Consider the following 113,120-nt stretch of genomic DNA (forward strand, 5'->3'; position numbering starts at 1 on the left):
GGACCCGGCGCAGCGTGCCGAGGTCCGGTTTCATCACGAAGTCGCCGTACCCGCGATCCCAGGACGACATGGCGTAGCCGGGGACGGTGTTCATGTCCACGTCCACCGCCAGCAGGTAGTTGCAGCCCTCGGAGCCGTGATGCAGCACCTCTTCGAGAAAGTAGCGCGCCGACAGCCTCTTGCCCTGCAACCGGCCCTGCATGTCGGCGATCGCGAGCAACACGGTGTCGATCCGGCCTGAGGCCACCTCGTCGCGCAGCTCGGCGACGGTCAGGAACCCGGTGCTCGCTCGGTCGCTCACGCTCATGCGGCTCCGATCTGGCCTGAGGCGCTTTCCCGTTGATTGGGCTAGTCTCAGACCATTGATCAGTATGGCGGGATCGCTTGTCAAGACCTGAGGACACGTTGGACGAGTCGGCGCGTTTGATGACGGTGCTGCGCCCTGTCAGGGCGGGCAACGCCTTCGAGGAGACCGTGGAACGGCTGCTCCAGGCGATCAAGCTGGGCGTCGTCCCGCCCGGACACAAACTGCCGCCCGAGCGCGAGCTGGCCGTCCAGCTCGGCATCAGCCGGGTCACGCTGCGCGAGGCCATCCGGGCGCTGTCGGACGCCGGCTACCTCGACGTGCGGCGCGGCCGGTACGGCGGAGCGTTCGTCACCTACGTGCCGCCCGCCCCGGATGCCGGCGACCTGCGCCAGGCCGTCAACAAGATGGGCATGGCCGAGCTGTCCGACGCGCTCACCTTCCGGCTCGCCGTGGAGTGCGGCGCCGCCCAGGTGCTGGCCGCCGCCGAACTCGCCGACGACAAGCGCGCCACGCTCACCCGCAGACTCGCCGAGCTGAACGAGGCGGGCCTGGAGGACTACCGCCGCCTCGACACGGCCTTCCACCTGTCCATCGCCGAGCTCACCGGCTCCACCCTGCTCGCCACCACCTGCGCCGACGCCCGCTCCCGCGTCAGCGACCTGCTCAACGCCATCCCGATGCTCCAGGTCAACCTCGACCACGCCGCCGTGCAGCACCAGGCCATCGTGGACGCCATCCTCGCCGGGAACCCCGACGCGGCCCGCCAGGCGGTGGTGGAACACCTGGAGGGCACAGCCGCACTGTTAAGGGCCTTCCTGTCCTAGTACGGCCGGGAACATCCGCGCGGCTCGTACCATCGAAACCAGGGTCATATGGGCAACTGGTTTCAGCAAAGCATCGTCTCCACGGGACGGCTCCCGCTGTTCTGCTACTTCGTCATGCTCATCGCCGCCTTCATCGCCACCCGCATCAACGTCCGCCTCATCAGGGCGAAGGTCGGCTGGTTCCGCAACGTCAACGTGGGCGAGATGCACATCCACCACGTGGTGTTCGGCGTGGTGCTGATGCTGGTCGGCGGCGTCACGCTCATCGTCTCGCCCGGCTCCCAGGCCGGCACCGCCGTCGCCGCCTCCGTCTTCGGCGTCGGCTCCGCCCTGGTGCTCGACGAGTTCGCCCTCATCCTGCACCTGCACGACGTGTACTGGGAGGAGGAAGGCCGCACCTCGGTGGACGCGGTCTTCATCGCGGTCGCCGTGACCGGCCTGCTCCTCATCGGATTACGGCCACTCACCTGGGACTACGGCACCCCCGTCAACCCCGCCGCGCTGATCGTCGCCAACCTGGCGCTGGCCGTCGTCACCCTGCTCAAGGGGAAGATCTGGACGGGGATGGCCGGGCTGTTCGTGCCGCCGATGCTGCTGGTGGGGGCGATCCGGCTGGCCCGGCCTGGGTCGCCGTGGGCGCACTGGTTCTTCGCCAGGCGGTCGCCCAGGAAGATGGCCAGGGCGATTCATCGGGAGGAGCGGTGGCGGAGGCCGGTGATCAAGGGGAAGATCGCGTTTCAGGAGTTTCTGTCCGGGCGGCATGATCTGCCTTCCACTCGGCGCGGTCGTCGGCATACTTGAGGCATGGCACTTCCTGACCTGTACGCGGGGCTGGACGAGAAGATCCCAGACTCGCTGGCCGACCTCCACGGGCCGGCCGAGGGGGTCGTCCCCCTGCCGCCGCATCTGGTGTGGTCGGGGCTGACCGAGTTCGACCTGGCCAAGCCGATGATCCGCATGTCCATGTACCGCATCGTGATCACCACGGGGCGCAAGGCCGACTACGAGGCCTACCTGAACGCGGATCTCCTGGTGCACGACTGGCCGCAACTGCGCAGAGGGCTCGGGCCCGGCTACCGGCGCGCCCTGGAGAAGAAGCTCCCGCTGCGGCGGGAGACCGTGGGCTGATGTACTTCCCGCCCTTCCAGGAGCGGCTGCTGCGAGCCGTGTCCCCTGTCTGCGAGCGTTACGGCCTGGTGCTCGCCGGCGGGTACGCCATCAAGGCGCACGGCTTCACCGACCGGCCCAGCAAGGATCTCGACTTCGCCACCGCCGAGGAATTACCGCTGGCCCAGGTGGCGGCCGGCGTCATTGGAGCGTTCCAGGAAGCCGGGCTCAGCGTCACGATCATCGACGTGACCCCCCGGTCGGGCCGGTTGATGGTCGAGGACCCGCAGACCGGCGAGCAGTGCGAGTTCGACCTCCTGCGCGAGGCGTTCCAGCAGCGCCCCGCCACCTGCGGCACGTTGCGGGTGCTCAGCGTGGAGGACGCGGTCGGGCTCAAGATGCGCGCCCTGCACGAGCGCAGCTACGCGCGCGACATCATCGACGTCGCCGCAGTCGGGCACCTCTACACCTTCCGGGCGCTCGAAGGCCTGGCCAAGCCGCACAACGACTACTTCTCGATCTACGAGCTGGCGACCAGGCTGAGTTTCGTCGACTCCATCAGCGACGAGGAGTTCGAGTCCTACGGGCTCGACGAGGCGCAGATCAAGGCGGTGCGGCGGTTCGCGCAGGCCTGGCTGCAGGACATCCAGCTGCGGCGGGCCGACGACGGTGATGCCGACTACGACCACGACGACGTACCGGAGATCGACTAGAGAGCCGCCACCGACCGCAACGCCAGCCCCGCCCCCAGCACGACCACCATGGCGGCCGTCCCCAGCGGCGCCAGCCCCGACAGCCGGGCAGCCAGCCGCCGCCCGGCCGAGGCGCGCCGCTCCAGCCGGTCCACCAGCTTGACCAGGAGCAGCCCCGTGACGGTGAGCGTGGCGGCCATGCCGACGCCGTAGGCGGTCACCAGCGCCACCCCGAACCAGGTCCGGCCGAGCGCGATGGCCCCCAGCAGCACGATGAGCGCCGAGGGGCTGGGCACGAGACCGCCCGCCACCCCGAGGCCGATGAGTCCCGCCCGCTTCGGAGGGTCCCCATGCCCATGACCGTGGCCGTGCCCATGCCCGTGTCCATGGCCGTGCCCGTGACCGTGTCCGTGTGAGGACGAGCGGCGGGTGCTGAGCAGGAGGCGCAGGCCGATGACGGCGATCAGCACGCCGCTGGCCACCCCCAGCCAGGCCAGCACCGACTCCCCGGCCAGCGCCGTGAACGCCGTCAGCAGCAGCCCCACCACCAGCACCCCGGCCGTGTGCGTGGCCGTGACCGTCGCCCCCACCACCAGCGCGTCACGCGGCCGGCCGCGCCGCCCGGCCAGGTACGCCGCCATGATGGTCTTGCCGTGCCCGGGGATCAGCGCGTGCCCGGCCCCCAGCACCACGGCCAGCCCCACCGCGAGCAGCCCGAGGGGGAGCGTCAGCGAGTCGGAGCCGATCAGCCCGGTGAAGGTGCGGTCGAGCGCCGCCAGGGCCTCGCCGATCGGGCCGCCGATCTCGATGCCGAGGCCGCTTCCGCCGGAGGGCGCGCCGCCTGAAGGAGATCCGGCGGGCACGCCGAGGGCGGGGCCCGCGGCCGTGAAGGTGGCTTCGCGCTGGTCGAGCGGGTTCGACAGCAGGTCCTCCGGGTAGGCCCGCAGCTCCTGGCTGACGCTGGTCTCGGGCACGGAGGAGCCGGTGAGGAGCACGCCGTCCCCGACGGCGGTGATCTCGCGCCAGCCGATCCTGTCCTGCTCGAAGTCGTCGGTGAACTTCACGGCCCCCGAGGCGTGGACTTCGGCCACGAGCCGGCAGGACAGGCGGCTGGTCTCCAGGCCCCCTTCTCCGGGGGCGTAGGCGAAGGCGGAGCCGGTCACCTGGAACGGCACCACCTGGCCGGCCACCTCCAGCCGCTGGGCGCCGGCCAGGGCGGTGCAGCGGCGGGCCGCGTAGGTGGCGTCGACGTCGGGCCTGGCCTGGAGGGTCGGCAGCTCGGCCAGGTCCACGACGGCGTCGTTGCTGATCTGGGCGGGGGAGACCCGCAGGCCGTTGTAGTGGTTGACGGTGAAGCGGCCGAGGGGATGCGAAGCCGTCCGGGCTTCGGCGGTGCCTGTGAGCAGGACGGCCGTGGACAGCGTGAGGAGCAGGGCCGCCAGGGCGAGCCGGAGGGCTCTCATGAGAACCTCGCCAGTGCGGACAGCGTCGGGTCGAAGCCGGGGTCCACCCGCGCGGAGCGGCCGAGTGCCTGCTCGATTTTGGCGCGGTGGTAGGTGATCAGCGGGTTCTGCCAGCCGGTCGCGGTGGCCTCCTCGGCGTAGCGGAGCGCCTCGGCGGGCTTGCCCGACTTGAACAGCGCCCAGGCCAGGGCGTCGGCGGCGACGAGGTTCGGGTTGCGGGCGTACTCGGCCCTGGCGTGCTTCACGGCCTGCCCGGCGTCGCCGTGGTCGGCGAGGAACTCGGCCCACGTCAGGTCGTCGCGCACGCCCGCGGCCTGGAAGAGCTTGCGCTGGGCGTCGAGCAGCGTCCAGTCGGCCCGCTGCCCCGCCTTGATCCTGGTCTCGCCCTGCTCGATGAGGTACTGGGGCAGGGGGAGCCGGTTGATCACGGTGTCGTAGAGGTCGAGCGCCTCGGTGAGGCGGCCGTCGAGGGCGGCGGCCCTGGCCTGGCCGGCGAGGGCGGGCGTGTAGGCGGGGTAGGCCTGCAGGGCCTTGGCGTACCAGCCGGTGGCCGTCTTCAGGTCGCCGGCGTGCAGGGCCAGCTCGCCCAGGTAGTAGCGGCTGTAGGCGAGGTCGGCGGGCGAGAAGGCGTCGGCGTGGGCGTACTCCAGGTACTCGCGTGCCGCGTCGCGGTCGCCGCGCAGCTCCGCCGCGTACGAGGCGCGGGCGAAGGCGGCCACCCCGGGGCGCAGGCCGAGCATCTTGTCCACGGCCTGCTGGGCGCCCTTGAGGTCCCCGAGCTGGGTTCTGGCGTCGGCCAGCACGCCGTAGGCGGGGGCGCCGTAGGGGTTGGCGTCGATGGCGCTCTCGGCCAGCCGTACGGCGTCCTTGAACTCGTGGCGTCCGGCGGCCAGCGCGGCCTGCCCGGTCAGGACCGTGTCGTCGCGGCCGTTCAGCTTGGCGGCCGTGGCGAGCGCGCCTTCCGCCTTGGTGTAGAAGGCCGGGTCGCCGGTGACCCTGGCCTGGTCGACGTACTGGAGCCCGAGCTCGGCCCAGCCGCGGTAGTCGCCGGGCAGGCGCTTGAGCCGCTCCTGCAGCGTCTCCCTGCGCGGCTGGTCGGCCGCTTGCTGGGTGGCGGGGGAGGAGGAGAAGGAGATGACCGTGAAGATCATCGCCCCGATGAGGGCGATGCCGGCGAAGATCGCGAACGCGCGCATGGGCCTTGAGCTCCAGAGCTGGATGTGGGACCGGCCGGCCGTGAGAGGGACCACAGCCGGCTGATGCGGGCCGGCCGGCCGTGACGGGGAACACGGCCGGCCGGCCCTTTCTGTGGCGGCAGACGATGGGAGACGGGTTGCCTGCCGCCGGGGAAGGACCGGCCGGGTTGGAGAGGGAACCGGCCGGTCAAGTGGTCATCGCTGGTTCACTGCCACGTTGCTGGGCAGCGGGATGTACGGGAACGTCTTGTCGAAGGGCTTGTCGTTCGCGTCCACCTTGTCCGTCAGGCCGGGGATGAGCTTGCCGCTCTGCGCGGCGCCGGCGACGGCCTGCAGCTCGATGTCCACGACGTCGTCGGCGAGCCGGCGGCCGTTCGGGAAGCCCTGCAGGTCACCGCCGAGGACGCCGAGCCTGTTCGGGTCCTTGGTGACGGGGATCGACATGTTGAGCCTGAGCTGCTCGGAGCCGCGCTGCTTGCCGGCGTCCTTGTTGAGCGACTGGGCGTTGAGGTCGGCCTTGATGGGGCCGTTGTTCTTGGCGATGCCGCTCAGGAAGATCTGCACCAGGTCGTTGCGCGGGGTCGCGGGCGCCTTGATGCCGTAGATGGACTCCAGGAGCCTGGCGACCTCGGGGTTGGTGACCCGGTCGACGAGCGCCTTGACGTCGGCGTCCTTGGACGGGTCGAGCGCGTTGAAGGCGTCCTTCATGCCGGCGGCGGCCACCAGCTCGTTCACCAGCGGGTTGCACAGGCGGGAGACCTGCACGAACGAGCTGCCGTTGAACTTGTCGGTGGTGGAGCAGACGCCGATCACCGGGTTGCGCTTCGGGTCGCCCTTGAGCGCCAGGTCGGCCTGGGGGACCTGGAGTGCCACGGTGTTGACGTTGTAGCCCTTGAGGGTGTCCTGGCCGACGAGGGACAGGTCGCCGCCGTAGAGCAGGTCGAACACGCGCAGGTCCAGGAAGAAGGCCTCGTCCGACTGTCCGGAGTAGGTCTTGCCTCCGCCGGGCAGGCTCTTGATCGCCTGGTTGCGCAGGGTCGCGTAGTTGGGCATCGAGGCGGCGCCGACGTTGCTGGGGGCGACGATGCCGTCGCTGACCAGGGTCTTGGAGCCGCCGGGAGTGATCCGCTTGAGCGTGTAGCGCTGGCGGAACAGCAGGTTCTTGTCGTCCAGCGAGGTGACGGGACCGTTGTTGTAGAGGAACGTGTCGTTGCCGCGCTTGTCCTCGTTGCGGAACGTCCACTCGTACGTGATGTCGGTCTTGCTGTCGCCGTCGTTGTCGATCTTTATGTTGTGCCGCGACTTGGTGGCGAACGGGTAGAAGTTCGGGCCGCCGTTGGGCTCCTCGAACGGGATCCAGTTCGAGATCAGGGTCACGGAGTCGGGCTTGTCAGGGCTGACGAACGCGTACACGTCGGTGTTGTCGTGCTGCGGGTCGTTCGAGATCGCTGGGGCCTCGCGGTGGGAGGAAGCGGTGCCGGAGTCAGTGCGGAACGCAGCCATCGACGAGGCGGCGACCGCTACGGCGAGACCTATCCCGACTAGAGCGCGCCGGTGGATCCGGAGCTCCATGTTCGGTCCTTTCAGAAGGGCTGATCGTGACGTTCGAGGTTCCGGCCGGGTTCCTCGACGCCCTATTCGTCCGTGGGCCGCCGCCGGATGTCGGTCTCCTCCTTGAGAATGAGGGTCAACCAAAGTTGACATACTTAGGTCGTCAATTTAGGTTGACGTGGTATCGGGGGTGCCGATCGCGGCGCTTCATTCGTTGTCGGGAAAGTTGAGAAATATCGTGAGAGGAGATGCGGTGGTCAAGGGGTTGCTCGCCTACGTCCGCCCGCACCGCAGAGTGCTCGTCCTGGGCGGGTTACTGAGCCTGATCGGCTCAGCCGCGGGCCTGTCGATGCCGTTGCTGGCCAAGTACGTGGTGGACGCCTTCGGCCAGGGCCTGTCGATGGCCGGTCCGCTGGTCTGGCTGACCGTGGCGGTGCTGGTCGGCGCGGTCGTCTCGGCCGGGGGAAGCTACCTGATGGAGCGGACGGGCGAGGGCATCGTGCTCGGCGCCCGGCGCAGGCTCGTGGACCGGATGCTGCGGCTCAAGGTCGCCGACGTGGACCGGCTCAAGCCCGGCGACCTGTTGTCGCGGGTCACCGGTGACACCACGTTGCTGCGCGCGGTGCTGACCAACGGCATCGTGGAGTCCGTCAGCGCGGCCTTCATGCTGGTCGGCGCGATCGTCATGATGGCGGCCATGGACGGCGTGCTGCTGCTGGTCACGCTGCTGATCGTGGTGGTCGTCGGCGGGATGGTGGCGCTCATCATGCCGAAGATCCAGCGGGCGCAGTCGCACGCCCAGGAGGCCGTGGGCGAGATGGGCGCCGTGCTGGACCGGGCGCTGCAGGCGTACAGGACCGTGAAGGCCAGCGGCGCGGAGGAGCGGGAGATCGGCGTGGTCGGCGAGGCCGCGACGCGGGCCCGCGACCGGGGGCTGCAGGTCGCCGGCTGGACGTCGCTCGCGGGGGTGGCGACGTGGATGGCGGTGCAGATCTCGTTCCTGGCGGTGCTGGCGGTGGGCGGCGCGCGGGTCGCCTCGGGCACGCTGGACGTGTCGTCGCTGATCGCGTTCCTGCTCTACCTGTTCTACCTGGTGCCGCCGATCGGGCAGCTCGTGCAGGGCGGCGTGCAGTTGCAGCAGGGACTGGCGGCGATGGCGCGGATCAAGCAGATCGAGGAGCTGCCGGCCGAGCCGGTGAGCGTCGCCGCGCCGGCGGCCGGGCGACCGGTCGGGGTGCGCTTCGAGGACGTCGTCTTCCGCTACGGCGACGACCGCCCTGTCGTGCACGACGGCGTCAGCTTCGAGGTGCCGCCTGGCGGCATGACCGCGCTGGTCGGGCCGTCGGGGGCGGGCAAGTCCACGGTGTTCGCGCTGCTCGAACGCTTCTACGAGCACCAGGGCGGCACGATCCTCGTGGACGGCAGGGACATCCGCGAGTGGCCGCTGGGCGAGCTGCGCGCCGCGTTCGGCTACGTCGAGCAGGACGCGCCCGTGCTGGCCGGGACGCTGCGCGAGAACCTGCTGTTCGCCGCCCGCGACGCCACGGAGGAGGAGCTCCGCGCGGCGATCACGCGCACCCGGCTCGACGACCTGGTGGAAAGGCTGCCCGAGGGGCTGGAGACGCCGGTCGGGCACCGCGGCGTGCTGCTGTCGGGCGGCGAGCGGCAGCGCGTGGCGATCGCCAGGGCGCTGCTGCGCAAGCCCAGGCTGCTGCTGCTCGACGAGGCCACCTCGCAGCTCGACGCGGTCAACGAGCTGCGGCTGCGCGAGGTCGTCGCCGAGGTCGCGCGGGAGACGACGGTGCTGGTCATCGCGCACCGGCTGTCCACGGTGACGGGCGCGGACCGGATCGTGGTCATGGAAGGCGGCGGCGTGCGGGCCGTGGGCACGCACGAGGAACTGGTGGGCGAGGACGAGCTGTACAGGGAACTGGCGGCCACCCAGTTCCTGGTCAGTTGAGGACTTCCCGCAACAGCCCGGTCTTCCACTGCGGCTGACGCCCGATTCCGGGCTAGTCTCTTCGTGAATGGGTTCATTCACGAAGGGACCGCCCATGAGCAGGACCGTCCGCGCCCCGCGAGGCACCGCCATCACCGCGAAGGGCTGGCCGCAGGAGGCCGCGCTGCGCATGCTCCAGAACAACCTGGACCCCGAGGTGGCCGAGCATCCCGAGCAGCTCGTCGTCTACGGCGGCTCGGGACGGGCGGCGCGCGACTGGGCGTCGTTCGACGCGCTGGTCAGGACGCTGACCACGCTGGAGGGCGACGAGACGCTGCTGGTGCAGTCGGGGCGCCCGGTCGGCGTCTTCCGCACCCACGAGTGGGCGCCCCGGGTGCTCATCGCCAACTCCAACCTGGTGCCCGACTGGGCGAACTGGGAGGAGTTCCGGCGGCTGGAGGCGGCCGGGCTGACCATGTACGGGCAGATGACCGCGGGCTCGTGGATCTACATCGGCACCCAGGGCATCCTCCAGGGCACCTACGAGACGTTCGCCGCCGTCGCCGACAAACGCGGTTTCAATAAGCACAGTGGCGGCACGCTGGCCGGCACGATCACGCTCACCGCGGGCCTCGGCGGCATGGGCGGCGCCCAGCCGCTGGCCATCACCATGAACGGCGGCGTGGCCATCTGCGTCGACTGCGACCCGCGCTCGGTGGCCCGCCGCATCGAGCACCGCTACCTCGACGTCGAGGCGGCCTCCTTGGACGAGGCGCTGCGGCTGGCCTACGAGGCCCGCGACGCCCGCAGGCCGCTGTCCATCGGCGTCGTCGGCAACGCCGCCGAGGCGCTGCCCGACCTGCTGGCCCGCGGTGCCGAGATCGACATCGTCACCGACCAGACCTCGGCCCACGACCCGCTGATGTACCTGCCGCTCGGCGTGGCCTTCGAGGACATGGCCACCGAGCGCGACAAGGACCCGGCCGGCTTCACCGACAGGGCCCGCACCTCGATGGCCAGGCACGTCGAGGCCATGGTCGGCTTCAAGGACGCCGGGGCCGAGGTCTTCGACTACGGCAACTCCATCAGGGGCGAGGCCAAGCTGGCCGGCTACGCGCGGGCCTTCGACTTCCCCGGCTTCGTGCCCGCCTACATCAGGCCGCTGTTCTGCGCGGGCAAGGGCCCGTTCCGCTGGGCCGCGCTGAGCGGCGACCCGGCCGACATCGCCGCCACCGACCGGGCCATCCTGGAGCTGTTCCCCGAGAACGAGGCGCTCGCCAGGTGGATCAGGACGGCCGGTGAGAAGGTGCACTTCCAGGGCCTGCCCGCGCGCATCTGCTGGCTCGGCTACGGTGAGCGCGACGTCGCGGGCGAGCGGTTCAACGACATGGTGGCCTCCGGCGAGCTGAAGGCGCCGGTCGTCATCGGCCGCGACCACCTCGACAGCGGCTCCGTCGCCTCCCCCTACCGCGAGACCGAGTCGATGGCCGACGGCTCCGACGCGATCGCCGACTGGCCGCTGCTCAACGCCATGCTCAACACCGCCTCAGGCGCCGCCTGGGTGTCCATCCACCACGGCGGCGGCGTCGGCATCGGCCGCTCCATCCACGCGGGCCAGGTGACGGTCGCCGACGGCACCGCGCTGGCCCGCGAGAAGCTCAACAGGGTGCTCACCAACGACCCTGGCACGGGCGTGATGCGGCACGTGGACGCGGGGTACGAGGAGGCCACTCAGGTGGCCGGGAACAAGGGCGTACGTATTCCGATGCGGGAGTCGTGACTCTGCAACGGGATGAGAATGCCGGCCCTGCGGCGTTGGAGGTGGCGTGGCGGACGGATATCACGGCGGGCTCGACGTGCTCCTGGACGGACGGAGGCTGTCGCCCGTACAACGGAGGATCGCGCACTATCTCAGCGAGCACCTGGACGAGGCGATCTTCCTGTCCAGCGTGGAGCTGGCGGAGCGGGCCGGGGTCAGCCAGCCGTCCGTGACCAGGTTCGCCATGGTCCTGGGCTTCGCGGGCTACCCCGAGCTGCGCCAGGCGCTGCGGCCGCTGGTGCTCGGCGGCGGCGTGGAGGCGCCGCAGGAGAGCCTGCTGCGCGGCGCCATCGACTGCGAGATCCGCAATCTCGCCCTGGTCAGGGAGCGGCTGGCGGCGTTCCCGCTGAAGGAGCTGGGCGAGCAGCTCGCCGCCACCGAGCCGCTGCCCGTGCTCGGGCTGCGCGTCTCGTGCGGGCTGGCCACCACGTTCGCCTACTACGCCCGCCGCATCCACCCCGACGTGCGGCTGCTCACCCACGGCGGCTCCGAGCTGATCGACGGGCTGCACGCGGCCCGCAGGGCCGGGGCCGAGTGGGTGGTGGCCGTGGTCCTGCCGCGCTATCCGGCGGAGGTGCTGCAGGGGCTGGAGTACGCGGAGAAGCTCGGGCTCAGGGTGGCCGCCATCACCGACAAGCCCGGCTTCCCCGCCGAGATCGTGCTGGACGCGCCGGTGGGCGACCGGCTCGTGTTCGACTCGCACGCGGCGCCGCTGGCGCTGGCCATGGCCCTGGTGGAGGCGATGGCCGACGCCGCGCCGCTGCGCACCCAGGCCAGGCTCGACGAGTACGAGCGGATGACCGAGGAGACCGGCACGTTCCTGCCCGGCGATCTTCCCTAGCATCTCCTGCTTCTCCGGCGGTGCGGCGGGATCAATAAGCTCCTCCCATGACTGAACGACCGAAGGCGCTGGTCACAGGCGCCTCCAGGGGTGTCGGCGCGGCCGTCGCGAGAGCCCTGGCACCGACCCATGACGTCCTACTCGGCGGCCGGGACGAGGCGGCGCTGACGGCGCTGGCCGCCCACCTGCCCGGCTCCCGGCCGTGGCCGGTGGAGCTGACGCGGGTCACGGCGGCCGACGTCGAGGACGTCGAGCGGCTCGACGTCCTCGTGCACAGCGCCGGGGTCAGCGTGCTGGGCCGCATCGCCGACCAGCCCGCCGACGTGTGGCGGCGGACGATGGAGGTCAACGTCGTCGCGGTCGCCGAGCTGACCCGGCTGCTGCTGCCCGCGCTGCGCGCGGCCGGCGGCCACGTCGTGTGCGTCAACTCGGGCTCGGGGCAGCGGGCCAACCCCGACTGGGCGTCGTACGCGGCCAGCAAGTTCGCCCTCAAGGCGTTCGCCGACGCGCTGCGGCTGGAGGAGCCCGCGCTCCGGGTCACCACCGTCTACCCGGGCCGCACCGCCACCGACATGCAGCGCGGCATTCGCGCCTTCGAAGGCGGCGAGTTCGAGCCGGAGAAGTACCTCAGGCCGGAGTCCGTGGCCCGCGCGGTGCTGGCCGCCGTCACGGCCGGGCCCGACGCGCACCTCACCGAGCTGACCCTGCGCCCACGGGGAGGCCCGGTCAACTGAAAGTGAATGGATCCATTCACTAGAGTGGCTGCATGCTTGAGCCACTCGCACACCTGGGACGAGATCCGGAGACCGGCGGTTACCTTCGCGACGCGTGGTCGGAAGCCGACCTGGAGCTGCGCGAGTGGTTCGCGGGCGAGGCCGCGCGGCGCGGCCTCGCCCTGCACGACGACCGCAACGGCAACCTGTGGGCCTGGTGGGGCAGCCCGTCGCCGCGGCGCCCCGGCGTCGTCACCGGCAGCCACCTCGACTCCGTGCGGCAGGGCGGCGCCTACGACGGGCCGCTCGGCGTGGTGTCGGCCTTCGCCGCGCTCGACCTGCTCCGCGAGCGGGGCGTGACACCGTCCGTCCCGCTGGGGGTGGCCTGCTTCACCGACGAGGAGGGCGCCAGGTTCGGCGTGCCGTGCGTCGGCTCGCGGCTGCTCACCGGGGTGCTCGCGCCCGAGCGGGCGCTCGCGCTCACCGACGACGACGGCGACACGCTGGCCGACGTGCTGAAACGCGCCGGGCGCAGGCCCCACGAGCTGGGCAGCGACGACGAGACGCTGGCCTGCGTCGGCACGTTCGTCGAGCTGCACGTCGAGCAGGGCCGCGGGCTCGTCGCCGAGGGCCGTCCTGTCGGCGTGGCCGAGGCGATCTGGCCGCACGGGCGGTGGCGGTTCGACTTCCGGGGGCGGGCCGACCACGCGGGCACCACCCGGCTGGCCGACCGCGACGACCCGATGCTGCCGCTGGCCCGCATGGTGCTGGCCGCGCGCGAGTCGGCCGGGCGGCGCGGGGTGGTGGCCACCGTCGGAAAGGTCCGCGTCTCGCCGGGGAACGCGAACGCCATCCCCGGCCTCGTCTCGGCCTGGCTCGACGCGCGCGGCGCCGACGAGCACGCCGTGCGCGCGCTGGTGGCCGAGCTGTCCGAGGGCGCGGAGGTGCGCGAGGAGTCGTGGACGCCGGTCGTCACCTTCGACACGGCGCTCAGGGACCGGATCGCCAGGGCCGCGGGGGGCGACACGCCCGCGCCGATCCTGCCCACGGGCGCGGGCCACGACGCCGGGATCCTCGCCGCGGCAGGCGTCCCGAGCGCGATGCTGTTCGTCAGGAACCCCACGGGCGTGTCCCATTCCCCCGGTGAGCATGCCGAGCGGGCAGACTGCGAGGCGGGAGTCGTGGCACTCGCGGACGTGCTGGAGGAGCTGTGTCGGTGACCTACTGGTGCGAGCGGGCCTGGTTGCCCGACGGGGTCGCCGCCGATGTGCTCGTTCAGATCGACGGCGCCAGGATCTCGCGGATCACCCAGGGCGCGCCGGGCCCGGCGGACGTGCGGCTGCCGGGGCTGACCATCCCCGGCCTGGCCAACGCCCACTCCCACGCCTTCCACCGCGCGCTGCGCGGCACCACCCAGCGCGGCACCGGCGACTTCTGGACCTGGCGCGAGCGCATGTACGAGGTGGCCGGCCGCCTCGACCCGCACTCCTACCAGCGGCTGGCCACGGCGGTGTACGCCGAGATGGCGCTGGCGGGCGTCACCTGCGTGGGCGAGTTCCACTACCTGCACCACGACCAGGGCGGCCACCCGTACCAGGAGGACCCCAACGCGATGGGCCACGCCCTCATCAGGGCGGCCCGCGCGGCGGGCCTGCGCATCACGCTGCTCGACACCTGCTACCTGTCGGGCGGCATCGGCGTCCCCCTGTCCGGCGTGCAGCTCCGCTTCAGCGACGGCGACTCCGAACGCTGGGCGGTCAGGGCGGGCCTGCTGGCGGCGGCCTACGAGGGGCAGCCCGACGTGGAGATCGGCGCGGCCATCCACTCGGTGCGGGCGGTGCCGCCCGACCAGATGCCGGTCGTGGCGGAGTTCTCCCACCGGCACGCGGCCCCGCTGCACATGCACGTCTCCGAGCAGCGGGCGGAGAACACGGCGTGCGTGGAGATGTACGCGGCCACGCCCGTCCAGGTGCTGCACGAGCGCGGCGCGCTCGGCCCGCGCTCGACCGCCGTGCACGCCACCCACCTGACTGACGTGGACGTGGAGCTGCTCGGCCAGTCGGGCACCTACATCTGCATGTGCCCCACCACCGAACGCGACCTCGCCGACGGCATCGGCCCCGCCAGGGCCGCCGCCGACCGGGGCGCGCAGATCACGCTGGGCTCCGACAGCCACGCCGTGATCGACCTGTTCGAGGAGGCCAGGGGCCTGGAGCTGAACGAGCGGCTGGCCAGCAGGAAGCGCGGTCACTGGCCCGCGGCCGACCTGCTCGCCGCCGCCACCGGCGCCGGCCACGCCTCGCTCGGCTTCCCCGACGCCGGTCTGCTCGTGCCCGGCGCCTGGGCCGACCTGGTGTCGGTGCGCCTCGACTCCGTACGGACGGCGGGCACGTCAGGGCTGGAGGCGGTGGTGTTCGCGGCGACGGCGGCCGACGTGCACTCCGTGGTGTCCGGCGGCCGGCGGGTCGTCGAGAACGGCGAGCACGTGCTGGGCGACGTCGTCGCCCTGCTGACCGGGGCGATCGAGGAGCTGCGATGACCACCACTGCCACGACCACGCTGATCGACGGGATCGGCCTGCTCTACACCGGCGACCCGGAACGCGAGGAGATCTCCGACGCCGCGCTCGTCATCGAGGACGGCCTCATCGCCTGGTCGGGCCCGGCCGCCGAGGCGCCCGCCGCCGACGAGCGGATGGACGCCGCGGGCCGGGCGGTGATCCCCGGCTTCGTCGACAGCCACAGCCATCTGATCTTCGCCGGTGACCGCACGGCCGAGTTCCAGGCCCGCATGTCGGGCGAGCCGTATACCGGGGGCGGCATCAGGACGACGGTCGCCGCCACCCGCGCGGCCGGCGAGGCCGAGCTGGCCACGCACGCCTTCTCCCTGGTACGCGAGATGCGCGCGCAGGGCACCACCACCGTGGAGATCAAGAGCGGCTACGGCCTGTCCGTCGAGCACGAGCGGCGCTCGCTGGAGATCGCCACCACGCTCACCGACGAGACCACCTTCCTGGGCGCGCACGTCGTGCCCGCAGGCATGGACGCCGACGCCTACGTGCGGCTCGTGTCCGGGGAGATGCTGGAGGCGTGCGCCCCGTACGCGAGGTGGGTGGACGTGTTCTGCGAGGAGGGCGCGTTCGACGGCGACCAGACGCGGGAGATCCTGACGGCCGGGCAGAAGGCGGGGCTGGGCCTGCGCGTGCACGCCAACCAGCTCACCGAGGGGCCGGGGGTGCGCATCGCGTGCGAGCTGGGCGCCGCCTCGGCCGACCACTGCACGCATCTGAGCGCGGCCGATGTGGACGCGCTGGCCTCGTCGGGGACGGTGGCGACGCTGCTGCCGGGGGCGGAGTTCTCCACCCGGTCGCCGTACCCGGACGCGCGGCGGCTGCTGGACGCCGGGGTGAGCGTGGCGCTGGCCACCGACTGCAACCCGGGCTCGTCGTTCACCTCGTCGATGGCGTTCTGCGTGGCGCTGGCCGTGCGGGAGATGCGGATGACGCCGCTGGAGGCGATCAGGGCGGCCACGTACGGTGGGGCGCGCGCGCTGCGCCGTACGGACGTAGGCTGGTTGAGGCGCGGAGCCCGCGCGGACCTCGTCATCCTCGACGCCCCCTCCTATGTCCACCTGGCTTACCGGCCCGGCGTTCCCCTCGTTCACCAGGTGTTTCTCGGTGGTCTCCTCCTTTAGGAGGACATCCAGAACCATCCCGCAGGCGTAGTTGTTGAGGGAATCTTTGCTTCTGGCCGGACGTTGGCCGGGTATAGAACGCAGCTGCGGAACGAGGTGCCTGGGGATGGCAAGGCCTACGGGGAGTCGCACGCAGGAGCAGCATGTCGCTGACCGCGATCTGCTGGGGACGTATCTGGCCGAGATCGGCCGCGTCCCGCTGCTCACGGCGGAGGAGGAAGTCGAGCTCGCCAAGCGGATCGAGGCGGGTCTCTTCGCGGAGCAGCTGCTCGACAGCGGGGGCTCGGAGCCGCGGATCGGGGACGCGGCGGACGAGGAGCTGGAGCGCCTGGCCATCTCGGGCCAGCGGGCCAAGGAGGAGTTCATTCAGGCCAACCTGCGCCTCGTGGTGGCGGTGGCCAGGAAGTATTCGGGGCGCGGCATGCCGCTGATCGACCTGGTCCAGGAGGGGAACCTGGGCCTGGTCCGCGCGGTGGAGAAGTTCGACTACCGCCGGGGGTACAAGTTCTCCACCTACGCCACCTGGTGGATCAGGCAGTCGGTGGGGCGGGCCATCCACGAGCAGGCCAGGCCGGTGCGCCTGCCGACGCACGCCGGTGAGCAGATGACCCGGCTGATGCGGGTGCGGCGTGACATGCTGGCGGAGTTCGACGCCGAGCCGACCGACGACGATCTCGCCGGGATCCTCGACCTGCCGATCGAGCGGGTCCGCGAGCTGCGGCGCTGGGCGTCCGACCCGGTCTCGCTGCAGCTCGGGGTGGGCGATGAGGACGAGACCGAGCTGGGCGACATGATCGCCGACGAGACGTGGGCCGACCCCGAGCAGCAGGCGATCGACATCCTGGAGCGGGAGCGGCTCGACCAGTGGCTGACCGGGCTCGAGGGCGTCACCAGCGAGATGCTGCGGTGGCGGTACGGGCTGGTGGACGGCCGCGAGCACACGCTGACGGAGGTGGGCGAGCGGTACGGCATCGGCCGCGACCGGGCCCGCCGCATCGAGCGTGACGCGCTGGCGCGGCTGCGCAAGATGGCCACCGCGGCCGCCTGACGTTTCGCTTCGACGGGCTGTCGCCGACGCACCTGGGGAGGTGGCGCGTCGGCGGCGGCCCGTCTCGCGTTCAGCCCGTACGGGCTGATTCAGCTTGTACGCAGCAGGCGCCGCAGGAACTCCTCGACGGCGGCCTCCGCCGTGGCCTGGTCGCCGCCCCGCGCCACCAGCAGCGCGCTCTCGTTGACGGCCGCCAGCAACATGTGCGCGTGCAGGTCCAGGAACTCGGCCGGCACCGCTCCCGTGGCGCCGAGCGCCGCCTTCAGCATGCCGAACGAGTAGCGCTCCTCCATGGCGCGCCACCGCTCCCACCCCAGCACCGCCGGGGCGTCGATGAGCACGATGCGCCTGATGACCGGGTCGGCGGCCAGCCGGATCCAGGTGCGCAGGCCGATGCGCAGGGCCGTCTCCGCGCTGTCCGCGCCCCGCACCGCTTCGGTGATCTTCTCGCCCACGGCGGCCTCCGTGGCTTCCAGCACCGCCTCGAACAGCGCGTCCTTGCCCGCGTAGTGGTGGTAGAGCGCGCCCCTGCTCAGCCCTGACTCCTGCAGCACGGTCTCGATCGAGGTGTCGTCGTAGCCCCTGTCGGCGAACAGCCGCGTGGCGATGGTCAGGACCTTCTCGCGGGTGGCCGCACCACGCTCTGCCTTGAGGTTCATGAACCCACTGTAGACAAACCGACTATCGGTCGGTAATTTCATAGACCGACAGTCGGTTTGTGAAACGGAGGAGCCTCTCATGGAGGGCATCAGCTACGTGGACGTGGGCCAGGGGCCGGTCAGCCTGTTCGTGCACGGCGTCGGCACCAGCTCCCACCTGTGGCGCAACGTCATCGCCGAGCTGCGCGACGAGCGCCGCTGCATCGCCGTCGACCTGCCGCTGCACGGCGGCAGCGCCCCGCGCGACGACCTGTCCATCCCCGCGCTCGCCGAGGCCGTCGAGGAGCTCTGCGAGCACCTCGGCCTCACCGACGTGGATCTCGTCGCCAACGACACCGGCGGCGCGGTGGCCCAGATCTTCGCCGTACGGCACCGCGAACGCCTGCGCACGCTCACCCTCACCAACTGCGACGTGCACACCAACACCCCGCCCGACGAGTTCAGGCCCACCGTCGAGCTGGCCGCCAGCGGGCAGCTCGCCCCGCTGGTCGGGGTGCTGCTCGACCAGCCGGAGGCGCTGGCGGCGACCGCCTTCGGCGACGGCTACGAGCGCCTCGACGACCCGGCCGCGCTCGTGGACGCCTACCTCAGGCCGATCCTGAGCAAGCCCGACGGCGCGCGTGCCTTCGAGCGCCTGCTGGCCGGCATCGACGCCAAGTGCATGATCGCCATCGAGCCGCAGCTCACCGTGCTGACCGTGCCGACGCTCGTCGTGTGGGGCACCGGCGACAAGTTCTTCGACGTGAGCTGGGCGTACTGGCTGCGGGACACCATTCCCGGGGTGCGGGAGGTCGTGGAGCTCGACGGCGCCCGGCTGTTCTTCCCTGACGAGCGGGCGGGCGAGCTGGTCCCGCACCTGAGGAGGTTCTGGGCTCAGGCATAAGATCGACGGCATGCGGGTCGAGACGTTGCACCGTTATCCGGTCAAATCCATGCTCGGGGAAGAGATCGCCGAGAGCCGGGTGAGCGAGCGCGGGCTCGACGGCGACCGGGCGCGGGCCGTGCTCGACGTCGCCACCGGGAAGATCGCCAGCGCCAAGAACCCCCGGCTCTGGCGCGGGCTGCTCACCGTCGAGGGCTCGCGGCCGCCGGGCGACGCGGAGCTGTCGGAGCTGCTCGGGCGCGAGGTCCGGCTGATCGACGTGCCGCCGGAGGGAGCCGAGCTGGAACGGTCGGTGCCCGAGCGGGTGCTGGCCGAGGGCATCGAGGCCGAGGTGCCCCACACCATGACCACGATCGGCACGGGCTCGCCGGAGGGCACGTTCTTCGACTTCGCGCCGATTCACCTGATCACCACCTCCACCGTCGAGCGGATCGGCGCGCTCGGCCCGCGCGGGCACGTCGAGGCCCTGCGTTACCGGCCGAACCTGGTGATCGTGACGGAGCCCGGGGGGTTCGTGGAGAACGACTGGGTGGGGCGCGAGCTGCACGTCGGCGACGAGGTGGTGCTGCACGTCATCGTGGCCAGCCCGCGCTGCGCGGTGCCGACGCTGGCGCACGGGGCGCTGGAGCGCGACACCGACGCGTTGCGGACGGTGGCCAGGCACAACCGGGTTCCGGTCTTCGACCTGGAGCCGCAGGCCTGCGCGGGGGTGTACGCGCGGGTCCTGCGGCCCGGGGTGGTCAAGAAGGGCGACCCGGTACGGGTGGCTTGGCGGACGCCCGTCAGGTGAGGGGCGTCAGGTACTTGTCCAGGTCGTCGAGGATCTTGCCGGCGGCGGTGACGCCGATTCCGGTCATCCAGATCTCGTCGTCCACGTTGAAGGCGTGCTCCGCCTTGACCGCCTTCAGGTTCTTCCACAGCGGCCCCGCCGTGACCTCGGCCTGCGACTTGGCCGCCGCGTCGCCGTACGCCGTGTAGAAGATCGCGTCGGCGTCGCCCTTCGCGATGTTCTCCTGGCTGATCTTGCCGAAGCGCTTGTCCTCCTGGTCGGCGAGCTGCTGCGCCTCCGGCCGCGGGATGCCGGCGTCGCCGAGGACGATGCCGCTGAACGACTCGGGGCCGTACAGGCGGATCTCGGTCGGCATGAAGCGCACGATGCCGACCTGCAGTTCGGCGAACTTGGCGCCCACCTCCTCGGCCCGCGTCTCGTACCCGGTCAGGAGCTGCTGCGCCTGGTCCTTCTTGCCCAGCGCCTCGGCGTCGAGCAGGAAGTTGTCCTTCCAGGTGATGCCGACCTTCTCGGTGAACACGGTCGGGGCGATCTTGGAGAGCTTGTCGTAGAAGGCCGCCTGCCGGAACTTGGAGCCGAGGATGAGGTCCGGCTTGAGCGCCATGATGGCCTCGAGGTTGAGCTGCTGGAGCGTGCCGACCGGCTTGGTGTCCTTCAGTGCGGTGCCGAGGTATTCCGGCCAGGTCTGGTTCTCCTGCGCCTGTGCCGCGCCGACGGGGGAGAGGCCGAGGGAGACCATGGTGTCGAGCTTGTCCGTGTCGAGCACGACGACGCGTTTCGGCGTCATGGGCACCTTGGTCTCGCCCATGGCGTGCTTGACGGTCCTGGTGGGACCGGCTTCCTGGGAGGTCGTGGAGGTCCCGCACGCGGTAAGCGCTAACACGGGGAGCATGGCGGCGATGGCCAGGCGGAGACGCATATGCATTCCTTGATCGCTTAGGTAAGGCAAGCCTAAGTGTCTCATGTCCGGTTTGGCGAAGCCGAAAATGGTCCTGTGAGAAGCCCGAAACGAACGTGAAACACCATCACGGCGAGATTCACGAATGTGAAACACACCTGGTCGAGCCACGAAACCCCGGGAGAACACGCTGTGGCCACACGTCACATGTAAGAAGGAGGGTCGCTTCGATGATCGACAGCGGCACTACCGCCTGGATGCTGGTATGCACCGCCCTGGTGCTGCTGATGACTCCGGGCCTCGCGTTCTTCTACGGGGGTATGACCCGGGCCAAGAGCGTCCTGAACATGATGATGATGTCGTTCGTCGCCATCATCGTCGTGACGGTCGCCTGGGTCCTCTACGGCTACTCCCTCGCGTTCGATACCGCCGGCGAAGGCGGTGGTATCAACCAGATCATCGGAGGACTCGACTACGTCGGTCTGAGCGGGGTCTTCAACGCCGTCTATGAGGGCTTGATCGTCGAGGGCGGAAACGTGACGGCCGAGGCCGCCGCCGCCGACAACTTCCCGCTGATGGTGTTCTCCGCCTTCCAGCTCACCTTCGCCATCATCACCGTCGCGCTGATCAGCGGCGCCATCGCCGACCGGGCCAAGTTCGGCGCGTGGGTGCTGTTCTCGCTCCTCTGGGCCACGGTGGTCTACTTCCCCGTCGCCCACTGGGTCTGGGGCGGCGGCTGGCTGACCCAGCTCGGCATCGAGGACTTCGCCGGCGGTACGGTCGTGCACATCAACGCCGGCGCCGCGGCGCTCGCGCTCGCGCTCGTCCTGGGCAAGCGCACGGGCTGGCGCAAGGAGCCCATGCGGCCGCACAACCTGACCCTGGTGCTGCTCGGCACCGGTCTGCTGTGGTTCGGCTGGTTCGGCTTCAACGCCGGCTCCGAGCTGGCCCCCGACCAGACGGCCGGTCTGGCGTTCATGAACACGCAGGTCGCCACGGCCGTCGCCGCCGGCGCCTGGCTCGTGGTGGAGAAGCTGCGCGACGGTCACGCGACCACGCTCGGCGTCGCCTCCGGCGCGGTCGCTGGTCTGGTCGCCATCACCCCGGCCTGTGGTTTCGTCGACCCGTGGGCGGCCGTCGTCATCGGCCTGCTCGCCGGTGTGGGCTGCGCCTACGCCGTGGGCCTGAAGTACAAGATGGGCTTCGACGACTCCCTCGACGTGGTCGGCGTGCACCTCGTCGGCGGTGTCATCGGCGCGGTCGCGCTGGGCTTCGTCGCCGCCTACCCGTTCCTGCCCGGCCAGAACAAGGGCATCCTGATCGAGGGCGGGCAGCTCAGCCAGCTCGGCCTCCAGGTCCTCGGCCCCGTCGCCGTCGGCGGCTACTCCTTCGTGATGTCCTGGATCATCGGTAAGATCATCGACAAGACCATGGGCTTCCGTATCCCGCAGGAGGCCGAGGTCACCGGCGTCGACGTCTCGACGCACGCCGAGACCGGCTACGACCTCGGCACCGTTTACGCCTCGGGCGTGAGCTCCCCCAACGGTCCTGCCGCTCCGGCAACGAAGAAGGTGGACGCATGAGGCTCATCACGGCGATCATCAAGCCCTTCAAGCTCGATGACGTGAAGGCCGCCCTCGAACAGTTCGGCATCAAGGGCATGACGGTCAGCGAGGCGAGCGGCTACGGCCGGCAGCGCGGCCACACCGAGGTCTACCGCGGCGCCGAGTACCAGGTGGACCTGGTGCCGAAGGTCCGGCTGGAGGTCCTCGCCGACGAGGATGACGCCGAGGACGTGATCGACGTCATCGTCAAGGCCGCGCACACCGGCAAGATCGGTGACGGCAAGGTCTGGTCGGTTCCGGTCGACACCGTCATCCGGGTGCGCACTGGAGAGAGGGGTCCGGAGGCCCTGTGATGAGCTCGGCCAAGGACGTCCGAGTAGGCAGGTTCTTCATGGACCCGTGGCGAAGCCAGGACAACGGCGTCCTGGCGGAGCTCGGCAAGGGGGCACGACAGTGAGGGGAGAGGCCCGTTCGTACGCCGCGGCCCGCAAGGAGCGGACCGCGGACACCGATCGCTGGCTCAAGGATCTCTTCCGCACGGCGAGCGACGGCGACCACGTCTCACTGGTCGCCGTCGGGAGCCTGGGAAGGGGCGAGCTGGCGCCCGGCAGCGACCTCGACCTGGTGCTGCTGCACAACGGCCGGGCCGACGTGGCGCGGGTCGCCGACCGCATCTGGTACCCGATCTGGGATTCGGCGGTCAACCTCGACCACTCCGTACGCACCGTGGAAGACGCGGTGTCCGTCGCCCGGCAGGACCTCAAGGCCGTGCTCGGCCTCATCCAGGCCAGGCACGTGGCCGGCGACCCCGACCTGACCAGGAAGGCCAGGGAGGCGGTGCTGGCCGAATGGCGCGCCGACTCCCGGCGCAGGCTCGGCGAGCTGCGCGAGGCGGCCGACAAGCGGGCCCAGGTCAGCGGTGAGCTGGCCTTCCTGCTGGAGCCCGATCTCAAGGACGGCCGCGGCGGGCTCCGCGACGTGCAGGCCATGCAGGCGGTGGCCGCCGCGTGGGTCGCCTCGGCGCCGGGCCCCCGGGCGCGGGAGGCGTACGAGTTCATCCTCGACGTGCGGCACGCGCTGCACGTCGTCACCGCCCGCGGCACCGACCGGCTGGTCCTCCAGGAGCAGGACGCGGTCGCCGGGCTGCTCGGCCTCCTCGACGCCGAGGCGCTGATGCGCAGGCTGGCCGAGGCCGGCCGGACCATCTCCCACGCCTTCGACGCGACCTGGCGCACCGTTGACAGGCTGGTGTCAGGGCCCGCCCCGCGTGGCCGCCGCCCGCTGGCCGACGGCGTGGTCGAGCACGGCGGCGAGGTGGTGCTCGCCAGGGGCGTGAATCCGCGCAAGGACCCGGTCCTGGTGCTGCGCGCCGCCGCCGCGGCGGCCGACTCGGGGCTGCCGCTCGCGCCCGCCACCGTCTCCGTCCTGGCAGCTCAGTCGCCGCCGATGCCGGTGCCGTGGCCTGAGGAGGCGCGTGACGCGCTGGTGTCGATCCTCGGCGCGGGCCGCGCCGCCGTGCCCGTGTGGGAGGAGCTCGACCAGGCGGGCATCCTTGTCAAGCTGCTTCCTGACTGGGAGCGCGTACGGCACCGCCCGCAGCGCAACCCGATCCACCGGTTCACGGTCGACCGTCACCTGATCGAGGCCGCGGCGAACGCCGCCAGCCACACGCGTGAGGTCTCCCGCCCCGACCTCCTGCTCATCGGAGCTTTGCTGCACGACGTGGGCAAGGGATGGCCCGGCGACCACTCGGCGACCGGTGAGGTCGTCGTGCGTGACATCGCCACCCGCATCGGTCTGCCGCCGCAGGACGTCGAGACGCTGGCCACCGTCGTACGCCACCATCTGCTGCTCCCCGAGACCGCCACGCGCAGGGATCTCGACGACCCCGTCACGATCGAGAAGGTCGCCGCGACCGTCGGCTCGCGCGAGGTGCTCGACCTGCTGGCCGCGCTGGCGGTCGCCGACGGCAACGCGACCGGCCCCGCGGCCTGGAACAGCTGGAAGGCCGGCCTGGTCGCAGACCTGGTGCGCCGGGTCAGGTCCGTGCTGGCGGGCTCGCCGCCGCCCAAGCCGCCCACGCTCTCGGCCGAGCAGGCCGGGCTCGCGCGCCACGGCGGCGGCGCCGTGCGCGTCAACGGGGGAGCGGTCACGGTCGTCGCCCCCGACCGGGTGGGGCTGTTGTGGAGCGCGGCAGGCGTGCTGTCCGCGCACCGGCTCGTCGTGCGCTCCGCGTCGTCCGCCTCCGCGGGCTCCACGGCGGTGATCGAGTTCTCCGTCATCCCCGAGTACGGCTCCCCGCCGGACCCCGCGACGCTGGAGTCAGACCTGCGTCTCGTCCTTGCTGGACGTCTTGACATCGAACAGCGTCTGGCCCGCCGGACCCGCTCCATCAGGCCGCCCCGCGTGCCCGTGGCCCCACCTCGGGTGACACTGGTCGACGACGCCTCCGCCACCGCCACCGTGGTGGAAGTCAGGGCCCATGACAGGCCGGGGCTGCTGTGGCGTATCGGACGGGCGTTCGGTGAGTGTGGTCTTGACGTACGAGCCGCTCGCGTGGAGACTCTCGGCGCGGAGGCGGTGGACGTCTTCTATGTTGTGGACCGCGCGGGTCGCCCCCTCAGCGACGCCGCGCAGAGGGCGCAAGTGCGCGATCACGTCCTTGCCGCACTGCGATAACCAACAGCACACGAGTACCGGTCACGTTTGTAACAATTGTGTCCGATATGCCTGATAAGTCAGATGCTGCGGATACCTTGTGGACGGCTTATGACCCGTTGCGGGCGGGACGATTGAGGGGTAGCGGGAGCGGTGACTACGGGGAATTCTGGCAGCGGCCCAGCAGGTGGCCCAGCCTTGCGGCAGGACCGCGACAAGCGGTCGTTGTCGCGGCTCGGCCTGAGAAACTGGCGCGTGAGGTGGCGGCTCACAGCGCTCATCCTGGTGCCCACCATCGCCGCCGTCGTGCTCGGGGGAACACGAGTGGTGGAGTCGGTGCAGAGCATCGACGTCTACGACCGCACCGCCACCGCGGCGGTGCAGGCCGGTCACATCCGCGACCTGGTGCAGGCCATCGGCCTGGAGCGTGACACCGGCGGCTGGATCGGCGCCAACCGCGCGATGCGCAAGGAACTCGCCGACGACTACACGCAGCGCAAGGCCGCCGTCGACTCGCTGGTCAAGACCGTGCGCTCCGACCTCGCCGCGATGGACGACTCCTACGGCCCGCGCGTGGTCAAGGCCGCCGGGCAGGCGAGGTACGACCTGAGCCGCCTGACGAAGATCAGGACTGAGGGCCAGACCGAGACCATCCGCTACAACTTCCTCACCGACACCCTGCTCGACCTGCACGACGAGCTGGCCCTGATGTCGGACGACTCCCAGATCGTCGGCCAGTTCCGCGCCCTCAGCGCGCTGGCGTCGGCCAAGGAGGAGATGTCCCGCCAGCGCGTCCAGCTCATCCAGAACAGCTACAACCCGAACAGGACGGACGCCAAGGACGTCGAGCAGTTCATCGCGTCCAACGCGCTCCAGCAGAGCGAGATCGGCTCCGTGGGCGCCGAGGCCGGCGTCGAGGTGGGACTCAAGCTGTCCAAGGCGCTGACGTCCAAGCAGGAGTACGTCAACGTCCAGCTCACCAAGGCCCGCGCGATCGCGCTGGTCAGCAGCCGCGAGCCGGGCGCCCGCATCACCGAGAACCTCATCTCCGCCAGGGCGGAGCGCCTGGACTGGTTCAACCAGAACACGGCCGCCATCGACGTGCTGCACAACATCGAGAAGGACCTGGCCGCCCGCGTCGGCCTGCGCAGCCAGGAGCTGCGCTCCGCCGAGACCCGCAGCGCGATCATCGCCGGCTCCCTCATCGTGGCGCTGCTGATCGTCGTCCTGCTCCTCACCGTCGCCATCGCCCGCTCCATGGTCGGGCCGCTGCGCCGGCTGCGCACCGAGGCGCTGGAGGTCGCCGGGTTCCGGCTGCCCGACGTGGTGCGCCAGCTCCGCGTCAGCGGCGACACGGCCGTGCGGGACGTGGCGCCCATCGAGGTCGAGGGCAACGACGAGATCGGCGACGTGGCCAGGGCCTTCGACCAGGTGCACCGGCAGGCCGTCCGCCTGGCGGGCGAGGAGGCCGAGCTGCGCAGCAACATCAGCTCGATGTTCGTCAACCTCTCGCGCCGCACGCAGACGCTGGTCGAGCGGCAGATCTCGCTGATCGACGGCCTGGAGAAGGGCGAGCAGGACGGCGGCCGGCTGGCCGACCTGTTCAAGCTCGACCACCTGGCCACCCGCATGCGCCGCAACTCCGAGAACCTCCTGGTCCTGGCCGGCCACGAGGCCACCCGCCGGCGCAGCCAGCCGGCCAAGCTGGTCGACGTCGTGCGCGCCGCCCTGTCGGAGGTCGAGGGGTACGAGCGCGTCCAGGTCAAGGTGCACCGTGCCACCTCCGTGCTGGGAAGCTGCGCCAACGACCTGGTCCACCTCGTCGCCGAGCTGGTCGAGAACGCCATCCAGTTCTCCCCGAACAACTCCCAGGTCACCGTCACCAGCAGCCTCATCGAGGGCGGCGGCGCACTGCTGTCGGTGAGCGACACCGGCATCAGCATGACCGAGGACGAGCTGGCCGAGGCCAACCGCCGCCTCGCCGAGCCGCCCGTGGTCGACGTGTCGGTCTCCCGGCGCATGGGCCTGTTCGTGGTCGGCCGCCTGGCGCTGCGCCACGGCATCCGGGTGCAGCTCCGCAGGGGCGAGGGCGCCGGTCTGATCGCCATGGTGCTGCTGCCGCCCACGCTGATCGCCGACGGGACGCAGCAGCCGCTGCCGCAGCGCCCCGCGTTCGGCGGCGGCACCGTGCCCAGCCAGCCTGCCGCGCCGCTCGCGCCGAACGGCTCGTTCCGGTCGTTCGCCAGCTTCGACTCCTTCGAAGCCGGGCCCGCCAGGCAGGGGCCGCCGTTCGAGAACGGCAGGCCGCGGCACGCGGGACCGCCGTCAGGGCCCTTCGACAGCGGCACGCCCTCGCAGGGCACGGGCGTCTTCGAGAGCGGCGCCTTCAACAGCGGGCCGCCCGGCACCGCCCCAGGCAGGCACGCGCCGCGAACGAACGACAGCACGCCGGGCATGCCCAGGCCGGGCTCGGGAGCGTTCAACTCCGACCCGGGCAGGGCGGGCGTCAGCGGCTTCACCGCCGACACCGACGGCGGCTCCTACCGCAGGCCACCGGCCTCGCACGACACCGGGTCGTTCCCTTCGTTCCCCAGCGGTCCTTCCTTCCCGTCTGGTAATGGCGCGTTCCAGACGCCGCCGCCGTCCGCGTTCCAGACGCCGCCGCCGGCGTCCGCGTTTCAGACGCCGCCGCCGGCGTCCGCGTTTCAGACGCCGCCGCCGGCGTTCCCGACGAACGACGTGCGGCTGCCTGACCCGACGCCGTCGGTGGAAGTCTCGCCGCTGGAGCAGGAGCAGGAGGAGTTCCTGCCGATCTTCGCCTCGGTGGAGTCGGCCTGGTTCCGCAGGCCACAGGACGAGGCCCCGGCGCAGCGGGCCGCCGCCGACCAGCCCGGTGGTGAGCCCGGCTCCGCGCAAGCCGTACCCTCTGGGGAGGAAGCGTGGCGAACGGCCGCGGACGCCGGATGGCAGGCGGCGGCCAGAGCCAGCGATCCCAGCCTCGGCGGCATCACCGCCGCCGGGCTCCCCAAGCGGACCCCGAAGGCCAACCTGGTGCCGGGCACGGCGAGCAGGCCCGCGCAGGCGCAACAGCCGCAGCGGCAGGCGCCGACGCCCCCGGTCTCTCCTGACCGGATGCGCAGCAGGATGGCCAGCTATCAGCAGGGTGTCCGACGGGGCCGCCAGGAAGTACGTGGACAGGAGGAACGAAGTGAGTAAGCGTCCCGCCGGGGAGGATGCGTGACAACCCTTAGCCACGAGGCGCACAGGTTCGACTGGCTGATCACCGACTTCGTACGCAACACGCCCGGAGTCGCGCATGCCGTCGTCGTCTCGGCGGACGGGCTCTGCCTGGCCGCCTCGGAGGGCTTCCCTCCGGACCGGGCCGACCAGCTCGCCGCGGTCTCCGCGGGTCTGCTGAGCCTGACCGTGGGTGCGTCCAGGGTGTTCGAGGGCGGTGCGGTGACGCAGACCGTCGTCGAGATGCAGCGCGGTCTGCTGCTGGTCATGGCGATCAGCGACGGCTCCGTGCTGACGGTCTTGGCGGGTCCGGATTGTGACATGGGGCTGGTGGCGTATCAGATGACGTTGCTGGTAGACAGGGCGGGGCAAGCGCTCACGCCGGCCCTGCGCGCGGAGCTGCAGGCCGCCAGGACCCGGTGATGTGATGGAACTGATGGGAGAGGGCCGTGTACGGCGCTGACGGGACCGGGGACGAAGAGCCCCTGTTCCGTCCTTACGCGGTGACAGGCGGCCGATCGGAGCCGCGTTATCACCTCGCGATGGAGACGTTGATCTCGTCGATGTCGATCCCGGACGACGAGATGGCCATGCTCACCCCCGAGCAGGAGGCCATCATGCAGTTGTGCAGGTCGTTCCGGTCGGTCGCCGAGATCTCGGCCCTGCTCCGCGTCCCGCTGGGCGTGGCCAGAGTGCTCGTGGCGGACATGTCCGACGAAGGGCTTGTCCGCCTGCACCAGCCACGCCTCAGCCAGGGACAGCCAGACCTCAACATGCTCGAAAGGGTGCTCAGTGGACTACGCAGGCTCTAGCGCCGGCCTCACGTCGACGAAGATCGTCGTCGCCGGTGGCTTCGGCGTCGGTAAGACGACGTTCGTGGGGGCGGTGTCCGAGATCCTCCCGCTCACCACGGAGGCGGTCATGACCGACGCGTCCGCGGGCATCGACGACCTCGGTCTGACTCCGCACAAGCAGACCACGACCGTGGCGATGGACTTCGGCCGACTGTCGCTCGACCGTGACCTGATCCTCTACCTGTTCGGCACGCCCGGTCAGCACCGCTTCTGGTTCATGTGGGACGACCTGGTGCGCGGCGCGATCGGCGCGGTGGTGCTGCTCGACACGCGCCGCCTGGCCGACAGCTTCCCTGCCATCGACTACTTCGAGGAGGCCAAGCTGCCGTTCGTCATCGGGGTCAACGGCTGGGACGGGCAGTTCCCGCACTCCGACGACGAGGTCAGGGAGGCGCTCGCGCTGTCACCGGGGGTGCCGATCGTGCGGACCGACGCCCGTAACCGCGAGTCGGTCAAGTCGACGCTGATCTCGCTGGTCGAGCACGTCGTACGGCTGCGCGCCACCGCCGTCCACTAGCTCGCCCATGGCGCCCGCTCCAAGGAGTTGAGCACCGGTACGAGCTGCTCCTCCTCGTAGGCGAAGTGGGCCTCCAGCTCCGCGGCGATCCTGTCGAGCGTCGCCGCGCCGGGGCCGCCGCGCAGCTCCCCGGCCAGCCTGGCGATCACGACGTGCTCGTCGCGCAGCCGGTCGAGGGGCTCCTTCAGCTCGGGGAACAGCCGCTCCAGGTGCGGGAACGCCACGCGGTCCTCGCCGGTGTGGTGGAAGGTCAGCGCCTCGCAGAAGGCCAGGCAGTGCGTACGCAGGTCCTCGCCCGCGCCCGCCTCACCGGCTCGCAGTTTCGTCAGCTCGCCCCTCAGGTAGGCGTGGATCCTGACCAGCTCGTCCCCGACGGCCCGCAGCCGCTCACTCTCGGGGTAGAGGGCGACGACGGGGATCACCCGGGAGGTTCCGGCCTGGTACGCCGCGAAGGCCGGGTCGAGCTCGGCCTGGCGGGCGTACATGCGGTCGCGTTCGTCCCCTTCCAGCGGCACCGCCCTGGCCGCGAGCGTCTCCCGCCCCAGCTCCACGGTCACCCTCGGCTGGGCGACGACGTTGTGGTACCAGGCCGGATGCGCGGCGGCCCCCGCGTTGGACGCGAAGACCAGGATGCGGTCACCGTCACGCAGGTAGACGGCCGGGTTGGTGCGCCTGCGGCCCGTCCTCGCGCCCACGGTGGTCAGCAGCACCAGCGGGGCGCCCTCGAACATGCCGCCCACCTGGCCGCCGTTCGCCCTGAACTCCTCGATCACCTGCTGATTGAAGTCCGTCAACTCACTATCCTTCTGGGGAGATGCGGATGTATTTGCTTTGCAACCAAAGCTAATTTAGACAGCAAGGTATTGGTGATGTCAACCGACGGTTTGAGCGTGGACGACGGGATCAGGACGTTGCTGCTGCTGATGCCGCGCATGGTGGGGCGGGCCAAGCGGCTCAAGGTGCCCGAGGAGCTGCAGCAACTGTCGCTGGCGCCCCGGCACCTGTCGCTGCTGGCGTACCTGCTGTTCGACGGCTCGATGACGGTCAACGAACTGGCCGCCCGGCTGGAGGTGGCGCCCGCGACGGTCAGCCTCATGGTGGGGGAGCTGAGCAGGAAGGGCGTGCTGGAGCGGCGCGAGGACGACGCCGACCGGCGCCGCACCATCGTCAGCATCGCCGACCGGCACCAGGACGCGATCAACGAGTGGCTCGGCTACGGGGCCAAGGCGTGGCGGCGGGCGCTGGAGCCGCTCACGCCCGAGCAGCGGCGGCTGTTCGTGGACACGCTGCGCGCCTACGAGAGCGCGCTGTCGGGCTAGCGGTCCAGGCGCTGGTAGAGCCGTACGGACAGGACGAAGAACACCGCGGTGATCACCATCGGCCACACCACCGCCATCGGGATCGCGTGCTGGGCCACCCACGAGTCGCCGCCCCAGCCCGGGTTCCCGAACAGATCCCTGGCCGCCGCCACCGTGGACGACAGCGGGTTCCACTCCGACAGCGTCCCCAGCCATCCCGGCATCGTGCCGGGCGCGACGAAGGCGTTGGACAGGAAGCCGATCGGGAACTCCAGCGTCTGCACCGCCACCACCGCGCCCGGGTCGCGGGCGCGCAGGCCCAGGTAGATGCCCGCCCACAGCAGGGAGAAGCGCAGGAACAGCAGCAGCGCCACCGCGCCGAGCGCGCCGGGGAGCGTGGCCGGGCGCCAGCCGACCGCCAGGCCGCAGGCCAGCAGCCCGGCCAGGACGAGCACCGAGTTGAGCAGGTCGGCGATGGCGCGGCCGATCAGGACGGCCGACGGGGCCATGGGCATGGAGCGGAAGCGGTCGGTGACGCCCTTGGAGGCGTCGGTGGTGACGGCGATCATGGTGGCGCTGAGGCCGAAGAGCATCGTCATGCCGTACATGCCGGGCATCAGGAAGGCGAAGTAGTCGGCCCCCTCGGGCACCCGCACCGCGCCGCCGAACAGGTAGCCGAAGGCGAGGGTGATGACGATGGGGAAGATGATGCCGAACACCACCGTCATGGGCTGGTTGGCCCAGTGGATCAGGTCGCGGCGGGCCACGGTCCAGCCGTCGGCCAGCGCCCAGCGCAGCCTCTCCTGAACGATCATCTGGAGCCACCTCCGGTGAGGTCGAGGAAGACTTCGTCGAGGGTGGGGCGGCGCAGCGCCACGTCCTCGGCCTCGATCCCGGCCGCCGCCAGGGCGGTCAGGACCTCGGTGAGCGCCTGGACGCGCTCGCTGACCGGCGCGCTCACGCGCCGGGTGTCGCGATCGACCTCGGCGGGCCCCGACGCGACCCGGCCGATGATCCCGGCGGCCTGAGCCAGCAGCTCAGGGTCGTGGACGACCACGTCGAGCCGGTCGCCGCCGAGCTTGGACTTCAGCTCGTCGGGGGTGCCCTCGGCCACCACCCGGCCCGCGTCGATCACCGAGACACGGTCCGCGAGCTGGTCGGCCTCCTCCAGGTACTGCGTGGTCAGCAGCACCGTGGTGCCGCCGGAGACCAGGTCGCGCACCGCGCGCCAGATCTCCGCGCGGCTGCGCGGGTCGAGGCCGGTCGTCGGCTCGTCGAGGAAGAGCACGGGCGGCGCCAGGATCAGGCCGGCCGCCAGGTCAAGGCGGCGGCGCATGCCTCCGGAGTACTCCTTGGCCGGCCCCTGGTGCTCCAGGCCGAACCGCTCCAGCAGCTCGCTCGCCCGCGAGCGGGCCTCGGCCGCGCTCAGGTGGTAGAGGCGGCCGAACAGCTCCAGGTTCTGCCGGCCGGTCAGCAGCTCGTCCACCGCCGCGTGCTGGCCGACCAGGCCGATGGTGCGGCGCACCTGGCGGGGCTGGGTGGTCACGTCGAAGCCGGCCACCTCGGCGCGCCCGCCCGACGGCCGCAGCAGCGTGGTCAGGATGCGCACGGCCGTCGTCTTGCCCGCGCCGTTGGGGCCGAGCAGACCGCAGACGGTGCCGCGCGGCACGTCCAGATCGATGCCGTCCAGCGCCGCCTTCTCGCCGTACGTCTTGCGCAGGGCCTGCGCGAGTACCGCTGTCATGGTGTCGTCCTTCCGAATCGTACGCCGTACCGTACAGCATACGACCCACAGCGGCAACCGTACGTTGTACCGTACGAAGGTGACAGTTGAGTACTCGGGAAAGGGTGACCCCGCCCGCAGCCTGGCGCTGCTCTGGCGCACCAGCGAGCGCGCCAGCCGCAAGGGCAAGCCGGAGCTGAGCGTGGACCGCATCGTGCGCGCCGCCATCGAGGTGGCCGACGCGGAAGGGCTGCAGGCGCTGTCCATGCGCCGCGTGGCCGAACGGCTCGGCGTGGGGACGATGTCGCTCTACACGTACGTGCCCGGCAAGCCGGAGCTGTTCGACGTCATGCTCGACACCGTCTACGGCGAGACCGCCAGGCCGGACGACGTGCCGGGCGGCTGGCGGGGCAGGCTGGAGCAGATCGCCAGGGAGAACTGGGCGCTCTACCTGCGCCATCCCTGGCTGCTGCAGGTGGCGGCCAACCGGCCGGTGCTCGGGCCCAACGTCACCGCCAAGTACGACTACGAGCTGCGCGCGGTCGACGGCATCGGCCTGTCGGACCTGGAGATGGACTCCGTGATCACGCTGATCACCGGCTTCGTGCACGGCACGGCCAGGGGCGCGGTGGAGGCCGCGCAGGCCGAGAGCGAGACGGGCCTCACCGACGAGCAGTGGTGGGCCGCGCACGCGCCCTTCCTCAGCCGGATCGCCGATCCCGCCCGCTACCCGACGGCCTCCCGGGTGGGGCAGGCCGCGGGCGAGGCGCTCAACGCGGCCTACAGCCCGGAGCACGCCTTCGAGTTCGGGCTGCGGCGGGTGCTCGACGGCGTCGAGGTGCTGGTCAACCAGCGAGGCTGAGCTCTCAGGTGTGCCGGTGGAACTCCACCGGCTCGGGCGGCAGCGGGGTGTTGCCGAGGATGAGGTCGGCTGACTTCTCGGCGAGCATCATGACCGGCGCGTAGATGTTGCCGTTCGTCACGTACGGCATCGCGGAGGCGTCCACCACCCGCAGCCCGTCGAGCCCGTGCACCCGCAGCGTGTCGGGGTCGAGCACCGACATCTCGTCGGTGCCCATCCGGCAGGTGCACGACGGGTGGAGCGCGGTCTCGCCGTCCTTGGCGACCCAGGCGAGGATCTCCTCGTCCGTCCGCACCGACGGGCCGGGCGAGATCTCGCCCCCGTCCAGGTCCGCCCACGCGGGCTGCGACAGGATCGCCCTGGCGTGCCTGATCGCCTCCACCCACTCGCGCCGGTCCTGCTCGGTGGACAGGTAGTTGAAGCGCAGCGCGGGCTTGCGGCGCGGGTCGGCGGAGACGACGCGCACCGAGCCGCGGGCGTCGGAGTACATCGGCCCGATGTGCACCTGGTAGCCGTGGCCGCCCGCCGGGGCGGAGCCGTCGTAGCGGACGGCGATCGGCAGGAAGTGGAACATCAGGTTCGGGTACGCCACGTCGTCGTTGGACCTGATGAAGCCCCCGGCCTCGAAGTGGTTGGTCGCTCCCGGGCCGCGGCGCAGGAAGAGCCAGTCGGCGCCGATGAAGGGGCGCCGCCACAGGGCCAGGGAGGGCTGCTGGGAGACGGGCCGCGTGCACGCGTGCTGCACGTACACCTCCAGGTGGTCCTGGAGGTTCTCGCCGACGCCCGGCAGGTCGTGCACGACGTCGATGCCGAGGGGCTCCAGCAGCGCGCGCGGGCCGACGCCGGAGAGCTGGAGGAGCTGCGGGGTGTTGATCGCGCCGCCGCAGAGGATGACCTCGGCGGCGTCGATGCGCCGGCCGTCGCAGATGACGCCGACCGCGCGGGTGCCGTCGAAGAGCACCTTCTCCACGAAGGCGCGCGTCCTGACCTTGAGGTTCCGGCGGTGGCGCACCGGGTGGAGGTAGGCGCGGGCGGCGCTGAGGCGGCGGCCTCGGTGGACGTTGCGGTCGAAGGCGGCGAAGCCCTCCTGGCGGTAGCCGTTGACGTCGTCGGTCAGCGGGTGCCCGGCCTGCTGGACCGCCTCGAAGAACGCCTCGAACAGCGGCCCGCGCGCGGGGCCGCGCTCCAGCTTGAGCGGCCCGTCCTTGCCGCGGAAGGCGGTGCCGGGGTCGGCCAGGCAGTTCTCCATGCGCTTGAAGTACGGCAGGCAGTGCGCGTAGTCCCAGTGCTTCATGCCGGGGTCGGCGGCCCAGCGCTCGTAGTCGAGGGGGTTGCCGCGCTGGAAGATCATGCCGTTGATGCTGCTGGAGCCGCCGAGCACCTTGCCGCGGGCGTGGTAGATCCGCCGGCCGTTCATGTGCGGCTCGGGCTCCGACTCGTACTTCCAGTCGTAGAACCGGCTGCCGATGGGGAACATCAGCGCCGCCGGCATGTGGATGAAGACGTCCCACAGGTAGTCGGGCCGCCCCGCCTCCAGCACCAGCACCGACGTCGCGGGGTCGGCGCTCAGCCGGTTGGCCAGGGCACAGCCGGCCGAGCCGCCGCCCACGATGACGTAGTCGAACCTCAACGGGGGATCCAGTCCTTCCACACGATCTTGTTCTCTTCCACCCACCGGCGCGCGGCGTCCTCGGCGCTCATCTTCTCGTTGATCATGTCGCTGGCCACGGCGTTCTGGTCGTCGTTGGTCCAGTTGAAGTTGCGCACCAGCTCGTACGCCTGCCCGCCCCGCTCGGCGAACCGCCGGCTGACGATCTTGTCCAGCAGGTACGGCGGATAGTCGCAGGCCACCGCGGCCGGGTCGTCGTCGCAGCCCACGGCGTAGGCGGGCAGCGCGACCTTGACGAGCTTGACCTTGGTGAACAGCCATTGCGGCTCGTAGAAATACATGAGCAGCGGTGTCCGATTCTTCGTCGCCGCCTGGGCCGCCTTGATCAGCGCGGCCTCGCTGCCCGAGTAGACGACCTGGTAATTGAGCTTGAGGTTCTTGACGATCGCCTCGTCATTTGTAACGAATGTCGGATCTCCGTCGAGCACCTGTCCGGCATTTCCGGTTTTTTCGGTCCGGAAGAGTGGGGCGTACTTATTGAGGTTTCGGTAGTCCGTAATGTCGGGGTACTTTTTGGCCATCCACTCGGGGACGTACCAACCGATCACCCCCTTGTTACCGGTGAGCCCAGCCGACAGCGCCACCTTCTTCTCTTCGATGTACTCCTTCTTCCAGTCGTTGTGACCCCAGCTTTCGACGATCACATCGACCTTGCCGGTCTCGAAATCGCGCCACGACTGATCCTCTTTCACGGCACGCTTGTTGACCTTGTAACCCAGCTCGTGCTCCAGCAGGTACGCCAGCACGGCGGCCTGGGCCTCGTACCCCACCCAGGCGTGGATGTCGATGTTGACCGTCCCCTTGGCCTGCGCCGAGGACTCCGGCTCGCCGCTGGAGCAGGCCGCCAGGAGCAGGGTCAGCACGAGCATCCCCGAGAGCGTGCGCGGCCCCGCCGGGCGGGGCCGCGTCGGCGACGGGATCACTTGGGTATCCACGCCTGCCACTTGGCCGTGTTGGCCTCCACCCACTTCTTGGCGGCCTCCTCGCCGGTCATGCCGTTGTTGGTCATGTCGTCGGCGACGGCGTTCTGGTCCTCGTTCGTCCACGAGAAGTTCTTGACCAGCTCGTACGCCTTCCCGCCGGTCTGCGCGAACTTCGTGCTCACGATCTTGTCGAGGTCCATCTCCGGGTAGTCGCAGGCCACCTTCTTGGGGTCGGCGTCGCAGCCCTCGGTCCAGGCGGGCAGGTTGACCCGGACCAGGTCGGTCTTGCTGAACAGCCAGTGCGGGTCCCAGAAGTAGAACAGCAGCGCCTTCTTCTGCGTCTGCGCCTGCTGGGCGCCCTTGATCAGGGCCGCCTCGCTGCCGCCGACGACCACCTTGTAGTTCAGCTTGAGGTTCTTGATCAGGGCTTCCTCGTTGCTGACGTACGACGGGTCACCGAACAGGAGCTGCCCCTTGTCGCCCGACTCGGAGGTCTTGAACAGGCTCGCGTACTTGTTGAGGTTCTTGTAGTCGGTGATGTCGGGGTGCTCGTCGGCCATCCACTTGGGGATGTACCAGCCGATGACGCCCTTGTTGCCGGTGGAGCCCGCCACCTGGGCGACCTTCTTCTCGTCGATGAACTGCTTCTTCAGGTCGGGGTGACCCCAGTTCTCGATGATGACGTCCACGTCGCCGGTCTCGAAGCCCTCCCAGGCGAGCTGCTCCTTGATCTCGGGCAGCTCGACGGTGTAGCCGAGCTCGTTCTTCAGCAGGTACGCCACGACGTTCGCGCTGGCCTCGTACCCCACCCAGGGGTTGATCGCGATCTTCACGGTGCCGCCGGCCCCCGACACGGAGGCGCTGGACCCGGGCGCGGGGGCGGAGGTGCCTGAGGTGCTGGTGTCGACGGTGGCCCCGCCGCAGCCCGTGGCGGCGAGTCCCAGCACGACGAGGCCTGCGAGCAGGCGAATCTTCATGTGAACTTCCTCTTTCGGGGGGAAGGACGCCTGTCGGCGCCCTGCGTGATGCGGTCGAGCATGACTCCGAGCAGGACGGTCGCGACGCCCGCGACGAAGCCCATGCCGAAGTCGGTGCGCTGGGAGAACCCCGTGACCACGTCGTAGCCGAGGGCCCCCGCCCCGACCAGGCCGCCGACGACCACCATGGCCAGCGTCATCACGATGCCCTGGTTGGCCGCCAGCAGGATGGCCCGCCTGGCCATCGGGAGCTGCACCTTCCACAGGAGCTGGCCGGAGGTGGAGCCGGCCGAGAGCGCCGCCTCGACGACCGTGGCGGGCACGGCCTTGATGCCGTCCTCGACCAGGCGCACCACCGGCGGCACCGCGTAGATGACGGAGGCGAAGATGGCGGTGAACCTGGTCGTCTCGAACAGCGCCAGCGCGGGCAGCAGGTACACGAACGCGGGCATGGTCTGCGCGGCGTCGAGCACCGGCCGCTGGAACGCCGAGTACCGCGGCGAGCGGGCCGCGGCCACGCCGAGCAGCAGCCCGATGACGAGCGTGACCAGCACCGCGACGGCGACCGTGGTCATCGTCTGCATGGTGTGCTCCCACACGCCGAGCAGCGCGATCGCCAGCAGGCAGCCCAGCGCGGTGAGCGCGGCGCGCGCGCCGCTGACCCGCCAGGCCACCACCAGCACGGCCAGCGCGACCAGCCACCAGGGCGCCGAGGTGAGCAGCGACTCCAGCGGGTTGAGCAGCAGGTGGGAGGTGGTGTCCTTGATCCACGTCGTGACCGTGAACCAGTTGTCCTCGGCCCACCGCACGACCTCGTTGACCTCGGCGACCAGGTTGATCGTCAGGCTCTCCGGCCACAGCTTCGGCAGGACGGGGATGAGCGCCAGCCCGGCGACGGCCAGCAGGCACGCTGCGGCGAGGTCGAGGCGGCGGACCCTGGCGTGCGGGTCGCGGCGCGCGAGCGCCATCATCATCCGGTCGAGCACCACTGCCATGATGACGACGGCGATGCCGGCCGGCAGCATGATGCCGACCTGCGCCCTCGACAGGCCGCGGATGATGTCGCCGCCCAGGCCCGGCGCCGAGATGAGGGCGGCGATGACCACCATGGACAGCGCCATCATGATCGTCTGGTTGATCGCCAGCGCCATCGTGGGCCTGGCCAGCGGCAGGTAGACCTTGAACAGCGTCTGCCGCCGCGTGGCGCCCAGCGAGGCGGACGCCTCGACCGCCGTGGGGGAGACCCCGGAGACGGCCAGGGCCGTGATGCGGATCGCGGGCGGGATCGAGTAGATCATCGTCGCGATGGCCCCGGCGGGCGCCCCGATGTGGAAGAACAGCGCGAGCGGCGCCAGGTAGGCGAACGTCGGCATGATCTGCATGACGTCCAGCACCGGCGTGACCGCCCGGCGCACCCTGGAGTCGAGCCCGGCCCAGACGCCGATCGGGATCCCGATCGCCAGCGACAGCAGCACCGCCACCGCGACCAGGGCCAGCGTGTCCACGCTGGACTCCCACAGCCCCAGCACGCCGAACGCGCTCACCCCGGCGACCGTCAGCAGCGCGATCCGCCAGCCGCCCGCGAGCCAGGCCAGCGCGCCCATGACGCCGGTGATGCCGGGCCAGCCGAGCCCGTACAGGACGGTCTCGAACAGGGCGTAGAGGGAGCCCACGAACAGGCGGATGTAGTTGAGGAAGTACAGGAAGAGCGGGTTGTCGTTGCGGTGGTCGTCGATCCACTCGCGCAACTGCGTGACGGCCAGGAACTGCGGCGCCTCCTTGTCGTGCGGCAGCGTCCCCGTGCCGCGGAAGACCAGGTACGCCACCACGAACAGCAGCGCCACCCCGGCAGGCGCGGTCCATCTCGGCAACCCCGCCGGCCGGGAGGGCGTCGGGACGGCCGTGCTGCTCATGCCGCTTCCTGGCCCGACAGGAAGGCGAGCAGGTCCACCCGGTCCACCACGCCCACCAGCTCCTCGCCGTCCACCACCCTGATCGGGCGGGACGAGGAGGAGGCGACGCCGATGGCGTCCTTGATGAGGGTGGCGGCGGGTAACGCGGGCCCGTCGAGCGGCTCGCCCTCCTCGGGCGCGCGGCTGATCCAGCGCAGGGTCAGCACGTGGCTCCTCGGCACGTCGCGGACGAAGTCGGCCACGTAGTCGTCGGCCGGCGCGCCCACCAGCTCCTCGGCCGTGCCGAGCTGCACGATCGAGCCGGCCCGCATGATCGCGATGCGTTCGCCCAGCTTGAGCGCCTCGGACAGGTCGTGCGTGATGAACACCATGGTCTTGCCGACTTCCCGGTGCAGCCTGATGACCTCGGTCTGCATGTCGCGTCTGATCAGCGGGTCGAGCGCGCTGAACGGCTCGTCGAACAGCATCACCTCGGGCTCCACGGCCAGCGCCCTGGCCAGGCCCACCCGCTGCTGCATGCCGCCGGAGAGCTGGTCGGGGTAGGAGTCGGCGTAGCCGTCGAGGCCGACGAGGGCGAGGATCTCCGCCGCGCGCGCGTGCCTGGCCTGCTTGGCGGTGCCCTGGATCTCCAGCCCGTACGCCACGTTGTCGATCACCTTGCGGTGCGGCAGCAGGCCGAAGTGCTGGAAGACCATGCTGACCCGGTGGCGGCGGATCTCGCGGAGCCGGGCGGGGGAGGCGGCGCGCACGTCCTCGCCGGCGATCATGATCTCGCCGGCGCTGGGCTCGATGAGCCTGGTCAGGCAGCGGACGAGGGTGGACTTGCCGCTGCCGGACAGGCCCATGACGACGAAGACCTCGCCGGGGCGCACCTCGAAGCTCACGTCACGGACGGCGGCGGTGCAGCCGGTCTTCTCCCTCAGCGCGGCGGGTTCGAGGTGTCTGTCCTCGCTGTCCAGCACTTTGTCTGCCTTCGAGCCGAAGATCTTCCACAGGCCCGCAACGGTGATCGCCGCGTTGTCGGGAGAAACTCCCACACTCGCCTCCTCGTTTGACGTGGCTCAACATATGTCGGCAATGGCGAGATTCTCAACGCCGTGACTGTCAAGAGATGCCGCAGCGTCAACCGCGTTACTCGATTGGAACGCGCTAATCGCCCATAAGGGGACATTTATTCTGTTAAAGGTTTATTTCGTGCCTGTGGTGCTTCCGGCATGGAGCGCCAGGTTCTATCCTCATGAGTCACGCGAACCATCTTTTGTCGCGTTATGTTCGCTTGGCCACGAGCCATGTGATGTGTTGAAATAACCGGCACTTGCTGATTTCCCCCAGGACACAGACTCCTCAAATACGCCGATTCGGGCGAGGTGCGTGCGGTGAGTACAGAGCTGGGCGTCAAGCAGGCCGGCGAGAGTCGCTGGCGGCTGCGCAATTGGCGTGTCCGGGCACGACTCGTCGCCCTCATCATGGTCCCGACCGCCGCGGCCGTGCTCCTGGGCGGCATCCAGGTGCTCGCCTCGACGTCCGCGGCCTCCGACTACGCGCGGACCAACCAGTTCGCGCGGCTCTCCGCCGAGCTGGGCGGGCTCACCCACCTCGTCTCCGGCGAGCGCGCCAGGACCGCCTGGTACATCGCCCGCAACCGGCCCGCCGACGGGCTGTCCGAGGTGCAGGCCCAGATGAACCAGGTGGACCTGACGGCCAGGACGGTACGCGGCATCGCCGGTCAGCTCATGACCGAGTCCACCGGCCGCACCGCCGACCAGCTCGAGAACCTGCTCAACCGCCTCGACGACCTTACCTCGCTGCGCAAGCAGGCGCTGGACGCCAACCTGCTGCCCGGACCGGCCGTCGAGCTCTACACCACGGTCGTCAACGACCTGCTCTCCGTCCACACCGAGCTGGTCAAGGGCAGCGTGGACGACGAGCTGTTCCGCCAGACGAGCATGCTCGACAGGCTCGCCCGCGCCAAGGAGAGCCTGTCCTACCAGCAGGCGCTGGTCACCGTCGTCCTGGTCGAAGGCGCCTTCGACCAGGACCAGCTCAAGCGCTTCCTCGGCGAGCAGTCCGTGGAGTCCACCGAGCGCAGGGGCTTCGCCACCGAGGCCACCGCCGAGGAGCGGCGCTTCTTCGACGAGACCGTCAACGGCCGCACCGCCGACCGCATGCTGTTCCTGCGCGAGCTGGTGCTGATCAGAGCCACCAAGGGGCTGCCGCTGCGCGGCCTCGACCAGGCCAAGAAGGACGACGCCACGGAGTGGTACGACGCGGCGAACGTCGTCGTCGACGCCATGCGCAAGGTCGAGGAGCGCCAGGCCCAGGGCATCGTCATCCGCAGCGAGGCGCTCAGCGCCGACGAGCGCACGCGGGCCTTCCTCACCGCGGGCGCCGTGCTCGCGCTGCTCGTCGCCATCCTGCTGATCACCACCGGCGTCGCCAGGTCGCTGGTCCGGCCGCTGCGCCGCCTGCGCGGCGAGGCCCTGGAGATCGCCGGACGGCGGCTGCCCGAGTTCGTCCAGCACCTGCGGGAGACGCGCGACGGCGAGGTCACCGCCGAGGTGCCGCCCATCGGGATCTTCTCCAAGGACGAGGTCGGCGAGGTCGCCCGCGCCTTCGACGAGGTGCACCGCGAGGCCGTGCGGCTGGCGGGCGACGAGGCCAAGCTGCGCTCCAACGTCAACGCCATGTTCGTCAACCTCTCCAGGCGCAGCCAGACGCTGGTCGAGCGGCAGCTCACGCTGATCGAGAAGCTGGAGAAGGGCGAGCGTGACGACGCCCGGCTCGGCGACCTGTTCAAGCTCGACCACCTGGCCACCCGCATGCGCCGCAACAGCGAGAACCTCCTCGTCCTGGCCGGGCAGGAGGCGGCCCGCAAGTGGAGCGAGCCGGTCGAGCTGATGGACATCGTGCGCGCCGCGCTCGGCGAGGTCGAGAGCTACGACCGGGTCAGCATCCAGGTGCAGTCGGACGTGGCCATCGCCGGGCAGGCCGTCACCGACGTGGTGCACCTGCTGGCCGAGCTGGTCGAGAACGCCGTCTCCTTCTCCTCCCGCGACACCAAGGTGATCATCTCCAGCAGCCGGATCGACGGCGGCAGCCTGATGCTGTCGGTCACCGACGCCGGCATCGGCATGGCGCAGGACGAGCTGGCCGAGGCCAACTGGCGGCTGGCCAACCCGCCCGTCGTGGACGTGTCGGTGTCGCGGCGGATGGGACTGTTCGTGGTCGGGCGGCTGGCGCTGCGGCACAACATCCGCGTGCAGCTCAGGCGGCAGGACGTCGGCGGGCTGACCGCCATGGTGCTGATCCCGCCGATGCTGCTGACCGCGGTGCCGGGGACGAACCAGCGGGTGCAGGTGCCGCGGCAGGGCGGCGGGGCAGCGCCGCTGGACAGGCCGATGGACAGACCACTGGACAGGCCGATGGAGACGCCGCTGGACGTGCCGCGTCCCGGCTCGGTGCTCCGGCCGCTGCCCTCCTACCCCTCGGCGCCGCCGGCCGAGCCCAGCGGGTACCCGTCGTTCGCCACCGGAGGGCATCCGTCGTTCGACACCGTGCCGCCCGCGCCCGAGCCGTCGTCCTGGTTCAGCTCGGCCCACCCGCACTCCACCAACGGCCAGTCACCCGCGGACATGCCCCCCGTCGCGGGCCCGCCCACCGGCGAGGAGTACCTGCCGATCTTCGCCTCCGTGGAGGAGAGCAGCTGGTTCAGCAAGCCCGCCCCCACCGCCGACCACCGCGACACCGCTTGGACCACGCCCGCCGACCAGGCGTGGCAGGCCGCCGACGCGACGGCGGAGCCCGCGCAGAACGGAACCACCAGCTCGGGCTTGCCCAAGCGCACGCCGCGAGCGAACCTGGTACCGGGCACCGCGAGCCCGCAGCCGCCGCCACCCGTTCCCGGGCCACCGGTGTCCCCCGACCGTCTCCGCAGCAGGCTGGCCAGCTACCAGCAGGGCATGCGCAAGGGACGCGCCGAGCTCGACGAGGAGGACTCATGAAGGAGCTCAGCCAGGCCGCCAGGGATGTCAACTGGCTGGTCAGCGGCTTCGTCGAGGAGGTCCCCGGCGTCGCGCACGCGGTCGTCGTCTCCGCCGACGGCCTGCCCATGGCCTACTCCCGTGGCTTTCCCAAGGACCGCGCCGACCAGCTCGCCGCCATCGCGGCCGGCCTGGTCAGCCTGACCGGGGGAGCGTCACGCGTCTTCGAGGGCGGCGGGGTCACCCAGACCCTCATCGAGATGCAGCGCGGCCTGGTGCTGGTGATGTCCATCAGCGACGGTTCCTGCCTCGCGGTGCTGGCCGCACCCGACTGCGACATGGGCCTGGTCGCGTACCAGATGACGATCCTGGTGGAGCGCGCGGGGCAGGTGCTCACACCTGCCGTACGGGCGGAGCTCTCCGCCACGCGCCCGTGGTGAATGGGGAGTGGACCATGGCATCGTGGCACAACGGTGAGCAGGAACCCGAACGAAGTTCGCTCGTCCGGATGTACGCCGTCACCGGCGGCCGCACCACCCCGCGCACGGACCTGGCCATGGAGGCGCTGGTGTCGTCGGCGACCTCGGCGCAGCTCGGCACCACGTACGCGCGCGAGTACCGGGCGATCAGCGAGCTGTGCAGGCAGGTGCGCTCGGTGGCGGAGATCTCCGCGCTGCTCAGCGTGCCGCTCGGCGTGGCGCGGGTGCTGGTCGCCGACATGGAGGCCGATGGGCTGGTCAAGGTGTACCAGCCGCAGCTTGAGGCGGGCCTGCCCGACAGGGGCCTGCTCGAAAGGGTGCTGAGTGGACTTCGCAGGCTCTAGCCGGCTCACCTCCACGAAGATCGTCGTGGCGGGCGGCTTCGGCGTGGGGAAGACCACGTTCGTGGGCGCGGTCTCCGAGATCATGCCGCTGACCACCGAGGCGGTGATGACCGACGCCTCACACGGCATCGACGACCTCGGGCACACCCCCGGCAAGACGACCACCACCGTGGCCATGGACTTCGGCCGGCTCTCGCTCGACCAGGACCTGATCCTCTACCTGTTCGGCACGCCGGGGCAGCAGCGGTTCTGGTTCATGTGGGACGACATCGTGCGCGGCGCCATCGGGGCCGTGGTGCTGGTGGACTCGCGGCGGCTGGCCGACAGCTTCCCCGCCGTCGACTACTTCGAGGACTCCAAGATCCCGTTCGTCATCGGGCTGAACGGCTGGGACGGCGAGTTCCCGCACGTCGAGAGCGAGGTGCGGGAGGCGCTGACGCTCTCGGCGCACGTGCCGATCATCCGCACGGACGCGCGTGCGCGGCAGGCCGTCAAGAACACCCTGATCACGCTGGTCGAGCACGCGCTGACGGTGCGGTCCTACTGATCGGCCGTCACGCCGACCACCAGTAGGCGGCCACCAGCTCCGCCACCAGCGTCTCGGTGAGCAGGGCGACGTCCGGGTCCTCGTCGTCGGCGTACCTGATCGAGGCCGTCGCGTCCGGCACCTCGGGGCCCACGGTGATCACCGTGGAGCCGCGCTCGCGTACCCAGTCCATGGCCTGGCCGTCGTAGCGGGAGCCGGGGAACAGCAGCGCGCGGTAGTCGAGCGTCTTGGTCAGGTACACGTCCACGTGCGACCAGTCGCCGCTCTCGCACGCGTCGGCCGCGCGGCGCGGGCCCTCGCGGAACATCAGCGCCGACTGCTCAGCCGACGACAACCGCTCGGCGGGGGCGATCGTGTAGACGCCGTTCGGGCCGTCGAGCAGCTCCATCGCCAGGGGCAGCCACTCGTCCCGGCGGTCCAGCAGATCGGCCGAGGCCTTGGCGGCCCGGTCGAGCAGGGCGGGCAGGTCGCTCGTGCGGCCCGTCAGCCTGGACTCCAGCGCCATCAGGAGGGCCAGCGTGTGCTGGAACGTCCGGCAGGCGACGCCGCCGCGCTCCTCGCCCGCCCGCATGTCCACCACCAGGTCGGCGGCCTCGGCGAGCGGGGAGCCCGGCCGGTTGGTGAGCGCCGCGACGAAGGCGGGGCCGCCGGCGTACCTGGCCGTGGCGTCCAGGGTCTCCCTGCTGGCGCCGGTGGCCGAGATCGGGATGACCAGGGTGCCCTCCGCGTTCGGCAGGCTCGCGGCGGCGGAGGCGTACTCGGCGTGCGCGTTCACCCCGGCGGTGCGCAGGCGCAGGGCGGCGACGCCGGCGGCGTAGCGGGAGCTGCCCATGCCGAGGAACAGCACGCGGTCGATGCGTTCCGGCAGGTCGCGGAAGGGGTCCTCGGCGCGCAGGGCGTCGGCCAGGGCCGACAGGGCGGCCGGCTTGGACTCCAGGTCGGAGAGGTAGAGCTCGGGATTCACGCGTTGTTCTCCTTGCGAGGGTCTGCTCCGTACCAGGTGCGCAGGACGCCCATGGGGGCGTAGCGCCAGCGGGGGAGGTGGCGGGCGGCGTAGATCAGCTCGCGGCACTCCTGCTCCACCTCGAACGGGCGGATCAGCGTCTCGTCCAGCAGATCCGGCCTGTTCCTGGCCGCCAGCCGGTGCTTGTACGCCGTGAGAAGGATCTCACGGGCCTGCCCGGCCCACTCGGCCGCCCGGCCGGGCGGGACGGACCGTCTCTTGATCGCCACCTGGGCGACGTGTTCGAGGCTGGTGGTGAGCTGGGCCACGTCCCTGGCCGCAGGCTGGCAGGAGGCGGCGTCGGCGATCGTAGGGTTGCCGTCGAAGTCGATGACCGCGTAGCCGTCGCGCCACTGGAGGATCTGGCCGACGTGCAGGTCGCCGTGGATCCTGATCAGGGGAGTGGTGATCGGCGTTTCCAGCACCGCCAGCTCCCGGCGCATGGTCCCGGCCTGGCCGGTCAGCCAGTCGTCGCCGGTCAGCTCCAGCGCCTCCGCCAGCGCCCGGTACGCCCTGTCCGCCGCGGGAGCTTCGCCTGTAGTAGGCAGGGTGGACAGGGCGAGGTGCAGGTCGGCGGCGAGGCGGCCGAGCTCCGCGGCGAACGAGGTCGTGCCCGCGACCGCCTCGTCCACGCACCACTCCCACCCGTCCCTGGCCTCGGGCAGGTAGCCGGTGATCAGGGCCAGGAGGTGCTCCCGCCCGTCCAACACGCCTGTCAGAGCGGCGTAAGGGGGCGCTGTGTCGTTGAATCCTGAATCAACGAGGTGCGCGAAGATGTCGGGCGTGGGATGCGGGAGCGGCACGGGCGGGGTGAGCCACTTGACCACCACGCTCTCGCCGACCACCACCGAGTAGTTCGTCTGGTCGACGTGCGATCCGAAATCCCGTTCACCTGGGGCCCCAGTGTGGAGATCTCCAGGACCGTGCGAGAAGGTGGGCAACGGGAGGAAGCGTCGCACGGCGAAGGGCGGCGGCACCTCGTCCGCCAACCGCGCCAGGAGCGCGGCCGTGAGCCCCCGATCTCGCGCGGTGAGGGGCTTCTCACCCAGAGAGATCAAGCGGCGACTTATTGAATCCCAATTCAACACGTGGACCAAACTTCCAGGTAGCAATGTCATCAAAAGTCTTGCTCATGTTGATTTCTGCTGCAACACTCCTGGTCTGGTCCGCTGTGTCCGGTAAGGTCGCGCGACCCCTCAAACAGCCAAATTTCAGAAGGAGTAGCGGCCGTGTCCCGTACCCGGTTCACCCGTCGTCTCCCGGCCGCCGCCGCGGCGGCCGGACTCGCGCTTGCCGTCGCGGCGTGCGGGGGTGGGTCGTCCTCAAGCTCAAGTGAGGCGGCGCCGGCGGCGGCCGAACAGCTCAAGCCCAACGCGGACCTGTCGCAGCAGTCTGTGCAGATCACGGTGTGGGACGGTTACACGCCCAAGGAGCTGCCCCAGAAGGCGATGGAGCAGCTCAAGATCAAGAACGTGCAGATCCAGTTGCACGAGACCAACGAGGTCGCGATGACCAAGCTCACCGCCCCCGGTGACAGCGGCATCGACGTGGCCTTCGTCTCGGGTCAGTACGCCCAGGCGCTCAACGAGCAGGGACTGCTGGAGCCGATCCACCATGAGCTGATCCCCAACCTGGCCAACCTCTACCCCGAGGCCACCCAGCTCTCCTACGACAAGGGCAACAAGTACTCCGTGCCCTACACCTGGGGCACGACCGGCATCTGCTACCGCAGCGACCTGGTGAAGTCCGAGCCGACGAGTTGGAACGATCTCCTGAAGCCCCCGGCGTGGGCCGACAAGAAGGTCACCATGCTCGCCACCGAGCGCTGGCTGGCCCTGCCCGCGCTCAAGTCCCTCGGCTACTCGATCAACACCGACAAGGACGAGGAGCTGGAGAAGGCCAAGGAGCTGCTCGTCGCGCAGAAGCCGCACCTGCTGCGCTACGACGACACCACCTTCGGCGACCGGCTGGTGTCCGGCGAGGCCATCATGGCCGAGGCGTGGGACGGCTGGTGCCCGACCACCGACCCCAAGGGCAACATCAAGTTCGCGGTGCCGAAGGAGGGCAGCGACCTCTGGGTGGACACCATGGTGATCATGAAGTCCTCCAAGAACAAGGAGGCCGCGCACGCCCTGGTCAACTACATCCTCAGCCCCGAGATCCACTCCTGGGCCGCCGAGAACATCAACTACAAGGTGCCCAACAAGGCCGCCATGGAGAAGGTGAAGGTCGCCAAGGGCTCGCTGCTCGGCACCACGCCGGCGGAGCTGCTCGCCGGTGAGGCCGCCATCGACCTCGGTCAGGCGTCGACCAAGTACACCAGGCTCCAGCAGGACGTCACGGCCAGTTAAGCCTTTGTCACTGTGAAGTCCGAGGTCAAGACCCAGCCAGTGTCCCGCTCCCGCGGGCGCTGGCTGGGCGCGTTCGTTTTCCTGTCACCAGGGCTGGCGTACCTGGTCGTGCTCATGCTGGTGCCGCTGGCACTGGTGTTCAGCTACACCGTCTTCCAGCGCGGCCGATTCGGCGGGGTCGTCTACGAGTTCACCACCGAGAACTTCGAGCGATTGTTCGACCCGCTCTACCTCAGTGTGCTGGCCGACTCGCTGAAGATCGCGGCGATCACCACGCTGGCCGCGCTGCTCATCGGCTACCCGACGGCGTACCTCATCGCGCAGCTCCCACGCAGGTGGAAGACGCTGGCGCTGGTCGCCATCGTGCTGCCGTTCTGGACGAACTTCATCATCCGGGTCTACGCCTGGACGATCCTGCTCAGCGGGCCGGGGCTGGTGAACTCGGCGCTGGCCAAGCTGGGGCTGGGGCCGTACGAGCTGCTCTACAACCAGGGCACGATCGTGGCGGGGCTGCTGTACTCGTACCTGCCGCTGATGGTGCTGCCGCTGTACGCCGCCATCGAGAAGCTCGACCCGCAGCTCAGGGAGGCCTCGGCCAACCTGGGCGCGTCGGGCTTCACCACGTTCCGCAAGGTCACGCTGCCGCTGACCGTGCCGGGCGTGCTGACCGGCAGCCTGTTCGTGTTCGTGCCGAGCTTCGGCAACTTCGTCATCCCCGAGATGCTGGGCGGCAACAAGTCGATCATGGTGGGCAACCTGATCAGGAACCAGTTCCTGTCGGCGCGCGACTGGCCCTTCGGCGCCACGCTGTCGCTCGCGCTCATCGCGGTGCTGGTCGTGCTGCTCATCGTGCAAGCCTGGGCGGCCCGCCGTGCGTAGACCGAAGCTGCTGTACGTGCCGTTCTGGCTCACCTACGTCTTCCTGTACCTGCCGATCGCCGTGCTCGTCATCATGTCGTTCAACTCGGGCGAGTCGGCGTACAGCCTCGACGGCTTCAGCCTCAAGTGGTACGGCGTGCTGGCCGAGGACGAGCGGATCCTGGACGGCCTGGTCAACACGCTGATCGTGGCCACCGGCTCCACCGTCATCGCCACCGTGCTCGGCACGATGCTGGCCGTCGGCCTGTCCAGGTACACCAAGTCCAAGGTCATGGACGCGCTCGCGCTGATGCCGGCCGTGCTGCCCGACCTGGTGCTGGCCATCGGCCTGCTGGTCTTCTACGGCACGATCCAGCTCACGCTCGGCCTGTACTCCGTGGTGCTGGCCCACGGCCTGTTCGCCACGGCGTTCGTCGCGGCGGTGGTGCGCACCCGGCTGAGCGGCGCCGACACCTCGCTGGAGGAGGCGTCGCGCGACCTCGGCGCGGGGCCGGTGGCGACCTTCATGAAGGTCACGCTGCCCCAGCTCACGCCGGGCATCGTGGCCGGGGCGCTGCTGGCGTTCACGCTGTCGCTGGACGAGTTCGTGATCGCCTACTTCACGATCGGCAACAACGAGCAGACGCTGCCGATCGTCATCTACTCAATGATCCGTTTCGGGGTCACCCCGAAGATCAACGCGCTGGCGGCGATCCTGCTCCTCGTGAGTTTCACGGCGGTGATCGCCGGGCAGCGCCTGACCAAGATCGGGGAGTCGCGTGCTCAAGATTGACGGGATCTCCCGCAGGTTCGGGGACGTCACCGCGCTGGACAAGGTGTCGCTGGAGATCGGCCAGGGCGAGTTCTTCGCCCTGCTCGGCCCCTCCGGCTGCGGCAAGACCACGCTGCTGCGCATCATCGCCGGCTTCGAGACGCCCGACGCGGGCAAGGTCACGCTCGACGGCGAGGACCTGCTGTCCAGGCCGCCGAACCGGCGGCCGATCAGCCTCATGTTCCAGTCGTACGCGTTGTTCCCGCACCTGACGGTGGCCAAGAACGTGGCCTACGGCCTGGAGCGCGAGAAGCTGCCCCGGCAGGAGATCAAGCAGCGCGTCGGCGAGGTGCTGGAGACGGTCGGGCTGTCCGCGCACGCCTCCCGCAGGCCCGCCCAGCTCTCGGGCGGCCAGCGGCAGCGGGTGGCGCTGGCGCGTTCCATCGTCAAGCGGCCCCGGCTGCTGCTGCTCGACGAGCCGCTGTCGGCCCTGGACAAGAAGGTCCGCGCCGACATGCAGCTCGAACTGAAGCGGCTGCAGAACGAGGTGGGCATCACGTTCGTGGTCGTCACGCACGACCAGGAGGAGGCCATGTCGCTGGCCGACCGCATCGCGGTCTTCGACAGCGGCTCCGTGCGCCAGGTGGACGAGCCCATCTCGCTGTACGAGCGGCCCCGCTCGCCTTTCGTGGCCGACTTCGTCGGCGCCAACAACCTCTTCCGCGGCGAGGCCAGCGGCCTCGACGGGATCAAGAGCGAGCAGTTCGGCATGCTGGCCGGCGCCCCGCTCACCGAGCTGGAGGCCGGCGCGGCGGCGCTGCTCGCGGTGCGGCCCGAGAAGATCGAGCTGGCGGACGGCACCGCGGCCAGGGGCCTGCCCGGCGACGTGCTCGACGTGAGCTTCTACGGCGGCGTCTCGCACATCTCCGTCGAGGTGCCCGGCCATCCCAAGCCGGTGCTCGTGGCCGTGCAGGGTGCCGCCTCCGTGCGTCCCGGCGCCAAGGTCAAGGTGCGCTGGAACGCCGAGGACGCCGTCATCATGGCGGTCGATCAGTGATTCAGGTCGTTGCCCGTGGCCGCGCGGGCGTAGGACAGGATGAGCTCGGCCGCCTCGTCCGGGCCGATCAGGGGGTGCCTGGCCGTGATGCGGTAGCCGTACGCGTCCTCCAGGGCCACCAGGTTGCGCGCGATCGTCAGCGAGCCGGCGCTCAGCCTGAACACGCCCAGCGCGGCCCCGGTGTCCAGGATCGCCTGGTACATCGACACCTGCCGGTCGTAGAGCGAGGTGAGCAGCACCCCGTAGACGCGGATGCGGCCCGCGGCGCCGCCCAGCTCGTTGAGCAGGCGCACGTCCGGGTCGAGCGGCCCGGTGGGCAGGCCCGACCTGATCGTGACCACCAGCTTCTCGACGGGGTCGACGATCGTGGCGAGCTGGCGCAGCCGCTGCTCGTAGAAACGCTCCATGCCCGCGTGCTGCGCCTCGACGAGCAGCTCGCTCAGATCGGGGTAGTGGTAGAGCACGGCGCCCGAGGTCAGGCCCGCCTCCTCGGCGACGTGCGAGAGCTGTACACCGTCGATGCCATGGCGGATGATGGCCCTGCGTGCGGCCTCGATCAGGTCGAGCCGCCGGTCGCTGCGGCTTTTGCGCTGAGCCACCCTCACCACCTTCACTCGTTTGGCTGCTGTTCAGTTAGCCGTGACCATAGTGCCCTTAAGTTGACCTTCACGCTAGATCCGTTTTTGAATTCCTCTTCAAATTGACGAGTTCCCCCGGAGTCGCGATGTCTCTCACGTTCCTGTTCATGCCGGAAAGCGCCTACGGCCCCACCAACAACTCGATCGGCATCGGCGACATTCTGCGCCGCCGCGGCCACCGCGTCGTCTTCGCCGCCGAGGCGTCGTGGAAGGGCAAGCTCGAAGCCCTCGGTTTCGAGGAGGACCTCGTCGACCTGGCCCCGCCGGCCGAGGAGGAGCAGGAGCAGGACCCCGGCCAGTTCTGGAAGGACTTCATCCGCGAGACCGCGCCGGAGTACCGCAAGTCCACGCTGGAGCAGCAGGAGACCGTCACCAAGCCGATCTGGGAGAGCCTGATCGACGGGGTGAAGTACTGCGAGCCGCAGCTCCAGGCCATCATCGAGCGGGTGAACCCCGACGTCATCGTCGAGGACAACGTCATCACGTTCCCCGCGCTGATCACCACGGGCAAGAAGTTCGTCCGCATCGTCTCCTGCCAGCCGCTCGAGATGCGCGGCGAGAACGTCCCGCCGGTCTTCTCCGGCCTGCCCGCCGGCGACCGCTCCGAGTGGGACGCCTTCCGCGCCGAGTACGAGCGCACCCACCGCGAGCTGTGGACCGCCTTCAACGAGTGGTGCGTCGAGCAGGGCACCGCGCCGCTGCCCGACCTCGACTTCATCCACGCGGGCGACCTGAACCTCTACGTCTACCCCGAGATCCTCGACTACACCGCCGAGCGCCCGCTGGGCCCCACCTGGCACCGCCTCGACTCCTCGGTGCGTGAGACCGAGGAGGACTTCACGCTGCCGTTCGAGCGGGGTGAGGGGTCGCTGGTCTACTTCTCGCTCGGCTCGCTCGGCTCCTCCGACGTGGAGCTGATGCAGCGGGTGATCGACGTGCTGGCCACCACCCCGCACCAGTACATCGTCTCCAAGGGCCCGCTGCACGAGGAGATCAAGCTGGCCGACAACATGTGGGGCGCGGAGTTCGTTCCGCAGACTAAGATCATCCCACTGTGTGACTTGGTCATCACCCATGGCGGCAACAACACGACCACCGAGGCGCTGCACTTCGGCAAGCCGATGATCCTGCTGCCGCTGTTCTGGGACCAGTACGACAACGCCCAGAGGGTCGATGAGCTCGGTTACGGTGTCAGGCTCTCGACCTACACCTTCACCGACGAGGAACTCACGGGGGCGGTCGCGAAGCTGCTCGGCGACACCGGGCTGCGGGCGCGTCTCGCCGCCGCGGGCGAGGAGATCCGGCGCCGCGACGGCCTGCGCAAGGCCGCCGACCTGATCGAGCAGCTCGGCCAGTAACACTCGCCACTGATCGAGCAGCTCGGCCAGTAGCACTCAGCACAACCTGAGAGATGAAGTCTTCCTGATGCGTGAACTGATCAACCCCGCCACTGGCCTCGCATGTGCCGAAATTCCGGATACGCCGGTCGAGAAGGTGGCAGCCGTCGTACGGGCCGCGCGGGCCGCGTACGAGGAGTGGTCGCAGACCACCCCCGCCGACCGTCAGCGGCTGCTGCTGCGCGTGGCCGACCTGGTGGAGGCCGACGCCGAGGAGCTGACCAGGCTCGAGGTGGAGGAGACCGGCAAGCCGGCCGCGGTGTTCAGGGACGGCGAGCTGCCGTTCGCCGTCGACAACCTGCGCTTCTTCGCCGGAGCCGCCCGCTCGCTGGACGGCACGGGAGCCGGGGTGTTCAGCCCCGGTTACACCTCGGTCCTGCAGCGCCGCCCCGTCGGGGTGGTGGGGTCGATCGCGCCGTGGAACTTCCCGTTCGTCATGGCCGTCTGGAAGGTCGGCCCGGCCGTGGCCGCGGGCAACGCCGTGGTGATCAAGCCCGCCCCGCAGACGCCGCGCACGACGCTGCGGCTGGCCGAGCTGTTCGCCAAGGCGGGCGCGCCAGAAAACCTCGTGCAGGCGATCACCGGCGGCGCCGAGGCAGGCCAGGCGCTGGTCACCGACCCCGGCGTGGACATGGTGAGCGTCACCGGCTCCACCGAGACCGGCCGCGCCGTGATGAGCGGCGCGGCGGCCACGCTCAAGCGGGTCCACCTCGAACTCGGCGGCAAGGCGCCGGCGCTGGTGTTCGAGGACGCGGACCTGGCGGAGATGGCCCGTGGCGTGGCGATGGGGGCGACGTACAACAGCGGGCAGGACTGCACGGCGGCCACCCGCGTCTACGTCGCCCGCCAGGTCTACGACGAGGCCGTGGAGGCGATGCGGGCAACTCTTGCCGAAATCTCCGTCGGCGACCCCTGGGATCCGGCCACGGACATCGGCCCGCTGATCTCCGCCGCGCACCGCGACCGGGTGCACGGGTTCGTCGAGCGGGCCGGCGGCCGGGTTCTGCACGGCGGCTCCCCAATCGGGGGCTCCGGGTTTTTCTACCCGCCCACGCTTGTGACCGATGTCGCACAGACCAGCGAGATCGTGCAGGGAGAGCTGTTCGGACCGGTCCTGGTAGCGCTCCCATTCGATGGCGAGGACGAAGCGGTGCGCCTGGCCAACGACACTAGATATGGCCTGGCCTCGTCGGTGTGGTCGCGTGACGTGGGGCGCGCCATGCGCATGTCGCATCGGCTCGATGTGGGGGTGACCTGGGTCAACGACCACCTGCCCATCGCCAGCGAAGCGCCGCACGGCGGGGTGAAGGGCAGCGGGTTCGGCAAGGACATGAGCCAGGAAGCGGTGCAGGAGTATTCAGTGACGCGGCACCTGATGATCAAGCATGCGGCGCCGGCCGAGCGGGATTCCTTCCGCCCGGCCTGAAACACGTAAGGCGATATACACCCAAAGTGCCCCTTTGGGTGTGTGTGATGGGATATGTTCGGTTGGCCGATCTGGTACGGGTTGTGTTCCAATTACCCAGCCGGACAGAATCCCATGCGCCCCACGCGTGTCTGATTTTCTTCGAGCACGTACCGGCGAGAGGTTGCGAGACTCAGTGAGGACGAAAGACCCCAGGCACACGAGGTCAGGGGAGTACACAGGCGGACGGTTCCGGCTGGCGAACTGGCGTGTGCGCTCCCGGCTGGTCGCGCTGATCCTCATCCCCACGGTCGTGGGTGTGCTGCTCGCCGGCGTCCAGCTGGCCGACGCCATCGGCACCAGCGCCGAGTACCGCCGGCTCACCCAGGTCGCCGACCTGGTGCAGAACATCGGCGCGCTCAACCACGAGCTCGCCAAGGAGCGCACGCTCACCGCGTGGTACGTCGCCGACCGCCGCAGGGGCGGCCGCTTCGTCCAGCTCAAGACGCAGCGGCAGGCCACCGACGAGGCCAAGAAGGACGTGCTCACCGCGGCCGGCGCCATCGACGCCGCGCACTCCGCCCGCGTCCGCGAGGGCGTCGACAACACCCGCCGCTGGCTGGAGGGCCTCGACAGCCTCCGCGACTCCATGGTCGACGACGTGCCCGCGCGAGCCTCGATCAGCACGTACAGCACGATGATCGAGATCTTCTCCGGCATCCAGGCCGACCTGGGCGACGGCGTCAGCGACGACGCCCTCCAGGGCGACGTCGCGGCGCTCGGCTCGCTCCAGCGCATGAAGGAGGAGGTCTCGCGGCAGCAGATCATCCTCATCGTGTCGCTCCTGCAGCCCAACAGGAAGGTCGACAGCGCCGACTGGTCCGACTTCCTCGGCTCCTGGGACAAGCAGCAGGCCGAGCTGGCCTCCTTCGAGGCCGAGGCCAACCCGACCGATCTGGCCGCCTACCGCAAGGGCGTCAGGGGCCTCCAGGTCGACCTCGCCGACGCCATGCGCCAGCGCGCGCTCGCGCAGGTACGCCAGAGCAACCGGATCAGCGACCTCGACGTCACCTCCAACCGCGACCTCAACGACTGGTTCGAGAGCACGACGGTCACCGTCAACGCCATGCGCAAGGTCGAGGACAACCTGGCCGCGAAGATCGTGACCACCACCACCGACCTGAGCAACAACGAGCAGCGCAGCGCCATCATCTCCGGTGCCCTGATCCTCGTCCTGCTGCTCCTGGTCCTGATCATCACCACCCGCGTGGCCGGTTCGCTGGTCCGGCCGCTGCGCCGGCTGCGCGCCGAGGCGCTCCAGGTCGCCACGACCCGGCTGCCCGACACCGTCCGCGTGCTGCGCGAGTCCGGCGAGGGCGCCCAGGTGCCCGAAGTGCCGTCGATCGGCATCAACACCCGTGACGAGATCGGGGAAGTGGCCCGGGCCTTCGACGAGGTCCACCGCGAGGCGATCCGGCTGGCCGGCGACGAGGCCAAGCTGCGCGCCAACGTCAACTCGATGTTCGTCAACCTCTCCCGCCGCAGCCAGACGCTGGTCGAACGGCAGCTCCAGCTCATCGAAGGCCTGGAGCAAGGTGAAGAGGACGAGCAGCGGCTCGCCAACCTGTTCCGCCTCGACCACCTGGCCACCCGCATGCGCCGCAACAGCGAGAACCTCCTGGTCCTCGCCGGCCAGGAGGCCGCGCGCAAGTGGAGCGAGCCGGTGCCGCTGGTCGACATCGCCCGCGCCTCGCTGTCGGAGGTCGAGAACTACGAGCGGGTCCAGATCCAGATCCCGTCCGGCACCCTCATCGTCGGCCCCGCCGTCACCGACGCCGTCCACCTGCTCGCCGAGCTGATCGAGAACGCCATCTCCTTCTCCCCGCGCGAGAGCAAGGTCACCGTCACCAGCACCCCCGCCGAGGGCGGCGTCATGGTGACGATCAACGACCTGGGCATCGGCATGAGCCAGGAGGAACTGGCCGAGGCCAACTGGCGGCTGGCCAACCCGCCCGTCGTCGACGTGTCCGTCTCGCGGCGCATGGGCCTGTTCGTGGTCGGCCGTCTGGCCCTGCGCCACGGCGTCCGCGTCCAGCTCAGCATGCGTGAGGCCGGCGGCCTCAGCGCCCTGGTGTTCATGCCTGACATGCTCATCAGCAACGGTCAGGGCCTGCCGCAGCAGGGCGGCCAGTACGAGGCGTTCACCTCGTTCGACCCGAGCATGTTCCAGGAGCAGCCGCCGTCCCGCAACGGCTCGCACCCCTCCTTCGACGACATGCCCGGCCAGGTCGTCGACACCCAGTGGCCCGGCTCGCTGCCGGCGCCCGGCACCGGCAACTGGCCGTCGTTCGGCGAGCAGCCCGCCGCCGACCCGCAGCCGTCCGCCTTCGGCGACCAGCCGTCGGTGTTCGGCGACCAGCCGCCCGGCATGTACGGTGACCAGCCGTCGCCCATGTTCGGTGACCAGCAGGCCCCCAAGTTCGGCGACCCGCAATCGCCTGGCTTCGGCGACCCGCAGTCGCCTGGCTTCGGTGGTCCGCAGTCGCCGCCCGGCTTCGGCGACCCCTTCGGGGAGCCGCGGCAGCCGCAGGCCGACGAGCCCCGCTGGCCGTCGTTCGCCGAGGAGCAGCCGCCCGCCGTCCCGCAGCAGCCCGCCGCCTTCGGCGAGCCGCGCTGGCCGTCCTTCACGGAAGACCCGGCCGCGCCTTCTGCGCCGTCCTCGCCCGCTGAGTCGTCGCCGTTCGCCGACAACAGGTGGCCGTCGTTCGCCGAGCAGCCGCCGCCCATGCAGCCCGGCGACGAGCCGCGCTGGCCGTCCTTCGCGACCGAGCCGCCGCCGCAGCAGCCGCAGCAGGACGAGTCGCGCTGGTCGTCGTTCGCCGACCCGCTGCCCCGACGGTCCCTGTTCGAGTCGGAGGATCGGCCCCGGCCGCAGTTCGGCGACAGCTACCGCTCCCCGTTCGCCGAGGAGCCCAAGCCCGTCGACCAGTTCGAGCAGAACGGACACTCCGGCTACAACCCGTTCGGTCCCGGCGAGTACTCCTCCCAGGACATGACCGGGCCGCTCCCCGTGGTGCGCAACTCGCCGCTGGAGGAGCAGAGCGAGGAGTTCCTGCCGATCTTCTCGTCCGTCGGGTCCGACTGGTTCCGCCGTCCGGACCCCGAGATCCTGCAGCAGCACCCCGAGCCCGAGGCCGAGCACGAGACCACCGCCGTGCACCCGGCCGTGCCCGCCGAGCCGCCGCCCGCCGCCCCGACCCTCAGCCCCTCCGGCAAGCCCGCGCTCCCGCAGCGCAAGCCGGGGCAGTCGGGCGTCAGCGCCCCCTCCTGGTCCTCGCCCGCGGACTCCGGCTTCCAGGCCGCGCAGGCGGCCGCGCAGCCGCAGCAGTCCGGCACGACGGCATCGGGCCTGCCCCGCCGCGTGCCCAAGGCGAACCTGGTGCCGGGCACGGCCAGCCTCGCGGAGCCGCTGCCCACGTCGCCGGCGCCGCAGATCTCACCCGAGCGGTTGCGCAGCCGGCTCTCCAGCTTCCAGCAGGGTGTCCGGCAAGGCCGGGCGTTCACGCGCGGAGAAGAGAATCAGCAGGAGGACAAATGAGAGAAATGAGCCAGGGAGCGCGCGGCATCAGCTGGTTGATCACGGACTTCGTGAACAACGTGCCGGGCGTCGCCCATACGGTCGTGGTGTCGTCCGACGGGTTGCCGCTTGCCTACTCTGAGGGCTTCCCCAAAGACCGGGCCGACCAGCTCGCCGCGGTCGCCTCCGGCGTGATCAGCTTGACCCAGGGCGCCGCGCGGGTCTTCGAGGGCGGTATGGTGACGCAAACCGTCATCGAGATGCAGCGTGGGCTCTTGATGATCATGTCGATCAGTGATGGATCCTGCTTGGCGGTCCTGGCTGCTCCCGACTGTGACATGGGTCTGGTCGCGTACCAGATGACCTTGCTGGTCGAGCGGGCGGGTCAGGTACTGACTCCGGCCGTACGCGCTGAGCTGCAAGCGGCCCGCCCCCGATAGCGGGGCGGTGACAGGAGAAGAATGGTGTCAGGTCAGCAGGGTTGGGCTGGTGATAGCACTCCGCCGCATCCGGCGGCTCCCCGTCCGCAGAAGCCGAGCTCCCTGGTACGGCCCTATGCCGTGACCGGGGGGCGCACCGCGCCGCGGATGAAGTTCGCCATGGAGGCACTCGTGTCCTCCGTGACGTCGGAATACCAAGACATTTCCCTACTAAGTCCGGAGTATCAGGCGATCATCAACCTGACCCGGAACGTCCGGTCGGTCGCCGAGATTTCCGCCCTTTTACGCCAGCCTCTGGGTGTGGTCCGGGTGCTCATCGCCGACATGGCGTCGGAGGGCCTGATCCGCGTGCACCAGCCTGCGCTGGACGCGGGAAAGCCGGACCTCAACTTGCTCGAAAGGGTTCTCAGTGGACTTCGCAGGCTCTAGCCCCGGCCTAACCTCGACGAAGATCGTCGTGGCAGGGGGCTTCGGCGTGGGCAAGACGACGTTCGTGGGAGCGGTCTCGGAGATCCTGCCGCTCACCACGGAAGCGGTCATGACGGACGCCTCGGCGCACGTCGACGACGTCTCCCTCACCCCGAACAAGACGACCACGACCGTCGCCATGGACTTCGGCCGGGTCTCGCTCGACCGCGACCTGATCCTGTACCTGTTCGGCACCCCCGGACAGCACCGCTTCTGGTTCATGTGGGACGACCTGGTACGCGGCGCCATCGGCGCGGTCGTCCTCGTCGACACCCGCCGCCTGGCCGACAGCTTCCCCGCCATCGACTACTTCGAAGAGGCGAAACTGCCGTTCGTCATCGGCATCAACGGCTGGGACGGGCACTTCGCACACGCGGAGGACGAACTCAGGGAAGCCCTGTCGATCGGCGACCACATCCCGATCGTCCGCCTCGACGCCCGGCAACGCGAGTCAGTCAAATCCACCCTCATCACCTTGGTGGAACACGCCCTGACCCGCCACATGCACACCCCGGTCTAAGCGCCCATCTGGGTACGGGTGCCGCCTGCGTATTCCCCACCAGGCGGCACCCACCCGCCGCCCGTGCAGGCGGCCGGCCGTTGGGACCCCGCCCCGATCGGGCCTCGCTCCGCTCGGGCGTTCTTCTTTCGGCGCCTATCGGCGCACCCCTGCGCCTTTCGGCGCCCTCGCAGAGCCCACCCGTTGCCCGTGTAGGTGGTTGGCCCTTGGGAGCCCGCCCCGATCGGGCCTCGCTCCGCTCGGGCGTCCTTCTTTCGGCGCCTATCGGCGCACCCCCGCGCCTATCGGCGCTCTCGGAAACCCATCCCTTACCCGTCATCGGGCCTCTCGTTCATGTACCCGACCCCTACACGGGCAAGTCCGTGTGCCGTGTCCGGGCGCCACATCACCCCGTCAGCAGGTCGTCGCTGGACGGGGCCGGCTTGTGTGCCGAGAACGTCAGACCATCCCCCACACCGAGCATGATGTCGACGAACCCCAGCGTCTGAAGCCGCACAAGGAATGAAGCCGGCTCCACCGGGTTGTAGACATCGCCCTCATGGAAGTGATGCAGCGCGTCGCTGGGAAGGCTGTCGGCGCCGACGAGCACACCGCCCGGCCGCAGCACACGCAGGATCTCCCCAAGCAGGCGATTCTGAAGCGCCACCGTCGGCACGTGGTGCAGCATCGTGAAGGCCGCCGCCGAGTCGAACGAGTCATCGGGGAAGTCGAGGGAGGTGCCGCTGCCCTGGCGGATCTCGACGTTGGTGCCGGCGTAGCGGTCGGCCAGCAGCGCCGCCGCCTCGGCCTCGATCTCGACGGCCACCAGGCGCTCGACCTTGGTGCGCAGCCATTCGGTCGCCGCGCCCGGCCCAGGGCCGACCTCCAGCAGTTCCCGTCCCAGCTCGACCTGGGCGATGGCCTTCGGCAGCACAGTGTCCTGAAGGTGGGCGGCCCATTCGGGGCTCGCGCATACCCGTGCGTGGTTTTCGTTCATGGACGTCACGTTAGGCAGCGGGAGTTCCGTCTGAAAGGCCGTATGCTTCCAAGCCATGTCGCCAAACGGACACGACATCGCGCTCGTCCTCATCGGGACCTTTCCCATGCCGGCACGGACGCGCTTCGCCCGGCACACTCACCAGGTGCACCAGCTCGCCTGGGCTTCCAGCGGCACGCTCACGGTCGCGGCGGACGCCAGGACGTGGGTGCTGCCGACGACTCGGGCCCTTTGGATTCCCGCTGGGGTGCCTCATGAGGTGGTCGCGGCCAGCCACAGCACGATGACCTCCCTGTATTTGTCCGCGCCGCCGCCGGGTGCCGCTCTGGGGCGCTGGGCCGAGCCGCAGCCAGTACAGGTCACCCGCCTGCTCGCCGAGCTCATCCTCTTCCTGGACAACCCCGACCTCGACGCAGATCGCCGCACTCACGGCGAAACGCTGCTCCTCGACCTGCTGGAACCGGTCCCGATGACCACGCTCGACACCCCACTGCCCACCGACCCCCGTGCAGGCGCGGTAGCGCGAGCACTTCTCCAGGAACCTGCCACGGCACTCTCGCTGGACGACTGGGGCCACCGGGTCGGCGCCTCGGGCCGCACGCTGGCCCGCCTGTTCCTGTCCGAGACCGGCATGCCGTTCGGACGGTGGCGCACGCTCGTCCGCCTCAACGCGGCCCTGCCCGCCTTGGCCGCCGGTGAGCCGCTGAGCAGGGTGTCGCGGACCGTCGGGTACGAGACGGTCAGCGCGTTCGTCGCGGCCTTCCGCCGCGAGACCGGTGTCACGCCCGGCGCGTACTTCCGGACCCGTCGGCCATCGGACGGCTGAGGGTCCTTCAAGAGTCGAAGGCGCGGGGTATGCCGGAGGAGCCGATCGTGAGCCCGTCTTTGGTGGATTGCCGTTGCAGCTCGTAGAGCCAGGGTGCCGGGCTTGGTTCGCCACCCGGTGCCGAACGCCTGGCTCAGGCATGGCTGAACCCATCCGCTGCTGGGGACGCGCTCCCGCTGGTGGACACCTCAGCCCAGACGACGTGACCGCCAAAGGGGCCGTCACTGCAACCGCACCGAACTGACACGTCCCGCACCAGCAGCAAACCCCTCCCGCTGCACTCATCCATCTGTGGGATACGACAACGCGGCACGGTGAACGCTCCTTCGTCCATCACCTCAATGCGAACCATCCCGTTGCCGATCTCTGTGAGCACGAGAGTGACGACCCCACCCGACCGTGCCGAGAAGGTGTGTTCGACGGCGTTGGTGACCAGCTCACTCGTCACGAGACGAGCAGCGTACGAATTGTCGTGCCCCGCGAGCTCCAGCGCGAGCTTGAGGACATGACGAAGGAGCGGAACCGAGCTGTCCACTCCTGGGACCATGATCTCGACGAGGAGGCGCGGCGTCGTCGCAGGGGCAGGGCTGGAGGCCATCGTTCGCTCCTCTGTCGTTGAGGTCCTGGGCATGTGCTGAGCGAAGCTGCAGCGAACCCACACCGAAGTTGCTTCAAGAAGTCATGGTGTCGTTACCTTGAGTAGCGTGTCAATGCACAGTGCATTCTCACTGTGACTTGTGCATGGGACGCGGTGTGGTGCGCCGGTCTGACAGACTTGCCTCATGGCGACCACTCACAGTCCGACCGTGAGGCTGCGACGACTCGCGCGAGAACTGCGCAAGCTGCGAGAGGGCAGTGAGCTGACCCCAGAGGCCGCCGCCGCGCAATTGGGATGGAGCAGAAGCAAGGTCAGCCGAATCGAGACCGGCAGAACGATGGCGAGCCGCGCTGATGTCGTGGCGGTCTGTGATCTGTACGGCGTGAACTCGTCGGATCGCGCCGGGTTGATTCAGCTCGCGAGCGAGATCCGGCAACGTGGTTGGTGGACCGCATATGCTGACGTGTTCACCGGTTCCTACGTTGGTCTCGAAGACGAGGCAGCGCTGATCCGGCAGTGGGAAGTGCAGTTGATCCCCGGCCTGCTGCAGACCGAGGACTACGCCAGGACCGTGATCTCCCTGCACCGTCCGGCGGGAGAAGTGCAGCGGCGTGTCATGGCGCGCATGGCTCGCCGTACGCTGCTCAGCCGTCCCAGCGCGCCACAGTTCAGCGCCATTCTGGACGAGTGCGCAATCCGTCGCCCCATTGGCGGCCGGCAGGTGATGCATGAACAGCTCGAAGCGCTTCTGATCGCGGCCAGGCGGCCGAATGTCCAGGTCAGGCTTGTTCCTTTCGGTGCAGGTGAGCATGCGGGCCTGGAAGGAGCGTTCACCATCCTCAGTTTCTCTGAGGAGATCGATCCTGATGTCGCTTACGTGGAGGGGACGGCCGGTGACATCTATGTGGAGAGCACAGAACAAGTCGATCGCTGTAAGCTCATTTACGAGCGCATCTCGGACGCCGCGTTGTCCCCGGAGGATTCTCTGGGACTGATCTCGGAAGTCAAGGACGAACTAGCCAGATGATCGATATCTCCCAGGCCGAGTTCCGCAAGAGCACGTACAGCGGTAGCGGTAACAACTGTGTGGAGGTGGCGACCAATCTGCCTGGCATGGTTCTCGTGCGAGACAGCAAGAATCCGAGCGGCCCTGTGCTCGCGTTCACAGAACCGGAGTTCGAGGCGTTCGTCGCCGGAGTGAAGAACAATGAGTTCGACGAGCTTCATCGGCCCGAATGCCCTGAGTGACGGGGGCAACGGCCGTGCGTTTCGCGGACGTCAAATCGGCAACTTCGACGACCCCGTGTCCTGATCGCACGCCGCTCCGCCGCTGGTTGAGCCGCCTGAGTCTGGCCCGGTCAGCTCAAGATATCCCCATCGCTTGCCTTTCAGGCCGCCTCGAGGGTGCGACTGCGGGCCCATGGGTCGGGATCATCACGTACGCCCACCGACCGGATTCCCGCAGTCGCTATCGGGCCTGGGGTGGCGATCGTCGAGCAGAGCCGGAGGATCGGCGACGGGGGACACGTCTACGGCATCGACTATCCATCCGCCCGTCATCTGCGTCCTAGCCACAACCTCACTCACGACAGGGAACGTCTACCGGAGCTCGGAACGGGTGATTTCGAGGGCGGTCCAGTCGTCGAAGGAAAGCCTGTAGGCAGAAGAAAGTGCTTTCAGGGTTTCAGCGCTCGGAACGGCCAGGGCCCGTTCGAAGTCATCGATGGTCGATTCGGCGATTCCCGTCAGCGCGCTTATCTCGCTTCGCGACAGCCCGGTGTTCATTCGAGCCTCGCGCAGCTTTCCGGCGAACGCCCCTTCGGGGCCGGGTGGAAGAGTGGCCGGGGCGGTAGGCTGCGGGCGTGCCGTCTTCTCCGTCTCGGAGGCGACCGGTGTGGGATTTCCGATTGTCGCGAGGAAGACGCCGAAGAGGACCCCGAGGACGACCATCATGGCCAGGCCACCCCACAGCAGGCCGGATGTGGCGGTGCCGGAGTTGCCAGAGGAGCCGGACGGGCCGGATGTGCGTCGCGAGTGTGACCTGACGTGAATGACCTTGCCGCTTCTGAGGCGTCGCAAGTGGGACCTGACGCGGACCATGCGAGAAGGTTAAGCGTCGCCTCCGACGTGAATTCCCGCGAATGCGCGTGAAGTAAGTGACTTCCATCGCCTTTGAGACATTCACCTTGCCTGCACGATATTCACGCGGATCCGCGCACACTCCTGCAGGCGGCCTCCGCCACCCCGAACAGCTCCACGACCATCGGCTCCACCGACTTCTGGATCTCGGCGGCCGTTTCGCCGGCGAGCAGCCGGCGGCGGATCTCCGCGTCCAGCACTCGATCGACCGCCGAGGCGAACGCCGCCATAAGCTCCGGCCGTAGCCCCTCGCTCAGCGGTGGCGCTTCTTCGGCCAGTGCGGTGGCGAGGAGGCTTTCGCGTTCTTGGCGCAACTCCAGCTCCCTGCCGCGCAGCGCGGGGCTGGCGTCCAGGGTGCGCTGGTAGTCGATGCTGTGCACGAGCAGCCCGGCCACGTCGTAGTCGCCGAGCAGCCGCAGGTAGCCGCGGGCCAGGGCTTGGGCGACCGTCTCGTCCGCGGCGCGGGTTCTGACGGCGGTGCCGGGCAGCGAGACGTAGCCGTCGCGTTCCTGGAAGAAGAGGTCCTCTTTTGACGGGAAGTGGTTGAAGACCGTCTGAACGGCGACGTCGGCTTCGCGGGCGATGTCGGCGATGGTGACGGCGTCGAAGCCGCGAGCGAGGAAGAGCCGCATCGCCGCTTCGCCGATGGCCTGCCGGGTCTGTTGTTTCTTGCGGTCTCGGCGGGTGGGGGGTGGCGTCGGCTGGCTCATGGGGAGAGCCTACGGGGTCTGATTTAGATGTAGTGACTACATCGATGTAGTGACTATAGTGAAGGCATGACACGACACTGGAGTCTGGCCAGGGTGCTCGTCGCTCTCATGGCGGTCGAGACGGCCCTTGGGGCGTTACTGTTCGATCTCGTCCTGCACGACACCGCCCACGAGCACATGTTCAACCCGGCCTGGTCGCCGCACGCGAAGTTCCACGACGCGCAGTACATCGTCACGTCGCTGGCGCTCGGGCTGCTCGCCCTCGCCCTGCTCGCCGGGCGGCGCGGGGATGCGCACGCGCGGCTGCTGTGGGCGGCGGGGGTCGTGGCCGTGCCGTGGGCGAGCATGTTCCCGGCGCTGCTGTTCCCCGGCACCGCCACCTTCGATCCGGAGTTCCGGAATGAGACACAGTTCGTCCTCGGTCTGCACGGTCAGATGTTCATGGCCGTGGTCACCCTGGCGGTTCTTGGTCTGGCCGCGTTCCTCGCGTCGACCCGGCGGAGGCAGGAGCGGGGGAGCGTGTGAGGGGCGGTCGGTTTGGCAGGAATGGGTGCGCGCGTGAGTGGTGGTCGGTTTCCGTGGGAGTGGGTGCGCGCGTGAGTGGTGGTCGGTTTCCGTGGGAGTGGGTGAGCGGGTGAGCGGGCGTTCGGTTTCGGTGGGGGTGGGTGAGCGGGTGAGGGGGCGTTCGGTTTCGGCAGGAGCGGGTGAGCGGGTGAGGGGCGTTCGGTGGGAGTGGGGGAGCGCGTGAGGTTGTTCGTGTTCGGCGGGAGTAGCGGCACGGGTGCCCGGCTGGTCGCGCAGGCTCTCGACGCAGGTCATCGGGTCACCGCCCTGGCCCGCAGACCCGAGTCGGTGCCGCGCCATGCCCGTCTGACGGTCGTGCGAGGCGATGTGCTCCAGCCCGGCGGGTGGGGGCACGAGCTGGCGGGGCACGATGCCGTGCTGTCCTGTCTCGGGAGTGCGGATCGGCGGCCCACGACCATCTACTCGCAGGGCATGACCGGCATCATCGCGGCCATGCGGGAGTGTGGGGTGCGCCGGTTGGCCTGCGTCACGTCGGCCAGTCTCGGGTTGTCGCCGGACGCGCCGCTGGGCCAGAGGTTGCTGATCGGACGGGTGGTGCGCCCGCTGTATCGGCACATGTACGCCGACATGGCGAAGATGGAGCGCATCGTCGCCGCGGCGCACGACCTGGAGTGGACGATCGTCCGGCCGCCCAGGCTCACCGACGGGGCGCTGACCGGGGAGTACGTGACGGCCGTCGATCAGCACCTGCCACGTACGCGTTCGCTGTCGCGCTCCGACCTGGCGCACTACCTGCTCAACCACCTGGACGATGAGCGGTCCAGGCAGGCCACGATCGAGATTTCCCGCAGGTGACGGAGGGACGGGACGTCACCGGCTCGACGGGACGTCACCGGCTCGGTGGAACGTCACCGGCTCGGTGGGACATCAACGGCTCGGCGGGACGTCACAGGCGTGACAGCAGCTCGGCCTTCTTGGCCTGGAACTCCTCCTCCGTCAACACCCCGGCATCCCGCAACTCACCCAGCTTCGCGATCAACTCCGCCACCTGAAGCCCGCGTGCGGCGATCGGCCGCCGCCTGGGAAGGGACGGGAGGGCGGCCAGGACGGCGGCGGCGAAGGGCAGCGACTTGTGGGTCGCGCCCCAACCGAGGCTGAAGATGACGGACGCCGGATCCTTGTTCGGATCGGAGGGCATGCGCCGCCCGCGCACCTTCAGCCGGAGCGAGCCGCTGGCCCCCTCGGGCGCGTGCCACTCGACCCCCTCCAGTTCGGCGATGGAGTAACGCTGATCACCGGCCGAGTACTTGGCGGAGGAGGCCCCGGACCAGAACCAGGTGAAGGTGACGTGGTCACCGTCGAAGGACGCGGCCCCGTCCCAGCCCTTGAAAACGCGCGGCACCGGGGGAGCGGCGATGAGGAAGCGGTCGGCGGGGCCGCGGTCGGTCAGGGCCGAGCGCAGCTCGTCCGCGTAGTAGTCGGCGAGCGTCTCCTTGGCGGCGGGCAACACCAGCCGGAAGGGGTCGGCGGGCGCCTTGAGCTGGCCGGCGGCGGCGGCCAGCACGGGGTCGGCGCCCTGCCTGGGCACCAGGCGCAGCACCACGGTGCGGCGCCTGCCGGGGGTGAGCGTGACGTCTGCGAGGGCCGCGTAGGGGACGACGCGTTCGCCGAGTGCGGTGACGAGTCTGGTGGCTCCGCGCTGCGCGGGCGTGATGGTGAGCGACTCCGTACCGAATGCCCAGGTGCAGTTCGAGCCCGCTAAGACATCCTCCACTACCCCAGCGTACGTGGCGGTTTGCCGTAAGAAACGCTGATGAATGACGCAATGGTGGGCGCAGGGCTGCCGTCGTTAGCGTCGGCGGGTGCTGAGAACGTTGCTCGTTTCCCTCATGCTTCTCCTCCCCACCGGCCTCGACGGCCCCGCCACCGCACAGGAGGCGGTCACCGCCGAGGCGGTGGACGCGTTCGTCACCCGTTACCAGGAGCGGACCGGGCTGCCCGGAGCCGCGGTCGCCGTCACCCACGGCGACCGCGTCGTGCGCGCCGCCGGCTACGGGCGGACCGCGACCGGTGACCCGCTCACGGCGGACACGCCGATGGCGGTCGCGTCGGTGAGCAAGTCGTTCACCGCCACCGCCGTCCTGCGGCTCGTGGAGCGCGGCGAGGTCGATCTGGACCAGCCGGTGCGCCGCTACCTGCCCGAGTTCGCCATGGCCGACGCCCGGGCGGCCGGCATCACCGTCCGCCAGTTGCTGAACCAGACCTCGGGCATGGCCGACTCCGCCTTCCACGAGAAGAGCCTGCCCCAGCCGGCGACGTTGCAAGGGGCCGTCGCCCGGCTGAGGACGGCCCGGCTCGCGTCGGCCCCGGGCGCCGCCTACAGCTACCACAACACGAACTTCCAGGTCGCGGCCCGGCTGGTCGAGGTGGTGAGCGGCGAGCCGTTCGCGGACTTCCTGCACGCCGAGGTGTTCGCGCCGCTCGGCATGCGCCACAGCACCACCATCGACACGGACCGCGACCTGCCCGGCAGTGCCCGCGGGCACCTGTACGTGCTCGGCCGCCCCATTCCGCTGCCCGAGCCGGCCGGGTTCGGCAACGGATCGGGGGGCGTTCTCAGCACCGCTCACGACATGGCCCGCTGGCTGATCGCGCAGAACACCGGTGACGGCGTCCTGTCGGCGGCCGGTGTCGAGGTCTCGCGGACGCCGTCCCCGCAGAACCCCGAGTACGCGCTCGGCTGGACGCTCGGGAAGACCCCGCGTGGAGCCGCCACGGTCGAGCACGAGGGTGATTTGTTCACCTCCACGGCGTACCAGCTCGTGATTCCCGCGTCGGGATACGGGATCGCGGTCATGGCGAACACCGGCATGGCGTTCGAGGACGCGGACACGCTCATGGCGGGGCTGGTCGCGCTGGTCGAGGGGGATTCTCCGGTGCTGCCGGGGGTCTCACCGCTCCTGGTCACCGACCTGCTGTTCCTGCTGGCGGCCCTGGTGACGGTCGTCCTGGGCGTGCGTGGCGTGGTGCGCGCCCGGCGGTGGACCGCCCGGTGGTGGGTGTTGCCGCTTTATCTGGCGCCGGTCGCGCTGTGCCTGCTGGCCGCTCCCGTGTTCCGGGTACTGGCCCGGGGCAGCGACATCGCGTGGATCCAGGTGGTCTATCTCTATCCGACGTTCATGACCGCGCTGGTGACGGCCGCGGCGGCCGGGACGGCGGTGGTGATCGCCCGCCTCGCCGCCCCGCGCTGGGCAGGGCGCCTGAGTGACGCCAGGCAGCGACGACCCGCAAACCCGCCTGAGTGACGCCAGGCAACGACAACCCGCAGGCCGCCTGAGTGACGCCAGGCGGCGACGACCCGCAGGCCGCCGGAGTGAGGCCGGGCGACGACCCGCAGGGTGATCGCCCGGCGAGCGACGCTAGACGGTGGCGTGACCGCGGACGAGCCGCCCCACCTCGGCACGCAGATGCACGAAGTCAGAATGCTCCCGCGTCGTGATCTGATCACGCGGCCCAGGCAGATCCACCTTCAGATCCCCCACCACGTGCGCGGGCGCCTTGGACAGCACGACCACCCGGTCACCGACGTAAACGCTCTCGTCGATGTCGTGCGTGATGAGCACGATCGTCATCTGGTGGTGACCGCGCACCTTGAGCACCAGGTCCTCAAGGTCCTCCCTGGTCTGCGCGTCCACGGACCCGAACGGCTCGTCCATGAGCATCAGCGTCGGCCGGTAGGCGAGCGCCCGCGCGATCGCGACGCGCTGCTGCATGCCGCCGGAGAGCTGGAACGGGTACTTGCGCCCCGCGTTGGACAGGCCCACCGACTCCAGCGCCTCGGCGGCGGCTTCGCGGCGCTGCTTCTTGTCCATGTTCTTGCGGCGCAGCGGCAGGGCCACGTTGTCGGCGACCGACATCCACGGGAACAGTGAGCGGCTGTAGTCCTGGAAGACCACGGCGAGGTTGTCCGGCGTCTGGCGGACGAGCTGCCCGTCCACTCTGACCTGCCCGCCCGTGGGCTGGATGAGGCCGGCGATGGAGCGGAGCAGCGTCGACTTACCGCAGCCGGAGGGGCCCACGATGCAGAGCAGCTCGCCCGCGGCGACGCTCAGGTTGAGTCCTTCGATGGCGTGGTGCGCGTTGGGAGTACCGCCGCCGTACACATGGGAAAGGTTGTCTATCTCGAGCAATGGAATTCCTAGGGGGCGAGACCGCGGTCAGCACGGCGACTCTTTCAGAGCCGGAATTGACTCTAGCGGAGCGGAAAATGCTGGACATGTCAGTCAGGTAAACCTATTCTTGCGCGATCTTACTCTGGCACGTTCCGGCCTGTCATGGGAGTCACAGGGTCAAACACTCCATGACTCTCTTTCGTTCAGCGCCCGCACGTCGGCGTCGGAGATGCCGCGCTGGGCGGCCTCCATGGCGGCCACCTCGGCGGCCGTGAGCACCTCGCCGATGTGCCGGAACCCGCCGGGCGCGCGCCGGCTGACCAGCGCGATCGTCTCTTCGAGCGGCAGTGAGCGGTGCGCGAGCACGAGCGCCGACGTGGGCGGGCGCCTTTCCTGTTCGTACGCCGCCAGCGCCGCCCCCGGTTCGTCGTGGGTGGCCAGGCAACGGGCCAGGTACCGGGCGTCGAGCACGGCCTGGGAGCCGCCGTTGGAGCCGACGGGGTACATGGGGTGGGCGGCGTCGCCGAGCAGGGTGACCTGGCCTTCGCCCCAGCGTGGCAGGGGGTCGCGGTCGACCATCGGGTATTCGAGTATCCGCTTGGTGGCGGCGAGCAATGCCGGGATGTCGACGAGCGGGTACTTCCACGCGGCGAAATGCGCGGAGACGTCGGCGTGGCTGCCCTCGCGGGACCAATCGGCGTCCGGGACGATGCCGGGCTCGGCCACCTTTACCTCGGCCACCCAATTGAGCAGCCGGGGATTGCGCGCCGAGATGTGATAAGTGACGAATTTCGCGGCGGAGTTCGAGCCGCCGGCCAGCACCGTGGCGCCGTCGAGCACCTGGTCGCTGTCGCCGACCCCGCGCCACATCCTGATCCCGCCCCACCGCAGCGGGTCGCCGGCCGGGTCGTGCAGCCTGGCGCGTACGGACGACTGCACGCCGTCGGCGCCGACCAGCACGTCCACCCGCTCCCGCGTGATCCGCCCGCCTTCCCGGAGGGTGACGAGCACCCCGGCGTCGTCCTGCTCGAAGTCTTCGAAGGCGACGCCGGTGCGCACCGGCCCGATCCGTTTCTCGACCGCCGCCAGCAGCATCATCTGCAGCTCGCCGCGGTGCACGCTGTACTGCGGCCACCGGAAGCCGGCCGACCGCCCGCGCGGCAGCGCCATGATGATGTTGCCGTGCCGGTCGGCGACCGACATGAAGGTGGTCTCCACGCCCAGCTCCGCCAGCTCGGGGCCGAGCCCGAGCTCGGTGAACTCGCGTACGGCGTGCGGTTGCACGTTGATGCCCACCCCGAGCGGCCGCAACGTGCGGGCCGCCTCCACCACCACACAGTCGAGGCCGGCGGCGTGCAGGCTCAGCGCCGTGCTCAGCCCCCCGATGCCCCCACCAACGATCATCGTCCTCATGGCGCCCCCAGACGCGACGACGTCCCCGTGGCAGCGACTCTAGCCGACGAGCTGCTGCGCGGCGTGGTGCCAGCCGAGCACGCGCCGCTCGACGATCAGGAACAGCTCGTTGAGCAGGTAGCCGAGGATGCCGAGCAGCACGATCCCGGCCCACATGGCGGGCAGGTCGAACGTCGCGTACGCGTCGGTGAGCTGGAAGCCGATGCCGTTGGTGGTGCCGGGCAGCAGCTCGGAGAAGACCATGACGATCAGGGAGAGCGACAGCGCCAGCCGCAGCCCGGCGAACATCTTGGGCAGCGCGGACGGCAGGATCACCCGGACGAGCCGTTCTGTGCGTGACAGCCGGAACGCCTTGCAGGTGTCCAGGTGCAGCGGCTCCACCGAGCGGGCGCCGTCGGCGGTGTTGAGCAGCACCGGCCACACGATGCTGAACACGATGAACGCGAGCTGCATCCGCAGCCCGAACCCGAACAGCACCAGGAACACGGTCACCAGCGCGGGCGGCGGGATGGCGCGCAGGAACTGCAGCACGCCGTCGAGGTAGTCGTACGCGCGCGCCGACAGCCCCACCGCCAGCCCGAGCACCACCCCGGCCAGTGCGCCCCCGGCGAACCCGAGCGCCATCCGGCCCAGGCTGGGCAGGATGTTGCCGATGGCCAGGTCGGTGAGGAACAGCGTGCCTGGCGGCCCGGAGAACCACATCGCGTGCATCCTGGTCATGATCGTGCTGGGCGGCGGGAAGAACGGGCTGGCCGCCAGCAGGGTGGCCGCCTCCCACAGCAGGACGAGCCCGGCCAGCACCAGCGCCCTGAACACGGCGGTCCGCATGCTCCGGCTCCGCAGAAGCGGGCCCCGTCCGTTCATGAGCGCTCTCCCAACTGCGCGTGGTGCCAGCGGAAGGCCCGCCGTTCGACGGCGACGAGCAGCGCGTTCACCGCGACGCCGAACAGCCCCACCCAGAACACCCCGGCCAGGATGTCGGTCATGCGCGCGGGCACGGCGATGCCGGCGAAGAAGATGAACACGCCGATGCCCTCGCCCCTCCCGGCCACGATCTCGGTGCTGACGGTCAGGATGAGCGCCACGCCGGCGGCCAGCCGGAAGCCGGTGGTGATGAACGGCGCCGACGACGGCAGCGAGACCCGCAGCAGCACCGACAGGGGGCCGAAGCCGTAGGAGCGCAGCGACTCCTTGGCCAGGGGGTCCACGCCGCGCAGGCCGTACATCGTGTTGTAGAGGATGGGCCACAGCGAGGCGTAGACCACCAGCGCGATGCGGTGCTGCAGGCCTGTGCCGATCACCAGCGCGACCAGCGGGATCAGCGCGACGGAGGGGATCGGCCGCAGGAACTCCACGACCGAGCGCATGGCGGCGTCGACGATCGGCACGCTGCCGAGCAGCAGGCCGAGCGGCACGGCGATCAGGGCCGCCACGCACAACCCGACGGCCCAGGCGAGCAGGCTGGTCAGGGCGTGTGTGCGGAAGGCCGGGTCGAGCAGCAGCGCGGCGGCGCGCCCGATGATCTCGGAGGCGGGCGGCAGGAACTCGGGGTCGGCCAGCCCTGTTCTGCTGACCAGTTCGATGAGGGCGGCGAACGCGAGAGCCCCGGCCGCCCGGCGGTACCAGCGGGACGCGGAGGACGCCGGACGGGCGCGGGGCAGGAGCTGAGTGCTCACCCGGACGTGGTGGGCGACATGAGTGACTTGACGTCGATCTCCTTCGTCAGCCACTTGGCTTCCCACATCCAGTCGGCCACCCGCTGGAGGCGGACCGGGTTGTCATTGCTGGAGAAGTAGGGGAAGGTCACGGTCGCCGCGGTGGCGGCGTCGATCTGGGTGAAGTTGGGCAGCACCTTGGCCACCACTTCGCGGTTGTTCTCCATGAGCTTGGCCGCGTTGTGGATGGCGCGCTGGAAGGCCGCCGCCGTCTTGGGGTTCTTGTCGTACCAATCCTGGGTGCTGACGTAGCCGGAGATGGGGAACTCGGCGGCGGGGCCGGAGGCGGGGTCGAGGATCTTGCGCGCGCCCATGGCGGAGGTGGCGGCGGTGACCATCGGCTCGCCCAGGTAGGCGGCGTCGATCTGGCCGCCCTTCCACGAGGGCATGATGTTCTGGAAGGTCACCTGGACGTACTTGATGGTGGCCGGATCGACGTTGTTGGCCTTGAGCACCTGGGTGAGGGCCAGCTCCTGGAAGTTGTGCAGGACGTTGACGTTGATCGTCTTGCCTTCCAGGTCCTTCGGCGTCTTGATGGGGGAGCCGGGCAGGGCCATGATGCTCAGCGAGTCGGGGGCCGCGCGAGAGCCCTCGGCCAGGATGCGCAGCTTGAGCGCCTGCTTGTCGTGCGCGGCGAACATCGACACGTAGTTGCCGAACATGGCGTCGATCTCGCCCTTGACCATCATGGGGATGGCTTCCGGTGCGGCCTGGACGACCTCGGGGGTGACGTCCAGCCCTTCCTGCTCGAACAGGCCCTGGTCGATGGCGACGTAGATGGCGGCACTGTCGATGGCGGGCAGGGTTGCGATCTTGAGCTTCGTCTTCTCCAGACCCCCGGCGGAGGCGGAGGGCGGCGCGCTGGCGGTCGTTTCGGCGCCGGTGCTGCACGCCGCGGCGCCGAGGGTCAAAGCGAACCCGATGATGGCGGCTCTGGCGGATCGGCCAAGCCTCATGTCAGGGACTCCCTTCAGATGGAGCCAGGGGGGGACCGGGTGGCTTCTGCTCCCGGGGGCTGCGTGCCTGACGCACAACAGGGATTGACCGTAGCACCAAATGGGTGGTCATTATGGCGAAGATAACACTTGTGGTTGCAATGTCCGATTGCCGCTATATCGTGAAAATTTGACGACCTGCAAGAAAGCTGGTGTTTGTCCGGTTTGGGAAAGGAGGTGACTGGCGGGGCTTCGGTTGCTGATGTGGTGATTTAAGTCGATGCATTCCGCGTGTCGGGAGGAGGCTCGCGGAGCGGTCGATCGTTGCCGCATATCCCCAGGTGGGAGGCGCTTTACCGATTCTGTCGCATTTTCTGGACATCTAGGGATAAACACCTCATCGGGGCACTTTCGGTGGTTGGCCCTGGTCGGCCCGTGTGCTCAAATGGCGCATATCTCGATGGACAAAATTGCCCGACGTGAAAACCCGCATGTCACCGAGAATTCCCTCAAGGGCGAGAGGTTGCGAAGGCAAGTGAGAACGCAGAGCGCTGAAGCTTCCGCTGACCGCGAGCCGCACGGCCATCAGAAGCGACGGCTGCCCAATCCACCGTCAAAGAGATTCGGATTGGGCAACTGGCACGTGCGGTCGCGCCTCATCGCGCTGATCGTCGTTCCGACGGCCGTCGCCGTGGGCCTGGGCGGGCTGAACGTCGTCACCTCGCTCAGTGACGCCAACACGTACCAGACCCTCCGGGAGGTCGCCGAGCTGAGCGAGCAGCTCGGAGCCGTCACGCACGAGCTGTCCTTCGAACGCGACGAGACCGCCCTGTACATCGCCCAAGGCCGGCCGCAGGACCGCGAGGGGCAGCTCGGCACCACCCACAGCCAGGTCAACAGCCTCATCGAGGAAGCCAAGCAGCGCGCGCTCGCGCTCTCCGACACCCATGCCGAGGCCGTACGCCCGGTGCTGCGCCGGCTCGAGGAGATCCCGACGCTGCGCGAGACGGCCATCGACGGCAAGATCCAGCCGCTGCCGATGATCCAGAAGTACTCGCAGATCATCGCCCGGCTGCTGCAGTTCCACGACCAGGTCGGCCAGGTGGCGGTGGACGACCAGGTGGCCGACAGCGCCAGCGCCATGGCCGCCATCTCGCGGGCCAAGGAGCAGGCCTCCAAGCAGCGCGGCATCCTGGCCAGCGCGCTGGACAACAAGAGCTTCGACAGCGGCGAGCTGGACGCGCTCACCGACGCCAAGTCGCGCGAGGAGAGCGAGGAGACGCTCTTCGGCGTCCTGGCCAACCTCGACCAGCTCGAGCTGTACCGCAACACCGTCGTGGGCCAGGACGTCGACCAGACCGACCTGTTCCGGCTGCGGGCCATGGCCCAGTCGGCCGAGGGCAAGGAGCTGAGCATCGGCGTGCGGCCCGACCAGGACGTGACCACCTGGGTCGAGGTCAGCACCGGCAAGATCGACGCGCTGCGGGTCGTGGAGAAGGAGCTGTCCTCCTCCGTCATCCTGCGCGCGCGAGCGCTGGAGGAGGCCGCCAACCGCTCGGCGCTGATCTCCGGCGGCCTCATCCTGCTGCTGCTGATCGTGGTCATCGCGATCATCTCGCTCATCGCCAGCTCGCTCATCAGGCCGCTGCGCCGGCTGCGCCGCGAGGCGCTCGACATCGCCGGGCAGCGCCTGCCGGAGACCGTGCGGCAGTTGCGCGAGAGCACCGATGGCACGGTCCCGCCCGTCGCGCCGATAGGCGTTGACACTCACGACGAGATCGGCGAGGTGGCGCGGGCCTTCGACGAGGTGCACCGCGAGGCGGTCCGGCTGGCGGGCGAGGAGTCCAGGCTGCGCAGCAACGTCAACGCGATGTTCGTGAACCTGTCGCGCCGCAGCCAGACGCTGGTGGAGCGGCAGATCACCCTGATCGACGGCCTGGAGCAGGGCGAGCAGGACGAGCAGCGGCTCGGCAACCTGTTCAAGCTGGACCATCTGGCCACCCGCATGCGCCGCAACAGCGAGAACCTGCTGGTCCTGGCCGGTCAGGACCCGCCGCGCCGCTGGAGCCAGCCGGTCAAGCTGGTGGACGTGGCCCGCGCCTCCCTGTCGGAGGTCGAGAGCTACGAGCGGGTCGTCCTCCAGGTGCCCGACGGGGTGTCGGTGGCGGGGCAGGCCGTCAACGACGTCATCCACCTGCTCGCCGAGCTGGTCGAGAACGCGCTGTCGTTCTCGCCGCGCGAGACCAGGGTGACGGTGTCCGGCAGCAGGATCGACGGCGGCGGCGTGATGCTGTCGATCACCGACTCCGGCATCGGCATGACGCAGGAGGAGCTGGTCCAGGCCAACGAGCGGCTGACCGAGGCGCCCAGCGTGGACGTGTCGGTGTCGCGGCGGATGGGCCTGTTCGTGGTCGCCAGGCTGGCGCACCGGCACGGCATCCGCGTGCAGTTGCGCCCGCACAGCTCCGGCGGGCTGACCGCGATGGTGCTGATCCCGGAGAACATGCTGGGCTCCCAGGCTCCGGCCTTCGCCGGGATGCCGTCGTTCTCGGGCAACCAGCCGCCGTCCTTCTCCGGCAACCAGCCGCCGGCGTTCCCCCCGGACCAGCCGCCGTCCTTCTCCGGCAACCAGCCGCCCGCGTTCCCCCCGGACCAGCCGTCGCCCTTCTCCAGCGATCAGCCCCCGGCCTTCGCGGGCTCCGCGGCGGGCGGCCCCGGCGGTCCTGGTGGTCCTGGTGGTCCTGGTGGTCCTGGCGGCGAGCCGTACTCCGGGCCGCATCCCGCCCCACCGGCCACCGACTGGCCGCAGCAGACGTTCCAGATGGGCCCCGGCCACCCCTCGTTCCCGTCGAACCCCGAGGCGGGCGGCAACTGGGGGAGCCCGCCCGGCTGGCAGCCGGACCCGACCGCCTGGCCGTCGGAGCCGCGCAGCGGCTTCCAGAGCGGCGACATCTGGACCCCGCCCCGCGGCCCGGCCTGGAACGGCGAGCGCAGCCTGCCCAAACGACCCGTCCCCGCACCACCGCCCGGCGGCTGGAGCCAGGACACCAACCCGCCGCAGCGACCGGGGTTCGACTACCCCGACTCCGAGTCAGGGAGCGGCACCGACCCCATGCCGGCGGCACCGCCCGCGTCCGCCGGCGACGACTACCTCCCGATCTTCGCCGCGGTGGAGTCCGCCTGGTTCGGCCGCGACACGAACGGCGCGAGCTGGGGCTCCTCGAAGGCGGACGCGGGCTGGAGCGCGGCGGAGGCAGTGGTGGAACCGGTACGCGACGGCGCGACGGCGGCCGGCCTGCCCAAACGGGTGCCCAAGGCCAACCTGGTGCCCGGCTCGGCGGACACCGCAGCCTCCCCGCAGGGCGTGACACCGATGCCGTCGGTGTCGCCCGACCGGGTGCGCAACCGGCTCTCCAGCTTCCAGCAGGGCTTCCGGGCGGCACGCGACGACATCACCGAGGGCAGGGCACTCCCGCCCACCGGCCCCAAGCAGAGTGAGAGAGAGGAGGGAGCATGAACGACCTCAGCCACGCGGCACGCGGCGTCGACTGGCTGATCACGGACTTCGTCAGCACGGTCCCAGGCGTGGCGCACGCGGTGGTCGTCTCGTCCGATGGGCTGCCGCTGGCGGCTTCCGCGGGCTTTCCTGCTGACCGGGCCGATCAGCTGGCCGCCATCGCGTCGGGCCTGGTGTCGCTGACGCAGGGTGCGGCCAGGGTGTTCGAGGGTGGTGCGGTCAATCAGACGATCGTGGAGATGCAGCGGGGCCTGATGCTGATCATGTCGATCAGTGACGGCTCGTGCCTGGCGGTGCTGGCGGCGCCGGACTGTGACATGGGTCTGGTGGCGTATCAGATGACGCTGATGGTCGATCGCGCCGGTCAGGTGCTGACTCCGGCTGTGCGTGCCGAGCTGCGCGCCAGCCAGACCAGGTGATGTACGTGACGGACCCGAGATGGAACAGCGGCGGTTGGGCCCCTCCGCCTCAGCCCCAGTCCCAGTCGCAGCTGAATCCCGACCCCGCATCGCCCGTCCGCCCGTACGCGGTGACAGGTGGACGGACGGCGCCGCGGGTCAAGCTGGCGATGGAGGCCCTCGTGTCCTCGGCGACCGCCGAGCAGCGCGAGTTCTCCCACATCACGCCGGAGTACCAGGCGATCAGTCAACTGTGCCGGCAGGTGCGGTCCGTGGCAGAGGTGTCGGCCCTGCTGCGGATCCCGCTCGGCGTGGTCCGCGTGCTGATCGCTGACATGGCCGCCGAAGGTCTGGTCCGCGTGCATCAGCCACAGCTGGACGCCGGCAGGCCGGACGTCAATCTGCTGGAAAGGGTGCTCAGTGGACTTCGCAGGCTCTAGCCCCGGCCTCACCTCGACGAAGATCGTCGTGGCAGGGGGCTTCGGGGTGGGCAAGACGACGTTCGTGGGAGCGGTGTCGGAGATCATGCCGTTGACGACGGAGGCCGTCATGACGGACGCCTCCGCCGGGATCGACGACCTCGGCATGACACCGCTGAAGTCGACCACGACCGTCGCCATGGACTTCGGCCGGGTCTCCCTGGACCGTGACCTGATCCTGTACCTGTTCGGCACGCCCGGGCAGCACCGGTTCTGGTTCATGTGGGACGACCTGGTGCGCGGCGCCATCGGCGCGGTCGTGCTGGTCGACACGCGTCGGCTGGCCGACAGTTTCCCCGCCATCGACTACTTCGAGGAGGCGCAACTCCCGTTCGTGGTGGGCATCAACGGCTGGGACGGCCAGTACCCGCACAGCGACACCGAGGTGCGCGACGCGCTGACGCTGGCGCCGCACATCCCGATGGTGCGGCTGGACGCCCGCAAGAAGGATTCGGTGAAGAACGCGCTGATCCAGCTCGTCGAGCACGCCCTGACCGTCCGCATGGCCGTCCCCGGCTGGGGCGGCTGACCTCCGCGAGCCCGTTGACGCGGGCCCGATCACATGATCACAATGGCTCCCGCCGAGCATCGCAGGAGCCCGCACCGCATGAACGTGAGGAACCCGATCACCGGGCAATCCGACAGACCGCTCGCTCCGACCCCGCCCGATCGGCTGGCCGCCGTCGCGGCCGGGCTGCGCGAGCGGGCCCCCGCCTGGCTGAGCGCCGATCGCGGGGCGGCGCTGTCCCGCTTCGGGGCCGCGCTGGCCGATGACGACGCCCTGCTCTCCGCCCTGGTGGCCGACACCGGCAGGGTGGGGGAGTCGCTGCTGGAGCGCCGGCTGGTGGCCGCGCTCATCGACCGCTGGGTACGCCAGGCGCCCGCGCTGCTCGCCCCGCCCGCCGAGCGCCCGGCCTCCCTGCCAGGGGTGTCGGTGGCGGGCGACGCGGTGCCGTACGAGCTGGTGGGGGTGATCACCCCGTGGAACCTGCCGCTCCTGCTCGGCCTCATCGACGCCGTCCCGGCGCTGGCGGCCGGCTGCACGGTGCTGGTCAAGCCGAGCGAGGTGACGCCCCGCTTCATCGAGCCGCTCATGCGGCTCGTCCCCGACGACCTGCCGTTGCGGGTCGTCGAGGGCGACGGCGGCACGGGCGCGGCGCTGGTGGACCTGGTGGACGCGGTGGTGTTCACCGGCAGCGTCGCGACGGGGCGGCAGGTGGCGCTGGCGGCGGCCCGCGCGTTCGTGCCGGCGTTCCTGGAGCTGGGCGGCAAGGACCCGGCGATCGTGCTGGCCGGAGCCGACCTCGACCGCGCCGCGGCGGCCGTCCTGTGGGGCGGGACGGCGAACGCCGGGCAGTCCTGCCAGTCCGTCGAGCGCGTCTACGTGGCCCGCGAGGTGCACGACGACTTCCTCGACCGGCTCGTGGCCGCGGCCTCGAAGGTCGGCCTGACCTGCGAGGGCGGCCCGATCGGGCCCATCATCAAGCCGGGCCAGGAGGACGTGATCGCCGCCCACCTGGCCGACGCCGTGGCCAAGGGCGCGACCGTGCACACCGGCGGGCGCATCGAGCGGCACGGCGGCGGCCACTGGTGCCGCCCCACCGTGCTGTCCGGCGTCGATCACGGCATGCTCGTCATGACGGAGGAGACGTTCGGCCCGGTGCTGCCGGTCATGGCGGTCTCCGGGCCCGACGAGGCGGTCGCGCTGGCCAACGACTCGGTCTACGGGCTGTCGGCCGCCGTCTTCGCCGTCGGCGAGGAGCAGGCCCGCGCCGTCGCGGCCCGCCTCCAGGTCGGCGCCGTGAGCGTCAACGACGCCGGGCTGACCGCGCTCGTGCACGAGGGCGAGAAGAACTCCTTCCGCCTGTCGGGCCTGGGCGGCTCGCGCATGGGCGCGGCCTCCATCAGCCGGTTCCTGCGCCGCCGGGCCTTCCTGGTCAACCGATCCGACGCCGCCGACCCGTGGTGGCACAGCACGAAGGAGTGACCGGATGGGACTGCGCGAGCAGATGCCGCTGCTGGCCAGGCACGAGGGCGAATGGGAGGGCGAGTACCGCCACGTCGGCCCCGGCGGCGAGCTGCTCGACCGGCACCGGGTGCGGATGACCTGCGAGATCCGCGGCGAGGTCTACCACCAGACCAACCGCTACACCTGGGACGACGGCCGCACCGAGGTGCACGAGTTCCCCGGCGTGTATCTCGGCGGCGGGCGGTGCGGCTTCGACACCGAGCGGCTCAAGGGCGAGTTCTGGGAGCTGGACGACAGCACCATCTACCTGACCTGGCGGTTCAAGGGGCAGGACTTGCGGCTGTTCGAGCTGATCGTGCTGAGCGAGGACGGCCGCACGCGCAGCCGGGTGTGGCAGTGGCTGCGTGACGGGGTGTGCGTGCGGCGGACGCTGATCGACGAGCGGCGGGCCGGATGACCGCGTACACCGCGCTGGCGCTGCAGGTGGAGACCCGCCCCGGCGCGGGCGTCGCGGCCGCGATCGACCGCATCGGCGCGCAGGTGGCGGGCTCGAAGGCGTGGCTAGGGCCTGAGCTGCGCCTGGTCGTGCTGCCCGAGTACGTGCTGACCGGCTTCCCGCTGCGGGAGAGCACCGCGCAGTGGCGCGACCGGGCGGCCATTGACCCCGGCGGCCCCGAGTACCGCGCGCTCGGCGCCGTCGCCGCCGGCCAGGACGTGTTCCTGTGCGTCAACGCCTACGAGCGCGACGAGCACTTCCCCGACCTGTTCTTCCAGGCCACGGTGATCCTCGCGCCGTCGGGGCGGAGCGTGCTGCGCTACCGCAGGCTGCACTCGCTGTTCTCGCCCACGCCGTACGACGTGTGGGAGCGGTACCTGGAGATCTACGGCATCGACGGGGTGCTGCCGGTGGCGCGCACCGAGATCGGCAACCTCGCCGTGGTCGCCTCCGAGGAGATCCTCATGCCGGAGCTGGCCCGCGTGCTGGCGCTGCGCGGCGCCGAGGTGCTCTGCAACCCCACGTCGGAGGCGTCGTCACCGCAGCTCACCCCCAAGGCCGTCGCCCGCCGCGCCCGCGCCGTGGAGAACCTGGCCTGCGTGGTGTCGGCCAACAGCGGCGGCCTGACCGGCATCGCGATCCCCGGCGACTCCACCAACGGCGGCTCCGAGGTGATCGACCACCAGGGGCGGGTGCTCGCCCAGGCGGGGCCGGGCGAGACGCTGGTCGCGGCGGCCGAGCTGGACCTCGCCGCGCTGCGCCGCGCCCGGCTGCGGCCCGGCATGGCCAACCTGCTCAGCCGCGTCAAGACCGGGCTGTGGGCCGACGAGTACGCCAGGCACGACGTGGAGCGGCCCGCGAAAGGCGTACCCGATCGGGCGGCGCTCCGGGCGAGGCAGGTGGAGGCCATCGCCCGGTTGTTCGGCTGATCTCGGTCAGGTGTCGCCGGTGCGGGCGCTCGTGTGCCAGCCCAGCACCGCCCGCTCCACGCCGAGGAACGCCGCGTTGAGCCCGATGCCGAGCAGCCCCAGCAGCACGATCCCGGCCCACATGGCCGGGATGTCGAACTGGCTCTGCGCCTCCAGCATCCGGTGCCCGACCCCTTCGCTGCTGCCCACCAGCTCGGAGATGACCATCATGATGAGCGCCAGCGACACGCTCAGCCGCAGCCCGGCGAAGATCTTCGGGGCTGCTGCAGGCAGGATGATCTTCGTGAGGCGCTGCCAGGAGCTCAGCCGGTAGACCGCGCCCGTCTCGATGTACTGCCGGTCCACGTGGCGGGCGCCGTCCATGCTGTTGATCAGCACCGGCCAGACGACGCCGTACACGATGGACGCCACCTGCATCGGCGTGCCGACCTTGAACAACACCAGGAACACCGGCAGCAGCGCGGCGGGCGGGACCGACCTGCCGAAGTGCACCAGCGGCTCGACCAGCCCCGCCAGCCAGGACGAGCGCCCCAGCACCACCCCGACCAGCACCCCCGCCAAGCACGCGATCGACCACCCGGCGAACAGCCTGGACAGGCTCGGCACCAGGTCCGCCACCGCCTCGTCGGTCAGGAACACCCGCGACGGCGGCCCGGAGAACCACAGCTCCCGCAGCCGCGTCACGATCTGCGACGGCGGCGGGAAGTACGTGGCCTGCACCGACCGCGTGACCAGCTCCCAGACCAGCACCGCCACGGGCAGCAGCCAGTACCACGCGACCCGCCGCACGACGCTCACGTGCCCTCCCCCGTCCGCGCGTGATGCCACCGGAACAACCGCCGCTCACCGGCCGTGAACAGCAGGTTCGCCGCCAGCCCGAGCACCCCGGCCCACACCGTGGCCGCCAGCACCCTGTCGAGCCTGTTGGCGCTGCCCGCCAGCGACTGGAACGCCCCGATCCCGCCGCCGCCAGGCGCCAGCAGCTCCACGCTCACCGCCACGATGAGCGTGACCGCCACCGCGATCCGCACCCCCGTCGCGATGAACGGCGCCGCGCTCGGCAGGCTCACCCGCAGCACCACCGCCAGCCGGCCGAAGCCGAAGCTGCGCAGCGTCTCCTTGGCGAGCGGATCGACGTCGCTCAGGCCGTACATCGTGTTGATGAGCAGCGGCCACGAGCAGGTGTAGACGACCAGCGCCGTCTTCGCGTCGTGGCCCTCCGGGAACAGGAACACCGCCAGCGGGATCAGCGCCACCGACGGGATCGGGCGCAGGAACTCCACCAGCGGGCGGGCCGAGCGCTCCATGAACGGCACCGTCCCGAACAGCAGGCCCGCCGGGACGGCCACCGCGATCGCGATCAGCAGGCCCAGCAGGCACGGGCCCAGCGTGGCCAGCACGTCCGTCCTGAACTGGGCGTCCAGGGGGAGGGTGGCGGCCGTGGCGAGCACGTGCGACACGTACGGCAGGAAGTCCGGGATCAGCCCGGTGCGGCCGGCCAGCTCGGCGGCGGCCAGAAACCCCACCACCCCGACGAGCCCCAGCACCGCGCGCCGCCGCCGCCGCCCGCCGGCCGCGCCGCGCCGCATCCGGGCGTCGAGCGCGTCCCGCCCCGATCCGGCGCCAGGCTCATCGCGCCCGAGTCCGGCGTCGAGTTCGTCGCGCTCGGGTTCAGCGCCCGGCCGGTCGCGCTCGGGTCCGGCGTCGAGTTCGTCGCGGCCGGTCCGCCGACGGATCATCCGCCGACCGACGCGAAGAGCTGCGCCACGTCCACCTTGGCCTTCAGGTAGCCGTAGCCGTGCATGAGGTCGGCCAGCTTCTGCACGCTGGCCTTGTCGGCCTCCATGGTGAACGTCCCGAGCGTCATCGCCGCCGCCGTGTCCGCAGGGATCTGCGTGTACGTCGGCACGACCTCGTCGATGGCCTTGCGATCGGCCCCGGCGATCTGCTGGGCCTTGGCCAGCGCCCGGTGGAAGGCCGCCGCCGTCTTCGGGTACTTGCTCACCCACTGCTCGGTGACGCCCCACCCGTCGATCGGCACCCCCTCGGTGACGCCGCTGGTGGTGTCGACGATCTGGGTGGCGCCGCTCTTCTTGGCCGCGCTCAGGAACGGCTCGACCAGCCAGGCCGCGTCCACCTTGCCCGTGGACAGCGCGCCGAGCTGGTCGGCGAACGACACGGGGACGAACTTGACGTCTTCCGGCCGGACGCCGGCCTCCTGAAGGTGGGCGTTGGTGACCGTCTGCCCCAAAGCCTTGAGCACGTTGACCGCGACCGTCTTGCCCTTGAGGTCGGCGACCGTCTTGACGGGGGAGCCCTTGGCCACGACGACGCCGGAGACGTTCGGCGCGCCGCCCATGGTGTGCTGGAACAGCTTCAGCTTGGCCGCGCCCGAGTCGTTGATGGTCATGAGCACCACGTAGCTCGTCATGAACGCGTCCATGCTGCCGTTAACGATCTTCGGCATGACCGCCGTGGGAGCCTGGATGATCTCGGTCTTGACCGTCAGGCCCTCCTCCTTGAAGAACCCGCGTCTCTCCGCGATGAAGAGCGAGGCAGAAGACGGCACCGGCACCACGCCGACCAGGAGCTGGGTCTTCTCCAGCCCGCCGGCGGACGTGGTGCCGGCAGTGCCGTCCTGTCCCTCTCCTCCTCCGCCTCCGCACGCGCTGAGCGCCAGCGCCACTGCCATGCCCGCGACTACGATCCTGGTCAGTTGCATCGCCACTGCCTTTCTGAGTCCGGTGATCCGGCGGAGGCTGAGGAGAGGTCAGCGGCGCCTCGCCTCGATGAGGTTGGCGCCGGAGCCGAGTTCGACGACGTCGCTGATCACCAGCCCCGCATGGCCGAGCACGGCGGCGTACTCCTCGCGGCTGCGCTCGGTGCCGCCATTGAAGATCGCCAGCATCCGCATGTCAATGTCCTTGCCGAGGTGCGGCTCCTCACTGTCGGGAAGCACCACCTCCAGGATGAGGACGCGCCCTTCGTCGTTCATCGCCTCGCGGACGTTACGCAGAATCCTGACCGCGTCGTCATCGTCCCAGTTGTGCAGGACGCTCGCCAGCAGATAGACGTCGCCGCCCGCCGGAACCCCGGCGAACATGTCGCCGGAGACGATCCGCACCCGGTCGGACAGGCCCTCGGCGGCCAGCGTCTGCCTGGCGTGCCCGATCACGTACTCCAGGTCGAACAGCACGCCCCGCATCTGCGGGTTGGCGTGCAGGACCGTGGCCAGGATGTGCCCCTTGCCGCCCGCCACGTCCACCATGGTCGCGGTGGCGGGGAAGGCGTAGCGCTTGGCCAGGCCCTCGGTGAAGGGGATGGCCCTGGCGGTCATGTAGTCGTCGAACATCCGGCTGACGTCCGGGTGCCCGGCGAGGTGGTCGTAGATGAGGCCGTAGCGCTTGATGAAGGCCGAGCTGCCTTCGCGCACGGTGGCGGGCAGCATGCCCATGGCGTACCAGAAGCTCTCCTCGCCGAGCATGCGGATCGACGAGCGGACGGAGTCGGGCACGTCCGAGCGCAGGGCCGTGCCCTTCTCCGTGAGGTCGTACGCGTCGGGCCCGGCCGCCGTGACGACGCCCATGCCGGCCAGCTCGCGCAGCACCCGGCGCAGCGAGGGGGCGTGCGCCCCGCAGCGCTGTGCCAGGTCGGCGGTGTTCAGCGGGCCGTGCGCGAGATGGTCGGCCACGTTCAGCTCCGCCATGGTCAGCAGAGCCGCGAAACGCGAGATGTCTCCTACGGCGCCCCATAAGAGGTCATCGGAATGCGGCATATGTCCTTCCAGGGACGATCACGGGTTGCGGGTGGCCTGCCGGTGCCAGACGAGCACGCGCCGCTCGGCCAGCACGAACAGGGAGTTCACCAGGTAGCCGAGGATGCCGAGCAGCGCGATCGCCGCCCACACCCCGGCGCCGTCGAAACTGCGCTGCGCCTGCAGGAGCTGGTAGCCGATGCCGTCGCTGCCGCCGATGAGCTCGCTGATGACCATGAGGATCAGGGCCAGCGAGAGGCTCAGCCGCAGCCCGGCGAAGATCTTCGGCGAGGCGGCGGGCAGCACGACCACCCGCAGCCGCTGCGCCCTGCTCAGGTTGAAGACGGTGGCCGTCTCGGTGTACGTGCGGTCCACCGCCCTGGCGCCGTCGATCGAGTTGAGCAGCACCGGCCACACCACGCCGAAGGTGATCGTGGCGAGCTGCGTGGCCAGGCTGTCCTGGAAGATCACGATGAGCGCCGGGAGCAGCAGGGGCGGCGGGATCGCGCGGCCGAACTCGATGAGCGGGTCCACGTAGTCGGTCGCCGCCCGGGAGCGCCCGAGCAGCATGCCCGCCACGATCCCGATCGCCGCAGCCAGGACCCAGCCGCCGAACATGCGGCCGAGGCTCGGCAGGATGTTGTCGATGGCGTCGTCGGTGAGGAACACCGTGCTGATGGGGCCGGAGAACCACAGCTCGTACATGCGCACGACGATCGTCGTGGGCGGCGGGAAATCGGTGTCGCCGATCACCCGGGCCGCCAGCTCCCACACGACGAGCACGGCGGGGATCACCAGGAACTTGGAGAGCTTCTTCACGAGTCCGACGCTCCCGTCCGCATCCGGTGCCAGTGGAAGAGCCTGCGCTCCCCGGCCAGCAGCAGCACGTTCGCCAGCACCCCGATGACCCCGGCCCAGACCGTGGCCGCCATCACGAGGTCCGTTCTGTTGCCGCTGCCCGCGACGTTGACGTAGACGCCGATCCCGTTGATGCCGCCGGCCAGCAGCTCGGCGCTGACCGCCAGGACGAGCGCGATGCCGGCGGCGATCCTGACGCCCGTCGCGACGAACGGGGCGGCGCTGGGCAGGCTCACCCTGGCCAGCACGGCGAGGGGGCCGAAGCCGAAGCTGCGCAGCGACTCCTTGGCGACCGGGTCCACGTCGTGCATGCCGTAGAGGGTGTTGATGAGGATCGGCCAGACCGAGGCGTACACGATGACCGAGATCTTCATCAGCTCGTCCACCGGGATGAGCAGGATCGCCAGCGGGATGATCGCCACGGACGGGATCGGCCGCATGAACTCCAGCAGCGGCCGGATGGCGCGCTCCAAGGGGGTCAGCGCGCCGAGCAGCACGCCCACCGGCACGGCGATGACGGTGGCGAGGAGCAGGCCGAGCGCCCAGTTCGTCAGGGTCGTGCCGACGCCCGCGACGAACTCGGCGTCGGCCGGCAGGCGCACGGCTTCGAGCAGGATGGACGAGGGGGTGGGGAAGTCGAGCTGTTGGTTGATCCCGAAGCGGATGAACAACTCCCCCAGAACGAGGAAGCCCGCGGCGCCGACGGCGCCGCGGAGCAGTCGTGCACCGGTCATCCGCTTGAGGCGGGTGCCGCGATGACGGACTTCACGTCGATGGCGCTCTTCAGGTAGCCGTACTCGAGCATGAGGTCGGCGACCTTCTGCAGGCGGTTGGCGTTCAGCTCACTGGGGTACGCGCCCAGCGTGATCACCGAGGCCGTCTTGGCGTCGATCTTCGTGTACTGCGGCAGCATGGCCTCGATCTCCTTGCGGTCGCTGGATGCGACCTGCTGGGCCTTGGAGATGGCCCGCTGGAAGGCGGCCAGCGTCTTCGGGTACTTCGAGGCCCACTCCTCGGTGGCCATCCAGCCGGCGATGGGCAGGTCGGCGGTCTGACCCGTCATCGTGTCGGCCAGCTTGCGGAAGCCGTGCTGGCTCTGGTTGGCCGTGATGAACGGCTCGGTGATCCAGCCCGCGTCGGCCTGGCCGCTCAGGATCGCGTTGCCCATGTCGGGGAACGGCTTCTCCTTGAACGTGACGTCGTTCTCCGTCAGGCCCGCCACCTTGAGCTGCGAGGTGACCGCGAGCGTGGCGACGTTGCGCAGGTTGTTGACGAAGATGGTCTTGCCCTTGAGGTCCGCCACCGTCTTGATGGGGGAGTCCTTCGGCACCATGATGTTGAAGGTGTTCGGGCCGGCCTGGTACATGTCCGCGACCAGCTTGATCTTCTTGCCGGTGCTGACCGCGAGGAACGTCGAGACGTAGTTCGTCTGCGAGATGTCGAGCGAGCCGCTCTCGATCGCCGGAATGGCGGCGGCGCCACCGGTGATGATCTTCGGGGTGACGGTCAGGCCCTCTTCCTTGAAGAAGCCCTTCGCGTTGGCGATGTAGAGCGACACCGGGTCCGGAATGGGGAGCGCCCCGACCGTGATGGTGGTTTTCTCCAAGCCGTTGCTGTTGGGCGCGGTGTCCGCGGTGTTGTCGGACCCGCCGCAGCCGGCAAGGGTGAGAGCGACTGTGACGCCGAGAACAATGGCGTGACAGCGCAGTTTGCGTGTCATGGGGGGGTTCTCCTACCAGGGGGAAGTCTTCTGGAGATCGGCACAGGTTGCCGGGCGTGAAGCGTACCGGAGGGGAGATCCGAACGGCAGCACTATGCCACGTTTATGCCGTTTATCTAGGAAATATGACTGTGCCCCGCTAACTGTGTAAATAGTGCGATAAAGGGGGTTTAGTGGCCATATGTCCGGATTGGCGTGTTGGTTGCGCTCCGTGTCCAGGGGTTTGCCACGTGAACAATGTGTGAGTTGGAACGGTTGAAAACGGTCGAGACGTTGGCCTAAGTATGAGGTTTGTGCTCAAATTGGGCCTCGAACTTGCCTGCGATCACTCGTCCGTGTGACGAAGCCGCTGAGACCCCCCTGAAGCAGGCCATGGCGAGAGGTTGCCACCAGTGAGGACAACAACGACCGGCTCCGGTCGTGGTAGCGCTCCGGACGTTCCGGAAGAGTCTGCGGGCGGTGCGGCGCCGCAGAAGCCGCAGCAGCAGCCCCGCTCGGGCAGCTCGTTCGCGCTGCGCAACTGGCGTGTGCGCACCCGCCTCATCGCTCTCATCGCCATCCCCACGATCGTGGCCGTGATCCTGGGCGCGCTGCGCGTCACCACCTCCATCAGCAGCGCGCAGCAGTACCAGCTCATCAACGACTCGGGAAGACTGGTCGCCCAGATCGGTGAGCTCGCCCGCGACCTCGGCATGGAGCGTGACCTCGCGGCCCGCTTCGTCGCCGAGGGCAGGCGGGACGACGACAAGCTCAACAGCCAGCAGGGCATCGTGGATGCCAACGTCACCCGTACGCGGGCGCTGGCCAAGACCGTCGAGCCGTCGCTGTCGGTTCTCGGCGGCAGGATCCTCGACCGCATCGAGGTCCGGCTCAGCCAGCTCGCCTCGCTGCGGCAGACGGTCAAGGGCTCGCAGCTCCCGCCGCTGCCCACCGTCGAGAAGTACTCCGAGACCATCGCCGACATGCTGCAGATCTACGACGAGCTCGGACAGGGCTCCACGGACGAGCAGCTCATCGCGACGGCCGCCGCGCTGCGCTCCATCGCCCGCGCGGAGGAGGAGGCGTCCAAGCAACGCGCGCTGCTGACGGTCGCGCTGGTGCGCGGCTCGTTCGAGGAGCCGGAGTTCAACGCCTTCCTCGACGCCCGCTCCCGCCGCGAGAGCGAGCGGACCACGTTCAACACGGTCGCCACCGCGGAGCAGCGCCAGGACTTCAACAACACGGTGGCCAGCCGGAAGATCGGCCTCGCGGAGCTCTACATCAGCCGCGCCGTGCTGCTGAACAACAACGGCGACAACCTGCGCAGGCTCGACAGCAAGACGGCGAACGACACCGACAGCTGGTTCGAGGCCATCTCGGAGACCGTGGACCGGCTCCACCAGGTGCAGAAGTCGCTGTCGGAACAGGTGGCCACCCGGAGCACCGACGTCGCCGGCGGCGACAGGCAGCTCGCCGCGATCAACATCGGCATCGTGGTCGCGCTGCTGGTGCTGGTCCTCGCGATCACCGCCCTGATGGCCGGCTCGCTGGTACGCCCGCTGCGCCGCCTGCGCGGCGACGCCCTGAAGATCGCCGGCCACACGCTGCCCGACCTGGTGCGCCAGCTCCGCAACACCGACGTGGACCCCGACCAGCTCCGCGTCCCGCCCATCGAGATCAACTCCAGGGACGAGATCGGTGAAGTGGCGCGGGCCTTCGACGAGGTGCACCGCGAGGCGGTCCGCCTGGCCGGTGAGGAGTCCAAGCTCCGCAGCAACGTCAACGCGATGTTCGTGAACCTGTCGCGCCGCAGCCAGACGCTGGTCGAACGTCAGATCACCCTGATCGACGGCCTGGAGCAGGGCGAGCAGGACGAGCAGCGGCTCGGCAACCTGTTCAAGCTGGACCATCTGGCCACCCGCATGCGCCGCAACAGCGAGAACCTGCTGGTCCTGGCCGGCCAGGAGCCGCCGCGCCGCTGGAGCCAGCCGGTCAAGCTGGTCGACGTCGCCCGCGCCTCCCTGTCGGAGGTCGAGAACTACGAGCGGGTCGTCCTGGAGGTGCCCGAAGGCGTCTCCATCGCCGGCCAGGCCGTCAACGACGTCATCCACCTGCTCGCCGAGCTGATCGAGAACGCGCTGTCGTTCTCGCCGCGCGAGACCCGCGTGCCCGTCTCGGGCAGCCGCATCGACGGCGGCGGCATCATGCTCTCCATCAGCGACTCCGGCATCGGCATGACCGGCGAGGAGCTGGCGCAGGCCAACCTCCGCCTGACCGACGCGCCCACCGTGGACGTCTCCGTCTCGCGCCGCATGGGCCTGTTCGTGGTCGCCAGGCTGGCGCACCGGCACGGCATTCGCGTGCAGTTGCGCCCGCACGGCTCCGGCGGCCTGACCGCCATGGTCCTGATCCCCGAGTCGCTGCTCGGCGCGCAGGCCGCCCCCGTCGGCACGCCCGCCGCGAGCGGCCCGCCCAGGGAGGCGTTCCAGACGCCGCAGCCCGCCGCCGCCAGCCCCTGGCCCGCCTCGTCGTTCCAGCTCGGCCCCGGCCACCCGTCGTATCCGTCGTACCCGTCGGAGCCCGTCCCGCAAGGCGGCGGCGGCTCCTGGGCGTCGGGCCCGGCCTTCCCCGCCGAGGCCGGCGGCTGGATGTCGGCGGACTCGTCCAACGACGTCTGGGTGTCCTCGCGCGGCCCGATGACCGGCGACAGCGGCCTGCCGCAGCGGGAGAGCGGCCTGCCGCAGCGCGGCGCGCTGCCCGACGAGACCCGCCCGTGGACGCGCGGCCCCGAACAGCCGCTGCCGACCAGAGGCGGCTTCAACAGCTTCGCCGAGCCCGACACGGCCAGAGGCGGCTTCAACAGCTTCGCCGAGCCCGACACGGCGAGAGGCAGCTTCAACAGCTTCCCCGAGACCGAGTCGGCCGCGACCGGCCCGATGCCCGCCGTCAAGCCCGCCTCGGCAGGCGACGAGTACCTGCCGATCTTCGCCTCGGTGGAGTCGGCCTGGTTTGACCACAACGCGGCCGAGGCCAACGCCACGTGGGGCTCGGCCAAGGCCGACGCGGGCTGGAGCGCGGCGGAGGCCGTACGCGAGCCGGTGCGCGACGGCGCGACAGCCGCAGGCCTGCCCAAGCGGGTGCCCAAGGCCAACCTGGTGCCCGGCTCGGCGGACACCGTCTCGGCGCCCAAGGGCGTCGCACCGATGCCGGCGGTCTCGCCCGACCGGGTGCGCAGCCGGCTCTCCAGCTTCCAGCAAGGCTTCCGAGCCGCGCGCGACGACATCAGCGAGGGCAGGACGTACGGGTCCGGCCCGAGAAGTGACAGTAGGGATGAGGGCGCATGAGCGAGCGTAGCGAGCGGCCAGTCACACACAGCCGACTGTCGTTCATGCGATCGACGAAGGAGAACGCATGAATGACCTGAGCCACGCGGCACGTGGGGTGGACTGGTTAATCACCGACTTCGTCAGCACCGTTCCGGGAGTCGCGCACGCCGTGGTGGTCTCGTCCGATGGGTTGCCGCTGGCGGCGTCGTCGGGCTTCCCCGCCGACCGGGCCGACCAGCTCGCGGCCATCGCGTCGGGTCTGGTGTCGCTGACGCAGGGTGCGGCCAGGGTGTTCGAGGGTGGTGCGGTCAATCAGACGATCGTGGAGATGCAGCGGGGCCTGATGCTGATCATGTCGATCAGTGACGGCTCGTGCCTGGCGGTGCTGGCGGCGCCGGATTGCGACATGGGTCTGGTGGCGTATCAGATGACGCTGATGGTGGATCGCGCCGGTCAGGTGCTGACTCCGGCTGTGCGTGCCGAGCTGCGCGCCAGCCAGACCAGGTGATGTAGGTGACGAATTCGTGGAACAGCGGCGGCTGGGAGCCCCCGCCCCCGCCTCCCAGCCATGACCCCGCCTCCCCGGTGCGGCCGTACGCCGTGACGGGCGGGCGGACCGCGCCCAAGGTCAAGCTGGCGATGGAGGCCCTGGTGTCCTCGGCGACCGCCGAGCACCGGGAGTTCTCGCACATCACGCCCGAGTACAAGGCGATCAGCCAGCTCTGTCTCCAGGTCAGATCGGTGGCCGAGGTGTCGGCGCTGCTGCGGATCCCGCTCGGCGTGGTGCGTGTTCTGATCGCGGACATGGCGGCGGAAGGCCTGGTTCGGGTGCATCAGCCGCAGCTCGAGGCAGGCAGACCGGACGTCAACCTGCTGGAAAGGGTGCTCAGTGGACTACGCAGGCTCTAGCCCCGGCCTCACCTCGACGAAGATCGTCGTGGCAGGGGGCTTCGGGGTGGGCAAGACGACGTTCGTCGGCGCGGTGTCGGAGATCATGCCGTTGACGACGGAGGCCGTCATGACCGACGCCTCCGCCGGCATCGACGACCTCGGCATGACCCCGCTGAAGTCGACCACGACCGTCGCCATGGACTTCGGGCGCGTGTCACTGGACCGCGACCTGATCCTGTACCTGTTCGGCACGCCCGGGCAGCACCGGTTCTGGTTCATGTGGGACGACCTCGTACGCGGCGCGATCGGCGCGGTCGTCCTGGTCGACACCCGCCGCCTGGCCGACAGCTTCCCCGCCATCGACTACTTCGAGGAGGCGCAGCTTCCCTTCGTGGTGGGCATCAACGGCTGGGACGGGTCGTACCCGCACAGCGACACCGAGGTACGCGACGCCCTCACCCTGTCCCCGCACATCCCGATGGTGCGGCTGGACGCGCGTAAGAAGGATTCGGTGAAAACCGTCCTGATCCAGCTCGTCGAGCACGCGCTGACCGTCCGGATGGCCGTGCCAGGCTGGAGCGGCTAGCGGAGCGGATAGGCTGGAGTCTTAGACGTACATTCGCTTCGAGGACTGGCCAACCACGTGTTCGAGACGCTATCCGACCGGCTGACATCGGTCTTCTCCTCCCTCCGATCCAAGGGGCGGCTGTCCGATGCCGACATCGACGCCACCACCCGCGAGATCCGCATCGCCCTGCTTGAGGCCGATGTCGCGCTGCCGGTGGTCAAGGCGTTCGTCGCCCAGGTCAAGGAGCGTGCCCGCGGTTCCGAGGTCTCCCAGGCGCTGAATCCGGCGCAGCAGGTCGTCAAGATCGTCAATGACGAGCTGATCGGGATCCTCGGCGGTGAGACCCGCAGGCTGCGCTTCGCCAAGACGCCGCCGACCGTCATCATGCTGGCGGGCCTGCAGGGCGCGGGCAAGACGACGCTGGCGGGCAAGCTGGCCAGGTGGCTGCGTGAGCAGGGGCACGCCCCCATGCTCGTCGCCGCCGACCTGCAGCGGCCCAACGCCGTCCAGCAGCTCCAGGTCGTGGGCGAGCGCGCCCAGGTCGCCGTCTTCGCGCCCGAGCCGGGCAGCGGCGTGGGCGACCCGGTCGAGGTCGCCCGCCGATCGCTCGACGAGGCCAGGCGCCTCAACCACGACATCGTCATCATCGACACGGCCGGCCGCCTCGGCATCGACCAGGAGATGATGAAGCAGGCCGCCGACATCCGCGACGCGGTCACGCCCGACGAGACCCTGTTCGTGGTCGACGCCATGATCGGCCAGGACGCCGTCACGACGGCACAGGCGTTCATGGAGGGCGTCGGCTTCGACGGGGTGGTGCTGACCAAGCTCGACGGCGACGCCCGCGGTGGCGCGGCGCTCTCGGTGCGGCACATCACCGGCCGGCCGATCATGTTCGCGTCCACGGGTGAGAAGCTCGAAGACTTCGACGCCTTCCACCCCGACCGGATGGCCTCGCGCATCCTCGACATGGGTGACATCCTCACCCTGATCGAGCAGGCGCAGAAGACGTTCGACGAGGAGCAGGCCGCCAAGATGGCCGGCAAGCTCACCTCGGGCGAGAACTTCACGCTGGAGGACTTCCTCGAGCAGATGATGATGGTCCAGAAAATGGGCCCCATCAAGAACCTGCTCGGCATGATGCCCGGCATGGGGCAGATGCGCGACCAGATCAACTCCATCGACGACCGCGACCTCGACCGCATCGCGGCCATCATCCGCTCGATGACCCCGGGCGAGCGGCAGGACCCGAAGATCATCAACGGCTCGCGCCGGGCCCGCATCGCCGCCGGCTCCGGCGTGTCCGTGAGCGCCGTGAGCAACCTCATCACCCGCTTCTACGAGGCCCAGAAGATGATGAAGCGGATGGCCGGCGGGATGGGCATCCCCGGCATGCCCGGCGGGAAGGGCAAGAACGCCAAGGCGCAGAAGAAGGCCAAGAAGGGGCGGCGCGTCAGCGGCGACCCGCGCAAGGCCGCGCTGGGCAAGCAGCCGTCCGAGTCGGCGCCCGACGAGCCCAAGCAGGGCGGCGTGCTGGGCAACCTCGGCGGGAAGCTGCCGCCCGGCATGGAGCTGCCGCCCGGCTTCGACCCGTCCAAGCTGCGGTTGCCCGGTCAGAAGTAGGCCGGCGGCGGGGCGGGCGCGTCCGCCCCTCGCCCGGTCAGGTGGTCGGCTGAGGGGTGGTGCATCCGTCCCTCGCCCGGTCAGGAGGCTGGCTGAGGGGTGGTGTATCCGCCCCTTACCGGACCTTTGCGGTGTGCTGTGGTGACAGGTCGTAGGCAGTGCCGTCGATCTGGCACAATGGCATGTTGGAACACCGTGGCCATGCGGGTGCCCTCTCACCTCCCGCCGGACACGCCTGTCCCTGGAGCGTCGTCCCGTCGTGCCCCACTCGGCGAGATGCCGTTCACCCACGCTCGAATGCAGGAGAGACCACACCCGTGGCAGTCAAGATCAAGCTCAAGCGGCTCGGCATGATCCGCAACGCTCAGTACCGTATCGTCGTCGCCGACAGCCGCACCAAGCGTGACGGCCGGGCGATCGAGGAGATCGGCCTGTACCACCCCAAGCAGAACCCTTCGCGCATCGAGATCGACGCCGAGCGGGCTGCTTACTGGCTGGGTGTCGGCGCGCAGCCGACCGAGCCGGTGCTCAAGCTGCTCAAGCTCACCGGTGACTGGCAGAAGTTCAAGGGCGAGCCCGCTCCGGCGCCGCTGAAGGTGGCCGAGCCCGCGCCCGACCGCCACGCCCTCTACGAGGCCGCGGCCAAGGAGACGGTGTCCGGTGGCGACACCGGCACCGCGGCCACCACGCCGCGTAAGAGCAAGAAGAAGGACGAGGCCGAGGCCCCCGCCGAGACCCCGACCGAGGGCGAGGGCTGACGTGCTCGAGGAGGCTCTCGAGCACCTCGTTAAGGGCATCGTCGAACATCCCGACGATGTCCGGGTCCGCGCACGCCGCATTCGCAGCGGGCGCGTCCTGGAGGTCCGGGTGCACCCCGAGGACCTGGGCAAGGTCATCGGACGCGGCGGGCGCACCGCCAAGGCGCTGCGCACGGTCGTGAACGCCCTGGCCGACGGGAAATACGTGCGGGTCGATCTGCTCGACCTGCACGAAGCGGTCCGTTAGCGTCAGGTTTTGTGCGCCCTCATCGGCTCGTTCCGATGGGGGCGCTCCGCGTAGAGGAAGGTTTTTCACGTGCAGCTCGTCGTCGGCCGGATAGGCCGCCCGCACGGCGTACGCGGTGACGTGACCGTGGAGGTGCGCACCGACGATCCCGAGCTGCGCTTCGCCACGGGCACGCCGATCGCGACCGACCCCGCCGATCGCGGGCCGCTCGTCGTCGCCAATCGCCGGTGGCACAAGGGCGTGCTGCTGCTGACGTTCGAGGGGGTCGTCGGCCGCGACGCCGCCGAGGAACTGCGCGGCACCATGCTCGTCATCGACTCCTCCGAGGTCACGCCGTCCGACGACCCCGACGAGTTCCACGACCACCAGCTCATCGGGCTGGCCGTGCAGACCGTCTCGGGCGAGCCGGTCGGCGAGGTCGAAGACGTCCTGCACCACGGCCAGGACCTGCTCGTGGTGCGCAGGAAGGGCCAGGAGGACGCGCTCATCCCGTTCGTGCGGGAGCTGGTGCCCGAGGTGGACGTGGAGGCGGGCCGGCTCGTCGTCGATCCCCCGGAAGGGCTGCTGTGATGCGGCTCGACATCATCTCGATCTTCCCCGAGTACTTCGCGCCGCTGGACGTCTCGCTCATCGGCAAGGCCCGCGAGCGCGGCACCCTCGACGTACGGCTGCACCAGCTCCGCGAGTGGGCTCACGACGTGCACAAGACCGTCGACGACACCCCGTACGGCGGGGGGCCCGGCATGGTCATGAAGCCCGAGGTGTGGGGCGAGGCCATCGACGCCGTCGCCGGCGACGGCGCGCCCCGGATGATCGTCCCGACCCCCAGCGGGCGGCCGTTCACCCAGGAGCTCGCGCAGGAGCTGGCCGGCGAGCCGTGGCTGCTGTTCGCGTGCGGCCGGTACGAGGGCATCGACTCCAGGGTGATGGCCGACTACTCCGCCCGCCTGCGCGTGGACGAGGTCAGCATCGGCGACTACGTGCTGGCCGGCGGCGAGGTCGCGGTGCTGGTCATGGTGGAGGCCATCGGCAGGCTGCTGCCCGGCGTACTGGGCAACGCCCAGTCGGCCGTGGACGACTCGTTCGCGCCCGGGTCGATGCGGAACCTCGTCGAGGGGCCCGTCTACACCAAGCCGCCCGTGTGGCGCGGGCACGAGGTGCCCGCCGTGCTGCTGTCCGGGCATCACGGAAAAGTCGCCCGGTGGCGGCGAGACGAGGCGATCCGGCGTACCGTGCGGAACCGGCCGGAACTGGCGGCGGCGCTCGACCCTGAGACGCTCGACAAGCACGACAGGAAGCTGCTCGAAGAGCTCTCGTTTCGCCTCCAGCCGGAAGATATGGCAAACTGAATCGCTGCCAACCGTCTATCGGTTGGTCCGTCATGCCCGGGAAACGGTCCCGGGTTCATCAAATCAGCAAGCGTGTCCGCCGCGAGCTCCGGCCGGGTGGACCTCCGCGTGCTCGCGAGGACTTGAGGACTGCTCTCATGCACACGAAGATCCAGGAGCTCGAGAAGGCGACCCTGCGCGGCGACGTGCCGGCGTTCCGCCCCGGTGACACGCTCGAGGTTCACGTCCGCGTCGTCGAAGGCAACCGCTCCCGCATCCAGGTCTTCAAGGGCTTCGTGCTGCGCCGTCAGGGCAGCGGTGCCCGCGAGACCTTCACGGTCCGCAAGGTCAGCTACGGCGTCGGCGTCGAGCGCACCTTCCCGGTGCACAGCCCGGTCATCGAGAAGATCGTGCTCGTGACCCGCGGCGACGTGCGTCGCGCCAAGCTCTACTACATGCGCGACCTGCGCGGCAAGGCCGCCCGCATCCGCGAGAAGCGCGAGACGACGGCCGCCAAGTAACCAGTGGTCTTCCGATGGCCCGCGCCTGGCGCGGGCCATTCGGCTTTACAGGGCCGTTTCCTTTATGTGGAGCGACTCGTGCACGGTGTAACGTCGGTCGAGGCTTGTCGAGCCTACGCATCATCTAGGCTCGTCAGCGATGACTAACGAAAGCCAGGAGCACGGCGCGGCGCGCCGCCCTGTCGAGGACGAGGTGGACGTGGTCGCCGAAGAGACTCAGAAGCCGGCCAAGGGCGAAAAACAAGAGAAGAAGGGGTCGTTCTGGAAAGAGCTGCCCGTTCTGATCGTCGTAGCCCTGGTGCTGGCGCTGATCATCAAGACGTTTGTGGTCCAGGCCTTCTACATTCCGTCGGAATCGATGGAGAACACCCTGCTGACGAACGACAGGGTCCTGGTCAACAAGCTCGTCTACCACACTCGTGACATCGAGCGCGGCGACGTGGTGGTCTTCTCCGGGGTCGACTCCTGGGACGGCGAGTTCCAGTTGGAGGAGCCGTCCAACGTGGTCGAGGGCTTCTTCCGGTGGGTCGGCACGGCGTTCGGCATCATCCCCGGCGAGAAGGACTACATCAAGCGGGTCATCGGCGTCGGCGGTGACCACGTGAAGTGCTGCGACTCCAAGGGGCGCATCACGGTCAACGGCACGCCCATCGACGAGGACGGCTACCTCTACCCGGGTGATGTGCCGTCCGACGAGTTCTTCGACGTCACGGTGCCGCAGGGGCGGCTGTGGGTCATGGGCGACCACCGCTCGGTCTCGCTCGACTCCCGCTCCCACACCGGCGACCCCGGCGGCGGCTCCATCCCGGAAGGCCAGGTCATCGGGCGGGCCTTCGTGATCGTGTGGCCGTTCAACAGGTTCGACACGATCGACATCCCCGACACGTTCGCCCAGCCCGCGCTGCACGCGATGGGCGGGTCAGTGCCGCTGGTCGCCGGGTTCGGCATGGCCGTACCCTTGGTGCTGGTCCGTCGGCGCCTGCGGAGGAGGCGCTGATGGCCGACACCAAGAAGGCGGAGGGCGTGGGGAAAGAGAAGAAGAAGGGCGGCTTCCGAGAGACCGTCCTGCTGCTCGTCATGGGCGTCGGCATCGCGCTGCTGCTCCAGGCGTTCGTGGTCGGATCCTTCTACATCCCGTCCGTGTCGATGGAGAACACCCTCCTGGTCAACGACCGGGTCTTCGTCAACAAACTGGCGGGTGCGCCCGAACGCGGCGACATCGTGGTCTTCAAGGGCTGGAACGGCGAGGACACGATCAAGCGGGTCATCGGCGTCGGCGGCGACAAGGTGGTGTGCTGCGACAAGCAGCGGCGCATCACCGTCAACGGCACGCCGCTGGAGGAGAAGTCCTACCTCTACCCCAACGACTTCCCCTCAGGCGACGACTTCAACGTCACCGTGCCCGCGGGGAAGCTCTGGCTGATGGGCGACCACCGCAGCGCCTCGGCCGACTCCCGGGCCCACATGGGGGAGCCGGGCGGCGGCTTCATCGCCGTGGACGACGTGATCGGCAAGGCCGTGGTGCGCTACTGGCCGCTGTCGCGGGGCTACCTCTTCTCGCGTCCCGACATTTTCGACAAGGTCAAGTAGAGCCGACTTCCAGTCGCGGTATGCGGCGAATGGGGCGTACGCTGCCTGTGTCATGACAGTTGCGTTCCGCCCTCGACCGAGCGTCGTCCGGCGCGATTCCGGACTCTACGCCTACGAACGGGCGCTGGCCCGCCGCGGCCTCACCCCCATAGCGGGCGTCGACGAGGCCGGCCGCGGCGCCTGCGCCGGGCCCCTCGTGGTCGCGGCCGTCGTCCTGCGCAAGCAGATCGACGGCCTGAACGACTCGAAACTGCTGAACCCCCTGGTGCGCGAACGCCTCCACGAGCAGATCATGCGCCTGTCACACGTGGGCATAGTGATCATCCCACCGGGGGAGATCGACGCCAAAGGTCTGCACAAGTGCAACGTCTCGGGAATGCGGCGGGCCGTCGCGCAGTTGCCCTGTGACCCGGAGTACGTCCTGACGGACGGCTTCCCGGTCCCGGGGCTCCCGGCGCCGTCGCTGGCCGTGTGGAAGGGGGACCAGGTGGCCGCGTGCGTGGCGGCCGCGTCGATCGTGGCCAAGGTGACCAGGGACCGGTTGATGGTCGCGCTCGACGAACGCCACCCGCAGTACGGCTTCGCCGAACACAAGGGGTATGTCACACCAGGACACCGGCTGGCGCTGGAAACGCACGGGCCGTGTCCTGATCACCGCTACTCCTTCGTCACGGTGGCGAGGGAGATGGGTGAAAATGAAATGGGGGCCGGGGTTGCCTGAGCAGGCGAACCGGGGGACCGGTACGACAGGAGGACCGCGATGAGCGCAGAGGATCTCGAAAAGTACGAAACCGAGATGGAGCTGCAGCTTTACCGCGAATACCGTGATGTCGTCGGTTTGTTCACGTACGTGGTGGAGACTGAGCGGCGGTTCTATCTGACCAACTCGGTCGATCTCGACGTGCGTACCGCGGAGAACGGCGATGTCTTCTTCGATGTGAAGATGCAGGATGCTTGGGTTTGGGACATGTATCGGCCGGCGCGGTTCGTCAAGAACGTGCGGGTGGTCACGTTCAAGGATGTGAACGTGGAGGAGCTGGCGAAGGCCGATCTGGAGATGCCGAAGGAAGGGTTCTCCGGGTAGGCGGGGGGTGGCCTGGGTCTTGGCGCCGTTGTGAAGGCGGTGAGCTGAGCGGGTTTGGGGTGCCGCTCGGGCCTTGAGTGGTGATGGTTCGGGGTGCGGTTGCGTGTGGTTCTGTACGCGCACCGACCGCCTCGCCCAGCAGCGGCCGCCACTGCCCACCTTGCCGCGGCCCGCGCTGTCGGCTCAGCCCGTACTGTCGTCTCGGCGCTGATCTGCCGCGACGGCTCCCGTGCGTCGTGCCAGTCCACAGCGGTTCGTAAGCCCGGCTGCCCTGCACTAACATCGGCCTGCTTCTGCGCAACGTTCTGCTCTGCTGCCACAGCATGCGTGCACCACATCGCGAGGCCGCCACCCCACGGCGCCCCTGGCCCCACAGCGCCCCTGGCCCCACAGCGCCCCTGGCCCCACAGCGCCCCTGGCCCCACAGCGCGCCTGACACCAGGCCGCACCCTGCACCACACAGCACCACAGCGCGCCTGACACCACACGATGCGTGCCCATACCGCACGCTCCACCACGCCGCACGCTCCACCACGCCGCGCGCCCATCACCACGCCGCGCCTGCCCACACCACGCGCGTGCATCACGCCGCACGCTCTACCGCGCCGACCTCCACCGCGCCGCACGCCTCCACGCAGCGCCCTCAACATCACAGCCTGCCCCCGCGCTCCGCCGGCACCCCGACACGTACCTGCACCTGCGGCCCTCGTCGCGCCCGTCCCGTTGCCCCGCGTCCGCATCCGAGCCGGTCCCGCAGCAACCCCTCCCGCGCCTGCCTCGTGCCCCTGCTCTGCCCGCCTGCCCTGCCCCGTGCTCGCGCCGCCACCTGCCCCCGCCCGGCCTTGCGCTGCCCACCCGCCCCGTGCGCCTGCCATGCCGTCGGCGCCCACCCGCGCGCCCTGCGCCTGTCCCGTGCGCTTGCCTTGCTCACCCCGCGCGCTCGCCCCCGCACCGCACGCCTGCTTACCCTGCGCTCGCCCGCTCGCCCGCTCGCCCGCTCGCCTGCCCGCTCGCCCGCCTGCCCGCCTGCCCGCTCGCCCGCTCGCCTGCCCGCTCGCCCGCTCGCCCGCTCGCCTGCCCGCTCGCCCGCTCGCCTGCCCGCTCGCCCGCTCGCCCGCTCGCCCGCTCGCCCGCTCGCCCGCTCGCCTGCCCGCTCGCCCGCTCGCCTGCCCGCTCGCCTGCCCGCTCGCCCGCCTGCCCCGCCGCCTGCCCCGCCCCACGCGCCTGCCCTGCCCTGCCGTCGCCGCCTACTCCGCGCGCCCTGCCTACGCGCCGCCTGCCCGGTCAGCCGCTCGCACAAGTCCTCATCCACGGGCCCCTCACACAAGCTCCCCAAGCCGCATGCGCTCTCCGCCCCCACCCCCCTTCCCGGCACCCCAATCCCACCCCCGCCAGCCACTTATCCACAGCCCCCAACCACCCCTCACCCCTTAATCCCCAGAACCCCATTCGGCCCCTCGGCCACCACCCCACCTCCGCCAAGGTCGTGCCCACACCCCCAACCGACCACGACGGAGGCAGGCACATGCCCAAGGAAAGCAAGCAAGAACTCGGCAAACGCGGCGAACAAACAGCCGCCACCTACCTCGAAGCTCAAGGCATGCGAATACTCGCCCGCAACTGGCGCTGCCGCCACGGCGAGATCGACATCGTCGCCGAGGAAGGCCCCACCCTCGTCGTAGTCGAGGTCAAAACCCGCTCAAGCAGATCCCACGGCACGGCTCTGGAGTCAGTCAGCCCCACCAAACTGGCCAGGCTGCGCATGCTCGCCGCCAAATGGCTGACCACCCAGCCCACCACGTTCGAAACGGTCCGCGTGGACGTGATCGCCCTGGAGCGCTTCGCCGGCGATTTCGCCCTCCGCCACGTACGGGGGGCGATCTGAATGGCGGTGGCCCGCACACGCAGCGTGGCCCTGGTGGGAGTGGCGGGCCGCACGGTCGAGGTCGAGGCCGACGTGGGCAACGGCCTGGCGGGCATCCACCTCATCGGTCTCCCCGACACGGCGCTCAGCGAGGCCCGCGACCGCGTCAGGTCGGCGATGGTGAACAGCAGCTATCCGTGGCCAGACGCCCGCATCATCGTCAGCCTCTTCCCGGCCAGCCTGCCGAAGCGAGGCTCCCAGTTCGACCTGGCGATAGCCGTGGCCATCCTGGGCGCGGCTGGCGTGGTGCCGGCCGAGCGCATCGCGGAGCCGTTCTTCCTGGGGGAGCTCGGCCTCGACGGCCGCATCAGGGCCGTACGCGGCGTGCTCCCCTCCGTCCTGGGCGCGGCCAAGCACGGTGACGTCACGGTCGTCGTCCCCTCGGCGAACTCCGCCGAGGCCGTCCTCGTACCGGACGTGAAGGTGGTCCCCGTCGCGGACCTGCGCCAGCTCGTGGAGTGGCTGCGCAAGGGCGACGCCCCGCCCGAGCCCGAGATGGAGGAGTACGCCGACCCGCCCAAGACCACCTGCGCCCCCGGCATCGATTTGGCGGACGTCGTCGGCCAGCCGGTCGCCCGCAGGGCACTCGAAGTCTGCGCGGCCGGCGGCCACAACCTGTGGATGCTCGGCCCTCCTGGCACGGGCAAGACGATGCTGGCCGAACGCCTCCCCACCCTCCTGCCGAGCCTGGAGCTCGACCACGCCCTGGAGGTCACCGCCATCCACTCGGTCGCGGGCGTCCTGCCGCCCAACGCCCCGATGCTGAGCCGACCCCCGTTCGTCAGCCCGCACCACACGGCGACGTCCGCCGCGATCATCGGCGGCGGCAGCACCGTGGTGCGCCCAGGAGCCGTCTCCCTGGCCCACAGAGGCGTCCTCTTCATGGACGAGGCCCCGGAGTTCCCCAGACACGTCCTGGACGCGCTGAGACAGCCTCTGGAGTCCGGCCGGGTGACCGTGTCGAGGTCCGCGGGCTCGGTCACGTTCCCGGCCAGGTTCATGCTCGTCCTGGCGGCCAACCCATGCCCCTGCTCCCAGGCGGAGGACCAGGGCGAGACCTGCAAATGCTCCCCCACGATCAGACGCCGCTACCTCGGCCGCCTCTCCGGCCCCCTCCTCGACCGCATCGACATGAAGGTCACCGTCAACCGCTCCTCACGCCGCGAACTCCTGGCAGACCGCCAGTTCGTCGAGACCAGCGCGACGGTGGCCGAACGCGTCCTGGTGGCCCGCGAACGAGCCGCCAAGCGCCTGGCGGGCACGCAGTGGCGCTCCAACGCCGAGATCCCGTCCTCCGTCCTCCACGCCGACTTCCGCCCTTCGGACGAGGCCATGCAGCCCATGACGGCCTGTCTCGACGCGGGCAGCCTCACCGCACGTGGCCTCGACCGTGTCGTACGCGTGGCCTGGACCCTCGCTGACCTGGCCGACAAGGACACCCCAGGACAGGACGAAACCAACGCCGCCCTCAGTTTCTGGCTCGGCGTGAGGTAACCCCCTTCCCCCGCTCTCCTGACGAACCGCAATCACCCCGCACCTTCCGGGAGGCCCCCATGACCACCACGCCCTCCACGACCACAGAGTCCAGCAGGTCTTCCACGCCCGCAACGACCCGCGCTGACGACCCGCCGAAGCGCCTCATGCCCAGCGCCTCCACGCCTGCAGCCGGCCCCGTGAGCAGAGCGGGTCCCAAGGCCGAAGATGAGCCTGCGAGCAGTGGCCAGGCCGATCTCCGCACCCTGGAAACGAGGAGCGCAGAGCCTGAGAGCGGAGCGAGAACCACCCTGCTCGAAGGCACGCCGCCTCACGTCGGAACCGGGGCAGCCGGTTCTCTGGACCGGATCGAGGTCGGCGGCCAACTAGCCGAGACCAGGACCCGAACCGCCAAGGCATCAGACGCGGACAGGGAAATCAGGGCGAGAGCCGCCCTCATGCGAGCCGCCGACGTAGGAGACGTCACCATGGGCAGCCTCGTAGCCCAGTACGGCGCCCCTCGCGCAGTGGAGGCCATCCGCACCCGCACTCTCCCTCCCGACTTCGTGGCCAAACAGGCCCAGCTAGAACGCCCACCCAACCTCACCTCCTGCCTGAACGCCTGGTACACCCGCCTCGCAGCCGCCAACCCCGCAGCCGACCTCGAAGCCGGCCAACGAGCCGGAGCCCGGCTGATCATCCCCGGCAGCACGGAATGGCCCACCCAACTCGACGACCTCGGCCGCAGCCGCCCTCTCGGCCTATGGGTGGGAGGCAACGCCGACCTGCGGTTCTCCTGCCTCAAATCCGTGGCGGTGGTCGGTGCCAGAGCCGCCACCTCGTACGGCTGCCACATCGCGGCCGAGTTCGCCGTCGGTCTCAGTGAGCTGGGCTGGACCGTCGTGTCGGGCGGCGCGTTCGGTGTGGACGGAGCCGCCCACAATGGGGCGCTGGCCGCCGAGGCGCCCACGGTCGTGGTTCTGGCCTGCGGCGTCGACGTCAGTTACCCGAGTGCCCATGAGCCCTTGTTCGCCAAGGTGAGGGAGAAGGGCGTCCTCATCAGCGAGTGCCCACCCGGCGTGCACCCGACCAGAGCCCGCTTCCTCATCCGCAACCGCCTGATCGCCGCCCTCTCCCGGGGAACGGTGGTGGTGGAGGCCGCGATCCGCAGCGGCGCCCTCAACACGGCCACCCACGCCCTGTCCCTCAACAGGCATCTGGGCGCGGTTCCTGGCCCCATCACGTCCGCGATGTCGGCCGGATGCCACCGACTCCTCCGGGAGCGCAAGGCCGTCTGCATCACCTCCCCCGAAGACATGATCGACCTCGTAGGCGCGCTGGGCGACGACCTCGCCCCACAGGTCCGCGGCCCGGCCGTCCCCAGAGACAGGCTCAACGAGCCGACCAAGAGAGTTCTGGACGCGGTCCCCACCAGAGGCGGTGCCGGGCCGGCTTCGATCGCGGTGACGGCCGGAATGAGCCTGGACACGACGCTTAGCGCACTCGGTGGCTTGGCGGCTGCCGGCTACATCGAACGCACCTCAGGCGGGTGGCGCCTCCGCAAGCAACCAGCGGCGTACCGCAAGGCCTCGGACTCCGCGGCCCTGGAACCCCCGCCCATCCCTGAACCTGACCCAACGGACATCCCGCCGCCTCCGGACGATCTCCGAGCCTCGGAGGTCAGTCCTTAGCCGATCAGCCGACCGGATTGCCTTGAGGCCGCGTTAGCGCGAACGAGGAGTACGAAGCCAGCGCCTGATGCCTGCCGTGTTCGTGTAACCCGTCGAGAACATGGGGTCTGAAGTGCGGTGATTGGGTCGGCTTGGAGCGAATGGTGACGGGAGTGGCTCGGGCATGGTTGAGAGAAAGTAGGGGTCACTGGTCCGCGTTGGGCTTCGTCGCATGAGCCCGCAGGCCCAAACTGTTGTCCGCGGCCATCGTTCTGCTCTCCTCGGTAACTTAGGCCCTCCAAGGATCAAGCGATGGCCGTCACCATGCTTACTGGGATGGCCCTGACCAGGCCAAACGGACATCGCCCCGACCGTACGCGGCCGGGGCGATGTCTTTGATGCCCTTGACCGATGGGTGTGGGGTGCCGTGCTACGGGGCGGGGTGTGCGGGTGGTCGCTCGCGTTGCGCCGAAGCGGTTCTGCGCGGATGGGAGGGGGTGACCGCTCGCATCGTTGGTAGAGCGGTCTGCGGTGATGCGTGTGAGTAGCCGCCTGCGAGTAATTGCCTGCGTTGCGGTGGGACCGTCTGCGGTGGCGTGGGCGGTGGCTGCTTGCGTCGCGGTGGGGCAGTTCGTGGTGGCATGCGGGCGTGTCGCGAGGCTGTGAGTCTCGGGGACTGCGAGTCTCATTTGCGAGCCTCGAAGGGTTGCGAGCCTCGAAGGGTTGCGAGGTTCGGAGGGTTGCGAGGTTCAGCTTGCCGCGCCAGGGAGCCGTAGCGGGCAAGCGGGCGGTGGGCGTGGCGGAGGAGGCAGCCCCTCAGCCGGTCTCAGTCTCGGTCTCCGTCTCCGTCTCGGGCCCGGTCCCGGTCTCCGTCTCGGGCCCGGTCCCGGTCTCGGACCTGGTCTCGGACCCGATGCCGATCCCGATCCCGATCCCGATCCCGATCCCGATCCCGATCCCGATCCCGATCCCGATCCCGATCCCGGTTTCGGTTTCGGTCCCCGTCTCGGTCCCAGTCCCGGACCTGCTTTTGGCCTTGGCCTCGGTTTTGGTCTTCTTGTTCTGCGTTGGCGTCGAGGGATGACGGTGGGGCCTCGATGGGGAACAGGATCGGGCTGAGCAGGTATTGCGTGCGGTTGGGCCCGGACGCGTTGGAGAGGCGGGGTGCGATGGCGGCGCGTAGTTCGCTGATCAGCTCGTGCAACTCATCGCGGCTGAGCCAGATCGCGTGCTGCCGGTAGCCGACGAGGTCCGCTACCGGGTCGGCTTCGTCTTGGTCGAGGTAGGTGTTGAACTCGGCGAGCAGGATGGCCATGGCGGTGGCGAAGCCGCGTCGGTGGTCGTCGCGCGACAGCGACTCGAGCATGGCGGGGTCGATCACGGCCAGGTCCTGGCGTAGGCGGTAGCGGCGTTCCACGGCACCTCGGACGCGCCGTTCCTCGGCCACTTCCAGGACGCCCTCGGTCGCCAGCAGATCGATGTGCCGGTAGAGCGTGGCCTTGGAGACGTCGGGGATGCGCGCGCACAACTGGGAGGTCGTCAGCATGCGGCCGCCGCGCATCGCGTGTACGACGCGCAGCCGTACGGGGTGGGCCAGGAGCTCCAAGGTGTCCATGTAGTTATAGTCTCACATGTGCTACCTTTCTCATGAATGAGAAAGGTGGGTGGTGAGGCATGGGGACAGCGGGAGTCGAGCCTGGTGCGGTTGCCGTTTCTGTGGTGGAAATGGCGCGTGAAGGGCGGTTCGAGGAGGTTGAGGCGTTGTTCGCGCCGTCGTTGCGGGCGGTGGTGAGCGCGCAGGTGCTGCGGGTGGCCTGGGAAGGCGAGGTCGTGGCGAAGCGGGGCGGGGTGTCTGGCGTTGGGCGGCCGGTGAGTGAGGCGGCGGATGCGGGGCTGGTGCGGGTCAGCGTTCCGGTCGCATGTCGGGAGGGTGGGTTCACCCTGGTGACGGTGGTCGATGAGCGGGGCGGGTTGCATGGGTTGCAGCTTGCGCCCGCGACTGTGGCTTCGTGGGAGCCGCCGTCTTACGCCGAGCCTGAGCACTTCTTCGAGGAGGACGTCACCGTTGATGCTGGTGCTCATGCTGTCGGCGGGACGCTGAGCCTGCCGCGGGGTGAGGGGCCGTGGCCTGGGGTTGTGCTGCTCAGTGGCGGCGGGCCCTTCGATCGCGATGAGACCAGTGGGCCTAACAAGCCGCTCAAGGATCTGGCTTGGGGGTTGGCCAGCCGGGGTATCGCGGTGCTGCGGTTCGACAAGGTGAGCTTCGTTCATCCGGAGATGATGGCTGCGGCCGGCTTCACGATGACCGGTGAGTACGTGCCTCATGCGGTGGCTGCTGTGCGGCTGCTGCAGAGGCGGTCCGAGGTGGATGCCGGGCGGGTCTTCGTCGTGGGGCACAGCATGGGGGGCAAGGTGGCTCCGCGTGTGGCCGAGGCGGAGGGGTCCGTGGCCGGGCTGGTGATCATGGCTGGGGATACGCAGCCGATGCATCGTGCTGCTGTGCGGGTGGCGCGGTATCTCGCGTCCGTCAGTCCGGGCATGGTCACGGAGGCTGCGGTTGAGGGGTTCGTCGCGCAGGCGGCGGTGGTTGACAGTCCTGATCTGTCGCCTTCCACGGCTGTTGCGGAGTTGCCTTTCGGGCTGCCGGGCTCGTACTGGATGGAATTGCGCGACTACGACCCGGTGGCGACTGCGGCTGCCCTGGGCAAGCCGATGTTCATTCTGCAAGGAGGGCGGGACTATCAAGTCACCGTTGCCGATGATCTGGCCGGGTGGCGGGCGGGGCTTGGTGGCCGTCCTGAGGTCTTGATTCGGGTGTACGACGCCGATAATCACCTCTTCTTTCCTGGGGAAGGGCTTTCCACGCCTGCGGAGTATGCGTCTGCGCAGCATGTCGATGCGGCTGTTGTGGCGGATATCGCGGACTGGGCGGTCGCGACGGTGGTGGGGGGATGAGGCCGCTGTGCGGTTGATGTCGATGGCTCGATCGCTCGGTGAACCGGGGGTGAGGGGCGGTCACTGGAGCAGCGGCCAGAGGAGGGCGCGGCCAGTGGAGTGGCGAGAGTGGGAGAAGTTGGGGCTGCGGTGAGAACTTGGCTGGGGGTGAGAACTCGGACGCGGTGGGACTCGAATGGGGGTTGAGGGGCTTGGTTATGGATGCGACGTTTAGGAGTTTCAGCCAGGCTTAGAAAGGGTGGGGAGGTCTGGTGCCATCCGGTTGGCGGGCTGGATGGTGATGCGGAGGGGGTTGAGTTTGGACAGGGAAGAAGTCGTAGCCGAGTTCGGGCGGTATCTGCGGCTTGAGCGTGATCTTTCTCCGCATACGGTCCGGGCGTACCTGACTGATGTGAACTCCCTGCTCGACCACACGAACGGGGACGTTGAGGGGCTGGATATCGGGGTGCTGCGGGCATGGTTGGCGGGGCAGCACGCGGCTGGGAAAGCGCGGGCCACGCTGGCGCGGCGGACCGCGTGTGCTCGTACCTTCACCGCCTACTGCCATCGGCGAGGGTGGCTGCAGAGCGATCCCGGGCTGCTGCTGGGCAGTGCGAAGTCGCCTCGGACGCTGCCTTCCGTGCTCGACCAGCGGCAGGCCGAGGCTGTGCTGGCCGCGCCTTCAGAAGGGGAGCCGAAGGAACTGCGGGATCAGGCGCTTCTTGAGTTGTTGTATGCCACCGGTGTGCGGGTGAGTGAGCTTTGTGCGCTCGATGTCGATGACGTGGATCGGGAGCGGAACGTCATCAGGGTGATGGGGAAAGGGCGTAAGGAGCGTTCGGTGCCGTTCGGGATGCCTGCGTTGCGGGCGTTGGATCGGTGGTGCATTCATGGGCGGTCGTTGTGGATGCGAGTCGGGTCCGGGCCGGCGCTCTTTCTCGGGGTGCGAGGTGGACGCATTGATGCGGGGACTGTGCGGCGGGTTGTGCATGCGCGGTTGGCGCGGGTAGAGGGGGCGCCGGATATGGGGCCGCATGGGTTGCGGCACAGTGCGGCCACGCATTTGCTTGAGGGCGGGGCTGACCTGCGGAGTGTGCAGGAGTTGCTTGGGCATGCGTCGCTCAGTACGACGCAGATTTATACGCATGTGTCGATTGAGCGGTTGCGGGCGGCGTATCGGCAGGCGCATCCGAGGGCTTGACGGGGTGAGGGCGGTGCTGGCTCGGGGGTGAGGGAGTCAGCGTGGTCTTGAGGTGGCTTTTCGGGTTCTGGTCGTTCTGCGGCGTCCTTGTCTTCGGTGTTGGCCCTTTGTGCGGGTGCGTGGGTTCGGTTGGGGGCGACGGCGGCTGCGGAAGAGGGCGGTGATCAGGAGGAGAGCCGTGATTGAGGCGCAGAGGGCCATGACTGTGATGGCGAGATGGGGTGAGGTGCTGCGGCTCAGGGCGGCTTGGACCGTTCCCGGGGAGGGTGAGTGATCAGCGGAGGGGGTTAGGGGGCGGGAAGGACGGTGGGGTGCAAGATCGTCGCTGGAGCTGGAGCTGGAGCTGGAGCTGGAGCTGGAGCTGGAGCTGGAGCTGGAGCTGGAGCTGGAGCTGGAGCTGGAGCTGGAGCTGGAGCTGGAGCTGGAGCTGGAGCTGGAGCTGGAGCGAGGGTTGGGGTTCGGGGTGGGGTTGGAGTCGGCCGCGGGGCTGGTGCTGGCTTGGGGGCTGCAGCCGGGGTGGGGGAGGCGAGCGAGGCTGGAGTCAGGGCTGGAGTTGGAGTTGGCGTCGGGGTTGGGGACGGGGTTGAGATCGAGGCCGTGACGAGGCGAAGGGCGTGGGCTGGGACGCGGGTTGGGGCGGGGGCTGGTGGCGAGGGGGTGCGGGGGCGAGGCGTTGGGGGAGGTGTTGCCCGTGGGCGGGGGCTTGGGGCCGGTCGTGAGGGTTGCTGGGAGGGGTGGAGGCCAGAAGGGGAGGAGGCGGGTGAGGGCGTGGCCCAGGAGTTGCAGAGGGTTCAGGTAGGTGGTGGCGCGTCGTAGGCCCCAGTGGAGGCACGACTCCTTGCAATGGTGTGTCGAAGGCTCCAGGACACCTAGTTTGGCGCCTGAGGTGATGGGTTGGCCTCGGTGTACGGAGGCGCTGACCGGGAGGTAGGTCGTGCGTAGGCCGCCCTCGTGAAGGATCGTGACCACGCCCTTGCCGGCGACCGGGCCGGCGAAGTGGATCGTGCCTGGGCCTGCTGCCAGGACGGGGGTGGCTGCTGGGGCGGCGAGGTCGATGCCGCGGTGGCCGGCGAGCCATGGTTCGGGGGGTGGGGTGAAGCGGCGCAGGATCCTTGGGTTGCCGTCGAGTGGCCAGCGCCATGTGGGCGGGGAGGCTCTTGCCGGGGGAGCGGGGGTGGTGGAGAAGAGCAGCGTTGTTGAGATGAGCAGGATCGCGGTGGCGGCTCTCGTCCGGGGGCTTGTGGGTGGGGTGGTCATGAGGGGAGTTTGGCTGGGGTCGTGGAGGGCGCGAGGGGGCGAACGTCGTTCTGTGGATAAAGGGTCAGGGCGAGGCGCGGCGCTTGGTTTCGATCAGGTGGGTTGTGGAGTCGGTGGGCGAGGGCGCCGGGGTGTGCGGGAGGGTGGTGCGGCGGCGTTGGGGGCGGAGCGGGGACGTCCAGATCCAGATGGTGCTGAGGGCGATGCCTGCCGCGCAGATGAGGATCACCTGGCGTAGGCCGATCAGTTCGGCCATGAAGCCGCCGGCGAGGCCGCCCAGGGCCAGGACGCCCTGGACCGCGAAGGTCGTGGTGGCGTTCACCCGGCCGCGCAGTTCCGGAGGGGTTTCCCTGAGGGTGATCGCGCCCAGGCAGGTGGCGAAGGCGACGACGATGCCGCCTGTGACCGTACCGGTGAGGGCGAGCAGGGCGAGTTTCCACCAGAGCGGGCCGGTCAGCAGGCCCACGGTGAGGATCTCGATGGGGAAGAAGATCACTGAGACGATCAGGACGCGGTCTTCGCCGTAGCGCTTGGACAGGCGGGCCGTCAGCCAGGCGCCGAACAGGCCGCCCGCGCCGCTCAGGGCTATGAGGACGCCGATCAGGGCCTTGGGGATGCCGAGGGTGTTCAGCATGTAGAGCATGTAGACGGCCGTGTAGGCCATGGCGAAGAAGTTGATCGTGACGCCTGCGCCGAGGAGGGCGCGTAGCACCGGGTGGGTGACGCTGGTCCTCAGGCCTTCGACGACGTCGCGCCACATGCTCTTGGAGGTGGTGGGGGTGTTGTGCTCGGGGGTCCTGATGGTGCGCAGGAGGAGGGCCGAGGTGAGGAACGCGAACGCTTCGGCCAGTACGGCCAGGGGTGCTGTTAGGAGTTGCACCAGAAGGCCCGCGAGGCCTGGGCCGCTGACTGAGGCCACCGAGTAGGAGGCGTGGAAACCCGCCATGGCCTCCGTTCGCTGGGACGGGTCGACGACTGCTGCCAGGTGGGGGAAGTTCGCGGCTTTGAAGAGCACGCCGGCCGTGCCGATCACCAGGGCTACGGCGATCAGCCAGACGACGTTCAGTACGCCGAGCAGCCAGGCGATGGGGATTGTGGCCGCGGCGGCGCAGGAGACGAGCTCGCAGGCGATCATCAGCGGGCGGTGGCGGGTGAGCCGGTCGGCGATGGCCCCCGACTGCAGGCCGAACAGGAGGACGGGGACCGAGGCGGCGGCGGTCAGGATGCCCATCTGGGAGGGGGAGGCGGTCAGCAGGGTGACCGCGGTCAAGGGGATGGCCAGCTTGGAGACCTCTGAACCGGTGACGGAGATGGTGCGGGCCGTCCAGAGGAGGCGGTAGTCGCGTTGTCGCCGGAGAGGAGGAGGGGGCGGGGCTGACGAGCTGGGAAGGGGCGGAGTGGGGGAGGCGGGGAGAGACGGAGCTGAGGACTGGAGGAGCGGCGGGGCTGAGGGTGGCGTTGAGGACGTGGGGAGGGAGGGGGCCGAGGACGTGGGGAGGGGCGAGCCTGAGGGCGTGGGGAGGGGTGAGCCTGAGGGTGCGGGCAGCGGTGAGGCTGAGGGCGCGGGCGGTAGCGAGGCTGAGGAGGTTGGGGGCAGGGCGGGTTGAGGCGAAGGTGGCGGTGGGCGTTCGGTGGTGTGGTTTGTCGAGGTTGGGAGTGGGGTGGGGAGGTCGGAGGCGGTGGCGCTGGAGTTGTGAAGGGAACGCTTCATAACTATGAAGGTAACGCTTCATAGTTATGAAAGCAATGCTTCAGGTCTGAAGATGGGTACGTTTGGCGCATGACGCAGGAGAGGGAGGGGCTCAGCGATCCCAAGGCGATGCGGGCGCTGGCTCATCCGGCGAGATTGATGATCCTCAACAGGCTTCGGGTGGAGGGCAGTGCCACCGCGACCGAAGTGGCGGAGATCGCGGGGATCACGCCCAGTGCCGCCAGCTATCACTTGCGGATGTTGGCCAAGTACGGCTTCGTCGAGGACGCGCCGCCGCGAGGGGATGGCCGGGAGCGGATGTGGCGGGGGGTGGACCGGCCGTTGAGTGTCGGGACGCGGCCTGACGACGAGCCCGATGTCCGGGCGGCCAAGGCGATGCTGATCTCGGCGTTCCGGCGGGATGCGAACGCGGAGGCCGATCGGGCTCTGGTCAATGCCGACATGGAGTCCGAGGAGTGGCGGGATGTGACGCTGTTCAGTCGGCATCGGCTTCGGCTGGACGCGGCAGAGCTTGGGCGGTTGAGCAGGCAGATCGAGGAATTGCTTGAGCCGTACTTCGCTCAGCGCCGGGACGAGAAGGAGGCGCCGGAGGGGGCCAGGGTCGTGGAGGCGCAGGTCAACCTGTTTCCGGTGGTGGCGAGGGCGGTGCCGGGGTTGCCTACCGAGGATCACGACGCGGGGTGAGAAGCGTCGAGCGGGTTGTCGCCGAGGGATGGGCCCCTGAAGCGGGCGTCGTGTGCATGGTGGCGCTGGGGCCCGGTTTCGGGGGAGTGGGGCGCTGGGGCGGGCGTCTTGTGAGTGGAGAAGCTGAGGGTGAGGGAACGCTGGGGCGGGTGTCGCGCAGGGGGCAAGGGCGGCGGTCGCGGGGCGGATGGCTGAGGGCGGACGTCGTGGGAGTGGGGAAGCTAGGGCGGACGTCGTGGGAGTGGGGAAGCTAGGGCGGACGTCGTGGGAGTGGGGAAGCTAGGGCGGGCGTCGTGGGGTGGAGAAGCTGAGGGCGGCGTCTTCTGAGTGGAAAAGCTGATGGCGAGGGAACGCTGGGGCGGGTGTCGCGCAGGGGGCAAGGGCGGCGTCGCGAGGGCGGGAGGGCTGAGGGCGGGCGCCGTGGGAGCGGGAATCCAGGGCTGGCGTCGGGAAGTGGAAAGCTGAGGGCTGGCGTCGGGGGTGGTGGTGTGGGCGGGGTGCGGGCGTTCCGCAGGGCCGGGTCGAGAGGGCGGCGGGGCGGGTGACCTGTGTGGTGCGTGGAGGTCGTGGGGGGTGAGTGGGTGGTGGTGCCCGGGTAGGGGGCGATGTCCGTTTGACCGTGGACGGTCAGCCTGGGGTGGTGTGGGAGGTAGACTTTTCGGTGGCCTGTGACCACAGGCCGACTTCGCATGCCCCATTGCGGACCGCGCCATCGGTCCGGGCCATGTGCCCGGCGGGAGCGGGTTCGGGGCATCAGGGCGGCAGACGACGCGCTGCCGCGGCACAACCGAGAACCGCGCCCATCCGCAGGGCGCCAAGACCTGGAGGACCAGCACATGGCCCCCGTCGTCACCATGCGACAGCTGCTCGAAAGCGGCGTTCACTTCGGCCACCAGACTCGGCGCTGGAACCCGAAGATGAAGCGCTTCATCTTCACCGAGCGCAACGGCATTTACATCATCGACCTGCAGAAGTCTCTGTCGTACATCGACCGTGCCTATGACTTCGTGAAGGAGACCGTCGCCCACGGCGGCACGATCCTGTTCATCGGCACGAAGAAGCAGGCTCAGGAGGCCATCTCCGAGCAGGCCGCGCGGGTCGGCATGCCGTACGTCAACCAGCGCTGGCTGGGTGGCATGCTCACCAACTTCTCCACCGTGCACAAGAGGCTGCAGCGTCTGAAGGAGCTCGAGGAGCTCGACTTCGACAACGTCGCGGGCTCGGGGCTCACCAAGAAGGAGCTCCTCATGCGCCGCCGTGAGAAGGACAAGCTGGAGCGCACGCTCGGCGGTATCCGCGACATGGGCCGCGTGCCCAGCGCCGTGTGGGTCGTCGACACCAAGAAGGAGCACATCGCGATCAGCGAGGCCAAGAAGCTTGGCATCCCGGTCGTCGCGATCCTCGACACCAACTGCGACCCCGACGAGGTCGACTACCCGATCCCCGGCAACGACGACGCCATCCGCGCCGTCGGCCTGCTGACCCGGGTCGTCGCCGACGGTGTCGCCGCCGGTCTGATGGCGCGCTCCGGCGCCGCCCGCGGTGACGAGAAGCCGGCTGCCGCCGAGCCGCTGGCCGAGTGGGAGCGCGAGCTCATCGAGCAGGGCACCGCTGAGGCCCCTGCCGCCGCTGAGGCCGCTCCTGAGGCTCCGGCCGCTGAGGCCGTCGCCGAGGAGCCCGCTGCTCCCGAGGCTCCGGCTGCCGAGGAGGGCGCCGCCGCTGAGGAGGCTGCTCCCGCCGAGGCTGAGGCCGAGGTCGCTGCTGAGG

108 protein-coding genes (2 of these 108 only partly in view) are annotated in these 113,120 nt (G+C 69.8%); 71 read left to right on the forward strand and 37 right to left on the reverse strand.

Going from position 1 to position 113,120, the window contains the following annotated elements; all coding sequences use genetic code 11:
* Positions 1–301 carry the start of a glutamine synthetase family protein gene (locus tag ABD331_RS08090; RefSeq protein WP_344472178.1) on the reverse strand. Its footprint begins 1,070 nt before the window's first position, so 301 of the gene's 1,371 nt are visible here — the first part of the coding sequence; it begins with the start codon at positions 299–301; the stop codon falls past the left edge of the window.
* Between the two features lie 125 nt (positions 302–426).
* On the opposite strand from ABD331_RS08090, the gene ABD331_RS08095 reads away from it, so the two are divergent.
* Genes ABD331_RS08095 through ABD331_RS08110 form a run of 4 tightly spaced genes read left to right on the forward strand, consistent with a single transcriptional unit; the run spans position 427 to position 2,951 of the window.
* Entirely contained in the window at positions 427–1,131 is a 705-nt protein-coding gene (locus tag ABD331_RS08095) for a FadR/GntR family transcriptional regulator (RefSeq protein ID WP_344472492.1), read from the forward strand.
* Positions 1,132–1,179: 48 nt separating this feature from the next.
* Positions 1,180–1,932: a hypothetical protein gene (locus ABD331_RS08100; RefSeq protein ID WP_344472180.1), complete on the forward strand. Its 753-nt coding sequence runs from the start codon at positions 1,180–1,182 to the stop codon at positions 1,930–1,932.
* Between the two features lie 3 nt (positions 1,933–1,935).
* Positions 1,936–2,259 (forward strand): hypothetical protein, encoded by a 324-nt coding sequence (locus tag ABD331_RS08105; protein ID WP_344472182.1) that lies wholly within the window; start codon positions 1,936–1,938, stop codon positions 2,257–2,259.
* Entirely contained in the window at positions 2,259–2,951 is a 693-nt protein-coding gene (locus ABD331_RS08110) for a nucleotidyl transferase AbiEii/AbiGii toxin family protein (protein WP_344472184.1), read from the forward strand. The genes ABD331_RS08105 and ABD331_RS08110 overlap by 1 nt, the downstream gene beginning before the upstream one ends.
* Here the strand turns inward: ABD331_RS08110 and ABD331_RS08115 are convergent.
* The 3 genes from ABD331_RS08115 to ABD331_RS08125 all read right to left on the reverse strand — a co-directional run bounded on the left by ABD331_RS08115 (position 2,948) and on the right by ABD331_RS08125 (position 7,161).
* The gene (locus ABD331_RS08115; RefSeq protein ID WP_344472186.1) at positions 2,948–4,393 is read right to left on the reverse strand and encodes a nickel/cobalt transporter; all 1,446 of its coding nucleotides are present in this window, start codon (positions 4,391–4,393) and stop codon (positions 2,948–2,950) included. The two genes, ABD331_RS08110 and ABD331_RS08115, sit on opposite strands and share 4 nt — an antisense overlap.
* Positions 4,390–5,589 carry a tetratricopeptide repeat protein gene (locus tag ABD331_RS08120; RefSeq protein WP_344472188.1) on the reverse strand — a complete coding sequence of 400 codons (1,200 nt, stop codon included), beginning with the start codon at positions 5,587–5,589 and terminating at the stop codon, positions 4,390–4,392. The genes ABD331_RS08115 and ABD331_RS08120 overlap by 4 nt, the downstream gene beginning before the upstream one ends.
* Before the next feature lie 195 nt (positions 5,590–5,784).
* Complete coding sequence (locus ABD331_RS08125) at positions 5,785–7,161, reverse strand: DUF4331 domain-containing protein (RefSeq protein ID WP_344472190.1); 1,377 nt, start codon at positions 7,159–7,161, stop codon at positions 5,785–5,787.
* Between the two features lie 232 nt (positions 7,162–7,393).
* Here ABD331_RS08125 and ABD331_RS08130 point away from each other — a divergent pair, with 232 nt between their 5' ends.
* The 8 genes from ABD331_RS08130 (at position 7,394) to ABD331_RS08165 (ending at position 17,193) form a co-directional block, all read left to right on the forward strand.
* Complete coding sequence (locus tag ABD331_RS08130) at positions 7,394–9,100, forward strand: ABC transporter ATP-binding protein (protein WP_344472193.1); 1,707 nt, start codon at positions 7,394–7,396, stop codon at positions 9,098–9,100.
* 94 nt (positions 9,101–9,194) lie between these two features.
* On the forward strand, positions 9,195–10,859 hold the full coding sequence (hutU, locus tag ABD331_RS08135; protein WP_344472195.1) for a urocanate hydratase: 1,665 nt from the start codon (positions 9,195–9,197) through the stop codon (positions 10,857–10,859).
* Between the two features lie 46 nt (positions 10,860–10,905).
* Positions 10,906–11,739 (forward strand): MurR/RpiR family transcriptional regulator, encoded by an 834-nt coding sequence (locus tag ABD331_RS08140; RefSeq protein WP_344472197.1) that lies wholly within the window; start codon positions 10,906–10,908, stop codon positions 11,737–11,739.
* Positions 11,740–11,786: 47 nt separating this feature from the next.
* Positions 11,787–12,473 carry an SDR family oxidoreductase gene (locus ABD331_RS08145; protein ID WP_344472198.1) on the forward strand — a complete coding sequence of 229 codons (687 nt, stop codon included), beginning with the start codon at positions 11,787–11,789 and terminating at the stop codon, positions 12,471–12,473.
* 32 nt (positions 12,474–12,505) lie between these two features.
* Positions 12,506–13,672: an allantoate amidohydrolase gene (locus ABD331_RS08150; protein WP_344472199.1), complete on the forward strand. Its 1,167-nt coding sequence runs from the start codon at positions 12,506–12,508 to the stop codon at positions 13,670–13,672.
* Positions 13,663–14,991 carry a formimidoylglutamate deiminase gene (locus ABD331_RS08155; RefSeq protein WP_344472200.1) on the forward strand — a complete coding sequence of 443 codons (1,329 nt, stop codon included), beginning with the start codon at positions 13,663–13,665 and terminating at the stop codon, positions 14,989–14,991. The genes ABD331_RS08150 and ABD331_RS08155 overlap by 10 nt, the downstream gene beginning before the upstream one ends.
* The gene (hutI, locus tag ABD331_RS08160) at positions 14,988–16,145 is read left to right on the forward strand and encodes an imidazolonepropionase (protein ID WP_344472201.1); all 1,158 of its coding nucleotides are present in this window, start codon (positions 14,988–14,990) and stop codon (positions 16,143–16,145) included. Before ABD331_RS08155 ends, hutI begins: the two co-directional genes overlap by 4 nt.
* A gap of 106 nt (positions 16,146–16,251) precedes the next feature.
* Positions 16,252–17,193: a sigma-70 family RNA polymerase sigma factor gene (locus ABD331_RS08165; protein WP_148435079.1), complete on the forward strand. Its 942-nt coding sequence runs from the start codon at positions 16,252–16,254 to the stop codon at positions 17,191–17,193.
* 89 nt (positions 17,194–17,282) lie between these two features.
* On the opposite strand, the gene ABD331_RS08170 is transcribed toward ABD331_RS08165, so the two are convergent.
* Positions 17,283–17,852 carry a TetR/AcrR family transcriptional regulator gene (locus ABD331_RS08170; RefSeq protein ID WP_344472202.1) on the reverse strand — a complete coding sequence of 190 codons (570 nt, stop codon included), beginning with the start codon at positions 17,850–17,852 and terminating at the stop codon, positions 17,283–17,285.
* Between the two features lie 79 nt (positions 17,853–17,931).
* Here ABD331_RS08170 and ABD331_RS08175 point away from each other — a divergent pair, with 79 nt between their 5' ends.
* Together ABD331_RS08175 and ABD331_RS08180 are read left to right on the forward strand one after the other, a co-directional pair.
* Positions 17,932–18,735: an alpha/beta fold hydrolase gene (locus ABD331_RS08175; protein ID WP_344472204.1), complete on the forward strand. Its 804-nt coding sequence runs from the start codon at positions 17,932–17,934 to the stop codon at positions 18,733–18,735.
* Between the two features lie 10 nt (positions 18,736–18,745).
* Positions 18,746–19,525 (forward strand): MOSC domain-containing protein, encoded by a 780-nt coding sequence (locus tag ABD331_RS08180; RefSeq protein ID WP_344472205.1) that lies wholly within the window; start codon positions 18,746–18,748, stop codon positions 19,523–19,525.
* On the opposite strand, the gene ABD331_RS08185 is transcribed toward ABD331_RS08180, so the two are convergent.
* Positions 19,518–20,444, reverse strand: coding sequence for an ABC transporter substrate-binding protein (locus tag ABD331_RS08185; protein ID WP_344472206.1), 927 nt, complete (start codon positions 20,442–20,444; stop codon positions 19,518–19,520). The genes ABD331_RS08180 and ABD331_RS08185 overlap by 8 nt on opposite strands.
* 209 nt (positions 20,445–20,653) lie before the next feature.
* Here ABD331_RS08185 and ABD331_RS08190 point away from each other — a divergent pair, with 209 nt between their 5' ends.
* The 7 genes from ABD331_RS08190 (at position 20,654) to ABD331_RS08220 (ending at position 29,254) form a co-directional block, all read left to right on the forward strand.
* The gene (locus tag ABD331_RS08190; protein ID WP_344472208.1) at positions 20,654–22,006 is read left to right on the forward strand and encodes an ammonium transporter; all 1,353 of its coding nucleotides are present in this window, start codon (positions 20,654–20,656) and stop codon (positions 22,004–22,006) included.
* Positions 22,003–22,341 carry a P-II family nitrogen regulator gene (locus ABD331_RS08195; RefSeq protein ID WP_080042393.1) on the forward strand — a complete coding sequence of 113 codons (339 nt, stop codon included), beginning with the start codon at positions 22,003–22,005 and terminating at the stop codon, positions 22,339–22,341. Before ABD331_RS08190 ends, ABD331_RS08195 begins: the two co-directional genes overlap by 4 nt.
* Positions 22,342–22,441: 100 nt before the next feature.
* Positions 22,442–24,667: a [protein-PII] uridylyltransferase gene (locus tag ABD331_RS08200; protein ID WP_344472211.1), complete on the forward strand. Its 2,226-nt coding sequence runs from the start codon at positions 22,442–22,444 to the stop codon at positions 24,665–24,667.
* 234 nt (positions 24,668–24,901) lie between these two features.
* Positions 24,902–27,862 carry a sensor histidine kinase gene (locus tag ABD331_RS08205; protein ID WP_344472213.1) on the forward strand — a complete coding sequence of 987 codons (2,961 nt, stop codon included), beginning with the start codon at positions 24,902–24,904 and terminating at the stop codon, positions 27,860–27,862.
* Between the two features lie 21 nt (positions 27,863–27,883).
* On the forward strand, positions 27,884–28,306 hold the full coding sequence (locus tag ABD331_RS08210) for a roadblock/LC7 domain-containing protein (RefSeq protein ID WP_043616017.1): 423 nt from the start codon (positions 27,884–27,886) through the stop codon (positions 28,304–28,306).
* A 26-nt stretch (positions 28,307–28,332) separates the two neighbouring features.
* Complete coding sequence (locus ABD331_RS08215) at positions 28,333–28,695, forward strand: DUF742 domain-containing protein (protein ID WP_148435086.1); 363 nt, start codon at positions 28,333–28,335, stop codon at positions 28,693–28,695.
* Positions 28,676–29,254 carry a GTP-binding protein gene (locus tag ABD331_RS08220; protein WP_148435087.1) on the forward strand — a complete coding sequence of 193 codons (579 nt, stop codon included), beginning with the start codon at positions 28,676–28,678 and terminating at the stop codon, positions 29,252–29,254. The genes ABD331_RS08215 and ABD331_RS08220 overlap by 20 nt, the downstream gene beginning before the upstream one ends.
* On the opposite strand, the gene ABD331_RS08225 is transcribed toward ABD331_RS08220, so the two are convergent.
* Positions 29,251–30,048: a nitroreductase/quinone reductase family protein gene (locus ABD331_RS08225; RefSeq protein WP_344472219.1), complete on the reverse strand. Its 798-nt coding sequence runs from the start codon at positions 30,046–30,048 to the stop codon at positions 29,251–29,253. The genes ABD331_RS08220 and ABD331_RS08225 overlap by 4 nt on opposite strands.
* A gap of 75 nt (positions 30,049–30,123) precedes the next feature.
* Between ABD331_RS08225 and ABD331_RS08230 the strand changes: the two genes are divergently transcribed.
* Positions 30,124–30,573 (forward strand): MarR family winged helix-turn-helix transcriptional regulator, encoded by a 450-nt coding sequence (locus tag ABD331_RS08230; protein WP_344472221.1) that lies wholly within the window; start codon positions 30,124–30,126, stop codon positions 30,571–30,573.
* Here the strand turns inward: ABD331_RS08230 and ABD331_RS08235 are convergent.
* Both ABD331_RS08235 and ABD331_RS08240 read right to left on the reverse strand, forming a co-directional pair.
* Positions 30,570–31,367: an ABC transporter permease gene (locus ABD331_RS08235; RefSeq protein ID WP_344472223.1), complete on the reverse strand. Its 798-nt coding sequence runs from the start codon at positions 31,365–31,367 to the stop codon at positions 30,570–30,572. The genes ABD331_RS08230 and ABD331_RS08235 overlap by 4 nt on opposite strands.
* Entirely contained in the window at positions 31,364–32,296 is a 933-nt protein-coding gene (locus ABD331_RS08240) for an ATP-binding cassette domain-containing protein (protein WP_344472225.1), read from the reverse strand. Before ABD331_RS08240 ends, ABD331_RS08235 begins: the two co-directional genes overlap by 4 nt.
* Before the next feature lie 79 nt (positions 32,297–32,375).
* Here ABD331_RS08240 and ABD331_RS08245 point away from each other — a divergent pair, with 79 nt between their 5' ends.
* Entirely contained in the window at positions 32,376–33,137 is a 762-nt protein-coding gene (locus ABD331_RS08245; protein ID WP_344472227.1) for a TetR/AcrR family transcriptional regulator, read from the forward strand.
* Between the two features lie 4 nt (positions 33,138–33,141).
* Here ABD331_RS08245 and betA read toward each other — a convergent pair whose 3' ends face one another.
* The 5 genes from betA to ABD331_RS08270 are packed head-to-tail and all read right to left on the reverse strand — an operon-like array spanning position 33,142 to position 39,656.
* On the reverse strand, positions 33,142–34,767 hold the full coding sequence (betA, locus tag ABD331_RS08250; protein WP_344472229.1) for a choline dehydrogenase: 1,626 nt from the start codon (positions 34,765–34,767) through the stop codon (positions 33,142–33,144).
* Positions 34,764–35,675 (reverse strand): ABC transporter substrate-binding protein, encoded by a 912-nt coding sequence (locus tag ABD331_RS08255; protein WP_344472231.1) that lies wholly within the window; start codon positions 35,673–35,675, stop codon positions 34,764–34,766. Before ABD331_RS08255 ends, betA begins: the two co-directional genes overlap by 4 nt.
* Positions 35,676–35,725: 50 nt before the next feature.
* Positions 35,726–36,706 (reverse strand): ABC transporter substrate-binding protein, encoded by a 981-nt coding sequence (locus ABD331_RS08260; protein ID WP_344472233.1) that lies wholly within the window; start codon positions 36,704–36,706, stop codon positions 35,726–35,728.
* Positions 36,703–38,619: an ABC transporter permease gene (locus ABD331_RS08265; RefSeq protein ID WP_344472235.1), complete on the reverse strand. Its 1,917-nt coding sequence runs from the start codon at positions 38,617–38,619 to the stop codon at positions 36,703–36,705. The genes ABD331_RS08260 and ABD331_RS08265 overlap by 4 nt, the downstream gene beginning before the upstream one ends.
* Entirely contained in the window at positions 38,616–39,656 is a 1,041-nt protein-coding gene (locus ABD331_RS08270; protein WP_344472237.1) for a quaternary amine ABC transporter ATP-binding protein, read from the reverse strand. Before ABD331_RS08270 ends, ABD331_RS08265 begins: the two co-directional genes overlap by 4 nt.
* A 339-nt stretch (positions 39,657–39,995) precedes the next feature.
* On the opposite strand from ABD331_RS08270, the gene ABD331_RS08275 reads away from it, so the two are divergent.
* The 4 genes from ABD331_RS08275 to ABD331_RS08290 are packed head-to-tail and all read left to right on the forward strand — an operon-like array spanning position 39,996 to position 43,969.
* A complete protein-coding gene (locus ABD331_RS08275; RefSeq protein WP_344472239.1) occupies positions 39,996–42,620 on the forward strand; it encodes a nitrate- and nitrite sensing domain-containing protein in 2,625 nt (874 codons plus the stop codon).
* A complete protein-coding gene (locus tag ABD331_RS08280; protein WP_148435097.1) occupies positions 42,617–43,039 on the forward strand; it encodes a roadblock/LC7 domain-containing protein in 423 nt (140 codons plus the stop codon). Before ABD331_RS08275 ends, ABD331_RS08280 begins: the two co-directional genes overlap by 4 nt.
* 14 nt (positions 43,040–43,053) lie before the next feature.
* Positions 43,054–43,422 (forward strand): DUF742 domain-containing protein, encoded by a 369-nt coding sequence (locus ABD331_RS08285; RefSeq protein WP_148435098.1) that lies wholly within the window; start codon positions 43,054–43,056, stop codon positions 43,420–43,422.
* Positions 43,403–43,969, forward strand: coding sequence for a GTP-binding protein (locus tag ABD331_RS08290; protein ID WP_344472241.1), 567 nt, complete (start codon positions 43,403–43,405; stop codon positions 43,967–43,969). The genes ABD331_RS08285 and ABD331_RS08290 overlap by 20 nt, the downstream gene beginning before the upstream one ends.
* A gap of 7 nt (positions 43,970–43,976) precedes the next feature.
* Here ABD331_RS08290 and ABD331_RS08295 read toward each other — a convergent pair whose 3' ends face one another.
* Entirely contained in the window at positions 43,977–44,933 is a 957-nt protein-coding gene (locus ABD331_RS08295; RefSeq protein WP_344472243.1) for an SIS domain-containing protein, read from the reverse strand.
* On the reverse strand, positions 44,930–45,820 hold the full coding sequence (locus ABD331_RS08300) for a hypothetical protein (RefSeq protein WP_344472245.1): 891 nt from the start codon (positions 45,818–45,820) through the stop codon (positions 44,930–44,932). Before ABD331_RS08300 ends, ABD331_RS08295 begins: the two co-directional genes overlap by 4 nt.
* A 381-nt stretch (positions 45,821–46,201) precedes the next feature.
* Between ABD331_RS08300 and ABD331_RS08305 the strand changes: the two genes are divergently transcribed.
* Genes ABD331_RS08305 through ABD331_RS08320 form a run of 4 tightly spaced genes read left to right on the forward strand, consistent with a single transcriptional unit; the run spans position 46,202 to position 50,010 of the window.
* The gene (locus ABD331_RS08305; protein ID WP_344472247.1) at positions 46,202–47,323 is read left to right on the forward strand and encodes a polyamine ABC transporter substrate-binding protein; all 1,122 of its coding nucleotides are present in this window, start codon (positions 46,202–46,204) and stop codon (positions 47,321–47,323) included.
* Positions 47,324–47,335: 12 nt separating this feature from the next.
* Complete coding sequence (locus ABD331_RS08310; protein ID WP_344472249.1) at positions 47,336–48,202, forward strand: ABC transporter permease; 867 nt, start codon at positions 47,336–47,338, stop codon at positions 48,200–48,202.
* Complete coding sequence (locus ABD331_RS08315; protein ID WP_344472251.1) at positions 48,195–48,974, forward strand: ABC transporter permease; 780 nt, start codon at positions 48,195–48,197, stop codon at positions 48,972–48,974. The genes ABD331_RS08310 and ABD331_RS08315 overlap by 8 nt, the downstream gene beginning before the upstream one ends.
* Positions 48,961–50,010 carry an ABC transporter ATP-binding protein gene (locus ABD331_RS08320; protein WP_344472253.1) on the forward strand — a complete coding sequence of 350 codons (1,050 nt, stop codon included), beginning with the start codon at positions 48,961–48,963 and terminating at the stop codon, positions 50,008–50,010. Before ABD331_RS08315 ends, ABD331_RS08320 begins: the two co-directional genes overlap by 14 nt.
* On the opposite strand, the gene ABD331_RS08325 is transcribed toward ABD331_RS08320, so the two are convergent.
* Complete coding sequence (locus ABD331_RS08325; protein ID WP_344472256.1) at positions 50,004–50,609, reverse strand: TetR/AcrR family transcriptional regulator; 606 nt, start codon at positions 50,607–50,609, stop codon at positions 50,004–50,006. The genes ABD331_RS08320 and ABD331_RS08325 overlap by 7 nt on opposite strands.
* Before the next feature lie 125 nt (positions 50,610–50,734).
* Here ABD331_RS08325 and ABD331_RS08330 point away from each other — a divergent pair, with 125 nt between their 5' ends.
* The 6 genes from ABD331_RS08330 to ABD331_RS08355 all read left to right on the forward strand — a co-directional run bounded on the left by ABD331_RS08330 (position 50,735) and on the right by ABD331_RS08355 (position 58,455).
* The gene (locus tag ABD331_RS08330) at positions 50,735–52,006 is read left to right on the forward strand and encodes a glycosyltransferase (protein WP_344472258.1); all 1,272 of its coding nucleotides are present in this window, start codon (positions 50,735–50,737) and stop codon (positions 52,004–52,006) included.
* A 67-nt stretch (positions 52,007–52,073) separates the two neighbouring features.
* A complete protein-coding gene (locus tag ABD331_RS08335; protein WP_344472260.1) occupies positions 52,074–53,471 on the forward strand; it encodes an aminobutyraldehyde dehydrogenase in 1,398 nt (465 codons plus the stop codon).
* Between the two features lie 175 nt (positions 53,472–53,646).
* On the forward strand, positions 53,647–57,048 hold the full coding sequence (locus ABD331_RS08340; RefSeq protein WP_344472262.1) for a sensor histidine kinase: 3,402 nt from the start codon (positions 53,647–53,649) through the stop codon (positions 57,046–57,048).
* Entirely contained in the window at positions 57,045–57,467 is a 423-nt protein-coding gene (locus ABD331_RS08345; RefSeq protein ID WP_020546551.1) for a roadblock/LC7 domain-containing protein, read from the forward strand. Before ABD331_RS08340 ends, ABD331_RS08345 begins: the two co-directional genes overlap by 4 nt.
* A gap of 21 nt (positions 57,468–57,488) precedes the next feature.
* Entirely contained in the window at positions 57,489–57,896 is a 408-nt protein-coding gene (locus tag ABD331_RS08350) for a DUF742 domain-containing protein (protein WP_225272260.1), read from the forward strand.
* A 28-nt stretch (positions 57,897–57,924) separates the two neighbouring features.
* Positions 57,925–58,455, forward strand: a complete 531-nt coding sequence (locus tag ABD331_RS08355; protein ID WP_253749920.1) for a GTP-binding protein — start codon at positions 57,925–57,927, stop codon at positions 58,453–58,455.
* Positions 58,456–58,840: 385 nt separating this feature from the next.
* On the opposite strand, the gene ABD331_RS08360 is transcribed toward ABD331_RS08355, so the two are convergent.
* Positions 58,841–59,431 carry a class I SAM-dependent methyltransferase gene (locus tag ABD331_RS08360; RefSeq protein ID WP_344472268.1) on the reverse strand — a complete coding sequence of 197 codons (591 nt, stop codon included), beginning with the start codon at positions 59,429–59,431 and terminating at the stop codon, positions 58,841–58,843.
* Positions 59,432–59,486: 55 nt separating this feature from the next.
* Here ABD331_RS08360 and ABD331_RS08365 point away from each other — a divergent pair, with 55 nt between their 5' ends.
* Positions 59,487–60,257, forward strand: coding sequence for an AraC family transcriptional regulator (locus ABD331_RS08365; protein WP_344472270.1), 771 nt, complete (start codon positions 59,487–59,489; stop codon positions 60,255–60,257).
* Between the two features lie 133 nt (positions 60,258–60,390).
* On the opposite strand, the gene ABD331_RS08370 is transcribed toward ABD331_RS08365, so the two are convergent.
* Positions 60,391–60,855 (reverse strand): ATP-binding protein, encoded by a 465-nt coding sequence (locus ABD331_RS08370; RefSeq protein ID WP_344472272.1) that lies wholly within the window; start codon positions 60,853–60,855, stop codon positions 60,391–60,393.
* A 208-nt stretch (positions 60,856–61,063) separates the two neighbouring features.
* Here ABD331_RS08370 and ABD331_RS08375 point away from each other — a divergent pair, with 208 nt between their 5' ends.
* Together ABD331_RS08375 and ABD331_RS08380 are read left to right on the forward strand one after the other, a co-directional pair.
* Positions 61,064–61,882 (forward strand): helix-turn-helix domain-containing protein, encoded by an 819-nt coding sequence (locus ABD331_RS08375; RefSeq protein WP_344472274.1) that lies wholly within the window; start codon positions 61,064–61,066, stop codon positions 61,880–61,882.
* Positions 61,879–62,103, forward strand: coding sequence for a DUF397 domain-containing protein (locus ABD331_RS08380; protein ID WP_344472276.1), 225 nt, complete (start codon positions 61,879–61,881; stop codon positions 62,101–62,103). Before ABD331_RS08375 ends, ABD331_RS08380 begins: the two co-directional genes overlap by 4 nt.
* 351 nt (positions 62,104–62,454) lie before the next feature.
* Here the strand turns inward: ABD331_RS08380 and ABD331_RS08385 are convergent, their stop codons facing one another.
* Both ABD331_RS08385 and ABD331_RS08390 read right to left on the reverse strand, forming a co-directional pair.
* Complete coding sequence (locus ABD331_RS08385) at positions 62,455–62,808, reverse strand: helix-turn-helix domain-containing protein (RefSeq protein WP_344472278.1); 354 nt, start codon at positions 62,806–62,808, stop codon at positions 62,455–62,457.
* Between the two features lie 248 nt (positions 62,809–63,056).
* Complete coding sequence (locus tag ABD331_RS08390) at positions 63,057–63,704, reverse strand: TetR/AcrR family transcriptional regulator (protein WP_344472280.1); 648 nt, start codon at positions 63,702–63,704, stop codon at positions 63,057–63,059.
* A gap of 66 nt (positions 63,705–63,770) precedes the next feature.
* Here ABD331_RS08390 and ABD331_RS08395 point away from each other — a divergent pair, with 66 nt between their 5' ends.
* Positions 63,771–64,229, forward strand: a complete 459-nt coding sequence (locus ABD331_RS08395) for a DUF6640 family protein (RefSeq protein WP_344472282.1) — start codon at positions 63,771–63,773, stop codon at positions 64,227–64,229.
* Between the two features lie 219 nt (positions 64,230–64,448).
* On the forward strand, positions 64,449–65,084 hold the full coding sequence (locus ABD331_RS08400; protein ID WP_344472284.1) for an NAD(P)-dependent oxidoreductase: 636 nt from the start codon (positions 64,449–64,451) through the stop codon (positions 65,082–65,084).
* A 91-nt stretch (positions 65,085–65,175) separates the two neighbouring features.
* On the opposite strand, the gene ABD331_RS08405 is transcribed toward ABD331_RS08400, so the two are convergent.
* A complete protein-coding gene (locus ABD331_RS08405) occupies positions 65,176–66,003 on the reverse strand; it encodes a DUF4429 domain-containing protein (RefSeq protein WP_344472286.1) in 828 nt (275 codons plus the stop codon).
* 115 nt (positions 66,004–66,118) lie between these two features.
* Here ABD331_RS08405 and ABD331_RS08410 point away from each other — a divergent pair, with 115 nt between their 5' ends.
* Positions 66,119–67,534 (forward strand): serine hydrolase domain-containing protein, encoded by a 1,416-nt coding sequence (locus tag ABD331_RS08410; RefSeq protein ID WP_344472288.1) that lies wholly within the window; start codon positions 66,119–66,121, stop codon positions 67,532–67,534.
* Between the two features lie 114 nt (positions 67,535–67,648).
* Here the strand turns inward: ABD331_RS08410 and ABD331_RS08415 are convergent, their stop codons facing one another.
* The 5 genes from ABD331_RS08415 to ABD331_RS08435 form a co-directional block, all read right to left on the reverse strand.
* On the reverse strand, positions 67,649–68,419 hold the full coding sequence (locus tag ABD331_RS08415) for an ABC transporter ATP-binding protein (RefSeq protein ID WP_344472290.1): 771 nt from the start codon (positions 68,417–68,419) through the stop codon (positions 67,649–67,651).
* Between the two features lie 159 nt (positions 68,420–68,578).
* A complete protein-coding gene (locus ABD331_RS08420) occupies positions 68,579–69,814 on the reverse strand; it encodes a flavin-dependent oxidoreductase (protein WP_344472292.1) in 1,236 nt (411 codons plus the stop codon).
* Between the two features lie 39 nt (positions 69,815–69,853).
* On the reverse strand, positions 69,854–70,642 hold the full coding sequence (locus tag ABD331_RS08425; RefSeq protein WP_344472293.1) for an ABC transporter permease: 789 nt from the start codon (positions 70,640–70,642) through the stop codon (positions 69,854–69,856).
* Positions 70,643–70,674: 32 nt separating this feature from the next.
* Complete coding sequence (locus tag ABD331_RS08430) at positions 70,675–71,490, reverse strand: ABC transporter permease (RefSeq protein WP_344472294.1); 816 nt, start codon at positions 71,488–71,490, stop codon at positions 70,675–70,677.
* Positions 71,487–72,485, reverse strand: coding sequence for an ABC transporter substrate-binding protein (locus ABD331_RS08435; RefSeq protein WP_148435113.1), 999 nt, complete (start codon positions 72,483–72,485; stop codon positions 71,487–71,489). The genes ABD331_RS08430 and ABD331_RS08435 overlap by 4 nt, the downstream gene beginning before the upstream one ends.
* A gap of 607 nt (positions 72,486–73,092) precedes the next feature.
* Here ABD331_RS08435 and ABD331_RS08440 point away from each other — a divergent pair.
* The 7 genes from ABD331_RS08440 (at position 73,093) to ABD331_RS08470 (ending at position 80,252) form a co-directional block, all read left to right on the forward strand.
* Entirely contained in the window at positions 73,093–75,981 is a 2,889-nt protein-coding gene (locus ABD331_RS08440) for a sensor histidine kinase (RefSeq protein ID WP_344472297.1), read from the forward strand.
* On the forward strand, positions 75,978–76,400 hold the full coding sequence (locus tag ABD331_RS08445) for a roadblock/LC7 domain-containing protein (protein WP_080042345.1): 423 nt from the start codon (positions 75,978–75,980) through the stop codon (positions 76,398–76,400). The genes ABD331_RS08440 and ABD331_RS08445 overlap by 4 nt, the downstream gene beginning before the upstream one ends.
* Positions 76,400–76,819 (forward strand): DUF742 domain-containing protein, encoded by a 420-nt coding sequence (locus ABD331_RS08450; RefSeq protein ID WP_372513467.1) that lies wholly within the window; start codon positions 76,400–76,402, stop codon positions 76,817–76,819. The genes ABD331_RS08445 and ABD331_RS08450 overlap by 1 nt, the downstream gene beginning before the upstream one ends.
* Entirely contained in the window at positions 76,800–77,387 is a 588-nt protein-coding gene (locus ABD331_RS08455; protein ID WP_080042356.1) for a GTP-binding protein, read from the forward strand. Before ABD331_RS08450 ends, ABD331_RS08455 begins: the two co-directional genes overlap by 20 nt.
* Positions 77,388–77,465: 78 nt before the next feature.
* On the forward strand, positions 77,466–78,845 hold the full coding sequence (locus ABD331_RS08460; protein WP_344472300.1) for an aldehyde dehydrogenase family protein: 1,380 nt from the start codon (positions 77,466–77,468) through the stop codon (positions 78,843–78,845).
* Between the two features lie 4 nt (positions 78,846–78,849).
* On the forward strand, positions 78,850–79,284 hold the full coding sequence (locus ABD331_RS08465) for a DUF3598 family protein (protein ID WP_344472302.1): 435 nt from the start codon (positions 78,850–78,852) through the stop codon (positions 79,282–79,284).
* Positions 79,281–80,252, forward strand: a complete 972-nt coding sequence (locus tag ABD331_RS08470) for a nitrilase-related carbon-nitrogen hydrolase (RefSeq protein WP_344472304.1) — start codon at positions 79,281–79,283, stop codon at positions 80,250–80,252. The genes ABD331_RS08465 and ABD331_RS08470 overlap by 4 nt, the downstream gene beginning before the upstream one ends.
* A 6-nt stretch (positions 80,253–80,258) precedes the next feature.
* Here ABD331_RS08470 and ABD331_RS08475 read toward each other — a convergent pair whose 3' ends face one another.
* From ABD331_RS08475 to ABD331_RS08505, 7 genes are read right to left on the reverse strand one after another with little or no spacing between them, the layout of a single operon-like run.
* Complete coding sequence (locus ABD331_RS08475) at positions 80,259–81,050, reverse strand: ABC transporter permease (protein ID WP_344472306.1); 792 nt, start codon at positions 81,048–81,050, stop codon at positions 80,259–80,261.
* A complete protein-coding gene (locus ABD331_RS08480) occupies positions 81,047–81,991 on the reverse strand; it encodes an ABC transporter permease (RefSeq protein WP_344472308.1) in 945 nt (314 codons plus the stop codon). The genes ABD331_RS08475 and ABD331_RS08480 overlap by 4 nt, the downstream gene beginning before the upstream one ends.
* Positions 81,988–82,974 carry an ABC transporter substrate-binding protein gene (locus ABD331_RS08485; protein WP_344472310.1) on the reverse strand — a complete coding sequence of 329 codons (987 nt, stop codon included), beginning with the start codon at positions 82,972–82,974 and terminating at the stop codon, positions 81,988–81,990. Before ABD331_RS08485 ends, ABD331_RS08480 begins: the two co-directional genes overlap by 4 nt.
* Positions 82,975–83,022: 48 nt before the next feature.
* Complete coding sequence (locus ABD331_RS08490; RefSeq protein ID WP_344472312.1) at positions 83,023–84,027, reverse strand: methyltransferase; 1,005 nt, start codon at positions 84,025–84,027, stop codon at positions 83,023–83,025.
* Positions 84,028–84,045: 18 nt separating this feature from the next.
* Positions 84,046–84,825 carry an ABC transporter permease gene (locus ABD331_RS08495; RefSeq protein ID WP_344472314.1) on the reverse strand — a complete coding sequence of 260 codons (780 nt, stop codon included), beginning with the start codon at positions 84,823–84,825 and terminating at the stop codon, positions 84,046–84,048.
* Positions 84,822–85,598, reverse strand: coding sequence for an ABC transporter permease (locus tag ABD331_RS08500; RefSeq protein ID WP_344472316.1), 777 nt, complete (start codon positions 85,596–85,598; stop codon positions 84,822–84,824). Before ABD331_RS08500 ends, ABD331_RS08495 begins: the two co-directional genes overlap by 4 nt.
* Complete coding sequence (locus ABD331_RS08505; protein ID WP_344472318.1) at positions 85,595–86,584, reverse strand: ABC transporter substrate-binding protein; 990 nt, start codon at positions 86,582–86,584, stop codon at positions 85,595–85,597. The genes ABD331_RS08500 and ABD331_RS08505 overlap by 4 nt, the downstream gene beginning before the upstream one ends.
* 392 nt (positions 86,585–86,976) lie before the next feature.
* Between ABD331_RS08505 and ABD331_RS08510 the strand changes: the two genes are divergently transcribed.
* The 17 genes from ABD331_RS08510 (at position 86,977) to dprA (ending at position 103,587) form a co-directional block, all read left to right on the forward strand.
* Positions 86,977–89,907, forward strand: coding sequence for a sensor histidine kinase (locus tag ABD331_RS08510; protein WP_344472320.1), 2,931 nt, complete (start codon positions 86,977–86,979; stop codon positions 89,905–89,907).
* 67 nt (positions 89,908–89,974) lie between these two features.
* On the forward strand, positions 89,975–90,397 hold the full coding sequence (locus tag ABD331_RS08515; RefSeq protein ID WP_020546542.1) for a roadblock/LC7 domain-containing protein: 423 nt from the start codon (positions 89,975–89,977) through the stop codon (positions 90,395–90,397).
* Between the two features lie 5 nt (positions 90,398–90,402).
* A complete protein-coding gene (locus ABD331_RS08520) occupies positions 90,403–90,798 on the forward strand; it encodes a DUF742 domain-containing protein (protein WP_148435124.1) in 396 nt (131 codons plus the stop codon).
* On the forward strand, positions 90,779–91,366 hold the full coding sequence (locus ABD331_RS08525; RefSeq protein WP_148435125.1) for a GTP-binding protein: 588 nt from the start codon (positions 90,779–90,781) through the stop codon (positions 91,364–91,366). The genes ABD331_RS08520 and ABD331_RS08525 overlap by 20 nt, the downstream gene beginning before the upstream one ends.
* 57 nt (positions 91,367–91,423) lie before the next feature.
* Entirely contained in the window at positions 91,424–92,971 is a 1,548-nt protein-coding gene (gene ffh, locus ABD331_RS08530) for a signal recognition particle protein (protein ID WP_344472323.1), read from the forward strand.
* A gap of 317 nt (positions 92,972–93,288) precedes the next feature.
* Positions 93,289–93,729, forward strand: coding sequence for a 30S ribosomal protein S16 (gene rpsP, locus ABD331_RS08535; RefSeq protein ID WP_344472325.1), 441 nt, complete (start codon positions 93,289–93,291; stop codon positions 93,727–93,729).
* A gap of 1 nt (position 93,730) precedes the next feature.
* Entirely contained in the window at positions 93,731–93,976 is a 246-nt protein-coding gene (locus ABD331_RS08540; RefSeq protein ID WP_043634919.1) for an RNA-binding protein, read from the forward strand.
* A gap of 69 nt (positions 93,977–94,045) precedes the next feature.
* Positions 94,046–94,546: a ribosome maturation factor RimM gene (rimM, locus tag ABD331_RS08545; protein ID WP_344472327.1), complete on the forward strand. Its 501-nt coding sequence runs from the start codon at positions 94,046–94,048 to the stop codon at positions 94,544–94,546.
* Complete coding sequence (gene trmD / locus ABD331_RS08550; RefSeq protein ID WP_344472329.1) at positions 94,546–95,325, forward strand: tRNA (guanosine(37)-N1)-methyltransferase TrmD; 780 nt, start codon at positions 94,546–94,548, stop codon at positions 95,323–95,325. The genes rimM and trmD overlap by 1 nt, the downstream gene beginning before the upstream one ends.
* Positions 95,326–95,462: 137 nt before the next feature.
* Positions 95,463–95,825: a 50S ribosomal protein L19 gene (gene rplS, locus ABD331_RS08555; protein WP_080042338.1), complete on the forward strand. Its 363-nt coding sequence runs from the start codon at positions 95,463–95,465 to the stop codon at positions 95,823–95,825.
* Positions 95,826–95,964: 139 nt separating this feature from the next.
* Positions 95,965–96,822 (forward strand): signal peptidase I, encoded by an 858-nt coding sequence (gene lepB, locus ABD331_RS08560; RefSeq protein WP_344472332.1) that lies wholly within the window; start codon positions 95,965–95,967, stop codon positions 96,820–96,822.
* Entirely contained in the window at positions 96,822–97,415 is a 594-nt protein-coding gene (lepB, locus tag ABD331_RS08565) for a signal peptidase I (protein ID WP_344472334.1), read from the forward strand. Before lepB (ABD331_RS08560) ends, lepB (ABD331_RS08565) begins: the two co-directional genes overlap by 1 nt.
* A gap of 52 nt (positions 97,416–97,467) precedes the next feature.
* On the forward strand, positions 97,468–98,136 hold the full coding sequence (locus tag ABD331_RS08570) for a ribonuclease HII (RefSeq protein WP_344472336.1): 669 nt from the start codon (positions 97,468–97,470) through the stop codon (positions 98,134–98,136).
* A gap of 39 nt (positions 98,137–98,175) precedes the next feature.
* Complete coding sequence (locus tag ABD331_RS08575) at positions 98,176–98,499, forward strand: DUF2469 domain-containing protein (protein WP_026215037.1); 324 nt, start codon at positions 98,176–98,178, stop codon at positions 98,497–98,499.
* A gap of 1,525 nt (positions 98,500–100,024) precedes the next feature.
* Positions 100,025–100,384 (forward strand): YraN family protein, encoded by a 360-nt coding sequence (locus tag ABD331_RS08580; protein WP_344472338.1) that lies wholly within the window; start codon positions 100,025–100,027, stop codon positions 100,382–100,384.
* Positions 100,385–101,917 (forward strand): YifB family Mg chelatase-like AAA ATPase, encoded by a 1,533-nt coding sequence (locus ABD331_RS08585; RefSeq protein ID WP_344472340.1) that lies wholly within the window; start codon positions 100,385–100,387, stop codon positions 101,915–101,917.
* Between the two features lie 467 nt (positions 101,918–102,384).
* Positions 102,385–103,587 (forward strand): DNA-processing protein DprA, encoded by a 1,203-nt coding sequence (gene dprA / locus ABD331_RS08590; protein WP_344472341.1) that lies wholly within the window; start codon positions 102,385–102,387, stop codon positions 103,585–103,587.
* Positions 103,588–104,392: 805 nt separating this feature from the next.
* Here dprA and ABD331_RS08595 read toward each other — a convergent pair.
* On the reverse strand, positions 104,393–105,181 hold the full coding sequence (locus tag ABD331_RS08595) for a helix-turn-helix domain-containing protein (protein WP_344472343.1): 789 nt from the start codon (positions 105,179–105,181) through the stop codon (positions 104,393–104,395).
* A gap of 59 nt (positions 105,182–105,240) precedes the next feature.
* Here ABD331_RS08595 and ABD331_RS08600 point away from each other — a divergent pair, with 59 nt between their 5' ends.
* On the forward strand, positions 105,241–106,521 hold the full coding sequence (locus ABD331_RS08600; protein WP_344472345.1) for an alpha/beta hydrolase: 1,281 nt from the start codon (positions 105,241–105,243) through the stop codon (positions 106,519–106,521).
* A 280-nt stretch (positions 106,522–106,801) separates the two neighbouring features.
* Positions 106,802–107,701 carry a tyrosine recombinase XerC gene (locus ABD331_RS08605; protein ID WP_344472497.1) on the forward strand — a complete coding sequence of 300 codons (900 nt, stop codon included), beginning with the start codon at positions 106,802–106,804 and terminating at the stop codon, positions 107,699–107,701.
* 36 nt (positions 107,702–107,737) lie between these two features.
* Here the strand turns inward: ABD331_RS08605 and ABD331_RS08610 are convergent, their stop codons facing one another.
* Positions 107,738–108,958 carry a M23 family metallopeptidase gene (locus ABD331_RS08610; RefSeq protein WP_344472347.1) on the reverse strand — a complete coding sequence of 407 codons (1,221 nt, stop codon included), beginning with the start codon at positions 108,956–108,958 and terminating at the stop codon, positions 107,738–107,740.
* A 64-nt stretch (positions 108,959–109,022) separates the two neighbouring features.
* The gene (locus ABD331_RS08615; RefSeq protein WP_344472349.1) at positions 109,023–110,669 is read right to left on the reverse strand and encodes an MFS transporter; all 1,647 of its coding nucleotides are present in this window, start codon (positions 110,667–110,669) and stop codon (positions 109,023–109,025) included.
* A gap of 69 nt (positions 110,670–110,738) precedes the next feature.
* Here ABD331_RS08615 and ABD331_RS08620 point away from each other — a divergent pair, with 69 nt between their 5' ends.
* Together ABD331_RS08620 and rpsB are read left to right on the forward strand one after the other, a co-directional pair.
* A complete protein-coding gene (locus tag ABD331_RS08620; RefSeq protein ID WP_344472352.1) occupies positions 110,739–111,353 on the forward strand; it encodes an ArsR/SmtB family transcription factor in 615 nt (204 codons plus the stop codon).
* A gap of 836 nt (positions 111,354–112,189) precedes the next feature.
* On the forward strand, positions 112,190–113,120 hold the 5' portion of the coding sequence (gene rpsB, locus ABD331_RS08625; RefSeq protein WP_344472354.1) for a 30S ribosomal protein S2. 41 nt of this gene lie beyond the right edge of the window; only the first 931 of its 972 coding nucleotides appear in the window; the start codon lies at positions 112,190–112,192; the stop codon falls past the right edge of the window.

The organism is Nonomuraea monospora, from assembly GCF_039531895.1.
Classification (GTDB): domain Bacteria; phylum Actinomycetota; class Actinomycetes; order Streptosporangiales; family Streptosporangiaceae; genus Nonomuraea; species Nonomuraea monospora.

What these genes read in the sequence shown, in the direction of transcription:
- ABD331_RS08095 (WP_344472492.1), top strand. Translation starts at nt 427, where the DNA reads ATGACGGTGCTGCGCCCTGTCAGGGCGGGCAACGCCTTCGAGGAGACC.
- ABD331_RS08100 (WP_344472180.1), top strand. Translation starts at nt 1,180, where the DNA reads ATGGGCAACTGGTTTCAGCAAAGCATCGTCTCCACGGGACGGCTCCCG.
- ABD331_RS08105 (WP_344472182.1), top strand. Translation starts at nt 1,936, where the DNA reads ATGGCACTTCCTGACCTGTACGCGGGGCTGGACGAGAAGATCCCAGAC.
- ABD331_RS08110 (WP_344472184.1), top strand. Translation starts at nt 2,259, where the DNA reads ATGTACTTCCCGCCCTTCCAGGAGCGGCTGCTGCGAGCCGTGTCCCCT.
- ABD331_RS08115 (WP_344472186.1), bottom strand. Translation starts at nt 4,393, where the DNA reads ATGAGAGCCCTCCGGCTCGCCCTGGCGGCCCTGCTCCTCACGCTGTCC.
- ABD331_RS08120 (WP_344472188.1), bottom strand. Translation starts at nt 5,589, where the DNA reads ATGCGCGCGTTCGCGATCTTCGCCGGCATCGCCCTCATCGGGGCGATG.
- ABD331_RS08125 (WP_344472190.1), bottom strand. Translation starts at nt 7,161, where the DNA reads ATGGAGCTCCGGATCCACCGGCGCGCTCTAGTCGGGATAGGTCTCGCC.
- hutU (WP_344472195.1), top strand. Translation starts at nt 9,195, where the DNA reads ATGAGCAGGACCGTCCGCGCCCCGCGAGGCACCGCCATCACCGCGAAG.
- ABD331_RS08145 (WP_344472198.1), top strand. Translation starts at nt 11,787, where the DNA reads ATGACTGAACGACCGAAGGCGCTGGTCACAGGCGCCTCCAGGGGTGTC.
- ABD331_RS08150 (WP_344472199.1), top strand. Translation starts at nt 12,506, where the DNA reads ATGCTTGAGCCACTCGCACACCTGGGACGAGATCCGGAGACCGGCGGT.
- hutI (WP_344472201.1), top strand. Translation starts at nt 14,988, where the DNA reads ATGACCACCACTGCCACGACCACGCTGATCGACGGGATCGGCCTGCTC.
- ABD331_RS08165 (WP_148435079.1), top strand. Translation starts at nt 16,252, where the DNA reads ATGGCAAGGCCTACGGGGAGTCGCACGCAGGAGCAGCATGTCGCTGAC.
- ABD331_RS08170 (WP_344472202.1), bottom strand. Translation starts at nt 17,852, where the DNA reads ATGAACCTCAAGGCAGAGCGTGGTGCGGCCACCCGCGAGAAGGTCCTG.
- ABD331_RS08175 (WP_344472204.1), top strand. Translation starts at nt 17,932, where the DNA reads ATGGAGGGCATCAGCTACGTGGACGTGGGCCAGGGGCCGGTCAGCCTG.
- ABD331_RS08180 (WP_344472205.1), top strand. Translation starts at nt 18,746, where the DNA reads ATGCGGGTCGAGACGTTGCACCGTTATCCGGTCAAATCCATGCTCGGG.
- ABD331_RS08185 (WP_344472206.1), bottom strand. Translation starts at nt 20,444, where the DNA reads ATGCGTCTCCGCCTGGCCATCGCCGCCATGCTCCCCGTGTTAGCGCTT.
- ABD331_RS08190 (WP_344472208.1), top strand. Translation starts at nt 20,654, where the DNA reads ATGATCGACAGCGGCACTACCGCCTGGATGCTGGTATGCACCGCCCTG.
- ABD331_RS08195 (WP_080042393.1), top strand. Translation starts at nt 22,003, where the DNA reads ATGAGGCTCATCACGGCGATCATCAAGCCCTTCAAGCTCGATGACGTG.
- ABD331_RS08230 (WP_344472221.1), top strand. Translation starts at nt 30,124, where the DNA reads ATGTCAACCGACGGTTTGAGCGTGGACGACGGGATCAGGACGTTGCTG.
- ABD331_RS08235 (WP_344472223.1), bottom strand. Translation starts at nt 31,367, where the DNA reads ATGATCGTTCAGGAGAGGCTGCGCTGGGCGCTGGCCGACGGCTGGACC.
- ABD331_RS08240 (WP_344472225.1), bottom strand. Translation starts at nt 32,296, where the DNA reads ATGACAGCGGTACTCGCGCAGGCCCTGCGCAAGACGTACGGCGAGAAG.
- ABD331_RS08255 (WP_344472231.1), bottom strand. Translation starts at nt 35,675, where the DNA reads ATGCTCGTGCTGACCCTGCTCCTGGCGGCCTGCTCCAGCGGCGAGCCG.
- ABD331_RS08260 (WP_344472233.1), bottom strand. Translation starts at nt 36,706, where the DNA reads ATGAAGATTCGCCTGCTCGCAGGCCTCGTCGTGCTGGGACTCGCCGCC.
- ABD331_RS08265 (WP_344472235.1), bottom strand. Translation starts at nt 38,619, where the DNA reads ATGAGCAGCACGGCCGTCCCGACGCCCTCCCGGCCGGCGGGGTTGCCG.
- ABD331_RS08280 (WP_148435097.1), top strand. Translation starts at nt 42,617, where the DNA reads ATGAAGGAGCTCAGCCAGGCCGCCAGGGATGTCAACTGGCTGGTCAGC.
- ABD331_RS08285 (WP_148435098.1), top strand. Translation starts at nt 43,054, where the DNA reads ATGGCATCGTGGCACAACGGTGAGCAGGAACCCGAACGAAGTTCGCTC.
- ABD331_RS08330 (WP_344472258.1), top strand. Translation starts at nt 50,735, where the DNA reads ATGTCTCTCACGTTCCTGTTCATGCCGGAAAGCGCCTACGGCCCCACC.
- ABD331_RS08335 (WP_344472260.1), top strand. Translation starts at nt 52,074, where the DNA reads ATGCGTGAACTGATCAACCCCGCCACTGGCCTCGCATGTGCCGAAATT.
- ABD331_RS08345 (WP_020546551.1), top strand. Translation starts at nt 57,045, where the DNA reads ATGAGAGAAATGAGCCAGGGAGCGCGCGGCATCAGCTGGTTGATCACG.
- ABD331_RS08350 (WP_225272260.1), top strand. Translation starts at nt 57,489, where the DNA reads ATGGTGTCAGGTCAGCAGGGTTGGGCTGGTGATAGCACTCCGCCGCAT.
- ABD331_RS08360 (WP_344472268.1), bottom strand. Translation starts at nt 59,431, where the DNA reads ATGAACGAAAACCACGCACGGGTATGCGCGAGCCCCGAATGGGCCGCC.
- ABD331_RS08365 (WP_344472270.1), top strand. Translation starts at nt 59,487, where the DNA reads ATGTCGCCAAACGGACACGACATCGCGCTCGTCCTCATCGGGACCTTT.
- ABD331_RS08370 (WP_344472272.1), bottom strand. Translation starts at nt 60,855, where the DNA reads ATGGCCTCCAGCCCTGCCCCTGCGACGACGCCGCGCCTCCTCGTCGAG.
- ABD331_RS08380 (WP_344472276.1), top strand. Translation starts at nt 61,879, where the DNA reads ATGATCGATATCTCCCAGGCCGAGTTCCGCAAGAGCACGTACAGCGGT.
- ABD331_RS08385 (WP_344472278.1), bottom strand. Translation starts at nt 62,808, where the DNA reads ATGATGGTCGTCCTCGGGGTCCTCTTCGGCGTCTTCCTCGCGACAATC.
- ABD331_RS08390 (WP_344472280.1), bottom strand. Translation starts at nt 63,704, where the DNA reads ATGAGCCAGCCGACGCCACCCCCCACCCGCCGAGACCGCAAGAAACAA.
- ABD331_RS08395 (WP_344472282.1), top strand. Translation starts at nt 63,771, where the DNA reads ATGACACGACACTGGAGTCTGGCCAGGGTGCTCGTCGCTCTCATGGCG.
- ABD331_RS08410 (WP_344472288.1), top strand. Translation starts at nt 66,119, where the DNA reads ATGCTTCTCCTCCCCACCGGCCTCGACGGCCCCGCCACCGCACAGGAG.
- ABD331_RS08420 (WP_344472292.1), bottom strand. Translation starts at nt 69,814, where the DNA reads ATGAGGACGATGATCGTTGGTGGGGGCATCGGGGGGCTGAGCACGGCG.
- ABD331_RS08425 (WP_344472293.1), bottom strand. Translation starts at nt 70,642, where the DNA reads ATGCGGACCGCCGTGTTCAGGGCGCTGGTGCTGGCCGGGCTCGTCCTG.
- ABD331_RS08435 (WP_148435113.1), bottom strand. Translation starts at nt 72,485, where the DNA reads ATGAGGCTTGGCCGATCCGCCAGAGCCGCCATCATCGGGTTCGCTTTG.
- ABD331_RS08445 (WP_080042345.1), top strand. Translation starts at nt 75,978, where the DNA reads ATGAACGACCTCAGCCACGCGGCACGCGGCGTCGACTGGCTGATCACG.
- ABD331_RS08450 (WP_372513467.1), top strand. Translation starts at nt 76,400, where the DNA reads ATGTACGTGACGGACCCGAGATGGAACAGCGGCGGTTGGGCCCCTCCG.
- ABD331_RS08460 (WP_344472300.1), top strand. Translation starts at nt 77,466, where the DNA reads ATGAACGTGAGGAACCCGATCACCGGGCAATCCGACAGACCGCTCGCT.
- ABD331_RS08465 (WP_344472302.1), top strand. Translation starts at nt 78,850, where the DNA reads ATGGGACTGCGCGAGCAGATGCCGCTGCTGGCCAGGCACGAGGGCGAA.
- ABD331_RS08470 (WP_344472304.1), top strand. Translation starts at nt 79,281, where the DNA reads ATGACCGCGTACACCGCGCTGGCGCTGCAGGTGGAGACCCGCCCCGGC.
- ABD331_RS08480 (WP_344472308.1), bottom strand. Translation starts at nt 81,991, where the DNA reads ATGATCCGTCGGCGGACCGGCCGCGACGAACTCGACGCCGGACCCGAG.
- ABD331_RS08485 (WP_344472310.1), bottom strand. Translation starts at nt 82,974, where the DNA reads ATGCAACTGACCAGGATCGTAGTCGCGGGCATGGCAGTGGCGCTGGCG.
- ABD331_RS08490 (WP_344472312.1), bottom strand. Translation starts at nt 84,027, where the DNA reads ATGCCGCATTCCGATGACCTCTTATGGGGCGCCGTAGGAGACATCTCG.
- ABD331_RS08500 (WP_344472316.1), bottom strand. Translation starts at nt 85,598, where the DNA reads ATGACCGGTGCACGACTGCTCCGCGGCGCCGTCGGCGCCGCGGGCTTC.
- ABD331_RS08505 (WP_344472318.1), bottom strand. Translation starts at nt 86,584, where the DNA reads ATGACACGCAAACTGCGCTGTCACGCCATTGTTCTCGGCGTCACAGTC.
- ABD331_RS08515 (WP_020546542.1), top strand. Translation starts at nt 89,975, where the DNA reads ATGAATGACCTGAGCCACGCGGCACGTGGGGTGGACTGGTTAATCACC.
- trmD (WP_344472329.1), top strand. Translation starts at nt 94,546, where the DNA reads ATGCGGCTCGACATCATCTCGATCTTCCCCGAGTACTTCGCGCCGCTG.
- rplS (WP_080042338.1), top strand. Translation starts at nt 95,463, where the DNA reads ATGCACACGAAGATCCAGGAGCTCGAGAAGGCGACCCTGCGCGGCGAC.
- lepB (WP_344472332.1), top strand. Translation starts at nt 95,965, where the DNA reads ATGACTAACGAAAGCCAGGAGCACGGCGCGGCGCGCCGCCCTGTCGAG.
- lepB (WP_344472334.1), top strand. Translation starts at nt 96,822, where the DNA reads ATGGCCGACACCAAGAAGGCGGAGGGCGTGGGGAAAGAGAAGAAGAAG.
- ABD331_RS08570 (WP_344472336.1), top strand. Translation starts at nt 97,468, where the DNA reads ATGACAGTTGCGTTCCGCCCTCGACCGAGCGTCGTCCGGCGCGATTCC.
- ABD331_RS08575 (WP_026215037.1), top strand. Translation starts at nt 98,176, where the DNA reads ATGAGCGCAGAGGATCTCGAAAAGTACGAAACCGAGATGGAGCTGCAG.
- ABD331_RS08580 (WP_344472338.1), top strand. Translation starts at nt 100,025, where the DNA reads ATGCCCAAGGAAAGCAAGCAAGAACTCGGCAAACGCGGCGAACAAACA.
- ABD331_RS08585 (WP_344472340.1), top strand. Translation starts at nt 100,385, where the DNA reads ATGGCGGTGGCCCGCACACGCAGCGTGGCCCTGGTGGGAGTGGCGGGC.
- dprA (WP_344472341.1), top strand. Translation starts at nt 102,385, where the DNA reads ATGGGCAGCCTCGTAGCCCAGTACGGCGCCCCTCGCGCAGTGGAGGCC.
- ABD331_RS08595 (WP_344472343.1), bottom strand. Translation starts at nt 105,181, where the DNA reads ATGGACACCTTGGAGCTCCTGGCCCACCCCGTACGGCTGCGCGTCGTA.
- ABD331_RS08600 (WP_344472345.1), top strand. Translation starts at nt 105,241, where the DNA reads ATGGGGACAGCGGGAGTCGAGCCTGGTGCGGTTGCCGTTTCTGTGGTG.
- ABD331_RS08605 (WP_344472497.1), top strand. Translation starts at nt 106,802, where the DNA reads ATGCGGAGGGGGTTGAGTTTGGACAGGGAAGAAGTCGTAGCCGAGTTC.
- ABD331_RS08610 (WP_344472347.1), bottom strand. Translation starts at nt 108,958, where the DNA reads ATGACCACCCCACCCACAAGCCCCCGGACGAGAGCCGCCACCGCGATC.
- ABD331_RS08615 (WP_344472349.1), bottom strand. Translation starts at nt 110,669, where the DNA reads ATGAAGCGTTCCCTTCACAACTCCAGCGCCACCGCCTCCGACCTCCCC.
- ABD331_RS08620 (WP_344472352.1), top strand. Translation starts at nt 110,739, where the DNA reads ATGACGCAGGAGAGGGAGGGGCTCAGCGATCCCAAGGCGATGCGGGCG.